This window comes from Streptomyces xanthochromogenes (genome assembly GCF_014650455.1).
GTDB lineage: Bacteria > Actinomycetota > Actinomycetes > Streptomycetales > Streptomycetaceae > Streptomyces > Streptomyces xanthochromogenes.
In genome coordinates, this window is the sequence record NZ_BMUZ01000001.1 from 400,297 (window position 1) to 510,332 (window position 110,036).

Genomic DNA, 110,036 nt, shown 5'->3' on the forward strand with positions numbered 1-110,036 from the left:
CGCGGCGGCCGCCTTCGAGGGCCGCCAGGTTCTCTTCGAGCGCGGTCCGCGTCGGGTTCGCGCTGCGGCTGTACTCGTAGCCGCCGCGGAGACCGCCGACGCCGTCCTGCTTGTACGTGGAGACCTGGTAGATCGGCGGTACGACCGCCCCGGTCAGCGGATCGGCGGTGTTTCCCGCGTGGATCGCGATGGTCTCGAAGCTCTTGTCGAGGTGCTCGTGGCTCATGACTCAGAGCCTAGTTCGTCGGCCCGGCGGGTTCGCCCCATCCCGGAACGGTCCAGCAGGGTCGGGTTCGCCACACGGGAGCGCCCCGGTCCGCCTTCCGCGGCACGGCCGGTCCGCCGTCGCGGGCACGGCCGGTTCGTCATATCCGGGCGCGGTCTGGTTCGCTGGTGGACATGGAGATTCTGTGGATTCTGCTCGTCCTTGCCGCACTGACCGCGCTCACCGTCCGGTTCGTGTCCCGCCGGGGCGGCGGCATCCAGCTGGCGCGGCCCGGATCGCCCGACGCCGCCGACCCGTCGGCGTACGGCTTCGCGCTCCAGGAGGAGCTCGACGTCCGCCTGCCCGGGCCGGACCAGGATCTCCTCGACGTGCTCGCGGTGGTGCAGCACACCCAGGACTGGAAGCCGGCCCAGCGCCTGCTCGCCGAGACCCCGAAGGAGGGCGAGCGGCGCTGGCAGCGCGTCCAGGCCTTCGCGGGCGCGGCCTCCCTCGAACTGGCCCAGCGCCCCGGCGTCGGCGGGGCCTGGCTGCGCAAGTGGCGCTCCGAGGCGCCGAAGGACGCGGGCGCGGCCCAGGTGCACGCGGAGTTCCTGGTCCAGCAGGCATGGCGGTCCTCGGCGGTCGGCCGCGACGACTTCCGCATCATCCTGGAGGAGGCCCGCACGGTCTGCGGCGAGGCCGCGCTGCTCGCCCCGGGCGACCCGGTCCCGTACGTCACCGAACTCGCCGTGGCCCGCGGACTCGCCTATCCACGGCCGGAGTTCGACCAGCTGTGGGCCAAGGTCATGGACCGCGCCCCGCACCACATGGGCGCGCACCTCGCGGCCCTGCACTACCACTGCGAGAAGTGGCACGGCTCGCGCGCCCAGGCCGACGAGTTCGCGACGGCGGCCGCGGCCCGCGCCCCGCACGGCTCCCTGCTCTCCGCGCTGCCCCTGTTCGCGGTGTACGAGCACACCACCGACATCGTCCTCGTGTCCGACTTCTACCGCACGGCGGTGGTGAGCCGCGCCATGGAGGGCGCCCTGCACGCCGTCCACCAGGCCCGTGCCGACGACCCGGTGCTGCCGCTGGTCCGTCACCTCCTCGTCTTCTTCCTGGTGCGCGGCGAACGCTGGGCGGAGTCGATGGACCAGTTCGTGGCCCTGGACGGCTATGTCGGCGCGGTCCCCTGGACGGTCTCCGATGACCCGGCGGCGACCTACACGCTGTGCCGGGCGCTCGCGGTCGCGGGGTACGAGGCGAACGGCGGCAGCCCTGCGACGCTGCGGCGGCCGTAGCGTCTGCCGGGGTGCGGGTGCTCCGGCGCTGTCCCGCCCGCTCGGGCTGGGCGGTGTGCGGAATCTCCGGGCCTCCCGGCGCGTTATGCCTGGGCACCCAATCTTCCGAGGAGCCCCCGATGATCTTCGGCCGCCGCACGCCCGAGCTGCCCACCCCCGAGCAGGCCCTCAAGGGACGCCCGGAGCCCGAATTCGCCCTGCCCTCCCGGCACACCGTCCTGGGCAACCCGCTGGCGGGCCCCTACCCGGCGGGCCTGGAGGTCGCGGACTTCGGGATGGGCTGCTTCTGGGGCGCCGAGCGCAAGTTCTGGCAGACCCCGGGCGTCTGGACGACCCTGGTCGGCTACCAGGGCGGCAGCACGGTGAACCCCGCGTACGAGGAGGTCTGCTCGGGCCTGACCGGCCACACCGAGGCGGTGCGGGTGGTCTACGACCCCGCCGTCGTCTCGTACGAGCAGCTCCTGAAGGTGTTCTGGGAGAACCACGACCCGACCCAGGGCTTCCGCCAGGGCAACGACGTGGGCACCCAGTACCGCTCCGCGATCTACCCCCACACCCCCGCCCAGGAAGCCACCGCCCGCGCCTCCCGCGAGTCCTACCAGAAGGTCCTGACGGGCTCGGGCTACGGCACGATCACCACGGAGCTGCTCCCCGCGGAGGGCCGCCCCTTCTACCCCGCCGAGCCGTACCACCAGCAGTACCTCGACAAGAACCCGGCCGGGTACTGCGGGATCGGCGGGACCGGGGTCTCCTGCCCGATCGGGGTGGCCAGGGCCGAGGGCTGACCGGCACCCGTCCGAGCTGATCGGCACCTTTCCGATCGCACCCGTCGACGGACCGCGGGGCACCTGCCGGAAGGCGGTGCCCCGTTCTTCGTGCCCGCCCCCCTGCCCTTCTGGAGTACGCACGGCCGTGTGGACGGGTGATGTTGTGCGGCGAAGGGAGGCGGGCGGTCGCGGGCGGGCCCGTCGTCGGAGTGAATGGCCCGGACGAGAGCTGTTCGGGCGGACGGGCGGTAGGCGTGAGTGATCCGAGGACGACCATGGGAGAAGCCGTACACCTGAGACTGCCGCACGCGCCGCCCAAACCCGCGCCCGGGTGCCCGGTGTGTGCGGATCTGGTCGCGCGCCGGCGGGCCGCCCGCGGGCGGGGGGACTTCTCGGCGGCCACGGACGCGGACGTGGAGATCCGCCACCACCCGCATCCGGGCCGGGCCCGGCGGCGCTAGCCCCGCCCGCCGACCGGGCACTGCTCCCCCGGGGCGATGGGGCCGCCGATATTCGCTGGCCGCAGCGGTCCTGAGTACGCGGGGGCCCATCCCAGCCCCGGCAGGGGCGTGGGGAACTGCACGAACGGCCCCCGACGGAGCCGCACCCGAACTCACGTCATGCGGAAGCACCCCCCTACGCCTGTGCGAGCCGAAAACCACCGCTCCCGCGTATACGAGTTCAACCGCGGACCGTGCGGGGCTGGTCGCGCAGTTCCCCGCGCCCCTAACGGGGCTCGTGCGGGACACGCCCCACAGCGCCCCGGGATCGTCGCGATCCGCGATGTGACCCCGCTGGCACACCGCGTCCACGCGCTCGTACGGGACGGCCAACTCGACGCCGCCCGGGCCCTGTTGCCCGCCGAGCGGGTCTATCCGGCGGCCGATGACCGCAGCGCCGCCGCCGTCCGTCCCGGGTCGTAGTCCGGGCCGACCCCGTCGACCAGGACCACATCGCCCGGGATGTGGTCGGCGCGCAGAGGGATCAGGGCCTGGTAGGCGGGTGAGTCGTACCAGGCCCTGGCCTTCTCGATGGTCGGGAAGCCGATGATGACCAGCGCCTCGGGCCATTCGCCCTCGCGTACCTCCAGCGGTGCGTTGTGCACCAGGAAGCGGCCGTCGAAGGGGGCCAGGGTGGACTGGATGCGCTCCACGTAGGTGAAGACCTCCTCGTGCGGGCGGGCCGGCGGGCGCAGGTTGCCGATGGCGTACGCGGTCATGGTGTCCTCCTGGTGACGCTCCTCCGTACGAACGGTCCGATCATGTCCAGGGCCGCCGGGCCGGGTCGATTACCCCGGAGGTAACGGGGGGGGGCGGGCGGACCGGGCACGCGAACGGCCCCGGAGGCAGGGGGGATGCCTCCGGGGCCGTGATCGGAGCCCGGGCCGGAGCTCGGGCCGTAGCTCGGAGCCCGGATCGTGGCTCGGGGCCCGGGCCGTAGCTCGGGGCCCGGGTCGTGGCTCGGGGCCCGGATCGTGGCTCGGGGCCATGACCCGGGAGCGGGGTCAGATCGTCGCGGTGTCGATCACGAACCGGTAGCGCACGTCGCTGGCCAGGACCCGTGCGTACGCCTCGTTGATCTGGTCCGCGCGGATCAGCTCGATCTCGGCGCCCAGGTTGTGCTCGGCGCAGAAGTCGAGCATCTCCTGGGTCTCGTCGATGCTGCCGATCATCGAGCCGGCCAGGATCTTGTTGCCGCCGATGAGGCCGAACATGTTGAGCGAGTTCGGCTCCTCGGGGGCGCCCACGTTCACGAACGCGCCGCCGGCCTTCAGGAGCGAGAGGTACGCGCCCAGGTCGAGCGGGGCGGACACGGTGGAGACGATCAGGTCGAGGGAGCCCGCGAGCTGCTTGAAGGTGTCCTCGTCGCCGGTCGCGTAGTAGTGGTCGGCGCCCAGCTTGAGGCCGTCGTCCTTCTTGCGCAGCGTCTGGCTGAGCACGGTCACCTCGGCGCCCATCGCGTGCGCGATCTTGACGCCCATGTGACCGAGGCCGCCGAGCCCGAGGATGGCGACCTTCTTGCCGGGGCCCGCCTGCCAGCGCTTGAGCGGCGAGTACAGGGTGATCCCGGCGCACAGCAGCGGGGCCGCGACGTCCAGCGGGATGCTGTCGGGGATGCGCAGCGTGTGGTCCGCGTCCACGACGATGTGCGTGGAGTAGCCGCCGTAGGCGGGCTTGCCGTCCCGGCCGATGGCGTTGTACGTCGAGACGCCGTCCTCGCAGAACTGGTTCTGCCCCGAGAGACAGGCCCCGCACGTGCCGCAGGAGTCGACGAAGCAGCCGACGCCCGCACGGTCGCCGACCTGGAACTTGCTGACGTCCGAGCCGACCTCGGTGATCACACCGGCGATCTCGTGGCCGGGCACCATCGGGAAGATGGCCTGCCCCCAGCCCTCGGTCGCCTGGTGGATGTCGGAGTGGCAGATACCGGCGTACTTGATCTCGATGAGCACGTCGTTGGGGCCCACCGGGCGGCGCTCGATGGTGGTGCGCTCCAGCGGAGCCTTGGCGGCGGGGGCGGCGTAGGCGGCGACGGTGGTCATGTGCCGTTCTCCTCAGATCTTTGGGGTACGCCCCCAGCGTGCCCGAGTTTCCGCACGTCACCCAGGCCTCTGTCCCGCCTACGACCAGCGTGCGTACCACTGGCAGGGACAGGCTCCTGGTCGTACGTCCAGGCTCCCGGGCGCGGATACTGGGTTGTCATGGACCAGCGCGCCGAACTCAGTGAATTCCTCCGCTCCCGCCGTGCCCGGCTGAAGCCGGAGGACGTGGGGCTGCCCGACCACGGGCGCCACCGCAGGGTGCCGGGGCTGCGCCGGGAGGAGCTGGCACAGCTGGCCGGGGTGTCGGTGGCGTACTACACGCGCCTGGAGCAGGGGAACGCGCAGAACGTCTCGGTGGAGGTCCTGGAGGCGATCGGGCGGGTGCTGCGCCTGAGCGACACGGAGCAGGACCACCTCACGCACGTGGCCAAGGGCAAGGCGAAGAAGAAGCGCGCCTCGGCCTGCAGGCCCCAGCAGGTGCGCCCGGCGCTCCAGCAGCTGATCGACGCGATGGAGGGCGTGCCCGCCTACATCGTCGGCCCGCGCCTGGACATCCTGGGCTGGAACCGGATGGCGGCGGCCCTGTTCGGCGACATGTCCCAACTGCCGCCGCAGGAAAGGAACCTGGCCCGCCAGGTGTTCCTCGATCCGGCGTCGCGCTCGCTGTACATGGACTGGCACAGCAAGGCCGTCGACATGGTGAGCGTGCTGCGGCTCGGCGCGGGCTGCTATCCGGACGACCCGCAACTCACTTCCCTGATCGGCGAGTTGTCGGTCAAGAGCGAGGAGTTCCGCACGATGTGGGCGGCCCACACGGTCGCCGACAAGGGGCATGGCGTCAAGCGGCTGCGCCATCCGGTGGTGGGCGAGCTGACGCTGGCGTACGAGACGCTGAAGCTGCCGGACGCGCACGACCTGTCGCTGGTGACCTTCCACGCCGAGCCGGGTTCGAAGTCGCAGGAGTCGCTGCGGCTGCTGGGCAGCTGGAGCGCCGACCAGCCGGTCCGTACGGCCTGAGAAACGGCTGCGGGGGCCCCGAAGGGCCCCCGGGCCGAGCAGGTGGCGGAACGGTCAGGCGGCGGAGCCGGCCTTCCACTGGTCCCAGCTCATGTTCCAGCCGTTGAGGCCGTTGTCCGGCTGGATCGTCTTGTCGTGCGAGTTCTTGATGACCACGACGTCACCGGTGATGGAGTGGTCGTAGAACCAGGCGGCCGTGGTGCCGTCGTCGTTGGCACCCTTGGTGTCGGACAGGCCGACGCAGCCGTGGCTGGTGTTGGCGCTGCCGAAGATGGACTTGGCGCCCCAGTAGTTGCCGTGGATGAAGGTGCCGGACGCGGACAGGCGCATGGCGTGCGGCACGTCCTTGATGTCGTACTCGCCCTTGCCGTCGTCGTCCGTGAAGCCGACCGTCGCGCCGTTCATCCGGGTCTCCTTGTACTTCTCGGAGATCACCATCTGGCCGTTGTACGTGGGGTGTTCGGGGGAGCCCGCGGAGATCGGGATGGTCTTCACGGTCTTGCCGTCCTGGGTGACGGTCATGGTGTGGGTGTTCGCGTCCACGGTGGAGACCTGGTTGCGGCCGATCTTGAAGGTGACCGTCTTCTCCTGGACGCCGGTGATCCCGTTGGAGGCCTCGACGCCGTCCAGGTCCATCTTCATGGTGACGGTCGAGTTCTCCTTCCAGTACTCCTGCGGGCGGAAGTCGAGGCGCTGCGAGCCGAACCAGTGCCCGACGACCTCCTGGCCGGAGCTGGAGGAGACGGCGATCTTGGCCTGCACGCCCTTCTTGTTGGTGATCGCCTTGTCGAAGTTGATCGACACCGGCATGCCGACACCGACGGTCGAACCGTCCTCGGGCGTGAAGTTGCCTATGAAGCTGTTCTTCGGGGACACGGTGCTGAAGGAGGCGTTCTCGTGCGCCTGCCGCGACTTGGCGTCCGTCGCGGTAGCGGTGATCTTGTACGTGGTGGAACGCTTCAGGGCCTTGTCGGGCGCCCAGCTCAGGCCGTCGGCGGATATCTTCCCGTCGACCTTGGCGCCGTCGGCCGAGGTCAGCGTCACATCGGTCAGCTTGCCCTCGGCGACGGTGACCTTGGTGTCGCTGTTGATGCCGACGTTGTCGGCACCGTTCTTGGGCGTGATGGTGATCTTGGCGTCCGAGGTGTCCTTCTCGGCGGCCTTGTCGGCCGCGGCCTGGGCCGATGACGAGCTGTCGGCCTTGGCGCCCTTGTCGCCGTCACCGTTGCAGGCAGAAAGGACCAGTACGCCGCCGAGCACCGCGCACGCCGCCGCGAGACCCTGCTTGCGGCGCTTACTCTCCGTCTTCACACGCTTCTCCATCGTTGCCGTCCCCCCGCAAGTCATCACGTCTAGAACATCAGACTGCTCGTTCCGGTTCCGCAGCGGGGGTGAATGTGGGGCACACCACGCGTCCGAGGACGGGTCGGGGCGGGACGGACAAGATCGCCGAAAGACTTCTCGTCCCACCCCGGCCTCCGCTCGGCCGCCCGGTATGCCCGTTCAGTCGCCGTCTCGTTCGGTCGTCGTCTCGTCCGGCGGCCGCCCCGGTCGGCAGCCGCCCCGGTCAGTCCTCGTCGTTGCCGTCCTCCTCGTCGAGGTCCCACTCCTCGTCGTCGGGGTCGTAGCCGACCCGCTCGCTGCTCCAGGAGGCCTGGACCAGGTCCGCGCCCGGCAGCGCCTCCACGAGGTCGATCGGGTCCACGAGGTAGGCGAGGGCCTCCGCTCCGTCTTCCCGTACCGCCGCCTCGGCATGCGTGCGTTCCTCGGGTCGCATCTCCGGGTCCTCCTCGATGCGGGCCAGCGCGGCCGCCGCCAGCTCGTCCGCGTCCTGGATCTCCAGGACCAAATCGACCCGGAGGCGCACATACCGTGATGTCTCTTCTTCGCTCATGCGGGGAGCGTAGGGCTCAAGCCGTCCTCGACTTTCCCGCGACCCGCTGCTTTCACTAGCATCAGCGCATCCCGCCAATTCGACGTACTCGCAAGGGGATCGCTCACTTGTCCGTCGCTCGTCGTCCCCTGCTCACCGCCACCGCGGCGGGCACCCTGCTCTGCGCCCTGTGGTTCGTCCCGTCCGCCAACGCGACGGACGAGCAACACCCTTCGAAGCCCCCCGCCCCCTCCGCGTACCGGGCCGACTCCGCTCCGGCCGAAGGCCCGTTGGCCCTCGCCGACACCGGCGGCGCGGACACCTCCCCCTACCTGGTCGGCGGCACGCTGTTCCTGGGGCTCGGGGCGGGGTTCGTGACGTACTCGGTGCGCAGGTCACGCCTTTGCTGACGCCACGCCTGCGCTGACCCGATCCGGGCGCCGTACCTCAACTCCCCTGCAACGCGACGGAAGTTCGCCCACGCGCAAGGGCCGCCCGGGACACGAGATCCCGGGCGGCCCTTGCGCTGTTCGCGAGGTGACTCAGGCGAGCCGGCCCGTCACCGTCTCCACGGCGGCGACCAGCCTGCCCTCGCGTACGAAGGCGTCCGCGGCGGCCAGGTCGGGGGCGAGGAAGCGGTCCGGGCCCGGGCCCTGGATGCCGGCCGCGCGGGCCGCGGCGATGGCCGCCTGCGAGGCGGGCGCGGGGGTCAGGCCCTTGCGCAGCTCGATGCCGCGGGTCGCCGCGTACATCTCGACGGCGATGATGCGGGCCAGGTTGTCCACGGAGGTGCGCAGCTTGCGCGCGGCCGACCAGCCCATGGAGACGTGGTCCTCCTGCATGGCGGAGGACGGGATGGAGTCGGCGGAGGCCGGCACCGCGAGCCGCTTCATCTCGCTGACCAGGGCCGCCTGGGTGTACTGGGCGATCATCAGGCCGGAGTCCACACCGGCGTCGTCGGCGAGGAACGGCGGCAGTCCGTGGCTGCGGTTCTTGTCGAGCAGCCGGTCGGTGCGGCGCTCGGCGATCGAGCCGAGGTCGGCGGCGGCGATGGCGAGGAAGTCCAGGACGTAGGCGACCGGGGCGCCGTGGAAGTTGCCGTTGGACTCGACGCGGCCGTCGGCCAGGACCACCGGGTTGTCGACGGCGGCGGCCAGTTCGCGCTCGGCGACGGTCAGGGCGTACGCGATGGTGTCGCGTCCGGCACCGTTGACCTGGGGGGCGCAGCGCACCGAGTACGCGTCCTGGACCCGGGGGGCCTCCTCCTCCTGGAAGTGGCCGGTCAGGCCCGAACCCTCCAGTACGGCAAGCATGTTGGCGGCGGAGGCTCCCTGACCCGGGTGCGGGCGGATGGCGTGCAGCTCGGGCGCGAGCACCTTGTCGGTGCCGAGCAGCGCTTCGAGGGAGAGGGCCGCCGTGATGTCGGCGGAGGTGTAGAGCTTCTTCAGGTCGGCGATGGCCATGCACAGCATGCCGAGCATGCCGTCGGTGCCGTTGAGGAGGGCCAGGCCCTCCTTCTCGCGCAGCTCGACGGGCTCGATGCCGGCCGCGGCGAGCAGCTCGCCCGCGGGCTTCACAACGCCGTCGGGCCCTTCGGCGTCGCCCTCGCCCATCAGCGTGAGGGCGCAGTGCGACAGCGGCGCGAGGTCGCCGGAGCAGCCGAGCGAGCCGTATTCGTGGACGACGGGGGTGATGCCCGCGTTCAGCACGTCGGCCATGGTCTGGGCGACGGAGGGGCGCACACCGGTGTGCCCCGAGGCGACGGTCTTCAGGCGCAGGAACATGAGGGCGCGCACGACCTCGCGCTCCACCCGCGGGCCCATGCCGGCCGCGTGCGAACGCACGATGTTGCGCTGCAGCTGGGCGCGCAGCTCGGGGCTGATGTGCCGGGAGGCCAGGGCGCCGAAGCCGGTGGAGACGCCGTACACCGGCTCGGGCTTCGCGGCCAGGGCGTCGACGATCTCGCGGGCCCGGGCGAGGGCGGCGAGCGCCTCGGCGGAGAGCTCGACCTTCGCGTTGCCGCGGGCCACGGCGATGACGTCCTCGGGGGTGGTCCCGGAGGTCCCCACCACGACAGTGTGCATATCCATATTCAGCACCCTACGGATTGAATCGTCGGGTGTCACTAGCTCCGAGTGCCTCCGGGGTGGGCCCCGGCCCCCTGGGGCTCCGCCCCAGACCCCCGTTCGCGCCTGAACGGCGCTCGTCCTCAAACGCCGGACGGGCTGAGGATGCCCATGCCACCGGCGCTGCCAGGGGCGCGAGGAACTGCGCGACCAGCCACGCACGACGGACGGACGACAACGGGTTAGGGGCGCGGGGAACTGCGCGAAAGGCGGGCACGGTCCGCAGCCGAAAAGGAGGTTGGGGGCGCGGGGAACTGCGCAGAACGGCCACGTGTGGCCCGCGGGCGAGGGCGGGGCCGGGGGTGGGCGGGGTGTCAGCCCCGGCCCCTGAAGCGGCGGCGGTCGTGCGGCGGCGACGGCGGCGCATCGGCGAGGCGCAGGACCGCCCCGTCCCGCCCCGCCACCACCGGCTTCGCCGAGCGCGCGGCCTTCGCGCGGTACTGGGCCGCATCCGCGAGGCGGAACAGGCGGCGGGCCGAGCGCACCTCGCCGATCGGGTCGCCCGTGGAGGCCACCCCGCACGCGACTCCCTCGCCGAGCTCCAACTCCCCCGCACGCAGACAGAGTTGCTCGCCCACGGCGACGACCTCATCGGCGGTGGGGCCGACCGCGAGGAGGCAGAACTCGTCGCCGCCGAGCCGCGCGGCCAGCGCGCCCGGCAGCATCGCCCCGCACAGGGAGAGCACCGAGCCGAAGCGTTCGAGAAGGCGGTCGCCGACCGCGTGCCCCAGGGTGTCGTTGACCCGCTTGAGCCCGTTCAGGTCGCACACGACGAGGCTGACGACGGAGTCGTCCGCCCGGTGCAGTTCGATCGCCTCGTCGAGGTGCATGTCGACGGCGCGGCGGTTGGCGAGCCCGGTGAGGGGGTCGGTGAAGGCCAGGCGCCGCACCTCTTCGAGGCGTTCGGTCTGGGAGATCCCGGCGGCGGCGACCGAGGCGAGGACCGTGGCGAAGTCCGCGTCGGCCGCGTCGAAGACGGGTGCCCCGATGGGCCGGGCCACGTACAGCTCGCCCCAGGCCCGCCCGTGCAGCACGATCGGGGCGACCACACAGCAGCCCCGGCCGCGCCTGCGCAGCGCGGTCACCCTCCCCCAGCTACCGCTGGGAGGTACCCCCACGTGGCAGTAGCCCGCCTCGCCCTCGGGCGGCGCGACGGCGGTCTCGACCCAGGCGTTGGGCTCGCCGCCGCCCGCCCAGCGCTCGTGCAGGAACTCGGTGATCTCGGGGAACTGGTGCACCGGGTACGTCTCGTCATCGGGGAACTCCTCCTCCCCGTCGGCCCGTTCACCCTCGTTCACCAGGACGCGCAGCCGCCCCAGCTCGCGCTCCCACACCGAGAGCGCGGCGAAGTTGCCACCGAGCGCGTCCCGCGCGCCGAGCGCGGCGGCACGCCAGGACTCGCGCGGCGTGTGGGCCGCGGCCATGGCCTGTGCCAGCGAAACCACGGCCCGCAGCCGGGCATCCTCTCCACCCATTTCTACAGCTTAGGTAGGTTTTGGGTGTTTTGACCCTTGGGACGCAGGACTCGTCTCGCGCACCGCGCGCTCCCGGTCCCTCCTGGCCACTCCCGGTCGCTCAGGGTCACTCCCCGGGCCACACCGGCTTCCGCTTCTCGTTGAACGCGGCCACACCCTCGGCGCGGTCCCCGGAGAACGCCACCGACCGCCACGCCGCGTCCTCGACCTCAAGACCGGCCCGCAGGTCAAGGCCGTGGCCGAGCCGCATCGCCCGCTTCGCGGCGCGCAGCCCGACGGGCGAGTTGGCCGCCATCCGCCCCGCGAGCGCGAGCGCTTCGGTGCGGGCGTCCTCGGCCAGCACGTCGACGAGCCCCAACTCCCTTGCCTCGACGGCCTCGACGCGGCGCGCGGTGAAGACCAGCTCGGCCGCCCGGGCGGCACCGACCCGGCGCGGCAGGAGCTGCGTACCGCCGCCGCCGGGGATGACGCCGACCGAGACCTCGGGCAGGCCGACCACGGCGGTCGCGTCCGCCACGATCACGTCGCAGGCGAGCGCGAGCTCGAAGCCGCCGCCGAGCGCGAAGCCGTGCACGGCGGCGACGGTCGGCATGGGCAGTTCGAGCACGCCGGTGTAGGCGGCGCGGGCGGTGGGGCGCTGGCGTACGAGCTCGGCGTCGGTGAAGGAGTTGCGCTCCTTCAGGTCCGCGCCGACGCAGAAGGCCCGCTCGTTCGTCGACGTCACCACGGTGACCCGGGCGTCGGGATCGGCGCCGAGCGCCTCGCAGGCGGCGGCGATGGAGCGGGCCATCTCCGTGGACACGGCGTTCATGGCCTTGGGCCGGTCGAGCACCAGCTCGGCGACGTACCCCTCGCGCCGCACGACGACGAACTCCCCGAACCGCTGCTCAGCCATGGCAACCCCTCCGTTAACGAACGTTACGTCGGGGTGATCCTAGGCCCGTGACCGGCGGGCCTCCAGGGTCTGTCGATGTCCCTCCCGCCGAACCGCGCGACGGGGCCCTAGGACAGGCCCTGCGTCTCCCGGCGGTGCAGGAGCCAGGGCTCCACCACGCCGAGGCCGCGGACCGGGCGCTGCCACATGGGCTGGAGCGCGAAGCGGTACTTCGCGGCCGGGACGGGCTCCTCGCCCTCCTTCTCGGCGGCGAGGGCGTCCTGGGCGGCCTGGGCCTCGGAGACGGGGGCGTCGCCCGTGCGGGCCAGCTCCTCGGCGAACGCCCCGTCGACCAGGACCGCGTCCTTGGGGGCTATCGAGGTGAGCCGGCTCGCGAGGTTCACGGTGGTGCCGAACACATCGCCCATGCGGGTCGTGACGGTGCCGAAGGCGATGCCCACGCGCAGGGCAGGCATCGTCTCGTCACCGGCCATCGTCTCGATGAGCCGCAGCGAGATCTCGGCGGCCGTGCCCGCGTCGTCGGCGGCGAACAGGACCTCGTCGCCCAGCGTCTTGATGAGCCGGCCGCCGTGGGCCGCGACCAGGTCGGCGGCGGTCGTCTCGAAGGCCTCGACGAGCTCGCCGAGCTCCTCCTCCTCCAGGCGCCGGGTGAGCCGCGTGAACCCGACGAGGTCGGCGAAGCCCACCGCGAGACGGCGGTCGACCATCTCCTCGTCGTCGGCCGCCTGCACCACGCGCCCGGTCGCGGCCGCCAGCTGGCGCCGCCACACGTAGACGAGGAACTCCTCCAGCTCCGGCAGCAGCAGCTCGACCAGGGGGTACGTGACCTCGGTACGGGTCATGCCGGGCTCGGGGGGCTCGGTGAGGCCCTCCAGGAAAGAATCGATCTGCCATTCGGCCAGCCGGGCGGTGGTCTGCCCGGTGGACCGCGCGACCTGCACCGCCATCGGCTCGCTGAGCAGCCCCGCCTCGACGAGACCGGCCAGCCGGCGCAGAGCGAGGACGTCGGCCTCGGTCAGCGCCTTGGCCTGCCCGATGTCGGCGAACCCCATGGCCCGCCAGAACCGGGACGCCAGCTCCATCGAGACGCCCGCGGTACGGGCCGCCTGGAACGGCGTGTAGCGCCGGTCGGCGCCGAGGATGAGCTGCTCCAGGCGGATGGCGAGCGGGTCGTCGGTCGGCTCGGCGGTGTGGTCGACGGCGTGGTGCGGCGTCGGGTACGCGGAGGACGCGGGTTGTGCGGGAGTGCCGGAGCCGCCGGGGCCGCTGCCGGTGCCGTCACCCGCACCGGACCGTGTCTCGTCGACGGTCACCGGCCGCCTCCTGCCCGTTGCCTGCGCACTGCCCTGCCGATCTGTCGCTGGATCGGGCTCAACGATACGGCAGGTGTGCCGTAGCTCACGTCCCGGGAGCGTGTCCTCGGCCAGGCTTACGGAGCGTCCGGGCGCAGGTGGACGATGTCGCCCGCCGCCACCGGGCGCTGCACGCCCTCCTCGGTGGCCAGGACCAGACGCCCGTCGCCGTCCACGGCCACCGCCTCGCCCCGTACCGACTGCCCACCCGGCAGCTCCGCACGCACCGTGCGGCCCAGCGTCGCGCAGGCCGCCGCGTAGGCCTCCTGGAGGCCGGAGGCCGCCGGGTCGCCGGCGGCCTCCCGCCAGGTGCCGTACCACTGCTCCAGGGAGCGCAGCACGGCGCGCAGCAGGGTGTCGCGGTCGGTGGAGACGGCGTCCGCGAGGGCGAGCGAGCCGGCGCCGGGCACGGGGAGCTCCCCGGCGCGCAGGGTCACGTTGAGGCCGATGCCGACGACGAGGCCGTCCGCCCCGGCACGCTCCGCGAGGATGCCGCCCGCCTTGCGCTCCTCGCCCGCCACGGTCAGCAGGAGGTCGTTGGGCCACTTCAGCGCGGTGTCGACACCCGCCGCCCGCTCCAGGCCCTTCGCCACCGCGACCCCGGTGAGCAGCGGCAGCCACCCCCATCGCTCGACCGGCACCGACGCCCCCGGCTTGAGCAGCACCGAGAAGAAGAGCCCGGAGCGGGCCGGCGCCGACCAGCGGCGGTCCAGGCGTCCGCGCCCCGCGGTCTGCTCCTCGGCGACCAGGACCGCGCCCTCGTCGAGCCCGTCCGCCTTGGCGGCGAGGTCGGAGTTGGTGGAGCCGGTCGCGGTGACCACGTCGAGCGAGGTCCACAGCGCGTCGGGGCGGAGCAGGGCGCGGCGCAGCGCGGTGGCGTTCAGGGGCGGCCGGTCGAGGTCGGACCAGCGGCTGTCGGAAGCGTCCGGGGGTGTCATGCAGCCAGGTTAGGCCGCAATTGCAAGGCGCCCCGGGTGTGGCAAACGCCGCACTGCCGAACCGTATCGGCGCCACTACCCTACGAGTCAGTAGCCAGCCTACGAGTCAGCAGCCAGCCACCCCGTGACCAGGCAGGGAGCCGCATCCCGATGTCCGAGCCGGAAAACGCCCAGAGCGACGCCACCGTCGACATCCACACCACCGCCGGAAAGCTCGCGGATCTTCAGCGCCGCATCGACGAGGCGACCCACGCCGGCTCCGCGCGTGCGATCGAAAAGCAGCACGCCAAGGGCAAGTTGACGGCCCGTGAGCGGGTCGAACTGCTCCTTGACGAGGGCTCGTTCGTCGAGCTGGACGAGTTCGCCCGGCACCGCTCGACCAACTTCGGGATCGAGAAGAACCGCCCCTACGGCGACGGCGTGGTCACCGGTTACGGGACCGTCGACGGCCGCCCGGTGTGCGTCTACTCGCAGGACTTCACCATTTTCGGCGGCTCGCTCGGCGAGGTGTACGGCGAGAAGATCGTGAAGGTCATGGACTTCGCGATGAAGACCGGCTGCCCGGTCATCGGCATCAACGACGGCGGCGGCGCCCGCATCCAGGAGGGCGTGGTCGCGCTCGGCCTGTTCGCCGAGATCTTCCGCCGCAACGTGCACGCCTCGGGCGTCGTCCCGCAGATCTCGCTGATCGTCGGCCCGTGCGCGGGCGGTGCGGTGTACTCCCCCGCGATCACCGACTTCACGGTGATGGTCGACCAGACCTCGCACATGTTCATCACCGGCCCCGACGTCATCAAGACCGTCACCGGCGAGGACGTCGGCTTCGAGGAGCTGGGCGGCGCCCGCACCCACAACACCACGTCGGGCGTGGCCCACCACATGGCGGGCGACGAGAAGGACGCCATCGAGTACGTCAAGTCCCTGCTGTCGTACCTGCCGTCGAACAACCTGAGCGAACCGCCGGCCTTCCCCGAGGAGGCCGATCTGGAGACTTCGGACGAGGACCGCGAGCTCGACACGCTCATCCCGGACTCCGCGAACCAGCCGTACGACATGCACACGGCCATCGAACACGTCCTGGACGACGGGGAGTTCCTGGAGACGCAGGCCCTGTTCGCGCCGAACATCATCACGGGCTTCGGCCGCGTGGAGGGCTTCCCGGTCGGCATCGTCGCCAACCAGCCGATGCAGTTCGCCGGCTGTCTCGACATCAACGCCTCCGAGAAGGCCGCGCGCTTCGTGCGCACCTGCGACGCCTTCAACGTGCCGGTGCTGACCTTCGTGGACGTGCCGGGCTTCCTGCCGGGCGTGGACCAGGAGTACGGCGGCATCATCCGCCGCGGCGCCAAGCTGATCTACGCCTACGCCGAGGCGACGGTTCCGCTGATCACCGTCATCACGCGCAAGGCGTTCGGCGGCGCGTACGACGTCATGGGCTCCAAGCACCTGGGCGCCGACCTCAACCTGGCCTGGCCGACCGCGCAGATCGCGGTCATGGGCGCGCAGGGCGCGGTCAACATCCTGCACCGCCGCACGATCGCGGCGGTCGCGGACCCCGAGGAGGCGGAGGCGACCCGCACCGAGCTGATCGCGGACTACGAGGACACCCTGCTCAACCCGTACATCGCGGCCGAGCGCGGCTACGTGGACGCGGTGATCATGCCGTCGGAGACCCGGGCCCACATCGTGAAGGGCCTGCGTCAGCTGCGCACGAAGCGGGAATCCCTTCCTCCGAAGAAGCACGGCAACATCCCGCTCTAGCCCGCACCACATCCCTGGCCCGCATTCCGCACCCCGCATTCCGCAAGGAGCCGCTGTGATCAAGGTCGTACGGGGCAATCCGACCCCGGAGGAGCTGGCCGCCGCACTCGCGGTGGTCCAGGCGCGCGCCGCGGCGACGGCTTCGGCCGCGCCCGGTGCGCCGCAGCCGCCCGAGGGCTGGTCCGACCCGGCGCGCATAGCGCGGCGCGCCCTGCCGAGGCCCGGGGCGCGCACCTGGGCCAGGACCTACTGGCCCGCGTAGGCACCACCCGGAGCGACGGCCGGACCCTCCAGCGAGGGGCCCGGCCGTCTTCGTGCGGACGCCTCACAGCACCTCGGCCAGGACCTGCGCCATGACCCGGTAGCCCGCGTCGTTGGGGTGCAGGGCGTCGCCCGAGTCGTAGGCAGGGGCGAGCCGGTCGGGGTCGGACTTCGAGGCGAGCGCCTTGTCGAAGTCGACGACCGCGTCGAACGCGCCGGAGGTGCGGAGCCAGTCGTTGACCTCGTCACTGACCCGCGCCGCGTGCGCGCCCCAGTGGTCGGAGCCCTTGAACGGGAGCAGCGTCGCCCCGACTGCCGTCAGGTCCCTGCTGTGCGCCTGCCGTATCAACTCGCGGTATCCGGCGATGAGTTCGGCGCTGGAGACGACGGGTGCGGGCACATAGGTGGGCTGCGGGACCGGGCCCCTCCTCGCCTCGCTGAACCCGATGTCGTTGAGGCCTTCGAGCACGACGACGGTTCCGACGCCGGGCTGGTCGAGCACGTCCCGCCCGAAGCGCGCGGTGGCCCGCTCGCCGTACCAGGCCGAGTCGTTGAGGACGAGGTTGCCGCCGATGCCCGCGTTGACGACGGGCCGGCCGGTACGTTCGGCCAGCGCGTCGGAGTAGCGCCGGTTCGTGCCCGGCGTCGAGCCGAAGCCGTCCGTGATCGAATCCCCGAGCAGCGCGATACCGGCGCCCGTGGAGCGGCCGCCCACCTCGACGCCGGAAAGGTAGTACCAGGACTGGCTGGACGCGCCAAAGGCACCGCCCGACACGTCCGCGCGGTGGTCACCCTCGGCCCGGTAGGTGTCCGTGAAGCCCTGCGCGTGGAAGGTGGCGGGGCCGGTCGTCCCGGCGAAGTAGAGCGTGACGGTCACCGGGTCGAGCCGGTCGAGAGCGAGCTCGGCGGCGTCGCTGCGCAGCTCCCCGTGGGCCGGGATGCTCACGGACCGCCGGCCGCCGAAGGTCAACTCCCTTACGGAGTGCGGCTGCACGGCCGCGCCCCCCGCCGCCCGGGCGACGGTCGCGCCGGTGACGACGAGCGGTGAGGTGCCGTACGCGTTGGAGAGCCGGATGCGTATCCGGTCGCCACCCTGAGTGACGCGTACGACCTGGCGGACGCTCTGCCGCGAGAAGCCCTCCTGCGACCAGTTGGGGGTGAAGCCGGTCGCGGGCAGCTGCGGCGAGGCGCCCCAGGCGGCACTCCAGGCACGCGACGAGCCGGCCCTCGCGGCCGACGGCTGCGCTGCCCCGGCGAGCAGGGCGAGGGTGGCGGCACCGACGGCCAGCGACTTGTTCATGACGTATCTCCCCAGTTCACGGCAGCCCCACGAACCCTAATGGTTCCCTGGTTCCGTTAGCAGGAACCGTAGCACTCGGCCGGACGTAATGGAACTCCGGGGCCGTTTACCAAGGGGATGGTGGGGCTCCGGATGAACCGGAGGTGCGGTGCCGGTCCGCGAAGGGTCATGTGGCACCAGACGGCGTGAGTACCCGTACTCAGGCGCGCCAACGTCCTTGGCCGCACTATCGGTTACATGCTGTGGTCAGATCCGGAGAACGAGCCCCCGAAGGAACTGCGCGACGCCCAGGCGATGATGCGCCGGGCGGGCCTGTTCCTCGCCCTCGCCATGGTGGTGGCGATGATCGTGGTCGGCATCCGCTGACCACCCGGGGAGATTCCGCCGAGGACCCCCGCGCGGTGCGCGGGACCTACGATGGCGCCCATGACTGCTCAGCGCCGCCTCGTCCTCGCCTCCCAATCCCCCGCCCGGCTCGGGCTGCTCCGCCAGGCGGGGCTCGCGCCCGAGGTCATCGTCAGCGGCGTCGACGAAGACGCGCTGAGCGCGCCGAGCCCGGCCGAGCTCGCCCTCGTCCTCGCCGAGGCGAAGGCGGCCGCGGTGGCGGACCGGCCCGAGGCCGCCGGGGCGCTGGTCATCGGCTGCGACTCGGTCCTCGACCTCGACGGGCAGGCCCTCGGCAAGCCCGCCGACGCCGAGGACGCCACCGCCCGCTGGAAGTCGATGCGCGGCCGCTCGGGCGTGCTCCGCACCGGGCACTGCGTGATCGACACGGCGACGGGTGAGCGCGCCTCGCGGACCGCGTCGACCGTCGTACGGTTCGGCGAGCCCACCGACGCGGAGATCGCGGCGTACGTGGCGAGCGGTGAACCCCTTTACGTGGCAGGGGCGTTCACGCTCGACGGCCGCTCGGCGCCCTTCGTCGACTCGATCGAGGGCAGCCACGGCAACGTGATCGGGCTCAGCCTGCCGCTGCTGCGCACGCTGCTCGGCGAGCTGGGCGTCTCGATCACCGACCTCTGGGCGTAGGCCCGGGGGCGCTCAGACGGCGGCCGGTGCGCCATTGGGCGCGCCGGGCGGCCCGTCCTCGGGCGCGGCCCCGACCTCCTGCGCGGGACGCTCCTTGGCGTACGTCACCAGCACGAAGACGAGCAGCGCGAGCACGACCATCAGGTAGACGAAGGCCTGCCAGCCGACCAGTCCGACGGTGAACGCGCCGAGCACCGCGTGCACCACCGCGCAGGCGATCAGCGTGATGCGGGCGAACCGGCCGAGGGCGCGGTCCCGGATGCCGATGATCAGCAGCAGGATTCCGCAGAGGACGAGGAAGAGTCCGAACAGGGCGCCCGCGACCCAGGACCCGACGGAGATCGCGTGCGGATCGATCCCGGCCATGGACATGTTCTGGTTGCGGGCGACCAGGCCGAGCACCCAGTTGACCAGCACGACACCGCACGCCTCGACGAGGAGAACGAGCGCGGCCACGATGGCGATCAGTCGGCGCAACACGCCCGACACCCCCTGTTACCCGTAGTACGGCTGTGGCGCGCACGCTACTAACCAGTAATGGTTCGTACAAGGGTCCGTACAAGAACGATGGCCCGTCGAGACCCGAGACGGCTCGGTACCCGGGGGCACGGCCGCAAAGAGGCCGCAAAGAATCATTCGGCCATTCGTAGGGACCCCACAAAGAAACCCGGGGGCGCGCTGACCGACGGGACAGAGACCTTGCCCACACCACACCGCTACTGTGCGGTACGGGAGCCCGGCGTACCGTGGTGCGACAAGGGATTTCGCGACTTGAGCGTGCCTCGAATCACACTCCGTGTGGGCAAGCTCACCATTGGGGATGGGTCGTAAGCCAGTGTGCGGCTTCCCTAAACTCAGCTTGTTTCAAGGAGGGAGCCATCGTGCGCAAGGTGCTCATCGCCAACCGAGGCGAAATCGCTGTCCGTGTTGCCCGGGCCTGCCGGGATGCCGGGATCGCGAGCGTAGCCGTCTACGCCGATCCGGACCGGGATGCGTTGCATGTCCGGGCAGCGGACGAGGCATTCGCCCTGGGCGGTGACACCCCGGCGGCCAGCTATCTGGACATCGCCAAGGTGCTCGCGGCCGCGGCCGACTCCGGAGCGGACGCGGTCCACCCGGGCTACGGATTCCTGTCCGAGAACGCCGAGTTCGCCCAGGCGGTGCTCGACGCGGGTCTGACCTGGATCGGCCCGCCCCCGCAGGCCATCCGTGACCTCGGCGACAAGGTGGCTGCCCGTCACATCGCGCAGCGCGCGGGCGCCCCGCTGGTCGCCGGTACGCCGGACCCGGTCTCGGGCGCGGACGAGGTCGTGGCGTTCGCCAAGGAACACGGCCTGCCCATCGCCATCAAGGCGGCCTTCGGCGGCGGCGGTCGCGGCCTCAAGGTCGCCCGCACCCTCGAAGAGGTCCCCGAGCTCTACGACTCGGCCGTCCGCGAGGCCGTCGCCGCGTTCGGCCGCGGCGAGTGCTTCGTCGAGCGCTACCTCGACAAGCCCCGTCACGTCGAGACCCAGTGCCTCGCCGACACCCACGGCAACGTGGTCGTCGTCTCCACCCGTGACTGCTCGCTCCAGCGCCGCCACCAGAAGCTGGTCGAGGAAGCCCCCGCCCCGTTCCTGAGCGAGGCGCAGAACGCCGAGCTGTACGCCGCCTCGAAGGCGATCCTGCGCGAGGCCGGCTATGTCGGCGCGGGCACCGTCGAGTTCCTCGTGGGCGCCGACGGCACGATCTCCTTCCTGGAGGTCAACACCCGCCTCCAGGTCGAGCACCCGGTCACCGAAGAGGTCACCGGCATCGACCTGGTCCGCGAGATGTTCCGCATCGCCGACGGCGAGGCCCTCGGCTACGACGACCCGGTCATGCGCGGCCACTCCTTCGAGTTCCGCATCAACGGCGAGGACCCGGGCCGCGGCTTCCTGCCCGCCCCCGGCACCGTCACCGTGTTCGCGCCGCCGTCCGGCCCGGGTGTCCGCCTGGACGCGGGCGTCGAGTCCGGCTCGGTCATCGGCCCCGCCTGGGACTCGCTGCTGGCCAAGCTCATCGTCACCGGCGCCACCCGCGAGCAGGCCCTCCAGCGTGCCGCGCGCGCCCTGGCGGAGTTCAACGTCGAGGGCATGGCGACCGCGATTCCCTTCCACCGCGCGGTAGTTGTCGATCCCGCGTTCACGGCCGACCCGTTCACCATCCACACCCGGTGGATCGAGACCGAGTTCGTCAACGAGATCCCGGCGTTCACGGCCCCGGCCGACGCCGAGTCGGACGAGGAGCCGGGCCGCGAGACGGTCGTCGTCGAGGTCGGCGGCAAGCGTCTTGAGGTCTCCCTGCCGTCCTCCCTCGGCATGACCCTGGCCCGCACCGCGGCCGCCGGTGGCGCCAAGCCCAAGCGCCGCGCCGCCAAGAAGGCCGGCTCCGCCGCCTCCGGCGACACCCTCGCCTCGCCCATGCAGGGCACGATCGTCAAGGTCGCGGTCGAGGAGGGCCAGGAGGTCAAGGAGGGCGACCTCGTCGTGGTCCTGGAGGCCATGAAGATGGAGCAGCCCCTCAACGCCCACCGCTCCGGCACGGTCAAGAGCCTCGCGGCGGAGGTCGGCGCGTCCGTGTCCTCCGGCGCGGCGATCTGCGAGATCAAGGACTGATCCCCTTGACGCGAGGAGCCCCGGTCGCCAACGCGGCCGGGGCTCCTGCGTGTTGAGCATCAGACGGTACGGAACGCTCCGGCCTTGACCCCGGCGACGAACGCGACGAACGCGCCCACGGGGAGGTCGAGCACGGGCCCGCCCCGGTCCTTGGAGTCCCGGACCGGGACGGTGCCGCGTGAGCCTCTGAGGTTTGCGGCGACCTCGACGCACTGGCCGCCGTTGTTGCTGTAGGAGGACGTGAACCAACGGGGGGTTTCGTCGGTCTTCACGGGTTGCCCTTCCAGAGCTGTCAGGGTGTCAGATACTGCGCAAATTACCCGACTTGACGCCCTCAATGAAGGCGGAGAACGCGCCAGCGGGGAGGTCGAGGACCGGACCGCCCTGATCCTTGGAGTCCCGGACCGGGACGATGCCGCGCGAGGCGACGAGGTTTGCGGCGACCTCGACGCACTGGCCGCCATTGCTGCTATAGGAGGAGGTGAACCAACGCGGGCTTTCGGTCGTCACGGGGTGCCCTTTCGTAACTGTTCGATCATGGCCACGGACTCCGCCTGCGAAGCGGATTCGGCCTGCAACTGATGGTAGGCCGTCAACAACGGCTGCACGAAGCGGATATCACGCTCCAGACGACCTTGCTGCGCAGATTCGGCGTAAGCGAGATGCGACCTATCCGAGAGCGCGAGAAGGGTCACGGGCAGGTCGAACGCTCGGCGCTCGCCGAGGTCGTACGGCGCCACCTGGAGCACTGTCGTGGGCAGTTCAGCAAACGCGACGAGCCGGTCCAACTGCGCTGCCATCACACTCCGGCCACCCACCGGCCGCCGCAGGCAACTCTCATCCAGCACCGTGTAGACCAGAGGTGGGACCGCTCGCTCCAGAGCTGCTTGCCGACGGGCGAAGAGTGCCAGTCGCTCCTCTGCCTGCTGTTCCGTGATCGCGCCTCGCCGTACCGCCCCCGTAGCAATCGCGGCGGTGTACTCCTGAGTCTGGAGCAGTCCAGGAATGATCCCCAGCTCGAAGAGCCTGATCTCGACCGCTTGCCCCTCATGCACGACGAACTCCGGGAAGCCCTCCAGCACGGCGGAATGCCGGGCAGCCTGCCCCTGCCGTTGAAGCCGGTCCCCCGTGCCAAAGGCACGATCCGCACTGTTCGCGAAGCGGGTAGTTGGAGGTCGGCGGCCAGTTTCGACGGCGGAAATGTGCGTCCCGGAGTACCCGATGCGCTCGGCCAGGTCGTCCTGTGTCCACCCGCGCTCGTCGCGCAACGTGCGCAACCGGTCCCCGAAGGCCGCACCCGGCGAACTTTCGGGGTCCAACTCCTTGCGGTTCATCAGCGCTCACCCAACTCCCCGTGCAGATAGCGCAAGTTGAAGGCATCCCCACTCTAAGTCACGCTGAACGCGCTTGGTAGTGAAACCACTACAGAGAGGAGCGCTGCCGTGTGTACGCAGAGCGGTTCGCCTCACGCACAGCAACCCACCCCCACCCCCACCCCCGGCACGCTGATGGTGGACACCGGCCGGGCGGACCGGGTCGGAGAGTTCCGCGGGGTCGCCGGGCCCTACTGGTCGCTGCGGCCGATGGCCGGCGGAACCGAATGGGAGGCGGAGCCCGCCAGAGTCCGCCCCCCGACCCCCGCGGAGCGCATCGGCGCCGAGAACGCGCGGTGCAACGCCCGGAGCCGGGGGGATGTGCTGTGAGGGAGGGCGAGGCGGAGTACCGGTGCAGTGTGCGGGCCGAGCTGCGCATCGAGGGGCAGGGCACCGCGATGCTGATCAACGCCTATGGCACCCCCTCGGCGGTGCTCGCGGCATCGTGGCTGCGGGGTCAAGCGGCTTGGTGCATGGGCAAGTTGGGGGAAGGGGACGCCTCCGGCAGGCGGCTCGCGGCCTGGCTGGGCGACGAGACCGCGCAGTGGCGGCTCTTCGCGGCGCTGATGGCGGGCGAGAGCGTGCCCGTACGGGTCCACGAGGGCGGGACCATCGTGCTGCTGCACGCCCGGCGCGTGGACGCACCCGCGGGCCGGACTCGGCGTGGACGGGGTGCCCGGTGAACCCCGCGGCACGCCAAATTCGGCGTGGGAGTGCCGAGTTGGGCCGCGCCCTGCTGGCCGCGGGGGTGGTGCGCGGCGACCGGGCGTCCGCGTTCGCCGCGACGGACTTCGAAGCGCCGCGGCCGGGGCCGGTCAGTCCGCGTTCCTGCCCGGCGTGCGCTCTGGTCGTGGCGGTCCTGGAGGGGGCGGTGGCTCGGCGCAGCCGGGCACTGGCGCTGGCGGGTCTTGAGCTCGCGGCCGGGCACAAGAGGCTTGGTCATCCCTCGGACCGCCGGGCGCCCTGAGCCCGCTGGTTGGGCGCGGCCCGGCGTTGTTGCGCAGTTCCCCGCGCCCCTGGCCGTACCGGTGCTGGCCGGTGCAGGCAGACCCAGCCCGTCCGGCGTTTGAGGACGAGCGCCCTCAAGGCGCGATACGGGGTCCGGGGCACAGCCCCAGGAGCCGAGTCATTCGGTCCGCCGCACGGGCGGGCGGGTGGGCAAACCCGCCGGGGTCCGGGGCGGAGCCCCGGGGCTACGGGCGGGCGGGTGGGCAAGGGTGGCATCCTGGACGCATGGATGGGCATGCGACCGCGGGGCGACCCCTGCGCGCCGACGCGCGACGCAACCACGACCGCCTCCTGGCCACGGCCAGAGCCGCCTTCGCGGAGCGGGGCGCGGACACCTCCCTGGAGGACGTGGCCCGCACCGCGGGCGTGGGCATCGGCACCCTGTACCGGCACTTCCCCACCCGTCAGGCCCTGCTGGGCGCGGTGTTCCAGAGCGAGGTGGACATACTGCTCACCCGCTCAAGGGAGTTGCTGGACGCCGAGCAGCCCTGCACCGCGCTGATCGAGTGGCTGCGCGCGATCATCACGCACGCGGGCCTGTACCGGGGCCTGGCCCGGTCCCTCATGTCGGCGTCGGGCGACGCGAGTTCGGCCCTGGCGCGGTGCAGCGAGCCGATGCGGGAGGCGGGTGACGCCCTGCTCGTACGGGCTCGGGAAGCCGGTTCCGTACGGGCCGGCGTCACCATCGCCGACCTCCTTCAGCTGACCAACGCCATCGCGCTGGCCGCCGAACAGTCGCCGGACGACCCGGAGTTGGCCGACCGGCTGCTCGCCCTCACCTACCGGGGCCTCAAGAACTAGCGCCGTCGCAGGTCCGCGACCCGCGCCCGTTCGCCCGGCCCCTGCGGCTCGCCCATCGCCGCCGCGCTGCGCAACTGCGGTCCCGCGCCGGGGGCGTGGGTGCGGCGCTGGCCGGGAAGGGGCATGTCGCGGCGGGGCGGGCGGCCGGGGGCGGGCTCGCCGGCCGGTGCGCCCGAGGCGCCCGCGACGGCGATCTGCACCCCCTGGTCGGCGAGGGCCTGCAACTCGGTGGCGGCGCGGTCGTCGTGGCCCGGCGGCTCGTCGGTGACCAGGCGGGTGATCACGTCGGTGGGCACCGTCTGGAACATGGTGTCGGTGCCGAGCTTGGTGTGGTCGGCGAGGACCACCACCTCGGCGGCGGCCTGCACCAGGGCGCGGTCCACGCTCGCGGAGAGCATGTTGGACGTGGACAGGCCGCGCTCGGCCGTCAGACCGCTGCCCGACAGGAAGGCACGGGAGACCCGCAGACCCTGGAGGGACTGCTCGGCTCCACTGCCCACCAGGGCGTAGTTGGAGCCACGCAGGGTGCCTCCGGTCATGACGACTTCGACCCGGTTGGCGTGGGCCAACGCCTGTGCCACCAAAAGGGAGTTGGTGACCACGGTCAGTCCGGGAATCCGCGCGAGCCGGCGGGCCAGCTCCTGCGTGGTCGTCCCGGCGCCGACGACGATGGCCTCGCCCTCTTCGACGAGACCGGCGGCGAGGTCGGCGATGGCCGTCTTCTCCGCCGTGGCTAGATGGGATTTCTGCGGGAAGCCGGATTCCCGGGTGAAGCCACCCGGCAGCACCGCACCGCCGTGGCGGCGGTCGAGGAGTCCTTCGGCCTCCAGGGCCCGCACGTCCCGCCGTACGGTCACTTCGGAGGTCTGGACGACACGGGCGAGCTCACGGAGCGAAACCGCCCCGTTGGCGCGCACCATTTCGAGGATCAATTGGCGACGTTCTGCAGCGAACACGAAACTGACAGTAACTTGGGCGGCCGAATGTTTTCAGCAGTTTGCGCCGAATAACAGAAGGTGCACTCAAAGGGGGTCGTCGAGTGGTATATGCCTCGCCGTAACCTCCACGACACCCTGGCCCACTCGCCAACCCCCTTCCCCACCAGGGGAGTTACGCCTCTCCGGCCTTCTTGCGGGTGTGCAGCTGCCGGGCCACTTCGGCGATCGAGCCGGACAGCGACGGGTACACGGTGAACGCATTCGCGATCTGCTCCACCGTCAGATTGTTGTCGACGGCGATCGAGATCGGATGGATCAGTTCACTGGCGCGCGGTGCGACGACACAGCCGCCCACGATGATGCCGGTGCCCGGGCGGCAGAAGATCTTGACGAAGCCGTCCCGGATGCCCTGCATCTTGGCGCGCGGGTTGCGCAGTAGCGGGAGCTTCACGACCCGGGCGTCGATCTTGCCCGCGTCCACGTCGGCCTGGGTGTAGCCGACGGTGGCGATCTCGGGGTCGGTGAAGACGTTGGAGGAGACCGTCTTCAGGTTCAGCGGCGCCACCGCGTCGCCCAGGAAGTGGTACATCGCGATGCGGCCCTGCATGGCGGCGACCGAGGCGAGCGCGAAGATGCCGGTCACGTCGCCCGCCGCGTACACGCCGGGGGCGGAGGTGCGCGAGACCTTGTCGGTCCAGATGTGGCCGGACTCCTTGAGGCGTACGCCCGACTCCTCGAGACCCATGTTCGCGGTGTTGGGGATCGCGCCGACGGCCATCAGGCAGTGGCTGCCGCTGATGACCCGGCCGTCCGAGAGGGTGACCTCGACGCGGTCACCGACGCGCTTGGCGGACTCGGCGCGCGAGCGGGCCATGACGTTCATGCCGCGGCGGCGGAACACGTCCTCCAGGACGGCGGCCGCGTCCGGGTCCTCGCCGGGCAGCACGCGGTCGCGGGACGAGACGAGGGTGACCTTGGAGCCGAGCGCCTGGTAGGCGCCCGCGAACTCGGCGCCGGTGACGCCGGAGCCGACCACGATGAGCTCCTCGGGCAGCTCGTCCAGGTCGTACACCTGCGTCCAGTTGAGGATGCGCTCGCCGTCGGGCTGCGCGTCGGGCAGCTCGCGCGGGCTGCCGCCGGTGGCGATCAGCACGGCCTCGGCGGTGAGCATCTCCTCGGTGCCGTCGGCGGCCGTCACGATCACGTCGCGGGTGCCGTCGATGCCCTGGGGTCCGGCGAGCCGGCCGCGGCCGCGCATGACGCGGGCGCCCGCCCGGGTCACGGAGGCGGTGATGTCGTGGGACTGGGCGAGCGCGAGGCGCTTGACGCGTCGGTTGACCTTGCCGAGGTCCACGCCGACGACGCGCGCCGCCTGCTCCTCGGGGGGCGTGTCGTCGGCGACGAGGATGCCCAACTCCTCGTACGAAGAGTCGAAGGTGGTCATCACCTCTGCCGTCGCGATCAGGGTCTTCGACGGCACGCAGTCGGTGAGCACCGACGCCCCGCCCAGACCGTCGCAGTCCACGACGGTCACCTCCGCGCCGAGCTGGGCGCCCACCAGGGCCGCCTCGTATCCGCCCGGTCCGCCACCGATGATCACGATCCGCGTCACGAAAAAGTCCGCCTCGTAGTGTCGATCCCGGCCTGCCTGCCCGCCCGGCCGGGGGTCCGGGGCGGGGCCCCGGGGGAACGCAGTACGTACTTCATTGTCCCGCACGCTTCAAGTGTCTTCGCCCCGGGGGCGCCATTCGGCCGCTTGGCGGGATTCGGAGGGGGCCCGGTGGTGACGGGCGGCGCGAACTGCCCCGGTGGGCCACTGTCGTACCCTCGACACCATGTCGCTCTACGCCGCGTACGCCGGCAACCTGGATCCGCGGCTGATGACCCGCCGCGCCCCGCACTCTCCGCTGCGCGGCACCGGCTGGCTCAACGGCTGGCGCCTGACGTTCGGCGGGGAGCAGATGGGCTGGGAGGGTGCCCTCGCGACGATCGTCGAGGCACCGCGCTCGCAGGTCTTCGTCGCCCTCTACGACATCGCGCCGCTCGACGAGGAGTCGATGGACCGGTGGGAGGGGGTCGGGCTCGACATCTACCGCCGGATGCGGGTGCGCGTGCACACGCTCGACGGCGAGGAGGCGGCCTGGCTCTACGTCCTGAACGGGTACGAGGGCGGCCTGCCCTCGGCCCGTTACCTGGGCGAGCTGGCCGACGCGGCGGAGTCCGCGGGCGCCCCGCACGACTACGTGATGGAGCTGCGTAAGCGCCCCTGCTGACCCCCTCGCAGGTCAGCGGCGGCCCGCGACCGGGCTTTCGTGCGAAGCCACAAACGGATTCGGCAGGTCCGTTATCCTGCACATCTACGCGCGTAGGACTTCAGCGGTTACGCTCATGCGCGTACATCTTCTTTACCGGGGGAAAACCCCCCGGACCCGGCCGGACAGTCACCGGGCGGGACGACGTTCCTTCGCGAGGCGAGAGACTCAGTGAACGCATCTGCCACCCCGGACCTGCTCCAGGACGACCCCTACGCCGCCGCCGACGCCGCCGCCACGCGCCTGCGCGAGCTCACCGGCGCCGAGACCCACGACGTCGCCCTGGTGATGGGCTCCGGCTGGGCACCGGCCGTCGACGCCCTCGGCGCCCCCGAGGCCGAGTTCCCCGTGACCGAGCTGCCGGGCTTCCCCGCGCCGGCCGTCCAGGGCCACGGCGGCAAGATCCGCTCGTACAAGATCGGTGACAAGCGCGTCCTGGTCTTCCTCGGCCGCACCCACTTCTACGAGGGCCGCGGTGTCGCCTCCGTCTCGCACGGCGTGCGCACCGCCGTCGCCGCGGGCTGCAAGACCGTCGTCCTGACCAACGGCTGCGGCGGCCTGCGCGAGGGCATGCGCCCCGGCCAGCCGGTCCTCATCAGCGACCACATCAACCTGACGGCCACCTCGCCGATCATCGGCGCCAACTTCGTGGACCTGACCGACCTGTACTCGCCGCGCCTGCGCGCGCTGTGCAAGGAGGTCGACGCGTCGCTGGAGGAGGGCGTGTACGTCCAGTTCCCCGGCCCGCACTACGAGACCCCGGCCGAGATCAACATGGTCCGCGTGCTCGGCGGCGACCTGGTCGGCATGTCGACCGTGCTGGAAGCCATCGCCGCCCGCGAGGCCGGCGCCGAGGTCCTCGGGATCTCGCTGGTCACCAACCTCGCCGCCGGCCTGACCGGCGAGCCGCTCAACCACGAAGAGGTGCTCCAGGCGGGCCGCGACTCGGCGGCGCGCATGGGCGAGCTGCTCACCCGGGTACTCGACCGCATCTGATCCCTTCTCGTCCCTTCTCGCGAAAGGCTGACAACGTGACGCAGGACCTGATCGCGCGGGCCGAGGCCTGGCTGGCCGAGGACCCCGACAGTGAGACCCGCGAAGAGCTCGCCAAGCTCATCGAGAGTTCGGCGGACGCCGAGCACGCGGCGGAGCTGGCCGCGCGGTTCAGCGGCACGCTGCAGTTCGGCACCGCCGGGCTGCGCGGCGAGCTGGGCGCCGGGCCGATGCGGATGAACCGTTCGGTCGTCATCCGGGCCGCCGCCGGCCTCGCCGCGTACCTGAAGGCGAAGGGCCAGGGCGACGGGCTCGTCGTCATCGGCTACGACGCCCGCTACAAGTCCGCGGACTTCGCGCGGGACACGGCGGCCGTCATGGTCGGCGCCGGGCTGAGGGCCACGGTCCTCCCCCGGCCGCTGCCGACGCCCGTACTCGCCTACGCCATAAGGCACTTGGGCGCCGTCGCCGGCGTCGAGGTGACGGCCAGTCACAACCCGCCGCGGGACAACGGCTACAAGGTCTACCTCGGCGACGGCTCGCAGATCGTGCCGCCGTCGGACGCGGAGATCGCCGCCGAGATCGACGCGGTCGCCTCGCTGCACGACGTGCCGCGGCCCGAGAGCGGCTGGGAGGTGCTCGGGGAAGAGGTCCTGGACGCCTATCTGGCGCGTACGGACGCGGTCCTGACCGAGGGCTCGCCCCGCACCGCGAACGTCGTCTACACGGCGATGCACGGCGTCGGCAAGGACGTGCTGCTCGCCGCGTTCGCGCGGGCCGGGTTCCCCGAGCCGGTGCTCGTGGCCGAACAGGCCGAGCCCGACCCGGCGTTCCCGACCGTCGCCTTCCCCAACCCGGAGGAGCCGGGCGCGATGGACCTGGCGTTCGCCACGGCCCGCCGCACCGACCCCGACATCGTGCTCGCCAACGACCCGGACGCCGACCGCTGCGCGGCCGCGGTCAAGGGCCGCGACGGCGAGTGGCGGATGCTGCGCGGCGACGAGGTCGGCGCGCTGCTCGCCGCCCACCTGGTCACCAAGGGCGTGACCGGCGTGTTCGCCGAGTCGATCGTGTCGTCCTCGCTGCTCGGCCGCATCGCCGAGGCGGCCGGGCTCGGCTACGAGGAGACGCTCACCGGGTTCAAGTGGATCGCCCGCGTCGACGGTCTGCGCTACGGCTACGAGGAGGCGCTCGGCTACTGCGTCGACCCCGAGGGCGTGCGCGACAAGGACGGCATCACGGCCGCCCTGGTCTTCGCCGAGCTCGCCTCCGTCCTGAAGGAGCAGGGCCGCACGGTCCTGGACCTGCTGGACGAGCTGGCGCTCGCACACGGCCTGCACGCCACCGACCAGCTGTCGGTCCGCGTGGAGGACCTGACGGTGATCTCGGACGCGATGGCGCGCCTGCGCGAGCAGCCGCCGACTGCGCTCGCGGGTCTCGCCGTCACCAGGGCGGAGGACCTCACGGAGGGCACCGAGCAGCTGCCGCCCACCGACGGCCTGCGCTACTACCTGGAGGGCGCCCGGGTGATCGTGCGCCCCAGCGGCACCGAGCCCAAGCTCAAGTGCTACCTGGAGGTCGTCGTGCCGGTCGGCTCCGCCGACGAGCTGGAAGCGGCCCGCACCAAGGGCGCCGAGCTGCTCGCCGGGATCAAGAAGGACCTCGCGGCGGCCGCCGGTATCTGACGGGCCGTCCATGCGAGCGGCCGACGCGGGCCGTCGGCGCGAGCGCTCAACGCGGGGACGAAGCCGGGGCGGTGGTCAAGGGACCACCGCCCCGGTCCTGCTTTCGGGTGATTTCGTACGGCAGTTGACGCAGCGGTGCCGCATCCGGCGGGGGCTTGCGAGAAAGGGTGACCCGTACCCTTCGCCGCGTCCGAGCCAAGGAGCTGTCGCAGTGCCCCCGACCGCGCCGCCCCCAACGACGACCACGGTCCACCCCAGACCCGTCCCCGCCGCCCGCCGCCACCCGGCCCCGCACGGCACCGGCGGGCGCCCACCGGCCCGTGAGCGGGTGCGCACCGCGCTCGCGTACGCCGGCCCCGCGCTGCTCGGCTATCTTGCCGTCCGCCTCTTCGGCACGCTCGTCCTCGCCAAGTGGGCGCATGTGCAGCACCGCGGTCTGTGGCCGGTGCTCGCCAAGTCCTGGGACTCCAACTGGTACCTCGACATCGCGGACCACGGCTATGAACACGCCCTGCACGCAGGGGAGTTGAACGACCTCGCCTTCTTCCCGCTGTATCCGGTCCTGGTGAAGGCGGTCGCCGCCGTCACACCGGGCTCGCGGGCCAGCGTCGCCCTGGTGCTCGCGGTCGGGTTCTCACTGGTCGCCGCGTGCGGGGTGTTCGCGGTCGGCGACCGGCTGCACGGCCGGCGCACCGGCAGCTGGCTCACGGTGCTGTGGGCCGCACTGCCGGTCGGGGTGGTCCAGTGGATGGGCTACACCGAGTCCCTGTTCACCGCCCTCACCGCCTGGGCGCTGTACTGCGCGCTGACCCGGCGCTGGCTCTGGGCGGGCTCCCTGGCGGCGCTCGCGGGCCTGACCCGCCCCACCGGCATCGCGATTGCCGCCGCGGTCTCGCTCGGCGCCCTCGCCGCCCTGGTGCGGGGCCGCCGGTGGGAGTGGCGCCCGGTCGTGGGCGGCCTGGTGGCGCCGCTCGGCTGGTTCGCCTACGTGGCCTGGGTGGGGCTGCGGGTGCACCGCTGGGACGGCTACTTCGCGGTGCAGAAGCTGTGGGACAACCAGTGGGACGGCGGCGTCGGCACCCTGCGCGACATGCGCGGCCTGCTGGTCTACGCGAACCGGCCGCCCCTGTTCCTGGTCCTGGTCACCGCGGTCCTGATCGTGGCCGGCGCGCTGTACCTGCTCTCGCTCGCCGACCGCCAGCCACTGGTGCTGCTCGTGTTCACGGGCGTCCTGCTGCTGGTCGTGCTCGGCAGCGGCGGCGTCTACTTCCCGCGGGCCCGCTTCCTGGTGCCCGGCTTCCCGCTGCTGCTTCCGCTCGCGCTCATGCTCGCGCGGGCCCGCCGCGCGGTGACCGCCCTGGTGCTCGGCGCGGCCACCCTGTCCTCGGCCTGGCTGGGCGCGTACATGCTCCTGGTGTGGAACGGCCCGCCGTGAGCGGCCCGTGTCCGCCCCGTACGGCCCGGGTGAGGGGCCTCAGCCGATGACGAGCAGGACGACGAACAGGACCGCACCGGCGACCGCGGGCGCGATGATCTCGTACGCCCAGCGGATGCTCACCGGGCCCTGCGCGCCCTCGCGCGAGGCGCCTTCCTCGGCCAGGTCGCGCAGGTCACGGATGGACTGGTCGGTGGGTGCCATCCGAGCCCGGTCGGTGACGTCTGCCGTGACCGACACCCCCGACTGCCCGTCGACGGCCGCGTCGCGCGACTGACGGCGGGCCGCCCGCTTGCGCTGGCGCAGCGAGACGGGGATCGCCCACAGCTGGTACTTGCCGCCCGACTGGTCGAAGACCTCGCTGGAGTACCCGGCCCGTACGTCCGCGACCGACGCCCAGGGCAGCGTGATCGTGCGGAACGGGTTGCGCACGAGCATCCGGTCGGCGCTCGCGAGCACCACCGGGCGGAAGCTGAACGCGACGATCAGCGGCACCAGCCACAGCAGCACGGCGAGCGAGAGCCAGGGCGCGTTGCCGGCGCCCTGGACCACGGCGTCGACGCCGAGCCACAGGGCGAGCGCAAGCAGCAGCGCACCGCCGGCGATACCGGGGGCTGAGCGGTAGGTCCGGTCGGCGTAGGCCGGCTCGGCGGGCGGCATGGGGCTCGTCATGGCCCGATTCTGCCTCACGCGCCCCGGGCCGGTTCCGCTCAGGCCACCAGATCCGCGTACAGGATGATGTTGTCGGGGCGGTGGCCGCCGGTGAGCTCGCCGCCGCAGGTGATGATCCGCAGCTCGGGGCGGTCGGTGTCGCCGTACACCTTCTGCGTCGGGAAGGTCTTCTTGTCGACCTGCTCCAGCGCGCGGACCCTGAACTTTGCGGTCCTCCCGTCGGCCCGGGTGACCGAGACGGTGTCGCCGACCTCGACCTCGGAGACGTTCCGCAGGACCGCGGGGCCCTTCACGGTGTCGAAGTGTCCGATGAGCACGGCCGGCCCCTTCTGGCCGGGCGTGACGCCCTTGTCGTACCAGCCGATGCGCTCCGCGTCGGCGACGGAGGGCACCTCGACGGTGCCGTCGGCGGCGAGCCCCAGGTCGAGGATCGGGCTCGCGTCGACGCCGGCCGCCGGGATCTCGACCCGTACCGGCCTGGAGGCGGGCAGGGCGGCCGCGGCCTTGGCGGGCGCGGGGGCGCTGGAGGCGGCGGAGACGCTGGGGGGCGGGGTGGGCTTCGGGGTCTCGGAGCCGCACCCGGCGGCGGTGATCCCGACGGCGAGGACGAGGAGGGTGGCGGCGGCCGAACGGGCCGCGCGGGTACGGGACATGGGGTGCTCCGGGTGCAGGGCGGAAGAGCGGCGGGCCTCCCCGGAGGGAGGCCCGCCGGGGTGATCAGATACGGGCGGCCGAGCGCCGCCGCACCACGACGAAGCCGAGGCCACCGGCGGCGGCGACCGCCGCGCCGCCCACGAACAGCGCGCCCTTGTCGCTGCCGCCCTGCTTGAACTCGGCACCGGCCGCGACGGCACCCTTGGGCACGACGGTGGTCTGGGCGGCGGTGTTGACCGCGGGCTTGGCCGGGGTGGTCGCGGCCTTGCTGGCCCCGCAGCCCGCCGGGAGGTTCGGGAAGGCGGTGTAGACGAAGGGAACACCGCCCTGGGTGCGCTGCCCGAGGCGCGGCGTGGCGGTGTCGGCGCCGTCGATGCGGATGCCCATGTCACCGTTGACCGGGTGGGCGCGGTCCACCGTGACGATCGGCTTGAAGGCACCGTCCCGCAGCACCGCCTTGGGCCCGGCAGGGCCGTTGGTGAGCTTCACCGACGAGACGTCGGGGTACACGCTGTCGATGACCCGGGTCACCGTGCAACCGCTGCGGCCTTCGATGAACTCCGAAGTCAGCCTGCCGGTACCGGCGTTCAGCACCACGTGCATGCCGCGGAAGAACCCGTCGGCGTCCTGCCCGAAGGTCTCAAGGACCTTCACCGGCTTGCCGTTCGAGACGGTCTCGGCACGGTAGAAGCCCTTCGACAGGCGGACCACATTCAGCTTCTCGCCGTCGACCAGCGTGTAGGTGCCGGCGACGAGGCAGGACGCGGGAAGCGCCGGGAAGGGCTGCGACTTCCACGCCTTGTTGCCGGTCTGGGTGCGCTGCGAGAAGGTCACCTTTCCGCCCGAGCCCTCTTCGAGGCGGATGCCGTGGGCGTAGTCCATGGGGTGGGCGCGGTCGATGGTGGCGACGACCTTCCCGCTCGCGTCCGTGAGCTCGGCCTTGGGCCCCTTCGACGCGTCGTCGCTGAGCACGACGGTCATGCCCGGAAGCTCCGACGGGACGGTCTTGGTGACGTGGCAGGGCTCGGCGGCGGAGGCGGTGGCCGGGGCTGCGGTGGAGGTGGCCGCGAAGGCCGCGGCCGGGGTGAGGAGGGCTCCGGCGAGGGCGGCGACGGTGATCGCGGCGCGGAGCGGGGTGCGGGTGTAGGTCGACATGAACGACTCCGTGAAGCAGTGCGGCCGGTGGGCCGGAGAGAGAAAGAGTGGAGGTCGCATGCCGCCTCCTCTGCCGGGTGGGGCCGTTGAGGCTGGGCGGGGCTGCAGGAAGAAATCTATGGATCACCTGTACGAGAAGGGTCCGTTCCATGTCACAGCGGTGTGACAGACCTCACCGCCCGCCACCTGCGCTCCGGGGGCTGTACAGGCAGCTACGCGCGTAGATATGCTCATCTGGTGACCATGCCCACCAATGCACCTGCAGCTGCCTTCGCCGACGCGACCGCGTCCGACGGCGCGCTGCGCCGCTTCCTCCACGGGCTCCCCGGCATCGACCCGGTGGGCCTGGAAGCGCGCGCCGCGTCCCTCGGTACCCGTTCGATCAAGACCTCGGCCAAGGCGTACGCCATCGACCTGGCCATTTCGATGATCGACCTGACGACCCTGGAAGGCGCGGACACTCCGGGCAAGGTCCGGGCGCTCGCCGCGAAGGCCGTCCACCCCGACCCGACCGACCGCACCACTCCGCACACCGCCGCCGTCTGTGTCTATCCGGACATGGTGGCGACCGCGAAGGAGGTGCTGAAGGGCTCGGACGTCAAGGTCGCGTCCGTCGCCACCGCCTTCCCGGCGGGCCGCGCGGCGCTGCCGGTGAAGCTCGCGGACGTGCGGGACGCGATCGCGGCCGGTGCCGACGAGATCGACATGGTGATCGACCGGGGCGCGTTCCTGGCCGGTCACTACCTGAAGGTGTACGAGGAGATCGCGGCCGTCCGCGCCGAGTGCGGTGAACAGGCCCGCCTCAAGGTCATCTTCGAGACCGGTGAGCTGTCGACGTACGACAACATCCGCCGCGCCAGCTGGCTCGGCATGATGGGCGGCGCCGACTTCATCAAGACCTCCACGGGCAAGGTCGCGGTCAACGCCACCCCCGCCAACACCCTCGTACTCCTCGAAGCCGTACGGGACTTCCGCGCGGCGACCGGGACCCAGGTCGGCGTGAAGCCGGCCGGCGGCATCCGCAACACCAAGGAAGCCATCAAGTTCCTGGTCCTGGTCAACGAGACCGTGGGCGAGGACTGGCTGGACAACCACTGGTTCCGCTTCGGCGCCTCCTCGCTGCTCAACGACCTGCTGATGCAGCGTCAGAAGCTGGCGACCGGCCGCTACTCCGGCCCCGACTACGTGACGGTGGACTGATCACCATGGCAATGGAAAAGAAGACGGCCGCGTTCGAGTACGCGCCCGCGCCCGAGTCCCGCTCGGTCGTCGACATCGCGCCGTCCTACGGCCTGTTCATCGACGGCGAGTTCACCGAAGCCGCCGACGGCAAGGTCTTCAAGACCGTCTCGCCGTCCACCGAGGAAGTCCTGTCCGAGGTCGCCCGCGCGGGCGCCGAGGACGTGGACCGCGCCGTGAAGGCCGCGCGCAAGGCGTTCGAGAAGTGGTCGGCGCTGCCCGGCTCCGAGCGCGCCAAGTACCTGTTCCGCATCGCCCGGATCATCCAGGAGCGCAGCCGCGAGCTGGCCGTCCTGGAGACCCTGGACAACGGCAAGCCGATCAAGGAGACCCGCGACGCGGACCTCCCCCTGGTCGCCGCGCACTTCTTCTACTACGCGGGCTGGGCCGACAAGCTCGACCACGCCGGGTTCGGTGCGAACCCGCGCCCGCTGGGCGTGGCCGGTCAGGTCATCCCGTGGAACTTCCCGCTCCTGATGCTGGCCTGGAAGATCGCCCCGGCGCTCGCCACCGGCAACACGGTCGTCCTGAAGCCCGCCGAGACCACGCCCCTCTCGGCGCTGTTCTTCGCGGACATCTGCCGCCAGGCGGGCCTGCCCAAGGGCGTCGTCAACATCCTTACGGGATACGGCGACGCGGGCCGGGCCCTGGTCGAGCACCCCGACGTCAACAAGGTCGCCTTCACCGGCTCGACCGCCGTCGGCAAGGCGATCGCCCGCTCGGTGGCCGGCACCGACAAGAAGGTCACCCTGGAGCTGGGCGGCAAGGGCGCCAACATCGTCTTCGACGACGCCCCCATCGACCAGGCCGTCGAGGGCATCGTCACCGGCATCTTCTTCAACCAGGGCCAGGTCTGCTGCGCGGGCTCGCGCCTGCTGGTCCAGGAGTCGATCCAGGACGAACTGCTCGACTCGCTCAAGCGCCGTCTTTCCACGCTCCGCCTCGGCGACCCGCTGGACAAGAACACCGACATCGGCGCCATCAACTCGGCCGAGCAGCTGGCCCGCATCACCGCGCTCACCGAGACGGGCGAGGCGGAGGGCGCCGAGCGCTGGTCCGCCCCGTGCGAACTGCCCTCGGCCGGTTACTGGTTCGCCCCGACGCTCTTCACGAACGTCACCCAGGCGCACACCATCGCCCGCGACGAGATCTTCGGCCCGGTCCTGTCCGTGCTGTCGTTCCGTACCCCGGACGAGGCCGTCGCCAAGGCCAACAACAGCCAGTACGGCCTGTCCGCCGGCATCTGGACGGAGAAGGGCTCGCGCATCCTCGCGGTCGCGAACAAGCTCCGCGCCGGAGTCGTCTGGGCCAACACGTTCAACAAGTTCGACCCGACCTCGCCGTTCGGCGGCTACAAGGAGTCGGGCTTCGGCCGCGAGGGCGGCCGGCACGGCCTGGAGGGCTACCTCGATGTCTGAGACTCCGACGCGTCTGAGTGTCTTCAAGACCTACAAGCTGTACGTGGGCGGGAAGTTCCCGCGTTCCGAGAGCGGCCGGGTGTACGAAGTGGTCGACAGCAAGGGCAAGTGGCTGGCCAACGCGCCCCTCTCCTCGCGCAAGGACGCGCGGGACGCGGTCGTCGCGGCCCGCAAGGCGTTCGGCGGCTGGGCGGGCGCGACCGCGTACAACCGCGGCCAGATCCTCTACCGCATCGCCGAGATGCTGGAGGGCCGCAGGGACCAGTTCGTCCGCGAAGTCGGCGAGGCCGAGGGCCTGTCGAAGTCCAAGGCCGGTGCGGTCGTGGACGCGGCGATCGACCGCTGGGTCTGGTACGCGGGCTGGACCGACAAGATCGCCCAGGTGGTGGGCGGCGCGAACCCGGTCGCGGGTCCGTTCTTCAACCTCTCCACCCCCGAGCCGACCGGTGTCGTCACGGTTCTGGCCCCCCAGGACTCGTCGTTCCTCGGCCTGGTCTCGGTCGTCGCGCCGGTCATCGCGACCGGCAACACGGCGATCGTCATCGCTTCCGAGAAGGCGCCGCTCCCGGCGCTCTCGCTCGGCGAGGTGCTGGCCACCTCCGACCTGCCGGGCGGCGTCGTCAACGTCCTGTCCGGCAGGACGGCGGAGATCGCGGCGCCGCTCGCCGCCCACCAGGACGTGAACGCCATCGATCTGACGGGCGCGGACGCCGAGTTGGCGCGCGAACTGGAGATCGCTGCGGCGGACAACCTCAAGCGCGTGCTGCGCGCCAAGGCCGTGGACTTCACCGCGGACCCGGGCACCGAGCGCCTCACCGCGTTCCTGGAGACCAAGACGGTCTGGCACCCCACGGGTTCGCTGGGCGCCTCCGGCTCGGCGTACTGAGCCGTGCGAAGGGCCCCGCCGTCATGGACGGCGGGGCCCTTCGCGTACCCGTCAGCGGGACAGCAGCCCGGCGACCTGGCCGGCCAGCGGCAGGTCCTTGAGGGCGGAGCCGCTCGTCAGGACGCCGGTCGCGGCCGTCGTCGACACCGGCTTGAAGTCGGCGATCTGGGTGCCCACTCCGTTGGTCAGCGGGTCGACACCGGTGTTGGCCAGCGGGTCGAGCCGCAGCCCCATCGCCGGGCCCACGGCGTGACCGACCGAGCCGGTCAGCGCGTGCGCGGCCGCCGTCAGGTCGGTGGTCGACGCGCTCTGGCCGGCCGCGGGGGCCGGGGCGGCCTGGGCGGCGGTGCCCGCGCCCGCCAGCGCGGCACCGGCCGCGGTGACGGTGAGCCCGGCGCTCAGCAACGCCCGGTGGCGCAGGCTTCTGGCGGGCCTGGGGGCCTCGTGTTGTCCCATGGGATTCCACTCACTCTCGTCCGAAGGCGTGTAATCGCGCGATCGCGAAGCGTAGTTGAGATGTGATGCTGGATACCAACGGCCTCCCCGAGGGGTCCCACGCACGGGTGCATGGCCCACACTGGTGTCCCGTGAGTTCATCTGCCATTCCGACGCGCGTCGTCCTGCTCTCGGGGCCCTCCGGCTCCGGCAAGTCGTCCCTCGCCGCCCGCACGGACCTGCCCGTGCTGCGCCTCGACGACTTCTACAAGGAAGGTGACGACCCGACCCTGCCGGTGGTGGCGGGCAGCACGGACATCGACTGGGACTCCCCGCGGTCCTGGGACGCGGACGCGGCGGTCGCCGCGATCGTCGAGCTGTGTCGTACGGGACGCACCGCGGTGCCGGTCTACTCGATCGCGACGAGTTCCATCACGGGCAGCGCCTCGTTCGGCATCGACCGCACCCCGCTGTTCATCGCGGAGGGCATCTTCGCCGCCGACATCGTGGGCCGCTGCCAGGAACTCGGCGTGCTCGCGGACGCGATCTGCCTGTGCGGCCGCCCCTCGACGACCTTCCGGCGCAGGCTGCTGCGCGATTTGAAGGAGGGCCGCAAGTCCGTGGCGTTCCTGCTGCGCCGCGGCTGGCGCCTGATGCTCGCCGAGCGCGCGATCGTCACGCGCCAGGCGGCGCTCGGCGCACACCCCTGCGGCAGGGACGAGGCCCTCGGCCGCATCGCGAACGCGGCGGCGGGGCGCTGCCGCACCGCGCCGGCCGCCGCCTGGAGCCCCTCGCGGTAACACCCGCGACCGCGCGGTAGGCCCGCCGTCGCGCGCGGTGCGCCCACAATGAAGCGGCGGGGCCGATGGCCCCGCCGCTTCCCCCGTTACCCCCGTGAGCGGTCCCCGTGTCCCCCCGCGGACCACCCGCGTCCCCTCCCTCAGACCTTCAGGCCACCAGCTCGCCGAAGGACTCCTCCTCGTCACGCCCGAAGCTGAGGACCTCGTCCTCGCGCAGCCGGCGCAGCGAGCGCCAGATGCTGGACTTCACCGTGCCGACACTGATGTGCAGTATGTCCGCGATCTCCGGGTCCGTACGACCCTCGTAGTAGCGCAGGACGAGCATCGTGCGCTGCAGTTCGGGCAGGCGGGCCAGCGCCTGCCAGAGCACCGCGCGCAGTTCGGTGCCGCGCATCGCGTCCGAGTCGCCGACCGTCTCCGGCAGCTCCTCGGTCGGGTACTCGTTCAGCTTGCGCCGCCGCCACGCGCTGATGTGCAGGTTGGTCATGGTCCGCCGCAGGTAGCCGCCGACCGCGGCCTTGTCGCTGATGCGGTCCCAGGCCCGGTAGGTGGAGAACAGCGCGCTCTGCAGCAGGTCCTCCGCCTCGAAACGGTCGCCGGTCAGGTGGTAGGCGGTCGCGTACAGGGAGGCGCGGCGCTCCTGGACGTAGGCGGTGAACTCCGCCTCCGACAGGCTGCTCCGCTCCCCCGAGCCCTCCCCGTACGCCGCCTGGCCGTTGCCCTGCGGAATGTTCCCCGCGGCCGGAACCGCGGGGGCGTCAACGACCGTCATGTACGACGTGTGCTGACGCCCGGCGCCGCGAGCGCACCCCCGTACCCCCGCGCCGGCGCCGGACTTCTCGGTGCTCCGTACGACGTCGTGGAGACGCGTCACAACTGCGCTGGAGTTGTTGCTGTGCAGTGCTTTCATCTCGCGCCCCCCGTCGGGTGGAGTCAGATCATCGGCTTGCCCGGTTACGAGGAAGAGCCTGCCCGGGCCACTTCATCGGGCTGTCCGCCGAGTGTCACAGGCCTGTCACAGCAGCCTGTGAACGCGCTGTCGCGGGTCAGAGGCCGGACGGGGGTCGTACTCCTCTGGCTCATGGGCCAGAATGACCTCTGTGCCTTTCCTGTTGCTGATCGAGGACGACGACGCCATCCGCACGGCCCTCGAACTCTCCCTGTCACGCCAGGGCCACCGTGTGGCCACCGCGGCGACGGGAGAGGACGGCCTGAAACTGCTGCGCGAGCAGCGGCCCGACCTGATCGTGCTGGATGTGATGCTGCCCGGGATCGACGGCTTCGAGGTGTGCCGCCGCATCCGGCGCACCGACCAGCTGCCGATCATCCTGCTGACCGCGCGCAACGACGACATCGATGTGGTGGTGGGCCTCGAATCCGGGGCCGACGACTACGTTGTCAAGCCGGTCCAGGGGCGGGTCCTCGACGCCCGCATCCGGGCGGTGCTGCGCCGCGGCGAACGCGAGGCCACCGACTCGGCGGCGTTCGGCAGCGTGGTGATCGACCGGGCCGCGATGACCGTCACCAAGAACGGCGAGGACCTTCAACTCACGCCCACCGAGCTGCGGTTGCTGCTCGAACTGAGCCGCAGGCCCGGCCAGGCGCTGTCCCGCCAGCAGCTTCTGCGGCTCGTCTGGGAGCACGACTACCTCGGCGACTCGCGCCTGGTGGACGCCTGCGTCCAGCGGCTGCGCGCCAAGGTCGAGGACGTGCCGTCCTCACCGACGCTGATCCGTACGGTCCGTGGCGTGGGCTACCGCCTGGACACGCCCTCGTGAACCTGACGCACCACCCCCGCACGCCAGTTGAGCAGGCACGGTGAAACGGACCATACTCGCCGGGCTGCGCTGGACCAGTCTGCGGCTGCGCCTCGTCGTGGTGTTCGCGCTCGTCGCGCTGACCGCGGCCGTCTCCGCCTCCGGCATCGCGTACTGGCTCAACCGCGAGGCCGTACTGGTCCGTACGCAGGATTCCGCGCTCAACGACTTCCGCCAGGGCATGCAGAACCGGGCCGCGTCCCTGCCGCTCCAGCTCACCGAGCACGACCTGCAGGTGGCCGCCAAGCAGATGGCGGACAGCAGCAACTCCCGTTACAACGTGGTGCTCGTGGCCGAGCGCGCGCCCGGCAAGCCGATCGCGGGCGCGTCCGACGTGGACGACTTCACCCTCGACGACGTCCCTGCCTCGCTGCAGGAGGCCGTCAACAAGAAGCAGAAGGTCAGCCAGAGCAACGCCTACCCGTACCACCTGTTCTGGCAGCGGATCACCCTGCACGGCCGCCCCTACCTGGTGGGCGGCTCGAAGATCATCGGCGCCGGGCCGACGGGGTACATGCTGGCCCCGCTCGACCAGGAGCGGCGCGACCTCAACTCCCTCGCCTGGTCGCTCGGCATCGCCACCTTCCTCGCGCTGCTCGCCTCCGCGCTGCTCGCGCAGGCGGCCGCCACCACCGTGCTGCGGCCGGTGCAGCGGCTCGGGGACGCGGCCCGCAGGCTCGGCGAGGGCAAGCTCGACACCCGGCTGCGGGTGTCCGGGACCGATGAACTCGCCGATCTTTCAAGGACGTTCAACCGCACGGCCGAGAACCTGGAGAAGAAGGTCAGCGACATGAGCGCGCGCGAGGAGGCGAGCCGCCGCTTCGTCGCCGACATGTCGCACGAGCTGCGCACCCCGCTGACCGCGCTGACCGCCGTCGCCGAGGTCCTCGACGAGGAGGAGGACAGCCTCGACCCGATGATCGCGCCCGCGGTGCGTCTGGTGGTCTCCGAGACCCGGCGCCTGAACATCCTGGTCGAGAACCTGATGGAGGTCACCCGCTTCGACGCGGGCACCGCCCGTCTGGTGCTCGACGACGTGGACATCGCCGACCAGATCACCGCGTGCATCGACACCCGGGCCTGGCTGGACGCGGTGGAACTGGACGCCGAGCGCGGCATCATGGCCCGCCTCGATCCGCGCCGCCTCGACGTGGTGCTCGCCAACCTGATCGGCAACGCCCTCAAGCACGGCGGCTCCCCGGTGCGGGTCGCGGTCCGCGTGGAGGGCGAGGAGCTGGTGATCGCGGTACGCGACCACGGGCCCGGCATCCCCGAGGACGTCCTGCCGCACGTCTTCGACCGGTTCTACAAGGCGAGCGCCTCGCGGCCGCGCTCGGAGGGCAGCGGGCTCGGCCTGTCCATCGCGATGGAGAACGCGCACATCCACGGCGGCGACATCACCGCTGCCAACTCCCCGGAGGGCGGCGCCGTGTTCGTGCTGCGGCTTCCGCTGGACGCCACCCCGGCCACCGCCGAGACGCCGGAAGGAGACGCGGCGCAGTGAGAGGACGACTTGGCCGGGCAGCCGTCGCGCTGGCCGGGCTGCTCGCGCTGGCCGCCGGCGCCGCAGGCTGCGGCATCAGGCCCACCTCGGTGCCCGTCGACGCGGGCCCGGCGCCGTCCCGGGTGCCGTGCGAGGTGCCGGACAACGCGGTCACCCCGCAGTTCGAGGGCATCACCGTCGAGGTCTACCTGGTGTGCGGGGCGCAGCTGGTCACCACCCAGCGGTCGGTGCGCATCCCCGAGGCCAAGGGCGCCCAGGACCGGGTCCGGTTCGCGCAGGCGCTGCTCGACGAGCTGATCGTGCAGCCGTCGGGCGACGAGAAGGACGCCGGGTTCGCCACCGAGGTCAAGGGCCCGCTGACCGTCACAGCGGCCCGGAAGAACGACCCGGCGGGCGCGCTGCGCCTGAGCCGCAACCCCGAGGACCTGTCCGCGCTCGCCCTGTCCCAGGTGATCTGCACCTACGCAGAGAACACACCGGCGGCGCCCGGCACCCAGCAGGTGGTGCTCGGCGGCCCCGGCGAGGACCCGGCACGCGGTTACACCTGCACCTCGGAGATGAAGTCCCGCCCGGACAGCGCGGCCACCCTCGGGGACATCCCCCGGCCCACCCGCAGCGCGTAGGGCGGGTCCGGCCGTGCGCCCGGGCAGGGCCCGGGGCGGGTGCACCGAATCACTCGGCCGCGGCGGAACCGTTCCCGCCGCGGCCGGCGTCTTGGGGGGCGTGCAGCAGCGTCAATGTCAAGACGGCAGCGCCGTCATCCGGGTCCGCGTTGTGGGCGGCGTCCTCCTCCTCGCGCATCTGCTGCTCGTGGCGTGGACCTCGCTGCGGCCGCGGGACGTGCTGTGGGTGACGGCCACCAATCTGACGCCGTTCGCAGGGATCAAGGCCGACCTCGCGCTCGGCCCGCTGCAGGCCGCCCACCGGATCGGCGAGGGCCTGCTGCTGCTCGCCCCGCTGGGGGTGCTGCTCCCGATGGTGGGCGGCCGGCTCCGGGTCTCCCCGCTGGCCTCCCTGGTACGCACGGTGCTGGCCGGCGCGTTGATCTCGCTCGGCATCGCGCTGTTGCAGACGGCCGTGCCCGGCCAGGTCCCCGATGTCGACTCGCTGTTCCTGAACACCGCGGGCGTGGCCCTCGCGCACCTGGCGGTGGTACCGGCGGGCCGGCGCAATCTCCGCCGCAGGAACCAGCGCGAGCAGGCCGCCCCCGTCCTTCGGGAGGACACCCCCCAGGGACGAACCCCGACAATTCCCAGGGTCGGGACGGTCCCCTAGTCCGACGCTGCGACGGCCCTCGGCCGGGAGGATGGAGACATCGCAAGGGAGCCCGACCAGAGCGGCTCCCGCCCTCCAGCTCCGAAGGAGCCGTCATGAGCGCCCCTCTCGTCCGCCCGACCGAAGGCCGCCGGATCGGCGGGGTGTGCGCAGCGCTGGCCCGGCGCTTCGGCACCTCCGCGACCACGATGCGGGTGATCTTCATCGTCTCGTGTCTGCTGCCGGGACCGCAGTTCCTGGTCTATCTGGCCATGTGGGCCCTGATCCCCGGCGAGAAGTCGCCGCGCGCCGCCTGGTGAACGCGGGGGCGGTCAGTCCTCGACGGTCCGGATCAGCTTGGCGAGCTGCCGGTCGGCGATGTCGTGCGGTACTGAGAAGTCCGACGGCGCCTTTCCGGACAGGTTGATCGCCATGAAGCGCACGATGGTGGCGCCCCGGCGCACCACGACGATGTGCACGGGCGCCGGCGCGCCCTGCGCGAGCACGGAGGCCGCCCAGCTGACCGACTCGTCGCCCTGCACCTCGTACGGCACCGGGCGTACGTCCCGGTAGGCCGCCCTGCGGCCGTCGAGCTCGGTGCCGAATCCGGTGCCACAGCGGGCCAGGGCCGCCCTGAGCCCGTCCATCAGATGCCCGGCGTCCGGCGGCGCGTACGCGGACAGCGAGGCCGACACGGCGAGACCGGGCGAACGCCGCGAGCCGAGGCCCCGGCTCACCGTCGCGCGGGCCCGGTCGTCGGGGGCCCCGCCCATCACTTCGGCCAGCGGCGCGCAGGCCGCGCGGTCGGCCCGCGGGACGCCCCGGGTGTCGTCGGGCGAGGCGGCGCCGGAGATCTCGTAACCGGGTACGTCGTGCGCGGTGAGGGCGGCCCGCTCCAGTGCGGTCGGCGTCCGGGTGCGCACGGATTCGACCGGCCCGTCCGGCGGTCCGGCGCAGGCGGCGGCGAGCAGCGCGATCGCGGTGAGGACCGCCGCTCGGGCGGCCGCCTTCGGACGCATGATCCGGACCCTACTCAGACACCGACGGGGCGCACACCCGGCTCACGGGTGTGCGCCCCGACGGGACGTGGTGCGGGGGTTCAGCCGGTGAGGCCGCCGCTCGTCAGGTTGCTCGCCACCGGGCCGGTCGGCAGCGAGTCGGTGGGCAGGCCGCCGAGCAGGCTGCCCACCGGGTCGCCGGACGTCTTCTTCTGTCCGCCCGCCAGCGCCTCGGGCGAGGCCGCGGGCAGCACCTTCTGTGCGGCGCCGATCGGGGTGCCCGCGGTCACGGTCGACAGCGCGCCCAGGGCCGCTGCCGAGGGGACGGCGGAGGCCGTCCCGGCGGCAGCGGCGGCGAAGGCGGCACCGAGGGCAACGACACCGAGCGTCTTGGCAGACTGCTTCATCAGAAATTCGTCCTTGGGGAGGGAAAGGTGAGCGGCTCGCCAAGGTAGTCAGCGGACCACCCGGGCCGCAAACATGTGAAAGCGGCCGCGAGTTCACACTCCCGGCCGCTTTCCTATACCTAAGATCAGTTGCCCGCCGCCGCAGAACCGCTGGTCGTAGCGGTCTGCTGGAACAGCCATTCGGATTTCAACTCGGCATAACCGGGCTTGATCACGTCATTGATCATGGCCAGTCGTTCATCGAAAGGAATGAATGCTGATTTCATCGCATTGACCGTGAACCACAGCATGTCTTCCAGCGTGTATCCGAAGGCTTTCGTCAGGTGCTCGAATTCCTGACTCATGCTGGTGCCCGACATCAGCCGGTTGTCCGTGTTCACGGTGGCCCGGAAATGGAGCTTGCGCAGCAGCCCGATGGGGTGGTCCTCGTAGGAGGTCGCGGCGCCGGTCTGGAGGTTGGAGGTCGGGCACATCTCCAGCGGGATGCGCTTGTCGCGCACATAGGAGGCGAGCCGGCCGAGCTTCACGCTGCCGTCCTCGGCGACCTCGATGTCGTCGATGATCCGCACCCCGTGGCCGAGCCGGTCGGCGCCGCACCACTGGAGCGCCTGCCAGATCGACGGCAGGCCGAAGGCCTCGCCCGCGTGGATGGTGAAGTGGTTGTTCTCGCGCTTGAGGTACTCGAAGGCGTCGAGGTGACGGGTGGGCGGGAAGCCCGCCTCCGCGCCCGCGATGTCGAAGCCGACCACGCCCGAGTCCCGGTAGGAGTTGGCCAGTTCGGCGATCTCCAGGGCGCGGGCCGCGTGCCGCATGGCGGTGAGCAGCGCGCCCACCCGGATGCGGTGGCCGTTGGCCCTGGCCTGCCGCTCCCCTTCGCGGAAGCCCTCGTTGACGGCCTCGACCACTTCTTCGAGGGTGAGGCCCCGCTCCAGGTGCTGCTCGGGCGCGTAGCGCACCTCGGCGTAGACGACGCCGTCCTCGGCGAGGTCCTCGGCGCATTCGGCGGCGACGCGGAACAGCGCGTCCCGGGTCTGCATGACGGCACAGGTGTGCGCGAACGTCTCCAAGTACCGTTCCAGGGAGCCCGAGTCGGCGGCCTCGCGGAACCAGACGCCGAGCTTGTCGGCCTCGGTCTCGGGCAGGCCCTCGTAGCCGGTGTCGCGGGCGATGTCGATGATGGTCCCGGGACGCAGACCCCCGTCGAGGTGGTCGTGGAGCAGCACCTTCGGGGCACGGCTGATCTGATCCGGGCTGGGTACGGATGCGGTCTGGCTCGTCATCTGCGCACTGTAGCCCCTACGCGCGTAGATCGCCCGGCTTCCGAAGGCCGTCGATACGTAACAGTGACCGTGCGGACGGGTGGCGTACACCCGGGCTTCTGAGACTGTTCTGCCATGGCACAGCAAGCGATTCCCCTGCCTGCTGCCCGGCTGGGACGGGCCGTCGGCGCGACCGGCGCCGGCGCGACGGTCAGCGGTGTGGTCCTCGTGCTGCCGGACGGCGATCCCGTCTCGGCACGCCGGCCCTCCCCTCTCGCGTACGCGGCCGCGCTGCCGCTGGCCCGCAGACTGGCGCGGGACGGCCGCGACGAGGGCCTGGTGGCTCACGCCGTGCACTACCGCGGCCAGGGCTGGAACGGCGGCGACGCACGGCTCGCCACGGACGCGGAATGGGCGGCGGACGAGGTCGTACGGCGTTACGGAGACGTCCCGGTGTGCCTGGTCGGGCTCGGCATGGGCGCCCGGGCCGCATTGCGCGCGGCGGGCCATCCGGCCGTCAACTCCGTTCTGGCGCTGGCTCCTTGGATTCCCGAGGACGACGTGGCGGCCGACCCGGAGCCGGTGAAGCAGCTGGTGGGCCGGCGCGTGATGATCGTGCACGGCACCAACGACTCGCGCAGCGACCCGGAGCTGTCCTACCGGCTCGCCGAGCGCGCCAAGAAGGCCAACCGGGACACCTGCCGCTTCGAGGTGCACTCCGACGGCCACGCGATGCGGCAGCACCGGCCCGAAGTCCACGCGCTGGCCGTCGACTTCGTCTTCGGCACCCTGTTCTCGCGCCCCTACGCCCGCCCGGTCACCGACGCGTTCGCCGCGCCCCCGCCGCTGGGGCTGCGGATGCCCCTGGCCGCCGGATTCGGCAAGTCCCTTCATCCATAAGGGTGTTGTCGATCCCGGCGGGCTACTCGGGGATCAGCTTGCCGCGCCGGGACAGCAGGAAGGCCTTGAAGGCCGCCACCGGCGGGGTGTCGGGGTGGCCGTCGAGCCAGGCGACGCCGATCTCGCGCACCGCGCGCGGGGCGGTGACGGTCAGCTCGACGACGCCCGGCCGGGCGACCGCGGGCGGCGGCAGCAGCGCCACCCCGAGCCCGGCCGCGACCAGGCCGCGCAGCGTCTCGGCCTCCTCGCCCTCGAAGGCGATGTGCGGCGCGAACCCGGCCTCCGTGCACAGGTCGTCGGTGATGCGGCGCAGCCCGTAGCCCGGCTCCAGGGTCACGAACGTCTCGTCGGCGGCCTCCGCGAGCCGCACCCGCTTGCGGCCCGCGAGCCGGTGGTCGTCGGGCACCACCAGGCGTAGCCGCTGCTCGTCCAGGCGCCGGGCCGCGAGGTCGGGCGCATCCGGCACGGGCGAGGTCAGACACAGGTCGAGCTCGCCCGCCCGCAGCCGCTCGATCATCGCCTCGCCGTAGTTCTGCACGAGGGTGAAGCGGATGCGGGGGTGGTCCACCCGGAAGGCGCGGATGAGACCCGGCACCGTCTCCGAGCCCATGGTGTGCAGAAAGCCGAAGGCGACCCTGCCGGCCGCCGGGTCCGCGTCGGCGCGCACCGACTCGGCCGCCCGGCCGACCTCCGCGAGCGCCCGCTCGGCAGAGCCGAGGAAGGTGCGGCCCGCGGCGGTCAGCGAGACGGTACGGCCCTTGCGCGCGAACAGGGTGACGCCGAGGTCCTCTTCGAGGCGGACCATCGCGCGCGACAGGGTCGACTGGGGCACCCCGAGCTCATGGGCGGCGCGCGTGACGTGCTCGTGCCGGGCCACCCCGGCGAAGTAGGCGAGGCGCGGCGCCAATGCCATCGCCATGTCTTCTTCGTAACTGTTCAATGACACGCGCGCCTCTGACCTTTGCTGATGCAGGAGTGGATCGATTGTCCCCCATCTGTGCATTGGACGCATAAACACGACGGGCCTACGGTCGTCGTATGCCTCCCGCCAGTACCGGGGCGTCCACCACCGTGGCCGCCTCCCCCTCGTCGTCCCCGCTCCAGCTCACCCCCGGCGCCGCCGGCTACCGCCGGATGAGCTTCGCGCTCTTCGCCGCCGGTGTCGCCACCTTCGCCCTCCTCTACTCCACCCAGGCCCTGCTGCCGCTGATCTCCTCGGACCTCGGGGCCACGGCGAGCGCGGCCAGCTGGACGGTGTCGGCGGCGACCGGCGCGCTCGCCCTGTTCGTGCTGCCGCTGAGCGCGCTGTCCGAGCGGTTCGGACGGACCCGGATGATGACGGTCTCGCTGGCCGTCGCGGTGGCGGTGGGCCTGCTCGTCCCGTTCGCGCCGAACGTGGGCTGGCTGGTGGCGCTGCGCGCGGTGCAGGGCGCGGCGATCGCGGGTCTGCCCGCCTCGGCGATGGCCTACCTGGCGGAAGAAGTGAAGCCGAAGGCGCTGGTCGCGGCGATCGGCCTGTTCGTCGCGGGCAATTCGATCGGCGGCATGAGCGGGCGCATCCTGACCGGCTGGGTCGCACAGGCCTGGGGCTGGCGCGCGGCCCTGTTCGCGGTGGGCGCGCTGGCCGCCGTGTGCGCGGTGGCGTTCCGTCTGCTCCTCCCCAAGGCCCGTCATTTCACGCCGGGTTCGCTGAACCCGCGCGCCCTGGCCCGCACGGTGCGCGGCCACCTCGGCGACCCGCTCCTGGTCCGGCTGTACGCGATCGGCGCCCTGTTCATGACGGTGTTCGGCGCGGTCTACACGGTGATCGGCTACCGCCTCACCGCGGCGCCCTTCAACCTGCCGCAGGGCCTGATCGGCTCGATCTTCCTGGTCTACCTGGTCGGCACGGTCTCCTCCGCCGCGGCCGGCAAGCTGGTGGCCCGGGTGGGCCGGCGCGGCGCCCTGTACCTGGCGGTCTCCACGACCGCGGCGGGCCTGCTCCTGTCCCTCGCGTCCTCGCTGCCCGCGATCCTGGCGGGCCTGGTCCTGATCACCGCGGGATTCTTCGCGGGCCACGCGGTCGCCTCTTCGTCGGTGAGCCACACCGCCAAGCACGGCCGCGCCCAGGCATCCGCGCTCTACCAGTCCGCCTACTACCTGGGCTCCAGCGCCGGCGGCACGCTCGGCGCGGTCGCCTTCCACTCCGGCGGCTGGCCGGCCACGGTGCTGCTCGGCATCCTCGCGGTCCTCGGCGTCGTCTCGGTCACCCTGTACGGCTCGCACGCGGCCCGCGCCGAGCGCCGCAGCCACGGCCTGCACCTGGCGCACGCCCGTCACTGACCTGCGCCTTTTCCCGTAGTCGCGCGATTGTCAGTGGGGTCCGGTAGCTTCCGAAGTGCTGGCACCACAAGGCGCGACATGGGGTGGACCGATGAGTGATCTGGCAGCGGCGGCGGATCTGGACGTACGCCTCGAAGAACACCGCAGAGAGCTGACGGGGTACTGCTACCGGATGCTCGGCTCGGCCTTCGAGGCGGAGGACGCGGTGCAGGACACGCTGGTGCGGGCGTGGCGCAGCATCGACAAGTTCGAGGGCCGCTCCTCGCTGCGCTCGTGGCTGTACCGCATCGCGACCAACGTCTGCCTGGACATGCTGACCGCGGGCAACAAGCGGGCCCGCCCGATGGACCTCACGGCGGCGACGCCGGTGGCCAACGCCCAGCTCAACTCCCGCCCGGAGGTGACCTGGCTGGAGCCGGTGCCGGACGGCCGGGTGCTGCCCACCGTCGAGGACCCGGCGGAGGCCGCGCTCGCCCGCGAGTCGGTGCGGCTCGCCTTCGTCGCGGCGCTCCAGCACCTGCCGCCCAAGCAGCGCGCGGTGCTGATCCTGCGCGAGGTGCTCGCCTGGAAGGCGGCGGAGGTCGCCGAGCTGCTCGACACGAGCGTGGCATCGGTCAACTCGGCCCTCCAGCGCGCCCGTTCTACGCTGGCCGAGTCGGAGCCCAAGGAGTCGGACGCGGCGGACCCGCTGGACGAGGAGCAGCAGAAGCTCCTGGCGCGGTACGTGGCGGCCTTCGAGGGCTACGACATGACCGCGCTGACCGCCCTCCTCCACGAGGACGCCACGCTGTCCATGCCGCCGTACGACCTGTGGCTGCGCGGCCACGACGACATCGTGGGCTGGATGCTCGGCGTGGGCGAGGTCTGCCGGGGCTCGCGCCTGCTCCCGACGGTGGCCAACGGCACGCCCGCGTTCGCCCACTACCACCCGGACCCGGCGGGCGGCTTCACGCCGTGGGCCCTGATGGTGATCGAGACGAACGGGGGCAAGGTGTCCGGCATCTGCTCGTTCCTCGACACGGAACGCTGGTTCCCCCTCTTCGACCTCCCGGCCCGCCTGGACGCGGAGGGCAACCCGGAGACGCCGTAGGCATAGGGATGGGGCCGGGGTGGCCGTCGGGGGCGCCGCCCCCTACTCGCCCCCCAGCCCCGTCAGCTCCAGGAGCGCCACCAGCCCGGCCCCGGCGTTGCGCATACGGACCCGTCTCCCGGCCCGCCGGGCCGTGAGCCGCAGCCGGGCCACGGCCTCGACGGCGGCGAGGTCGGCCCGGGTCACCGCGGCGAGGTCGCACACGACCTCCGCGGCCCCGCCTCCGTAGAGCCGGCGCAGCCGCTCGCACAGGAGCGGGACGTCGGCGAAGGTGACGGGGTGGGGGACGACGAGGACAGGGTGCTGCTCCGGGGGCTCGGTGGCTTCCACAAGGGTGAGACCGGGGCGGGGCGTGGAATTCATCGGTCGCGGAAGCCGACCGGGCTAGTGGACCGGGAAGCTTCCGGCGTCGATCTCCAGGTCGAAGGGCGCGGGCAGCGTCAGCTTCTCGCCGTATTCGACCGTGCCGAGGACGCGATAGGTGCCGTGTTCTGGTTCGCCGTAGAGCGTCGCGGTCGGCCGACCGGAGTGCCAGGGGTCGAGGAGCAAGTACAACGGCACGCCTGCCCTGGCATAGCCGTGGGTCTTCGTCACCCGGTCGTGGTTGGCGTTGCTCTTGGAGGTGACCTCGACGACGAGCTCGGCGTCTTCCGCGGCCGTACGGCCGTCCGGACCCTGGCTCAGGCGTGATCGCGGGATCATCACAAGGTCGGGCATGTACAGGCCCCCACTCTGTGGGAGGGCGAGACCCAGTGTCTGGTAGATCGCCCAGCCTTCCGGCAGCACCGTGAGAAGTTGCTCCTGCACGAGCCAAGCGGTGTCGTTGTGTTCGTCGGACGGCGGTGGTGACACGGTGACGATCCCCTCGATGATCTCCACCTTGCAGCCCTCGGGTGCGTCCGTCTCCTCCCAGATCCGGACGACGTCGTCCCACTCGTGGCCGGTGCCGGAGTGGTCGACGGTGAGTGCGCTCATGGCGGTCTCCCTGCGTCGGTTCGTCACGCAGTCCAGCATGCCGAACGGGACCGGCGGAGGTCCACCGGTCCCGTTCACCCATACCAGGGCCCCCCTGGAAAGCCCAGGTCAGGCGATACGTTCCCGCACGATCGGCGTCGCCGAGAACGCCGTGCCGGCCGGGGCCACGTCGTACGACGCGTCCAGCGACTTCAGTGCGTACTCGAACTTCTCCGGCGTGTCCGTGTGCAGGGTCAGCAGGGGCTGGCCCGCGGTGACCGTGTCGCCGGGCTTGGCGTGGAGTTCGACGCCGGCGCCGGCCTGGACCGGGTCCTCCTTGCGGGCGCGGCCGGCACCGAGGCGCCAGGCGGCCACGCCGATGTCGTACGCGTCGAGGCGGGTCAGGACGCCCGAGGAGGGGGCGGTGATGACGTGCTGCTCGCGGGCGACCGGCAGGGTCGCGTCCGGGTCGCCGCCCTGGGCCGCGATCATCCGGCGCCACACGTCCATCGCGGAGCCGTCCGCGAGGGCCTTCGCCGGGTCGGCGTCCTTGATGCCCGCCGCGTCCAGCATCTCGCGGGCGAGCGCGATGGTGAGCTCGACGACGTCGGCGGGGCCGCCGCCCGCCAACACCTCGACGGATTCCCGGACTTCGAGGGCGTTGCCCGCGGTCAGGCCGAGCGGGGTGGACATGTCGGTGAGGAGCGCCACCGTCTTCACACCGCTGTCGGTGCCCAACGCGACCATCGTGGAGGCCAGTTCACGCGCGTCCTCGATGTTCTTCATGAAGGCGCCGGTGCCGACCTTCACGTCCAGGACCAGCGAGCCGGTGCCCTCCGCGATCTTCTTCGACATGATGGACGACGCGATCAGGGGGATCGCCTCGACCGTGCCGGTCACGTCGCGCAGCGCGTAGAGCTTCTTGTCGGCGGGGGCCAGGCCGTCGCCCGCCGCGCAGATGACCGCGCCGGTGGTGTCGAGGACGTTCAGCATCTCCTCGTTGGAGAGCAGCGCGCGCCAGCCGGGGATGGACTCCAGCTTGTCCAGGGTGCCGCCGGTGTGGCCGAGGCCCCGGCCCGAGAGCTGCGGCACGGCCGCGCCGCAGGCGGCGACCAGCGGGGCGAGCGGCAGGGTGATCTTGTCGCCGACGCCGCCGGTGGAGTGCTTGTCGGCGGTCGGGCGCGAGAGCGAGTCGAAGTTCATGCGCTCGCCGGAGGCGATCATCGCGGCCGTCCAGCGGGCGATCTCCGTGCGGTTCATGCCGTTGAGGAGGATGGCCATGGCCAGCGCGGACATCTGCTCGTCGGCGACCTCGCCGCGCGTGTACGCGTCGATGACCCAGTCGATCTGCTCGGGAGACAGCTCGCCCCGGTCTCGCTTGGTGCGGATGACGGAGATGACGTCCATGGCATTCCTTCCGGCTTGGTGCACGTTACGTGCGCGACTCTACGCGCATAGAGGTGAGGTGAGAGTGCGGCCCCCGCACCGGGGTGCGGGGGCCGCGAGGTTACTTCAGGTGGTCCGGGCCGAAGGCCTGGGGGAGCATCTCGGACAGCGTCAGGATGCCGGCCGGGGTCTCCAACAGGAGCTCGGGACCGCCGAATTCGAAGAGCAGCTGACGGCAGCGGCCGCACGGCACCAGCACGTCGCCGTGACCGTCGACGCAGGTGAAGTGCGTCAGCCGGCCGCCGCCGGACAGCTGGAGCGCCGAGACGAGCCCGCACTCGGCGCACAGGCCGATGCCGTACGACGCGTTCTCGACGTTGCAGCCGGTGACGGTTCGCCCGTCGTCGACCAGGGCCGCGGCCCCGACCGAGTAACCCGAGTACGGCGCGTACGCGCGGGACATGGCCTCGCGCGCGGCCGTGCGCAGGGCGTCCCAGTCGGGCGCCGGCGTCACTTGCCCTGGCCCTTCCGGTAGCGCATGCCGTCCGCCTTGGGCATCCGCAGACGCTGGGCGGAGAGCGACAGGACGAGCAGCGTCACGACGTACGGGGTCGCGCCGACGAAGTCGCCGGGCACGTCGTCGGTCAGCAGGTACCAGACCAGGATCAGCACGGCCATCACCGCGCTGATCGCGGCCTGCAGCATGGCCTTCTTGTACAGCTTCCAGCCCGCGAGCGCCGCGAGCAGCACGACGAGCAGGAGCAGCAGGGCGTGCACGGTGGTGCCGCCGTTGCGCAGCTGGAGCGCGTCGGAGAAGCCGAACAGGCCCGCGCCCATGGCGAGTCCGCCCGGACGCCAGTTGCCGAAGATCATCGCGGCGAGGCCGATGTAGCCGCGGCCGCCGGTCTGGCCCTCCAGGTAGATGTGCGAGGTGACCAGGGCGAGGAACGCGCCGCCGAGACCGGCGAGGCCGCCGGAGACGGCGACCGCCGCGTACTTGTAGGAGTACACGTTGACGCCGAGCGACTCGGCCGCGATCGGGTTCTCGCCGCAGGAACGCAGGCGCAGGCCGAAGGCCGTGCGCCACAGCAGCCACCAGGTGCCGACGAACAGCGCGACGGCGATGACGGTGACCCAGGAGACCTCGGTGACCAGGCCGCCGACGATGCCGGCGAGGTCGGAGATCAGGAACCAGTGGTGGTTCTGGACCGACTCCAGGCCGGAGGACAGGCCCGGGATGGAGAAGCTGGGCAGCGAGTCGGCGGGCGGCGACTGCTTGGGGTTGCCTCCCTTGACCTGGGCCTCGCCGCCGTTGAAGAACAGCTTGGCCAGGTACTGCGTCACGCCGAGCGCGAGCAGGTTGACCGCGACACCGGAGACGATGTGGTCGACGCCGAAGGTGATGGTGGCGACCGCGTGGATCAGTCCGCCGAGCACACCGAAGCCGATGCCCGCGAGCAGCCCGAGCCAGGGGCTGGACTGCCAGCCGACCCAGCCGGCCCCGAAGGTGCCGAGGATCATCATGCCTTCGAGGCCGATGTTGACCACGCCGGCCCGCTCGGACCACAGGCCGGCCAGGCCCGCGAGCCCGATGGGCACCGCGAGGCCGAGCGCGGCGCTGATCTGGCCCTCGCTGGTGAGCTGGTCGGCGCCGGTGATGACGCGTACGGCGGAGACGAGGATCAGCGCACCCGCGATGATCATCAGGACCTGCGCGAGGGAGAACTTGCGCTTGGCGTTGCCCCGCTTGACCCCGGCCGGAGGCGGTGGGGTCGTGGTCGTTTCGGTCGTGACGCTCATGCCGTCACCTCCGTCTCGGTCTTGGCGGCCTGGGCCGCGAGCTCGGCGCCGACGCGCTGTTGCTGGCGCTTGAGGCCGTAACGGCGGACGAGTTCGTAGGCGATCACGACGCACAGGACGATGACGCCCTGGATCACGCCGAGGATCTCCTTGTCGTAACCGATCACTTCGAAGTGGCCGGTGGTGCGCTCCAGGTAGCCCCAGAGCAGCGCGGCGAGCGCGACGCCCACCGGGTGGTTGCGGCCGAGCAGGGCGATGGCGATGCCGGTGAAGCCGAGGCCGAGCGGGAAGCTGTTGTCGAACTGGTGGCTGTCGTTGAGCAGCGTCGGCATGCCGACGAGACCGGCCACCGCGCCCGAGATGATCATGCTGGTGACGATCATCTTCTTGACGTTGGCGCCGCTGGCCGCGGCCGCGGACTCGGACTGGCCGACCGCCCGCAGGTCGAAGCCGAAGCGGGTGCGGCCGAGCGTGAACCAGTACGCGACGCCGACGAGCACGGCGACGACGATGAAGCCCCACAGCTGGCCGGCCGGACCCATGTCCATGGTGAAGAACCAGGACGAGGTGGGCAGCGGCTTGGTCGAGACGAGCGTGCCCGCCTCGTCGAGCTGGCCGAGCCGGTCGGGCTGGAGCAGATAGGCGATGATCGCCGTCGCGATGGCGTTCAGCATGATGGTCGAGATGACCTCGCTGACGCCCCGGGTGACCTTGAGGATGCCCGCGACCGCCGACCACATCGCGCCGACCAGCATGGCGACGACGATGATGATCGGGATCTGCACGATGCCGGGCAGGCTCAGCGCGCCGCCGACTACCGCGGCGAGGAACGCGGCCAGGCGGTACTGGCCGTCGACGCCGATGTTGAACAGGTTCATCCGGAAGCCGATGGCCACCGCGATGCCCGCCAGGTAGTACGTCGTCGCCTTGTTGAGGATGTAGACCTGGCTGTCGCTCGCCGAGCCGTACGACAGCATGTCGTTGAAGGCCGGGAACGGGTTCTTGCCGGTGGCGAGGATGATCAGCGCGGTGACGACAAGGGCCGCGACGAGCGCGAGCACGGGGGCCGCGATCGCGAGGAGCAGCTTCTCCTTGTCGATGCGGGAGGTGAGCTTCTTCATCGGTCCTCTCCCCCAGTGTTCTCCTGGTGCTCCAGGTGGCCGGTGGCGGCACCGGTCATGGCGGAACCCAGTTCCTCGGGGGTGATCGTGGCGGGGTCGGCGTCGGCGACCAGACGGCCCCGGTACATCACCCGCAGGGTGTCGGACAGGCCGATCAGCTCGTCCAGGTCGGCGGAGATCAGGAGTACGGCGAGGCCCTCACGGCGGGCTTCGCGGATCTGGTCCCAGATCTGCGCCTGGGCGCCGACGTCCACGCCCCGGGTGGGGTGCGCGGCGATCAGCAGCTTGGGGTTGTGGCTCATCTCGCGGCCGACGATCAGCTTCTGCTGGTTGCCGCCGGACAGGGAGGCCGCGGTGACCTCGATGCCGGGGGTGCGCACGTCGTACTCGCGCACGATCCGCTCGGTGTCCCTGCGCGCGGCCTTGTTGTCGAGGAGGGCGCCCTTGGAGTTGGGCCTCTCGGTGACGTGGCCGAGGATGCGGTTCTCCCAGAGGGGGGCCTCAAGGAGCAGGCCGTGGCGGTGGCGGTCCTCGGGGATGTAGCCGATGCCGTCCTCGCGGCGCTTGCGCGTCGGGGCCGTGGAGATGTCGGTGGTGTCGAGCGTGATGGCACCGCCGTCGGGGATGCGCATGCCCATGATGGCCTCGACGAGCTCGGCCTGGCCGTTGCCCTCGACGCCGGCGATGCCCAGCACCTCACCCTTGTGGATGGTGAAGGACACCGAGGACAGCACCTCGCGCACCACGCCGTCGGGGTCGGTGGCGGCCAGCCTCAGACCGTCGACCTGGAGCATCGGGACCGTGGTGACGGTCGACTCGCGGGTCTCGGGCGAGGGCAGTTCGCTGCCCACCATCAGCTCGGCGAGCTGCTTGGTGGTGGTGCTGCGGGGGTCGGCGGTGCCGACGGTGGTGCCGCGCCGGATCACCGTGATCTCGTCGGCGACCGAGAGGACCTCGCCCAGCTTGTGCGAGATGAAGATGACGGTCAGGCCCTCGGCCTTGAGCTCGCGCAGGTTGTCGAAGAGCGCCTCGACCTCCTGCGGGACGAGGACCGCGGTCGGCTCGTCGAGGATGAGGGTGCGCGCGCCGCGGTAGAGGACCTTGAGGATCTCCACGCGCTGGCGGTCGGCGACCCCGAGGTCCTCGACGAGGGCGTCCGGGCGGACCCCGAGGCCGTACGCGTCCGAGATCTCCTTGATCTTGTTGCGGGCCTTGGAGCCGATGCCGTACAGCTTCTCGCCGCCGAGGACGACGTTCTCCAGGACGGTCAGGTTGTCGGCCAGCATGAAGTGCTGGTGGACCATGCCGATGCCGAGCGCGATGGCGTCGGCCGGGCTGGAGAACGAGGCCTGGGTGCCGTCGATGGTGATGGTGCCCTCGTCCGGCTTCTGCATGCCGTAGAGGATCTTCATCAGGGTCGACTTGCCGGCGCCGTTCTCACCGCACAGCGCGTGCACGGTGCCCTTGCGGACGGTGATGTCGATGTCCTTGTTGGCGACGACACCGGGGAATCGTTTGGTGATGCCGCGCAGTTCGACGGCGGGAGGGCTGGACGCGTTGATGGCGCACTCTCCTCGTGGGCAGGAGCGGGGGGCGGGGAGCTTCCGGGGAAGCCTGGAAGCGCGCTGACGCATCGGCCGGACGCCCGGCCTAGTAGTTCAGCACACTCCTGGCGCGCCAACTCCGGCCTACGCGCGTAGAGTTGACACTTCGTTATGGCCCGGTGAGGCAGGGCGGTCCCTGCTTCACCGGGCCGGATGCGACGGGAGACGGTCAGTGACCGTCCCGGGTCACGGGGTCGTCTTGACCTTGATGGAGCCGTCGACGATCTTCTTCTGGGCCGCGTCGAGCTGCGCCTTCAGGTCGTCGATGAAGCCACCGCTGGTGGCCAGCGAAACGCCGCCCTTGGCCAGCGGGTAGCTGTTGGTGCCGACCAGCGGCTTGCCGTCCTTGATCGACTTGATCAGGTCGTAGACGCCGATGTCGACGTTCTTGACGACCGAGGTCAGGATCGAGTTCTTGTACTTGGAGAGCGAGGCCTGCTGGTACTGGTCGGAGTCGACACCGATCGCCCAGGCGCCCTTCTTGCCCGAGACGGCCTCGATCGCACCGGTGCCGGAGGAGCCGGCCGCGGTGTAGATGACGTCGGCGCCGTTGTCGAGCATGCCCTGGGCGGCTTCCTTGCCCTTGTCGGGGCTGGCGAAGCCGGACGTGTCCGAGCCGTGCGACAGGTACTGGTTGTCGATCTTGACGTCGGGCTTGGTGTCCTTGACGCCCTGGTTGAAGCCCGCCTCGAACTTCTTGATGAGGGGGACGTCGACGCCGCCGATGAAGCCGACGTGGTTCGTCTTGGTCTTCAGCGCCGCGGCGACACCCGCGAGGTAGGAGCCCTGCTCCTCGGTGAAGACGATGTTGTCGATGTTCTTCGGGCCCTCGACGACGGAGTCGACGATGCCGAACGTGACGTTCGGGTACTTGACCGCGACCTTCTTCATCGAGTTCGCGTAGGCGTAACCGATGCCGATGACCGGGTTGTAGCCCGCGCCGGCGAGGTCGGTCAGACGCTGTTCGCGGTCGGCCTCGGTGTCGGTGGTCTTGGCGGTCAGCTCCTTGACGGAGCCGCCGAACTCGGCCTTGGCCTTGTCGATTCCGCGCGCGGCGGAGTCGTTGAACGAGTGGTCGCCACGGCCGCCGACGTCGTACGCGACACCGATCTTGACGCCGTTGCCGCCCGCGGCGGACGAGGAGGAGTTGCCCGAGTCCTTCTGGGAGGACGTGGAGCCACAGGCGGTGGCGGAAAGCGCGAGCGCGGCGGTGGCGATACCTGCCGCAGCGATCTTGGATACCCGGCGCACGAGGAGGTCCCTTCAAACCTGAACCGAGGCGCCCCTACCGGCGCTGGTTTCGCGTCGGATCGTAACGCGCGTAGATGTCGCGTAAAGCCCTGTTCGGAAGCCGTTATCGAATCGCCGCGAACAGGGGATGAAGTGTCCGGTTACGCGCGGTTGCCATCGAGGAGCGCGGCGGCGGTGAAGAGTTCGACTCCGACCTTGATGGCGGCCTCGTCCGCATCGAAATCACCCCGATGGAGGTCAAGCCGGGCATTCGAGCCCGGTGTACGGACCCCGAGGCGAGCCATCGCCCCAGGCACGTGCTCCAGGTACCACGAAAAGTCCTCGCCACCCAGTGACTGCTCCGTGTCCTCGACCGCGTGCGCCCCGCGGCGGGCCGTCATGGCCTCCGCGAGCAGCTCCGTGACGATCGGATCGTTGACGACCGGGGGCACTCCGCGGACGTAGTTGATCTCCGATTTGGCCCCGTGCAGGGTGGCCACCTCGTCGATCGCGGCGTGCACCAGGTCGGGCGCGTCGCGCCAGGCCGCCAGCTCCAGGCAGCGCACGGTTCCGGCCAGCTCGGCGTGCATCGGGATGACGTTGCAGGCGTGGCCCGCCTCGATGCGGCCCCAGGTGAGCGCGAGCCCCGCGCGGGCGTCGATGCGGCGGGCGAGCAGCGCGGGCACGTCGGCGGCGACCCGGGCGACGGCGGTCACCAGGTCGGTCGTCAGGTGCGGCCGGGCGGTGTGGCCGCCGGGCCCGTCGAGGGAGACCTCAAGGCGGTCGCAGGCGGAGGTGATGGCGCCGTGCCGCAGGCCGATGCGCCCGGCGTCCACGCGGGGGTCGCAGTGCACCGCGATGATCCGGCCCACGCCGTCCAGGCAGCCGGCCGCGATGGCGTCGGCCGCGCCGCCGGGCAGCACCTCCTCGGCGGGCTGGAAGAGCAGCCGCACGGGGGCGGGCAGCAGGCCCTCGCGGTGCAGCTTCGCGAGGACCAGGCCCGCGCCGAGGACGGTGGTGGTGTGCACGTCGTGCCCGCAGGCGTGGGCGCGGTCGGGCACGGTGGACCGGTAGGACACGCCCGCCTTGGCGTCGGGAATGGGCAGCGCGTCGATGTCCGCGCGCAGGGCCAGGGCGGGGCGCTCGTGGTCCCAGGTCCCGATGTCGCAGATGAGGCCGGTGCCGGAGGGGAGCACGCGTGGTTCGAGGCCGGCGGCTTCGAGGCGGCCCTTGATCGCGGCGGTGGTCCGGAACTCCTGGTTTCCGAGCTCGGGATGCATGTGCAAGTCCCGCCGGAAGGCGACGAGTTCGGCGAACAGCGCCTCGCTCAGCTCGCCGGGCAGCGGTGCTTCGCCGGGCAGATCGGCTTCGGACGACTCACGGGACATCAACTGGTTCACTCGTTGAGGGTAGGCCTCTTGAAGGGTCAACTCACGCGCGATCAACAAAAGTTCAGCCGCATAGGGGAAAGAAAGCTGGTCGCACGGCGCATGCCGTTCGTGACAACTGGGTAAACTATTTCATCCTTCCGCCCGATGACCGGGCCCGGGCGTTCCCCCCAGAGTAGGAGCGGCCGCACTCGCCGGGGTGGGACGACACCCCGCCGGGCAAGGCTAGGCAGCCACTCTGGCCAGGCCGTGGGCCCGGCGGGCCGCCCCCGTCACCCCGTCGAGGAATCCCTGGGCGCGCGGGGATGCCTTGTCGGTGAGCCACCGCGGGTCTATGTCGCAGACCACGACCCGCACCCCGGTGCCCGCGAGCGCGAGCGGCAGGGTGTGCACGACGGTGGAGGGGAAGCTGAGGATCGTGCGGCCCACCGGGCCCCGGCGGGCGATGAGTTCGAGCGGCAGGTCGGGGCGTACGACTTCGAGACCGGTACGGGCGTGCAGCGTGTGCAGCTTCTCGGCGGACTCCCGGCGGTGCGCGAAATAGCGGGTCACCCCGTGCGTACGGGCCAGCTGCCCGACCGCGGCGAGGTAGCTCTCCGGGTCGACGACCCCGGTCTCCACCAGTGAAGTCCCCACCAGATCGGCGCCCTTGGTCAGGCGCGGCGGCCCGAAGCCGGCGCGCGTCCAGCCGAAGGTGTTGGCGGTGACGGTGACGCCCTCGGGCGCCTCGACGGGCATCGCGCTGAACACCTCGACGCTGCGACGCCTCGACGGGGTGAGCCGGCGGCGGGCCGCCGCGGAGACCGGCGCGAACGCGAGGTCACGGACGCCGGCCCGGCTGCCCCGCCGGTGCCAGCGCACCAGGCGTTCGCCGCGGGCGAGTTGGGAGACGAACTCCATGGTGGCCGTCCCGTCGTCGACGACCACCAGGTCGCGGGCGCGGGAGACGGTGAGAAGCAGCTGGACGTAGCGCGAGAACGGGTCGCCCATGACGATCCGGTCGGCCCGCCGCAGCATCGGAGTGAGCCCGCCGATGGTGTGCAGCGGCGCCGTGAGGCCGCCCCGGGCCTCCTCCCAGCGCACCTTCGTGCCGGCGTCCCTGGCGAGCTCGGCCATCCGGCGCAGCTGGCCGCGCGACATGGGGTCGGTCGGCGAGAGCACCACGACGGTCAGGCCCGAAAGGTCCGGCGCCTCGGGACGCTGCTGCGCTGGTACGCCGTCGAGCAGCGGGCCCGGCGAATGGGCCCACTCCAGGACGTTGAGCAGCTGGACCGGGCTCTCCACGAAGGCGAGCGTGGCGGAGGTGTCCCGAGGCACGGCGGGCCCGCCCCCTCAGACCGCGGCCGGAGCGCGGTCCCCGGCGCTCTCGGCGTCGGCGGCTTCGGTCTGGGCCACTACGCCGGCGACGCGGCGCAGCTTCTTCATCGGGGCGAGCTCGGAGTCGTAGACCTTCTTGACGCCGTCGCCGAGCGCCGCCTCGATGGTGCGGATGTCACGGACCAGGCGGGTCAGGCCACCGGGCTCGACGGAGGCGGCCTGGTCGGAGCCCCACATCGCGCGGTCCAGGGTGATGTGGCGCTCGACGAACGCGGCACCGAGCGCGACCGCGGCGAGCGTGGTCTGCAGGCCGGTCTCGTGGCCGCTGTAGCCGATCGGCACGTTGGGGTACTCGGCCATCAGGCTGTTGATCACGCGCAGGTTGAGCTCCTCGGCCTTGGCCGGGTAGGTCGAAGTGGCGTGACACAGAAGGATGTTGTCGCTGCCGAGCACCTCGACCGCGTGCCGGATCTGCTTCGGCGTCGACATGCCGGTGGAGAGGATGACGGTGCGGCCGGTGGCGCGCAGCGCGCGGAGCAGCTCGTCGTCGGTGAGCGAGGCGGAGGCCACCTTGTGGGCCGGCACGTCGAACTTCTCCAGGAACGCGACGGCCTCGGTGTCCCACGGCGATGCGAACCAGTCGATGCCGCGCTCCTTGCAGTGCGCGTCGATGGTGCGGTACTCGTCCTCGCCGAACTCCACCCGGTGGCGGTAGTCGATGTACGTCATCCGGCCCCACGGGGTGTCCCGCTCGATGTCCCACTGGTCGCGCGGGGTGCAGATCTCCGGGGTGCGCTTCTGGAACTTGACCGCGTCGCAGCCGGCGTCGGCGGCCGCGTCGATCAGGGCGATCGCGTTGTCGAGGTCGCCGTTGTGGTTGATGCCGATCTCGCCGGTGACGTACACGGGGTGTCCCGGGCCTGCGGTGCGGCTGCCGAGGGTGCGCAGACGGTTGCTCATGAGGGTGTTTCCTTACATCGGACGGAGAGGCCTGGCGGGGAGGTCAGGCAGGGGTGTGCTGGGTCTGGGGGGCGTGCCGGGGAGGCGGGGTGTGGGTGAGTTCGGGTCCGAGGAGCCAGGCGGCGATCTCGCGGATCGCTCCTTCACCGCCAGGGGTGCGGGTGACGGCACGCGCCGCGGCGCGCACCGAGTCGTGGGCGCTGCCGACGGCCACCGGCCAGCCGGCGAGCGCGAAGCAGGGCAGGTCGTTGACGTCGTTGCCGGCGTAGAGCACCCGCTGGGGGTCGACGCCCTCGTCCTCGCACCACTGCTTGAGCGCGACGTCCTTGCGGTCGATGCCGTGCAGGACCGGGATCTTGAGCTTGCGGGCGCGGGCGGCGACGACGGGGTTCTGCTCGGTGGACAGGACGAGCAGCTTCAGACCGGCCCGGCGCAGGGCGGCGATGCCGAGCCCGTCGCCGCGGTGCACGGCGACGAGTTCGCGGCCCTCGGAGTCGATGAGGACCTTGTCGTCGGTCTGGGTGCCGTCGAAGTCGAGGACGACCGCGTCGACGTCGTCCCTGGTCGGGGTGGGCAGCCGGTCGAGTACGGGGGCGAGTGCGCGGGCCCGTTGCAGGTCGTGCGGCTCGTCGATCTCCAGGACCCGGGCCGGGTCGGTCCGCACGAGCGCGGTGCGGCCGAAGAAGCGGTGCCGGTGGGTACGGAAGCCCTCGGCGTCCATGGCGTACGCGGCGCCGGTCTCCAGGAAGTCCTGCGGACGGTCCTGGCGGCGCGGCCGGAACGACTTGTCGTGGCCCATGCCCTGGCCGCCGCCGAGTTCGTCCTCGCGCCACAGGAAGCCGTGGAAGGGGGCGACGGTGACGGCCGTCTCGGCGCCGTCCTCCAGGACCGCCGCGGCCACGCCCTCGACGTCCTCGCGGGTCAGGAACGGGCTGGTGCACTGCACGAGCAGCACCACCCGGGCATCCGGGTGCGCGTCCAGGGCGTGCAGGACGGCGGCCTCGCTGGTGGCGGTGTCGCCCGAGATGCCGGCCGGGCGGACGACGACGTCGGCGCCGGCCGAGCGGGCGGCGGCCGCGATCGCCGGGTCGTCGGTGGAGACGACGACGTCGGTGACGAGCCGGGCGCCGCGGCAGGCGAGCACCGCCCGCACCACGAGCGGCACCCCGGCGACGGAGGCGAGGTTCTTGGCGGGCACGCCCTTGGAGCCGCCCCGGGCGGGGATGACGGCGAGGACCTTGGGGGGTGTGCTCGGTGCGGCGGTCGGGGGCATCACAGTTCTCCCATCCGGCGGATGACGGGCGCGACCCGCTGAACGCCGTGGCGGTAGGCGCCGCGCGCCGCGTCGCGCACGGCGTCCCTGATCACCCGGCGCAGCCCGGTCCGCTCGGCGGCGGGGGCCGCGCCCGGCAGCGGGGTGCCGTCGGGGGCGAGGTGGTGGCGGGCGAGGATGCCCGGGAGGTAGCCGGGCGCGGTGGCCGCGGTGTAGTAGGGGGCGATCGGCGGCAGGCTCCGCTCCGCCAGCAACTCCCCCAACCGGGAACGCACTTGATCGAAGGCACGGTGGTACGCGTCGCCCGGCGCGACCCCCTGGGCGGCGAGCCACTCGGGGGCGGGCACGGGCCGGTACCCCGCGTCCAGCCGGTCCCAGGAGGCCAGGCAGCCGGAGCCGAGGAAGTGGTGGTTGCCGAGGGTCTCGCGCACGCCGAGGTCGGTGAGGACGGCCGTCGGCACCGAGCGGTGCAGGGACTCCAGGGCGGCGGTCGAGGAGACCGTCACCAGGAGGTCGGCGCGGTCCAGGACCTCGCCCATGTTCCCGTACGCCAGCGAGAAGTTGGGCGGCAGGTCGATGCCCTTGGCGAGCTTCTGGAAGGGGTGTTCCTCGATGTGCGTGGTGTGCTCGCCCGGCTTGGAGCGGAGCTTGAGGACCACCTCGCGCTCCGGGTGCAGCCGGGCGTGCCCGACCAGGCGGTCGAGCAGGTACCGCCGGTCGGCGCGGCTCTCCGGTACGGAGGGCTGGGCGGCGAAGACGACCGTGTCGCGGCCGGGCTCCGCCGTGTAGGCGGAGCCGCCGAGGAAGGGCAGCGCGGCCTCGGTGACGGCGGAGGCGTCCGCGCCCACGCCCTCGTACACCGCGCGGAACCGCCCGGCGTCGTGGCGGGAGTTGGCGAGGACGATGTCGGCGCCGTGCCGGAGCAGCAGGCCGTCGGCGAGCTTCTCGTAGACGACGCCCACATAGCCGGTGACGATCACCGGGCGGCAGGGACGGCCCCGCAGCCGGGCGGCGAGCCCGTGCAGCGCGGCCTGGGCGGCGCCGCCGACGAGGGCGAGCACGATGACGTCGTACGCGGGGCCGGACGGGCCCGGGGCGGCGCCGTGCGGCCCCGACTCGGCTACCGCGTCCAGGAACTGAGCCATCGTCACTTCTCGCAGGGCGTCCGCCGCCACCCCCACCTCGGCCAGCTGGCGAGGGGTGGGGGTGGCGCGGCCCCGGAGCAGGAAGCCGTCGAGTTCGGGGGCGCTGGGCGCGGTTGCGGCGGAGTCGGTCCCGGGCGCCTGTTCGGCGAGGCGGCGCGCGGTGAGCGCACCCCATTTCCACCGGGTGTCCGAATCCGCGAGAACCGCGATCCGCAGCCTTGAATCGGTACGTGATGGCACGCCGTAGAAACTAGGAAGCCCCGCGTATTCGCGGCCCAACTCGACTGCAACAAAGGGTTAACAGCGCGACTACGCAAGAAGTGCCGGGGGGCCGGGCGGGCCGGTTAACAGTCCCGCCATTCTTCGTTCACCCATCATCTCCGTGCCGGACAGGACGAATGACGGGACGGCGCCCTAGCGTCACGGCCGTGGTCAAGCTCTCCGTCATCGTGCCGTTCTACAACGTGCGCGCCTACGCACCCGACACCCTGCGAAGTCTGCGCGCGAACGCCCGCGACGACTTCGAGTTCCTGCTCGTCGACGACTGCTCGTCGGACGGCACGATCGAGCTGCTCGAACGCGCCGAGCGCGAGCTGCCGGGGGCGGTGCTGCTCAGACACGAACGCAACGGCGGCCTGGCCACGGCCCGCAACACCGGGCTCGACGCGGCCCGCGGCGAATATCTGACGTACCTGGACGGCGACGACTGGCTCGCCCCCGGCTACTTCGCCCAACTCCTCTCCTGCATAGAGGAGTTGGGATGCGACTTCGTGCGCACCGACCATGTCCAGGTGACCGGCCAGGAGCGTACGGTGCACCGGGTGCCGCACGGCCGGCGCGGTGAGGTGATGTCGCCGCGCGACGCGATCCTGCCCGCCACCCGCTCCACCTCGGTGGACTACGCGTTCGCCTGGGCCGGGATGTACCACCGCAGGCTGGCCGACCGCGGGCTCCTGCACTTCACCGACGGGCTGCGCACGGCCGAGGACCGGCCGTGGATCTGGCGGCTGCACCGCGAGGCGGAGTCGTTCGCGGTGACGGGGCAGCTCGGCGTGTTCTACCGGCGCGGGGTCGCCTCCTCGCTGACGCAGATCGGCGATGTGCGACAACTCGATTTCATTCGCGCATTCGATCAAGTAATAGCGGAGACGGCCAAGGACCCGAATGCGGACGAATTGCTCCCTAAAGCCGTACGGACGTACTGCGCGATCATTTCCCACCATATGAGCAGCATCGAAAGGTTCGAACCGGCCGTGGCCAGAAAACTCAGGGCCCTGAGCGCGGGCGCGCTGAAACGGCTGCCGCAGGACCACCTCAAGGACGCGCTGAACTCAATGGATTCACGTCGCGCCGCCCGGCTGCGCCGGCTGCGCCACCGCCCGGCCGGGTCCTCGACGGGGGCTGCCGCCTGATGCCTACTACGCAGATCTTCGCGGCGTCCACCCTGTACGGGGTGGCCACGCTCGCCGCCGCGCTCGACAGCGACTGCTTCCCGGCGGCCGACCGGCGACTGCTGCTCATCAGCAACAACGCGCCCGCGCCCGAGGTCTCGCCGGCCCTCGACACCATGCCCGGCTTCGACCGGCTGCGCGGCCGCTTCGACGGGGTGCTCTCCTGGAACGACACGATCGCCCCCTTCCACCCGGGTGGCTGGTCCCCGCGCCCGGACGACGTCCCGCTCTGGGAGCGGCACTTGAGGCTGCTGTGGGGCCTCGGCGACGACCGGATCGAACTGGCCCTGGAGTCCATCCAGGTGAACCCGGCGCAGGCGGTCGCCCAGATCTTCCCGGACGCCCCGCTCACGGTGTACGCGGACGGCCTGATGACGTACGGCCCGACCCGCAACAAGCTGGACCCGCTGATCGGCTCGCGGGTGCGCCGGGTCCTCCATCTGGACCTGGTACCGGAGCTGCGCCCGCTGCTGCTCGGCGAGTTCGGCGTGCCGAGCGAGACGGTGCCGACGGCGGCCTTCGTGAAGACGGTGGGTGAACTCGCCTCGCTGGAGACCGAGTTGGGCCTGGGCGCGGACGACGGTGAGCCGTTGGTCCTCCTCCTCGGCCAGTACCTCTCCGCGCTCTCCATCCTCACCCCCGACCAGGAGGAGGAGCTGCACCTGCGGATGCTGCGGGGCGCGGCGGCCCGGGGCCATCGCCGGATCGTGTTCAAGCCGCATCCTTCGGCGCCGCCCGCCTGGTCACAGGCGCTGGAGGCGGAAGCGGTCACGCTCGACGTCCAACTGACCGTGTTGGAGCGCCCGTTGATGGCGGAGGTGCTCTACGAGCGCCTGTCCCCCGCGCTCGTGGTGGGCTGCTTCTCGACGGCACTCCTGACGGCGTCGTCGTTCTACGGCATTCCGGTGGCCCGGGTCGGCACGGAACTCCTCCTGGACCGGCTCGCCCCGTATCAGAACAGCAACCGGGTCCCGGTGACGATCGCGGACGCGCTGCTCCCGCCCCTGGAGGGCGAGGCGCACCCGGACGTGGACCTGCCCGAACTGCTGCGCACGGTGGGCTATGCGATGCAGCCGGAGCTGCGTCCGGATCTGCGGGGCGCGGCCGAACGCTATCTCGCGGCCTCCCTGGACGCCCACACCTGGCGGTACTTCAAGCGCCGCCGCCTGACCGCGCTCGCCCTGCCCGGCGCGGTCCCGTCCCAGCTGGGCTTCATCCCGCGCAACGCGACGGTGCGCCGGGTGGCGCGGCGGGTCCGACGGCTGACACCGCGGCGGGCCTAGCGGCCGGGGGCCCCGGCCCGGGCCCCTACCCCGACACCAGGCCCCGGCCCCGGGAAGCCGCGGCTCACCCCCGCGAGCGGTACGTCGCCTCGATGCCGGCCACAAGCACGGACAGCCCCTCCTCGAACCGCTCGTCGAACGACTCGAAGATGTCCGCACCCGCGGCGGCGGCCAGCGGGTAGGCGGCCAGGCGTTCCGCGCGGGCGGCCACGTCGACCGGCTCGCCCTGCCCGCCCGGCGCGGGCACGCTGCCCTGCTCCTCCGCGACGAAGCCCATCGTGTAGGCGTACGCCAGCGTCCCCGCCCGTACCGCGTCGCGCAGCGGCCAGCCGTCCGCACGCATCCGGCCGAGGTAGGCCTCCAGGGCCTCCGCGTGCTCGGTGCCGGTGAAGCGGGCGCCTCCGTACACCTTGGCGCCGTCGCGGTAACTGAGCAGCATCGCGCGCAAGGCGCGGTTGACGGCGCACAGTTGGCCCTGCCAGGTGGGCTCGGCGAGACCCGGCGGACCGTCCGCGGCCATGCGCCGGTACATGACCGTCGCCATCTCGTCCAGCAGCGCCTGCTTGTTCTTGAAGTGCCAGTACAGCGCGGGCGCCTGGACGCCGAGCTCCTTCGCGATGGCGCGCAGCGTGAGCCCGTCGAGGCCCGTCTCGTTCAGGAGCCGCAGCGCGGTGTCGGCGACCTGCGCCCGGTCGGTCTTCGTCGTAGCCACCTTGACAATTTAACACCGTTAAGCGCACGCTTCCGCACATGGAACTTAACAACGTTAAGGCGCCTGCGCTCCTGCCCGCGCCCGGGTCCATGTCCGCTCCGACGACCACCGGCGTACTGATCGTCGGAGCGGGACCCACCGGGCTCGTGCTCGCCATCGACCTCGCCCGCCACGGCGTCCCCGCCCTGCTCGTGGAGAAGTCCGGCCGGCTCTTCCCCGGCTCGCGCGGCAAGGGCCTCCAGCCGCGCACCCTGGAGCTGCTCGACGACCTCGGTCTCGTCGAGACCGTGCTGCGGGCCGGCCGCGCCTATCCGCGCATGCTCGACTGGGTGGGCCCCGACGGCACCGAGCGCGGCCGCGAGTGGGACATGATCGAGCGCTGCGAGCCCACCGAGAGCGAGCCCCACCCCAACGGCCTGCTCATCGGCCAGGCCCGCTTCCAGGACCTGCTGTACGCGCACCTGCGGAGCATCGGCGGTGATGTCGTCTTCGACGCCGAGGTGACCGCGGTCGCCCAGGACACCGACGGCGTCACCGCCACGCTGGCCGACGGCCGCACCGTCCGCTCGCGCTACCTCGTCGCCGCCGACGGCGGCCGCTCGGGCATCCGCCGCGAGCTCGGCATCGCCCTGCGGGGCGAGAGCGTCGACCCCAAACCCATGCTCGTCGCGGATGTGACCGTGACCCCGGACGCCATCCTCGACGACCTCAACTGGCATCTGTGGAACGGCAGTCCGGACGGGGCCGTGGTCATCTGCCCGCTGCCGGGCGAGCCCCGGCTGTTCCAGGTGATCGCCCAGTACGCCGACGAGAACGCCGTTCCCGACACCAGTGCGGCCGGGGTGCGCAAGCTGGTCGCCGCCCGTACGCCCATCGCCGAGGAGCAGATCGCCGAAGTCCGCTGGTCCTCCGACTTCCGGCCCCGGGCGGCGCTCGCCGACCGCTACCGCGAAGGCCGCGTCCTCCTGGCGGGCGACGCCGCACACATCCACTCCCCGGCCGGCGGCCAGGGCCTCAACACCGGTGTCCAGGACGCGTACAACCTGGGCTGGAAGCTCGCCCAGGTGCTTCGCCACGGCGCCCCGGACACCCTGCTCGACACCTACGAGGCCGAGCGCAGGACCATCGCCGCAGGGGTGCTCGGCCTGAGCACCCGGCTGCATCGCACGGCCCTCGTCGGCGAGAACAGCCGGCGCCGCTCGGAGACCGGCCAGCTCGGCCTCGGCCACCGCGGCGGCCCGCTCTCCTCGGGCCGTGCGGGCGCCCTGGAGGCGGGCGACCGCGCCCCCGACGGCCCGGTGCCCGGCGGCAGGATCTTCGACCTGCTGCGCGGCCCGCACTTCACCCTCCTCGCCTTCGGCACACCGGCCCCCGCCCTCGCCTCCGACCTCGTCCGGGTGCACGAGCTGGACCCGTACGACGCCTATGGACGCGGGCTCTTCCTGATCCGCCCCGACGGCCACGTGGGCTGGGCAGGCGAGGACGGCACCGGCCTGGACGACTACCTCGCCGCGCTGGGCGCGGCCCGGCGTCCCTGACCTCAAGTCGACGCCCGGGCAAACCCGTTACGGCCCGAGATGAACGGGCCGCGTCGGGGAGCGGAACTCCGTCGCACCCACCCGATTTCCGGCCCGTCGCGGTCCTACTCTGTCGACGCCAAGGCCCGACGGGCCGAGCGGAACGCCGGGAAGAGGACAGCCGTGACCAACACCCTGCCGCGGGTACGAAGCACCGGCGGCGGTCAGCCGCAGGAGGGGGCGCCGGGGCGCGCCCCGGTGGCGGCCCCGGTCTCCCGACTGCGCGCGCTCGACGGGCTGCGCCTGATCGCCGCCCTGATGGTGGCGCTCTACCACTACGGCGGCCGCTCAGGGGACATCAGCCGGGGCTGGGGCGCCTCCCCCAAGAAGCTGTTCCCGTCCGCCCACGAGTGGTTCTCCTACGGCTGCCTCGGGGTGCAGATCTTCTTCGTCATCAGCGGCTTCGTCATCTGCATGAGCGGCTGGGGGCGCCCCCTGCGCTCGTTCTTCGCCTCGCGCGTGTCCCGGCTCTACCCCGCGTACTGGGCCGCGCTGATCATCATCACCGCGGTGTTCGCGCTGCCCTGGGTGGTCTACAAGACCGTCACGCCCAGCGAGTTCGTGGTGAACCTGACCATGCTCCAGATGCCGGTCGGGGTGCCCCGGGTGCTCGGGGTGTGCTGGACCCTCTGGGCCGAGCTGCGCTTCTACGCCCTGTTCGCCGTCTGCGTGGTGCTGCCCGGCGCGACCCGGCGCCGCGTCGTGCTGTTCTGCGCGGGCTGGACCCTGGCCGCGGCGCTCACCGCGACGGCCAAACAGCCCTTCCTGAACGCCGTGTTCATGCCCGAGTACGCGTCCTTCTTCATCGGCGGCATGGGCCTGTACCTGCTGCACCGCAACCGGCGCGACGTCACCGCCTGGGGCATCGTCGCCGTCAGCTGGGCCATCGGCCAGCACTGGGCGGTCGCGGGCCTGTGGCACAAGCCGAACCCGGCGGCCTTCTCCAACCGGCACGCCTCGGTGATCATCGTCATCGTCACCCTGGGCTTCGTGCTGGTCGGCCTGATCGCGCTGGGCCACCTGCGCTGGGCGAACTGGCGCTGGCTCACCGTGGCGGGCGCGCTCACCTACCCGTTCTACCTGGTCCACGAGCACCTGGGCTGGGTGGTCGTGGGCGTACTGCACCGAGGCCTGCACATCCCGGCCCCGGCCACCTTCGCCCTCACGGTCGCGGCGATGCTGCTCCTGGCCTGGCTGCTCAACCGCTACGTGGAACGCTGGGCGACGCCGCTCCTGCGCGGCGCACTGGCCCGCAAGCCGGCCCCGGCGGGTGGACCCCGCTGACCCCGGCCGAACGAGGGTCGCGGGGTCAGTCGCCGTCGAGCAGGGTGTCCACGGACAGCTCCAGGGCGACGCCCACGACTTCCGGCACCGGCACGCTCTGCCCGCGCTTGTAGTGCTGGGGCTTGGCGTACTTCCCGTCGACGGGGTCCTGGTACAGGAGCACCTCGTCGTGCTTACGGTCGGCGACAAGGTAGACGGGGATCCCGGCCTGGGCGTAACACTCGACCTTCGGTCCGAGGTCGTCGGACCAGTTCGACGACGTCACCTCGACCACCAGGCGGAAGACGTTCGGTGCGTAGCAGTTCTTCCGGACGTGGGCATCACGAAAGTCCTCGTCCACGACCGCGAAGTCCGGGATCGCGAAGTCCTGCGGAAGCGTGGGCAGCCAGAGGCCGACGCCCTGGACGTACTCATACCCCGCCTCCACGATCCCCGCCCGGTCGAATGCCCGGCCGAGCCTGGTCAGCGTCAGTTGATGCGAGCCGTCCGGCGGCGGTGTCACAGTGAGCCTCCCCTGGAGAATCTCCACACGGTGACCACGCAGCGCACTGGAGAGCAGGTCGGCGGCTTCGCTCATCGTCAGCTCGTGTTGCACTACGGCCACGGCATCCTCCTTGTCGGAAGCTCACTCTTCACGAGAGTAACCGGGGGCGTGCGGTTTCCGCCCCCGGTCACCCGTACGGATGAAAAGCGCAGATCAGAAGGCGTCCGTGGGAACGTACGTCCCCCACACCTCGCGCAGCGCGTCGCAGACCTCGCCCACCGTGGCGCGGGCCTTGAGGGCGTCCTTCATCGGGTACAGGACGTTGGTCTCGCCCTCGGCCGCCTTCTTCAGTTCGGCCAGCGCCGCGTCCACCGCAGGCTGGTCGCGCTCGGCCCGCAGGGTGGCGAGCCGGGCCGCCTGCTGGGCCTCGATCGCGGGGTCGACGCGCAGCGGCTCGTACGGGTCCTCGGTCTCGACCTGGAAGCGGTTCACGCCGACCACGACGCGCTCGCCGGAGTCGGTCTCCTGGGCGATGCGGTAGGCGGAACGCTCGATCTCGCCCTTCTGGAAGCCGTGCTCGATCGCGTTGACCGCGCCGCCCAACTCCTCGACTCGTTCCATGAGTTCGACCGCTGCCGCCTCCACCTCGTCGGTCATCCTCTCGACGACGTACGACCCGGCGAACGGGTCGACGGTGGCGGTCACATCGGTCTCGTACGCGAGGACCTGCTGGGTGCGCAGGGCGAGCCGGGCGCTCTTGTCCGTCGGCAGCGCGATCGCCTCGTCGAAGGAGTTGGTGTGCAGCGACTGGGTGCCGCCGAGCACGGCCGCGAGGCCCTGGACGGCGACGCGGACCAGGTTGACCTCTGGCTGCTGGGCGGTGAGCTGCACGCCGGCGGTCTGCGTGTGGAAGCGCAGCATCAGCGACTTGGGGTTCTTCGCGCCGAACTCGTCCCGCATCACCCGGGCCCAAATGCGGCGTGCGGCACGGAACTTGGCGACCTCTTCGAGGATCGTGGTGCGGGAGACGAAGAAGAAGGAGAGGCGCGGTGCGAAGTCGTCCACGTCCATTCCGGCCGCGACCGCCGTGCGGACGTACTCGATGCCGTCGGCCAGGGTGAACGCGATCTCCTGCGCGGGCGAGGCCCCGGCCTCGGCCATGTGGTAGCCGGAGATCGAGATGGTGTTCCACTTGGGGATCTCGGCCCTGCAGTACTTGAAGATGTCCGCGATCAACCGCAGGGAGGGCTTCGGCGGGAAGATGTAGGTGCCGCGCGCGATGTACTCCTTCAGCACGTCGTTCTGGATCGTGCCCGTCAACTTGTCGGCGGCCACGCCCTGTTCCTCGCCGACCAGCTGGTACATCAGGAGCAGCAGCGCCGCGGGCGCGTTGATGGTCATCGACGTCGACACCTTGTCGAGCGGGATGCCGCCGAACAGGATGCGCATGTCGTCGACGGAGTCGATGGCGACGCCCACCTTGCCGACCTCGCCCGAGGCGATCGGCGCGTCCGAGTCGTGGCCCATCTGGGTGGGCAGGTCGAAGGCGACCGAGAGGCCCATCGTGCCGTTGGCGATGAGCTGCTGGTAGCGGGCGTTGGACTCGACGGCGGTGCCGAAGCCCGCGTACTGGCGCATGGTCCAGGGCCGGCCGGTGTACATCGACGGATACACACCGCGCGTGAACGGGTACGAGCCGGGCTCGCCCAGCTTCTCGGCGGGGTCCCAGCCGGCGAGGGTGTCCGGTCCGTAGACCGGCTCGATGGGCAGCCCGGATTCAGACTCGCGTGCCATGTGCTGTGCCTCCCGCTTGAGCTCTGTTACTCACTGGTACCCGACCCTCGCGACGGACTGTAGCGGCGGGCGCGCGACGGGTGGACAGGCGCGCGCTGGGAGCTTGCTCACAACTGCCGCGATGCGTCGGCCGGCTTTTGCAACCGTTCGGGGCGGGAAGCTGTCTCAGGGGACACCAGAGGAACAGGGGGGCGAACCGATGCGCCGGAACCAACGCACCACTCTCATAGCCAGAACCCTCGCCGCGGCCGCCGTCATCGCGGTGGCCGTCGGATGCGGACCGCAGGGCGGCAAGGCGGACGCGGGCGCGCCCGCCACCCCCGCTCCGCCCTCCTCCTCGACCCCGGCGAAGGGCACGCCCTCCCCGGCCGGCTCCGCCTCCACCGACGACAAGCCGTCCGGCTCGCCCGCCGCCCCGAGCGCCTCGGCGAGCCCGGCCGCCAAGCCGGCGCCCAAGCCCGCGGCGAAGGTGCTGATGTCGACCGGTTCCAAGGGCGCCCAGGTCAAGGAGCTGCAGGCCCGTCTCGCCCAGATCGGCTGGTTCGACGACACCCCGACCGGCACGTACGGGGCCGCGACCACCGCCGCCGTCAAGGGCTTCCAGGGCAAGCGCGGGCTTCCGACGACCGGCTCGACGGACACCGTGACCTGGGAGAAGCTGCTCGGCATGACCACAAGGCCGACGGCCGACGAGCTGGCCGGCCGCGCGGTCAACAAGCCGACCGCCAAGCTCGACCAGCGCTGCATGACGGGCCGCGCGATCTGCATCAGCAAGACCAGCCGCACGCTGTCCTGGGTGGTCGACGGCAAGGTGCAGTCGACGATGGACGTCCGCTTCGGCTCGCAGTACACGCCGACCCGCGAGGGCGTCTTCAAGGTCTTCGAGAAGAGCCGCGACCACGTCTCGACGATCTACCACACGGCCATGCCGTTCGCGATGTTCTTCAGCGGCGGTCAGGCGGTGCACTACTCGTCGGACTTCGCGGCACGCGGCTACAACGGCGCCTCGCACGGCTGCGTGAACGTCCGGGACAAGGCCAAGGTCTCGGCCCTGTTCGACCAGGTGCACATCGGCGACAAGGTCGTCGTCTACTGGTAGCCGACGGTCGGCACCGGTGGCCGACGACCGGGCGCGGCCGAGGGGCCGGCACCGGAAGAGGGAGGGCGCGGGCGGGACCGGGGGAACGTGTCCCGCCCGCGCCATTCGCGCGGAGCCATGGGTACGGGGGGAACCCCGGCTCATCTGCGCCGCCGATGACCAGTCGGCTCACTCTGTACTGCGCCGTCGTTCCGAAAAACGTTACTGCGGGTTCTGGACCGCGTCTTCGGGCTCACCGGCCGGCCTGGGTGCGAGGGCGCAGGACGGGCGTTCCGGGTGGCCTCAGGGCCGGACGGCCGGACCGAGCGCTCCGGGCTTGAACCAGTCCAGGACCTTGCCCGGGTGCGGCACCACGGAGCTCTGCCTGCCGCCGCCCCCACCGCCGTACTTGTTGCCGGGGCTTTCGCCGTCCTCGTCGCCCCTGCCGCCGCCCTTGCCGCCGCCGTGACCGTCGCCGCCGGAACCCCCGGAGCCGGCCCCGCCGCCGTCGGACTTGCCGGGCTTGCCGTCCAGGACCAGATCGCAGAAGCCCTTCAGGGCCGCCGATCCATGGGCCTCGGACTCCAGATCCCGGCGCTTGTTCGTGTCCAGCCTGCCCGAGCGGTACTCGCGGCAGGCCTCGGTCGTCCTGGCCAGCCACTGCTTGCCGTTCGAGCCGCCCGCACCGCCCTCGTCCCCGCCCGGGCCGCCCGTCGGGTCGCCGCCCTTGCGGCCCGGGTCGGACGTGCCGCCCGCGGCTGGTCCGGGTCCTTCGGGGCTCGCCGGGTGCGTGGGATCGCCGGGCGTGGGCGCGCCGGAGGAGGGCACGGCCCGGTCGTGGCTCGGGGAGCCAGGGGGCAGGGAGTACGTGGGCGAGGTGGCGACGGGATCCGGGCTCATCGCCGCCGAGACGGTGGAGGCGGGTGCGGGGTCCTGCTCGTCGAAGGCGAAGGGACCCGGCAGCACACCGGTGCCCGCGGCGACCGCGACCCCGCCGATCGCACAGCAGGCCAGCGCCGCGGCGAGGCCGAGGCGCACCGGAGCGAATCGTCTGCGCCGGGGTGCCCCGGGCAGCTCGGCCACGCGTCCGACCCGTACGACACCGAGGGCCTCGCCGTCCTGTGCGGCGCCTTCGGGGCGGGCCTTGCGGAAGGCCGCCAAGGCGGCTTCCTCGCCGGGGAGTTCGGTGGTGGCCGACGCGCTGGGGCCGAGGGAGCGCAGCAGGGCCGTGAGGCGGTCCGCCTCGGCGCGGGCCCGCTCGTCACCGGGCTCGACCCCTTCGCCGCGCAGCAGTCGCTCGGCGGCATCCCGGTCAAGCCACTCGTGCCGCTCGTCAGCCATCACATGTCCTTCTGCGTCCGGGCGCGCGATTGCGTCACACCGCGTTCCGGCGCTCGCTGCGACGGCACGGCGCCCAGCTCCTCCACATCCTGGGCCACGTCCCCCGGGGAGCCGTCCGCGCCGAGCAGTTCAGCAAGCCGCTTCAGGCCCCGGTGCGCGGCGGTCCGCACCGCGCCGGGCCGTTTGCCCAGGGTCCGCGCCGCGCTCTTCGCGTCGAGGCCGACCACCACGCGCAGGACCACGGCCTCGGCCTGGTCCTGCGGGAGCTGGGCAATGAGCGCCATCGTACGTCCGGTACCGAGCGCCTCCATCGCCTCGTCGGCGGTGTCACAGGCGGCGGCCCGTGCGGTCAGCTCGCTCTCGTCGCCGCCGACGGCGGGCCTGCGGCCGCGCATCCGGATGTGGTCGAGGGCGCGGTTGCGGGCGATGCGGGCGGCCCAGCCGCGGAACCGGTCGGCGTCGCCCTCGAAGCGTTCGAGGTCACGGGCGATCTGGAGCCACGCCTCGGAGGCCACGTCCTCGGTGTCGGGTTCGCCGACCAGGGTGCGGATGTAGCCGAGCAGGCGCGGGTGGACAGCGCGATAGACAGCACGGAAGGCTTCCTCGTCCCCGTCCTGCGCCCTGAGCACCGCGGCGGTCAGCTCCGCGTCGTCCCCCAGCAATCCCTGCACCCTGTCTTGACTGACTGTTCCGATGTCACCGCTGGTCACCACTGCCGCGTCCCCGAACGCGAGTCTGCACGCTACGGCCTCGGCGCCCCCTAAGTCCACGACTTGTACAACCTGCAACAACCCACTGACACAGCGGGGTGTGACAGAAAACGCACGCTCGGCGCTGAAGCAAGTACGGGGTCGCCACAACGGCCCCGCCGGAAGACGGCCGGGGCCTCTCCTGTGGGGGGTGGCGGCCCCGGTCGTCCTCCGCACCCCGCGCCCGCGCGGGCCGCGCCCCGCGTTCGCCGGCGGCCCCGCTCAGCCCAAGCGGTCCGCCAGGGCCTTGAAGTCCTCCCAGTCCATCGCCGGCGTGCGCGCGTCCCACAGCTTCTGGGCCGTCGCCCGCAGCGGCAGCCGGATGCCGCGCGCCACCTGCTCCTCGGTCTGCGCGCCCGGCACGTCCGACCAGACCGCGAACCGGCCGCCCAGGATCTGCCCGGCGTACTTGCCGTCCACGGGCTTGGTCCCGCGCAGTACGAGCGGCGTCCACTCCTCGTAGATCCGCTTGCCCGTCGGGTACTTGAAGGTGTTCGGCTCGCCCAGGACGTAGTACAGGTACTCGTCGTTGAGGTTGACCAGGGACCGGCTCTGGGCGAGCAGCTCCTCGGGCGCCCGCTCGTCGGGCTCCTTGCCGGTCCAGTACTCGACCTCGCGGCCCTGGTCGGCGGCCACCTCGCCGCCGGCGAAGAAGCCGTCGTTCCACGCCTTCAGGGTTCGCCCGGCGTTGGCCGAACGCAGCACCACCGCACGGTCGTTGAGCCAGCCCGTCGCCAGGTCCCGGATGTCCGCCTTGGAGCCGTACTTGTCCCGGGCGGCGGCGGCAAGACCCGGGAAGGACGTCTCCGGGGACTTCACCGCCAGCGCCTGGTACTCGTCTCCGCCCAGGTGCCAGTACGTCCCGGGGAACAGGTCGGCGTACTCGCGCAGCAGGTCGTCGACGATCCGGCCGGAGGCGGGGTTGGCGATGTCGATGGCGCCCTTGACCGCCTTGCCGTCCTTGTCGCGCAGCTGGAGGTCGGGGTGGGCGGCGAGCACCGCTCCGAGGTGGCCCGGAGAGTCGATCTCGGGGATCACCGTGATGTGCAGCTTGGTGGCGAGCGCGACGATCCGCTGCACGTCGCGCTTGCTGAGGTGGTCGCGCGAGACGATCTCGGGGTGGCCGGCGGACTCGATGCGGAAGCCCTGGTCGTCCGAGAAGTGCAGCCCGAGCTGGTTCAGCTTGAGGTCGGCCATCTGGCGCAGCTGGTCCTCGATCCACGCCTCGGTGTACGGCTTGCGCGCGATGTCGAGGTTGAGGCCGCGCTGCGGCTCGTCCGGCCGGTCGTCGACGACGCCCTCGGGCATCACGCCGCCGCCCTTGAGCGCCTGCTTGAGGGTGCGGGTGCCGTAGAAGACCCCGGCGTCGTCCGCCCCGGTGATCCGCACCCGGCGGTCACGGGTGGTCAGCGTGTACGACTCGGGCACGGCCTTCTGGCCGGCCGGCGGCGGGCTGAGGGCCAGCTCGATGTCGCCCGCGCGGGGCTGCCCGCCGAGGACGTAGTCGGCGCCGAGCTCCTGCGCGAAGAGCTTGCCCTCGTCGGCGAGGCTCCCGCTGTTGACGTCCACGATCACCCGCGTCGCGTCCACCGGCCGGAAGCCGGGCCCGCGCGCGGGCCGGTGTTCGCGTACGGAGGGGATGGTCCGGGGCGGCGAGGAGATCGGGTAGATCGGCGAGGGGGAGGGCAGCGCGGAGGACGCGCGCTTGTTGTCGGCCGGACCGCCGTGCCCGCCGTGGGTGTCGTCGTCCGGCCAGACCGCGATGATCAGCGCGAGCACCGCGGCGCCGGCGACGGCCACCTTGAGCACCAGGGCGCGTCGGCCGCGCGGCCGGTGCAGCCAGGCGGGGCGGGACCGCGGCGCACGCGGCTGGGAGGCACGCGCCTCGGACGACGGCGAGGACGACCGCTCCGGGTCTTCGGATCCCGTCTTCCGGGCCCGTGACATCCTGAAACGCGACATCACTCAGAAACCTCCCGTCCAACAACAGTAAGGCCGGATCCGACGGCCCCCGATACCGGCCGGACAACTGGGGCGAACGTACGCCGAAGGGCCCGGGAGTTCGTCCACCGCGCACGACCCGGTGTGCACGTCCGGGTGAAAATCGCGCAACAGTCGGGCAGCTCGCTTTCCACGTGGATAGCGTGGCGGCACTCCCACCTCACTTTCCACTCCAGTCTCCGTGCTTCGCAGCACGTCCCGTCCCGTACTGCCGCGTCCCGCGCAGTGTTCGAGGAGCCCACGCTGTCCAGCGATTCCCACGCCGGCCCCCGGAAGCGACCGCCGACACTTCATCACACTCCTCGTGCCCAGGGGCGGGCAGCCATACCGAATCAGCTCCGGGGCACATCCGTTCCGGCAGCGCCGCCGCGGCCCGACGGGCTCGACCGTTTCAACCGCGCCGCCGCCGGCGCGGCCGAAACGGCCCTGCTCGCGTGCTGTGCCAGCCGCCGCTGGGCCCTGCGGCTCGCCGCCCACCGCCCCTACCCGGACGTGGAGTCGCTGCTCGCCGCGGCCGACGAGGCCAGCTACGACCTGAGCGCCGCCGACCTCGCCGAGGCGCTGGCCGACGAGCTCTCGCCGGGCCTGCACGAGAGCGCGCCGCAGTCCGCGCACACGGCGCTGCGGGCCGCGCACGCCGCGTACGAGAGCAGTTTCGGGCATGCCTTCGTGATCTGTCTCGACGGGTTCCACCCCGCCGAGCACCTCGACCAGGTGCTGAGCGGCATCCGGCTGCGGATGAACAACGACCCGGACGAGGAGCGCTCGATCGCCGCCGACGAACTGCGCCGCCTCGCCCGCGCCCGGCTCGCCCATCTCGTGGCAAGCCATCCCGAACCGGACGCCCCGAGCGCCGCACACCGCGTTCTCTAGGCCGTACGAGCCTGTTTGATTGCCTGTTTGATCACACCTATGGACCCGGCGCGAGGGAACCGACATCTCGTCGCTACGATGACCGGGGCCGGTGGACCGTACCCGGCCGGGTCAGACCGACACTGAAGCCGGCCGGCCCTCAACACCGCTCCCGGAGGGTTCTTCCGTGCCGGCTGGAACGCTGTACCGCGGCCGGGAAGGAATGTGGTCCTGGGTGGCTCATCGAGTCACCGGCGTCCTCATTTTCTTCTTCCTGTTCGTCCACGTCCTCGACACCGCTCTCGTGCGTGTCTCCCCCGAGGCGTACGACAAAGTCGTGGCGACCTACAAGACGCCCATCGTCGCGTGTCTGGAATACGGCCTGGTGGCCGCCATCCTGTTCCACGCGCTCAACGGCCTGCGCATCATCGCGGTCGACTTCTGGGCCAAGGGCCCGCGCTACCAGAAGCAGATGCTCTGGACCGTCGTGGGCGTCTGGGTCGTGCTGATGGTGGGCGCGCTCTACCCGGTGCTCGGTCACGCCGTCCGTGAACTGTTCGGGAGCTGAGGACTGAGATGTCTGCCGAAACCTCTTCCGCTGCCGCGATCGGCGAAGTCGAGGGCGCGAGCCTGTACGACACCGATCACCCGGCCCCGCTCATCGAGGCCCCGCGCCAGCGCACCAAGAAGACCCCGAAGTCCACCCGTACGAACTTCGAGCTGTACGGCTGGATGTTCATGCGGCTGTCCGGCATCGTGCTGGTCGTCCTGGTCCTCGGTCACCTGCTGATCCAGCTCGTCCTCGACGGCGGCGTCTCCAAGATCGGCTTCGCGTTCGTCGCGGGCCGCTGGGCGTCCCCGTTCTGGCAGATCTGGGACCTGGCCATGCTGTGGCTGGCCATGCTGCACGGCGCCAACGGCCTGCGCACCGTCATCAACGACTACGCGCAGCGGGACAACACCCGCTTCTGGCTGAAGATGCTGCTCTACACCGCCACGGTGTTCACCGTCCTGCTGGGCACGCTGGTGATCTTCACCTTCGACCCGAACATCCGCTAGGCCACGGGCTGAGGGACTGAGGAATTCTCTGATGAAGATCCACAAGTACGACACCGTCATCGTCGGCGCCGGCGGCGCCGGCATGCGCGCGGCCATCGAGTCGACCAAGCGCAGCCGCACCGCCGTCCTGACGAAGCTCTACCCCACCCGCTCCCACACGGGCGCGGCGCAGGGCGGCATGGCCGCCGCGCTCGCCAACGTGGAGGAGGACAACTGGGAGTGGCACACCTTCGACACGATCAAGGGCGGCGACTACCTGGTCGACCAGGACGCCGCCGAGATCCTGGCGAAGGAGGCCATCGACGCGGTCCTCGACCTGGAGAAGATGGGCCTGCCGTTCGGCCGCACGCCCGCCGGTGAGATCGACCAGCGCCGTTTCGGCGGTCACTCCCGCAACCACGGCGAGGCCCCGGTCCGCCGTGCCTGCTACTCGGGCGACCGCACCGGCCACATGATCCTCCAGACGCTCTACCAGAACTGCATCAAGGAGGGCGTGGAGTTCTTCAACGAGTTCTACGTCCTCGACCAGCTCCTGGTCGAGGAGGACGGCGTCAAGAAGTCCGCCGGCGTCGTCGCCTACGAGCTGGCGACCGGCGAGATCCACGTCTTCCAGTCGAAGTCGGTCATCTACGCCTCGGGCGGCACCGGCAAGTTCTTCAAGGTGACCTCCAACGCGCACACCCTGACCGGTGACGGCCAGGCCGCGTGCTACCGCCGCGGACTGCCCCTGGAGGACATGGAGTTCTTCCAGTTCCACCCGACGGGCATCTGGCGCATGGGCATCCTGCTGACGGAGGGCGCCCGCGGTGAGGGCGGCATCCTCCGCAACAAGGACGGCGAGCGCTTCATGGAGAAGTACGCGCCGGTCATGAAGGACCTCGCGTCCCGTGACGTCGTCTCGCGCTCCATCTACACGGAGATCCGCGAGGGCCGCGGCTGCGGTCCCGAGGGCGACCACGTCTACCTCGACCTGACGCACCTCCCGCCGGAGCAGCTCGACGCCAAGCTCCCGGACATCACGGAGTTCGCGCGCACCTACCTCGGCATCGAGCCCTACACGGACCCGATCCCGATCCAGCCCACCGCGCACTACGCCATGGGCGGCATCCCGACCAACGTCCAGGGTGAGGTCCTCAGCGACAACACCACGGTCGTGCCGGGCCTGTACGCGGCCGGCGAGGTCGCCTGTGTCTCCGTGCACGGCGCCAACCGCCTGGGCACCAACTCGCTCCTGGACATCAACGTGTTCGGCAAGCGCGCGGGCATCGCGGCGGCGGAGTACGCGCACACCGCGGACTACATCGAGCTCCCCGAGAACCCGGCTGCGCAGGTCCAGGCGCAGGTCGAGAACCTGCTGTCGGCGACCGGCACCGAGCGCGTCGCGGTCATCCGCAAGGAGCTGCAGGAGACCATGGACGCCAACGTCATGGTCTTCCGCACCGAGCAGACGATCAAGACCGCGGTCGAGAAGATCGGCGAGCTGCGCGAGCGCTACCGCAATGTGTCCGTCCAGGACAAGGGCAAGCGGTTCAACACCGACCTCCTGGAGGCCATCGAGCTGGGCAACCTGCTCGACCTGGCCGAGGTCATGGCCGTCTCGGCCCTGGCGCGCAAGGAGTCCCGCGGCGGTCACTACCGCGAGGACTACCCGAACCGCGACGACGTCAACTTCATGCGCCACACCATGGCGTACCGCGAGGTCGCGGACGGCGGCAAGGACTCGATCCGCCTCGACTACAAGCCCGTCGTCCAGACCCGCTACCAGCCGATGGAGCGTAAGTACTGATGGCAACCCCGACCCTGGACAAGGCCGACACGGCAGGCGCGCCGGAGCCCGGCTTCGCGGACTCGCCCTACATCACGGTCACCTTCCGCATCCGCCGCTTCAACCCGGAGATCTCCGAGGAAGCGACGTGGGAGGACTTCCAGCTGGAGATCGACCCGAAGGAGCGCGTGCTCGACGGTCTCCACAAGATCAAGTGGGAGGTGGACGGGTCCCTGACCTTCCGCCGCTCCTGCGCGCACGGCATCTGCGGTTCCGACGCCATGCGCATCAACGGCAAGAACCGTCTCGCCTGCAAGACGCTGATCAAGGACATCAACCCCTCCAAGCCCATCACCATCGAGGCCATCAAGGGCCTCACGGTCCAGAAGGACCTGGTCGTGGACATGGAGCCGTTCTTCCAGGCGTACCGCGACGTGATGCCCTTCCTCATCACGAAGGGCAACGAGCCGACGCGTGAGCGTCTCCAGTCGCCCGAGGACCGCGAGCGCTTCGACGACACCACGAAGTGCATCCTGTGCGCGGCGTGCACGTCCTCGTGCCCGGTCTTCTGGAACGACGGCCAGTACTTCGGCCCGGCCGCGATCGTGAACGCGCACCGCTTCATCTTCGACAGCCGTGACGAGGCGGGCGAGCAGCGCCTGGAGATCCTCAACGACAAGGACGGCGTGTGGCGTTGCCGCACCACGTTCAACTGCACCGACGCGTGCCCCCGTGGCATCGAGGTCACCAAGGCCATCCAGGAAGTCAAGCGCGCCCTGATCACGCGCCGCTTCTGATCCCGGCATGTGCGAGAGGGCCCCGCACCTGGAAGTTCGCTTCCGGGTGCGGGGCCCTCCCGCATGTGCGGGTGAACGTGGTGACCGTCGCCTTCCGCGCCCGCGCCCCCGACCCTGCCGCCCTCCCCGGGGCCCGTCCGATTAGGCTCGTGACGTGCCAGAACAGAACGCGCCCGCAGAGACGGATTCCGAGGCGGTGGGGTCCCGGCCCGCCAAGGGGGAGCAGACCCGCACTCTCATTCTGGAGACCGCCATGCGGCTCTTCCAGGAGCGGGGGTACGACAAGACCACGATGCGGGTGATCGCGCAGGAGGCCGGGGTCTCGGTCGGGAACGCGTACTACTACTTCGCCGGCAAGGAGCACCTGATCCAGGGCTTCTACGACCGGATCGCGGCCGAGCACCAGGCGGCGGTGCGCGAGGTGCTCGACACCGAGACCGACCTGGAGGCCCGGCTCGCCGGGGTGCTGCGGGTGTGGCTGGACATCGCGTCGCCGTACCACGAGTTCGCGGCGCAGTTCTTCAAGAACGCGGCCGACCCGGACAGCCCGCTCAGCCCGTTCTCCGCGGAGTCGGAGCACGCGCGGCAGGAGGCGATCTCCGTGCACCGGGAGGTGCTGGCCGGCACGAAGACCAAGGTGCCGGCCGAACTCGTCGACGTACTCCCCGAGTTGATGTGGCTGTCCCAGATGGGGCTGGTCCTGTACTGGGTCTTCGACCGCTCCCCCGACCGCGAGCGGAGCTACCGGCTCGCGGCCCGGGGGGCCAAGCTCACCACCCGGGGCATCGCTCTCGCCCGGTTCCGGGTGCTGCGGCCGCTCGTGCACGAGGTGCACGAGCTGTTCACGGACTTCCTGCCGGGGATGTCCCAGGCCGCCGCCTCCCGGAAGTCCGCCAAGTAGGGCTCCGGGGAAGGCTAGTTCACAGGTCGAGGGCCTCCCTCACCTCCCGCGCCACCTTCACGATGTCGCCCTTCGGCTCGGTCCCGTACGCGGGGTGGGTGCGCACCCAGGTGTCCTCCAGGGCGTACCAGTCGACCGGCTCCGGGGGGCGGCCCGTGGTCAGGGACGCCGTCAGGGTCTCGAAGTAGGTGCGCCAGCGCAGCGTGTAGAGGCCGCCGACCAGGCCCGACCACTCCCGGTTCGCATAGTCGCGCAGGGTGCCGCCGTTGGCCGCCGCGCGCGGGCCCCACACCGTCAGCAGCGACACCGCGTCGTAGGCGAGGCGGTCCTTCTCCTGCGCGCCGGCGCCCCACGACCGCGCGTCCGCGATCCAGCGGCCGAGCAGATGGCCCCGGTCGGTGGCCACCACCCGCTCAAGCAGGGCCAGATCGCGCAGCCACTCCCCGGTCAGTGCCGCGAACGCGTCCTTGTCGGCGTTCTCGAAGGCGTCCCGGATGCGCGGGAGCAGCCGGCGGGACTCGTTGGAGAGGGTCTGACGGGTCACGTCGAGGAGGTCGTAGCGATAGGCCGACGAGGCGCGCAGCTTCGGGGAGACCGCCAGGAGGGCGGGCAGCGCCTCCGCGAACTCGGCCGCGTCGTAGCGGAGCACGGGCGGGGACCAGAAGCCGCCCGAGGTCGCCTTCAGGTCGGGCCGGGCGCCGAACAGGCCGTCCGCGGCCTCGCTCCAGGAGTCGGCCCGGGTGGTGCCGTAGGCGGTGCGGCGCAGCACGTCCCACGCCTCGGTCGCGTGCCGGTCGGTGGCGCCGTACCGGTAGCGCGGCCACTGCTCGAACCACTCCTCCAGGTCGACGGGGCCGTCCGTCCAGGGCAGGTCGGAGAAGAGCGCGAAGGCGGCGGGGTTGTTGTCGGCACCCTCCGGCATGAGCGCGATGCCGTCCAGCGCGCTGTTCGGCTTGGTGCGCCAACTCTCGTACAGGGAAGCCCAGTCGGGGGTGTTGGCGCCCATCGCGGTGTGGCCGCCGAAGTTCCAGATGGAGCCGAACGCGTACGGGGTGCCCTCCCAGGACGCCTCGCGGTCGGTCACCGAGGGGTAGTGGTCGGAGATGCCGTCGACGACGAACAGCTTGGTCTTGTCGACCGCCTCGATGATCTCCTTGTGCGGGTTCTGCTGCCAGCCGAGGATGCTCCAGACCGCCCCGGGGTGCGCGGTGCGCAGCGCCTTCTCGACGGCCCGCGCGGCATCGCCGATCGGCACGTCACCGGGGGTGCCGCCCTCGTGCAGCAGGTCCATCTTGTACATGGAGGTGGCGCCGAGCAGCTCGTCCTGGACGCGGTAGAACGTGGCCGCGATCCGGGCGAAGTGCTCGGAGCGCGGGTCCAGCCAGTCGGGCCGGGCGAAGCCTCCCCAGATCCCCTGCGGCACCACGTGCGCGCCCGGGTTGCGGTCGGCGAAGCCGGGCGGAAGCGTACCGAAGTAGCCGGGCAGCACCGGGGTCATCCCGAGCTCGCGCAGGCGATCGACGATCCGGGTAGCCAACTCGGCGCGCTGAGCGAGGAGTTGCCGGGAGACCGGGCCGCCGAAGCCGGACATGTTCTGGAGCAGCCACCACGGCTGGTGCCCGGGCCCCGGGAGCCAGGCGCGCAACTCGGCGTCGTGATAGCCGTGTTGGAGGAAGGTGCGGTGGTAGACGGTGTCGGCGCCGAGGTAGACGAGCACCTCGTTGTAGCCGTGCAGGGCCAGGACGTCGAGCTCGCGCTCCCAGTAGGACCAGTCGTGGTAGGGCCCGGTGTAGCCGTCGTTGGTGTCGTTGAAGACGAACCGGTGGGTGACGTTGGCGGTGCTCCCGATGGGCGAGGGGACCTCGGGAAGCAGCCGGGGCAGCCGGGTCTGCTCACCCGCCCAGGAGATGTGGGCGTGCGCGACCTGTCTCAAGTACCGGTGGAATCCGGTGAGTTGCACGGCCGGGGTGCTGCCCTCGACCAGGATCTCGCCCGCCCCGCCCGAGACGCGGAAGCGGTCACGGCCGGCCGCGGGCGCGAGTGCGCGGAAGGTGACCTGATCGCGATGGTCCGGCAACAGCCGGGCCAGGGCCCGCGCGGCGGGCCCCGGGGCGGCCGCTCCACCGGCCTCGGCGGCGTACCCGGCCTCGGTGCCCGCCCCGAGGGCGAGGGCCGATCCGGCGAGTGAGCTCAGCAGCGTACGACGGGAAAGGCGCATCCCCCGACGGAAGCAGCGTGTCCCTGCCCGGTCAATGGAACAGAACCGTTGGCCGCCCGGACAGAAGCCCTTTGGGCCAACGTGCGCACGCCCGGCCGGCGGCCGGAACTCAGATCCAGCCCAGCTCCCACAGGCGCCACACGCCCGTGCCGTCCGACAGGTACTGAGAACCGCTGACGTCCTTGTTGCCGAGGACGTAGTTCTTGCCCTGCCACAGCGGGATCAGCGGAACGTCCTGGGCGACCTTCTCCTGGATCGCCTTGAAGTCGTCGGCCGCCCTGCCGCGGTCGGTGAACTCCTGGGTGCTCTTGATGAGGTCGTCGACGGTCTTGTCGGAGTAGTTGTTGTGGAGGCTGTTGCCGGTGCCGACCAGCGGCTGGCCGAAGTTGTCCGGGTCCGGGAAGTCGGCGAGCCAGCCGGCGGTGTACGCGTCGTACTTGCCCTCGGCGTAGTTCTGCTGCATCTTCGGCCAGTCCGGCTCGGCGATGAGATTGACCTTGAACAGGCCGTCCTTCTCCAGCTGTGCCTTGATCTGCTCGGCCTCCGCGCCGTTCGCGCCGAGCTTGCGGTAGGCCATGTTGAACGTGACCGGGAGGGACTCGCCCGCCGACCGCAGGAGGTTCTTCGCCTTGACCGGGTCGGGCTTCGGGTAGGCGTCGAAGAAGGCGGTGCTGTGACCGGTGAAGCCCTGCGGGATCACGGAGAACAGCGGGTCGACGGTGCCGAGGTAGACGTTGGAGGCGAGCGCCGCACGGTCGACGAGGGCGGCCGCGGCCTCGCGCACCTTGGTCTTGGAGACCGGGCTCGACGACTTCAGGTTGAAGGTGAGCTGACGGATGTCGTAGCCGGGCGAGGTGCTGATCCGCACGTCCGGCCCCGGCGAGAGCTTGGCCAGCACCTGGGGCGGCATCTCACGGTGCGCCACGTCGACCTGCTTGGCCTGCCAGGCCGCGTTCAGCTGGTCGGCCTCCGCGAAGTACCGGACCGTGATGGGCATGCCCTGCTTCGTCACCGCGCCCTTGTAACCGGTGTTGGGCTCCAGGCTCGCGCTGACCGGCGCCCCGGAGGCGTCCTTCTTGTACTCCTTGAGCAGGTAGGGACCCGAGCCGACGACCGAGTTGTCCTTGCGCAGGGCGTTCGCCGGGTACTGGCTGCTGTCGACGATCGAGCCCGCGCCGGTGGCCAGCTTGGACGGGAACGTGGCGTCCTTGCTCTTCAGGTTGAAGGTGACCGTGTCGCCCTGGGCCTGCACCGAGCCGAGCATCGAGAACAGCGGGGCCGGGCCGAGCTTGTCGGCGATCTTCATCATCCGGTCGAAGGAGTACTTCACGTCCTCCGCGGTCATCTTGCGCCCGCTGGAGAAGCTGATGTCGTCCCGCATCACGCACTGGTACGTCGTCAGCTTCTGTCCGACGAAGGTGCAGCTCTTGGCGGCGTCCGGGACCGGCGCGGTGCTGCCCTGCCGGAAGGTGAGCAGCGACTGGTAGACGTTGTTGTAGATCGCCCAGGAGCCCGCGTCGTAGGCACCCGCCGGGTCGAGCGAGGTGATGACGTCGGTGGTGCCGACGGCTATCGGGTCCTTCTTCGCCTGATCGGACGGCAACAGCTGCCAGCCGCCCACTCCGGCGACCACCACGGCCGCACCAATCGCCAGAATTCGCATACGGATCGACCGCATCGCCGTGCTCTCCTCGGAACGCCCCACCCTGCCAGGCGCGCGGAATCAGCACGCTGCGCCTGTGATGACGCTCACCCAATCACACGACCTTCACATTGTGGAAGGGTCAACCTTCCACTCACAGCTACTTGTTAGCCGAGCGTGACGGAGCTCTCCGTAGCCGCTCGTTCACGCCTCAGCCGGCGCAACGAAAGGAACCCGATGACGCCCACCCCCGTCCCCAGGAGAAACGAGGTGATGGCGAGCAGCAGGTGGACCCAGAAGTAGGCGGTCGGATTCCCGGCCGCGTCGAACGCGAGCCCGCTGCCGTCCTTCCACAGGTTCTTTACGAAAGTGGTCCAGATGACCCAGCTCCAAGCGCCGAAGGCGAGCAGGAACCAGGAGAGGGGGCGGCTGAGTTTCATGCGTCCAGTATCGGACGCACCCGCCGCGCACCTCCGGCCGGGTGGGAGCTCCCGGCGGGTCATCCGTACGATGATCCGATCCGCGGTCTCAGCCTGTACGTTCTCGAACGTGTCTGCCCTGAACGTGAAGAAGAGCGCCTCGCGCCGACGCGTACCGAAGCGGCCCGCCGGGCTCGCCCTGTCCGTTGCCGTGGCCGCCGCGTCCGTGCTGCCCGCGCTCGCCCCGGTGCCCGCCGCGGCGGTGCCCCGGGACGACAAGCCGGCCGCCTCCGCCACGCCCGGCGCGCCGGGCAAGCGCAACGACGCGCCACCAACCGGGATGTCCAAGGTCGGCGGTGACCTGCTCGGCGACGCCGGCACCCAGGCGCGGCTCGGCGCGGGCGCGCCCGTGCTGCCCAAGGACGTGACCGGCCGGTCCTGGATCGTCGCGGACGCCGAGAGCGGTCAGGTGCTCGCCTCGCACAACGCACACTGGCGGCTGCCGCCCGCCTCCACCCTGAAGATGCTGTTCGCGGACACCGTGCTGCCCAAGTTCGACCGGAACGAACAGCACACGGTCACCTCGGCGGACCTGGCCGGGATGGGCATGGGCAGCAGCCTGGTGGGGGTCAAGGAGAACCTGTCGTACTCGGTGCACGACCTGTGGCTCGGAGTGTTCCTGCGCTCGGGCAACGACGCCGTGCACGTCCTCTCGTCGATGAACGGCGGTGTCGCCCAGACCGTCGCGGACATGCAGCACAAGGCCGACGACCTCCAGGCGCTGGACACCCGGGTGGTCTCGCCGGACGGCTACGACGCGCCGGGTCAGGTCTCCAGCGCGTACGACCTGACGCTGTTCGCCCGCGCGGGGCTGCAGAACAAGGACTTCCGCGAGTACTGCGCGACGGCGACCGCGAAGTTCCCCGGCGCCGAGGGCAAGGACAAGAAGCGCGAGATGTTCGAGATCCAGAACACCAACCGGTTGCTGACCGGGGACTTCGGGCTGAACCCGTACAAGGGCATCGCGGGCGTCAAGAACGGCAACACCACCAACGCGGGCGCCACCTTCACCGGGGTCGCCGAGCGGAACGGCAAGGTGCTGCTCGTCACCGTCATGAACCCCGAGTCGACCGAGAGCCAGGCCGTCTACAAGGAGGCGGCGCGGCTGCTCGACTGGGGGTTCGCGGCGAGCGGGAAGGTCACCCCGGTCGGCGAGCTGGTGCCGCCGAAGTCCGCGACGGCGAACCGGGACACCGCGCCGGGCAGTGCGCAGAGCGGCTCGAAGAACCGGCCCGGGCAGACGGCCGACGCCGCCGGGGGCGAGAGCGGCGGGGCCGGCATCGCGCTCGGGATCGCGGGTGGTGCGCTGGTGCTGATCTCGGGTGCGGTGTTCCTGATCAACCGTCGCTGGCCGCTCAGGAAGCGGTGAGCCCGGGGCCGTCGTCCTCCATGAGCTCGGGGCCGTCCTCCTCGGCGAGCGCCGGGTCGTCCTCCTTGGACGGGGTGGCCGTCCACGCCGCGCAGAACAGGAGCAGCTTCGCCGTGAAGTTGATCCAGAGCAGCAGCGCGATGGGCACTCCGAAGGCCCCGTACATGCTCTTGGCGGCGACGCCCTTCATGTAGCCGCCGAGCAGCAGCTTGAGGAGTTCGAAGCCGACCGCGCCGAGCAGGGCCGCCACCATCAGGCGGCGGCGCGGGGGGCTCACGCCGGGGAGCAGCGTCAGGACGTAGAGCAGGAGCAGGAAGTCGGCGAGGACCGCGACGGCGATCGCCGCGATGCGCAGCAGTACCCCGCCCGCGCCGCCCTGGTCGATGCCGAGCTTGTCGGCGGTCCAGCCGACCGCGGTGGAGCCGAGGGAGGAGGCGGCCGCGGAGGCGAGTCCGGCGCCGCCGAGGCCGAGCAGGATGCCGCCGTCCTTGAGCTTGCGCATCACCGGGTTCTCGTCGGCGTCCGCCTCCTCCATCTCCCACACGACCTGGAGGCAGCCGCGCATCTGGGAGATCCAGCCGATGCCGGTGAAGAGCAGCAGGGCGCCCGCGACGATGCCGACGGTGCCGGCGTTGTCGATGAGCGCCTGGAGGTCGAGCTGGTCGGAGATGCCGGGGACCTGTTCGGCGATGGTGTTCTGGAGTTTGTGCACCTGGTCACCGGAGAGCAGCGCGGCCGCGACGGCCGCGCCGACGGTCAGCAGCGGGAACAGCGCGAGGAAGCTGATGAAGGTGATGGCCGCGGCGAGCCGGGACCAGTAGACCCGGTCGAGCCGCTCGTACGAACGCCAGGCGTGCGTCCGCATGAGCCGGGTGATCCAGGGCCCGACGACGGGGAGTTTCTTCAGCCAGTCCATGACGTACGACTACCCTCTTCAGCTCGGCTGTGTCGTTCCGGAGGCAATCCTTCCGGGTTCTCGGCGAAAACCAGGGTTCGCGTCCCCCAGAAGCGCAGACAGGTCGCGAGCGCCATGCCGAAGACCGCGCCGGAGAGCGTGTCGGCGCGCGGGGACGTGAGCCCGAGGCCGTAGTGCGAGACGCCGATGCAGAGCAGCTGGACGAGGGCGCCCGCGATGTTCACGGCGAAGAACACCGCGTACTCGCGCAGGCCGACCCGGCGTCCGCGGTAGGTGCCGAACGCGTTGCCGAGGTAGGCGACCGTGCAGCCGGCCACGAAGGAGAGGGACTTGGCGGCGATCGGGTCCCAGCCGAGCCCCGAGCGCAGCCATACGAAGAGCCCGAGGTCGGCGGCGTACGCGCAGATCCCGGCCAGCGCGAAGCCGGTCACCTCGGACCTGGTGATGCTCACAGGTCGGCCACCGCGAGCGCGTACAGGGCGACCCAGACCAGGCCGATGACGGCCAGCGCCCGGTCGTGCAGGACGACGTCCTCGGGCGCCCCCGCGCTGCCCCGGTCGGCGAAGACGGCGTAGCGCAGGATGGCGCCGATGAAGGGGACCATCGACAACTGCCGCCAGGGCAGCAGCGATCCGCCCTCCATCCCGCCCGCCTCCAGGGCCCACATGCAGTACGCCAGCACGGCGACGCCCGCGGCGAGCTGCCACACGAAGCGCAGATAGCCGGTGGTGTACGCGTCCAGGAGCGCGCGGGTGGCGCCCCCGCGCCCCTCCATCTGGAGGGCCTCGGAGTACCGCTTGGCGGAGACCATGAACAGCGCGCCGAACCCGGCGGTGATCAGGAACCAGCGGGACAGCGGGATGCCGAGCGCGACCCCGCCGATCATCGCCCGCATCAGGAATCCGGTGGTGACGACGACCAGGTCGACGACCAGGACGTGCTTCAGCTTGACGCAGTAGGCGAGTTGCATGACGACGTATCCGCTGAGCAGGGTCGCCGTCATCGCGTTGCAGGTCAGCGCCGCCGCCATGGGGGCGAGCACGGCGAGGACCGCGCCGGTGGCGTACGCGACGACCACCGGCACCTGCCCGGCGGCCACCGGGCGTCGGCACTTGTCGGGGTGGGCACGGTCGGCCTCGGCGTCGCGGGCGTCGTTGATGAGGTAGACGGCCGAGGCCGCCATGGTGAACAGGCAGAAGACCAGCGCGAGTTGAGCGATGTCGTAGGGGCTGGCCAGGCGCCCGGCGGCGGCCGGCGCCGCCACCACGAGCACGTTCTTGATCCACTGGCGGGGCCGCGCGGTGCGCACCAGGGCGCCGGGCAGGGCGAGCAGCCGCCGGGTCGCCGAGGCGGCCGGGCCGGCAGCCTCGTCGAGGAGTACCGCGCCGGGCTCGGTCATCGGCGCTCCCCTTCGAGCGGTTTGCGCATCCAGGCCGCACCGGCCCGCGCGGTGGCACCGCCGAGCAGCGCGCCCGCCGCGATGTCGCTCGGGTAGTGGACCCCGGCGACCAGGCGGGAGACGCACATCGCGGCGGCAAGCGGCGGGACCAAGTGCGCCCCGGCCGGCCGCAGCGAGCCGAACGCGACGGCCGCGGCGGCCGCCGAGCTGGCGTGCGAGCTGGGGAAGGAGTGCCGGCCCGCGGTACGCACCAGGGGCTCGGCCGCCGGGAGGTGCGGCCGGGGCCTGCGGACCACGCGTTTGACGCCCATGCTGGCCAGATGGGCGGCGGCGACCAGGGCAGTGCCGCGCAGCCAGGCCCCGCGCCGGTCCCGGTCGGCGGCGGCCGCGGCGAGGCCGGCCGCGAGCCAGAGTGCGCCGTGCTCGCCCGCGAAGGACAGGGCGCGGGCGGCGGCGGCCACGCGCGGGTCCCCGGCGCAGTCGCGCAGCGCGGCCAGGAGTCGTTGGTCGGCGTCGGTGCACGACGGCTTCTGCATCTGCCACCCCATCTTCCGTGACGTCGGCCCGCCAACTGGCCGTAGGCCACCGGCGACTCTCCTGCGCACGAGAGGGCGAATACGGGACAAATGGGACTGACACTCGGGCAATCACCCGTTTCGCTGAGTGATTTACCGAAGAGTTATCGGCAGAGCGGGCGCCACGAACTGCCGACCGTTCCGGGGCGGGTGGCTAAGCAGAAGGGGACGAGTTAGGCGATAACGTCACATTCATGGCTGCCACGACATCCGACACCGCGCCCGCTCCCTCCGGCCCGCCGACGTCCGTGAGCGGCTGGGGGCGCACGGCCCCCTCCACCGCCCGTCTGCTGCGCCCGCGCAGCTACGAGGAGGCGGCGGCCGCGGTGCTCGCGTGCGGGGCGCGCGGCACGATCGCCCGCGGGCTCGGCCGGGCGTACGGGGACGCCGCGCAGAACGCGGGCGGCGCGGTCCTCGACATGACGGGCCTCGACCGCATCCGCACGGTGGACGCCGAGGCGGGCGTCGTCGTCTGCGACGCGGGCGTCAGCCTGCACCGCCTGATGGAAGTCCTGCTGCCGCTCGGCTGGTTCGTGCCGGTGACCCCCGGCACCCGGTACGTCACCGTCGGCGGCGCGATCGGCGCCGACATCCACGGCAAGAACCACCACCTGTCGGGCTCCTTCGCCCGCCATGTGCGCGAGCTCGAACTCCTCACCGCCGACGGCACGGTCCGCACGGTCACCCCGGACACCGCGCTGTTCGACGCGACCGCGGGCGGCATGGGGCTCACCGGAGTGATCCTGCGCGCCACGATCCAACTCCTGCCCGTCCGCACCTCGTTGATGACGGTGGACACCGAACGGGCCGTGGATCTGGATGACTTGATGAACCGGCTCGAATCGGGGGACCACCGCTACCGGTACTCGGTCGCCTGGATCGACCTCCTCGCGCGGGGCGCGCGTACCGGCAGGTCGGTGCTGACCCGCGGGGACCACGCGCCGCTCGACATGCTGCCGCCCCGCGCCGCCCGCAGCCCGCTCGCCTTCCGGCCCCGCCGGCTCCCCGCCGCCCCCTCCTTCCTGCCCGAGGGGCTGCTCGGGCGTGCCTCGGTGTCGGCCTTCAACGAGCTCTGGTACCGCAGGGCGCCCCGGCACCGCACGGGCGAGCTCCAGCGCATCTCGACGTTCTTCCACCCGCTCGACGGGGTGCCGCACTGGAACCGCGTCTACGGCAGGGGCGGCTTCGTGCAGTACCAGTTCGTCGTCGGGTACGGACAGGAGGAAGCCCTGCGCGCCATCGTGCGGCGCATCTCCCGGCACGGCTGCCCCTCCTTCCTCGCCGTCCTCAAGCGCTTCGGCGACGCCGACCCGGGCTGGCTCTCCTTCCCCGTCCCCGGCTGGACCCTGGCCCTCGACATCCCGGCGAACCTGGCAGGGCTCGGCGCCCTGCTCGACGACCTCGACGAGCAGGTGGCGGGCGCGGGCGGCCGGGTCTATCTGGCGAAGGACGCGCGGCTGCGGCCGGAACTGGTGGCGCGCATGTATCCGCGGCTGCCCCAATTCCGGTCATTGCGGGCCGAGTTGGACTCCGATGGCATCTTCAGGTCGGACATGAGCAGACGCCTGGGCCTGTGACCGGCCGGCCTCCGGCCTCCCCCCGGGCACCCCGGGCACCCGCAGACCCCCGTAGGCACCCGCAGCTCCCCTCCCCCCTCTCCCCCCCAAGGAGCCCCGATGAAGGACGCATTCGGTACCCCGCAGTCGCTGCTCGTGCTCGGCGGCACCTCCGAGATCGGCCTCGCCACCGCCCGCCGCCTGATCGCCCGCCGCACCCGCACGGTGTGGCTCGCGGGCCGGGCCTCCCCCGCCCTCGAAGCGGCCGCGGCCGAGCTGCGGGCGCTCGGCCCGGACGTCCACACCCTCGCCTTCGACGCCCTCGATCCCGCCGCGCACGAGGTCGCGCTCGGCAAGGTGTTCGCGGAGGGCGACATCGACATGGTGCTGCTCGCGTTCGGGGTGCTCGGCGACCAGGCCCACGACGAGGGCGAGCCGCTCGCCGCGGTGCGGGTGGCCCAGACCAACTACACCGGTGCGGTCTCGGCGGGCCTGGTGTGCGCCAAGGCCCTCCAGGCTCAGGGCCACGGTTCGCTCGTCGTGCTGTCCTCGGTGGCCGGCGAACGCGCCCGCCGCAGCAACTTCATCTACGGGTCGAGCAAGGCGGGCCTCGACGTGTTCGCCCAAGGCCTCGGTGACGCGCTGCACGGTACGGGGGTGCACGTCATGGTCGTACGCCCCGGATTCGTCCGCACGAAGATGACGGCCGGGCTCACCGAGGCCCCGCTCGCCACCACCCCCGAGGCGGTGGCCCTGGCCATCGAGGCCGGGCTGCGGCGCCGGGCGGAGCTGGTGTGGGTGCCCGGCACGATGCGGGCGGTGATGTCGGCGCTACGGCACGTGCCGCGCGGGGTCTTCCGGCGGCTTCCGGTCTGAGCTGCCCCCGGTCCGAGCGGTCCGGGCTAGCGCAGGGAGGGGTGGTCGAGGCAGGCGCCCTGGGCGGGGACGCCGAGCGCGCCGATGCCGAAGGGGTAGTCGCGCAGCTTGCGCCACACCCCGTCGGCGCCCTGCTCGTACAGGGCGAACCCGCCACACGTCCAGGACGCCGCGAAGTCGGCGAGGGTCTCGTACGCCACGTCCATCTCCTCCTCGGAGATGCCGTGCGCAACGGTCACGTGCGGGTGGTACGGGAACTGGAGCTCGCGCACCAGCGGGCCGGCCTCGTCCCGCACCCGCTGCTGGAGCCACGCGCACTCGCCCGCGCCCTCCGCCACCTGCACGAAGACCACCGGGGACAGCGGACGGAAGGTGCCCGTGCCCTCCAGCCGCATCGGGAACGCGCGCCCGGCCGCCGCGACCGAGGCCAGGTGCGCCTCGATCTCCGGCAGGCACTCGGCCTCGACCTCGTGCGGCGGCAGCAGGGTGACGTGCGTGGGGATGCCGTGCGCGGCGGGGTCACCGAAGCCCGCGCGCCGCTCCTGGAGCAGGCTGCCATAGGGCTCCGGGACCGCGATCGAAACGCCGAGCGTTACGGTCCCCACGTCGTTCTCCTCCGTGCTGTCGTGTTGATGGTGTGCAGTGTGACGGCCCGACCGGCCGCTGACCAGAGCCCGGGGTCGAGCTCCGGCCACGGTCACCGGTGTCAGTGCTTGGCGGGCAGCAGGCCGACCTTGTCGTACGCCGTCGCCAGCGTCTCGGCGGCGACCGCGCGGGCCTTCTCGGCACCCTTGGCGAGCAGCGAGTCCAGCGTCTCGGGGTCGTCCAGGTACTGCTGCGTCCGCGTGCGGAACGGCGTGACGAACTCGACCATCACGTCGGCGAGGTCCGTCTTGAGCGCGCCGTACATCTTGCCCTCGTACTCGGCCTCCAGCTCCGCGATCGTCCTGCCCGTGAGGGTCGAGTAGATGGAGAGCAGGTTGGAGACACCGGGCTTGTTCTCGGTGTCGTACTTGATCACCGTGTCGGTGTCGGTGACGGCGCTCTTGACCTTCTTGGCCGTCGTCTTCGGGTCGTCGAGGAGGTTGATGAGGCCCTTCGGCGTCGACGCCGACTTGCTCATCTTGATCGACGGGTCCTGGAGGTCGTAGATCTTCGCCGTCTCCTTGAGGATGTACGGCTCCGGGACGGTGAACGTCTCGCCGAACCGGCCGTTGAAGCGGTCGGCGAGGTCACGGGTGAGCTCGATGTGCTGGCGCTGGTCCTCCCCGACGGGGACCTGGTTGGCCTGGTACAGCAGGATGTCGGCGACCTGCAGGATCGGGTAGGTGAAGAGGCCGACGGTCGCGTTGCCCGCGCCGTGCTTGGCGGACTTGTCCTTGAACTGCGTCATCCGGCTGGCCTCGCCGAAACCGGCCAGGCAGTTCATGATCCAGGCGAGCTGGGCGTGCTCGGGCACGTGGCTCTGGACGAACAGCGTGCAGCGCTCGGGGTCGAGACCGGCGGCGAGCAGCTGGGCCGCGGCGAGCCGGGTGTTGGCGCGCAGCTCGGCGGGGTCCTGCGGGACGGTGATCGCGTGCAGGTCCACGACCATGTAGAACGCGTCGTGGGACTCCTGGAGCGCGACCCACTGGCGGACCGCGCCGAGGTAGTTGCCGAGGTGGAACGAGCCTGCGGTGGGCTGGATTCCGGAGAGCACGCGGGGACTAGTCGAGGCCATGCTCAGCATTCTCTCAGGTGGGCGCGTCCACCTGGAAACCCCGCGCTTGTGACCGGCCCCACAAGGTGCCCCGGCACCTCGGGGGCGCTGCCCCCGAACCCCCGGAGCCCGCCGCCTCCGCCTGCGGACCGCAGGGGCCGCTCGCGCAGTTCCCCGCGCCCCTGACCCCGATTTCGGCCTCGCACCGTGCTCGCTCCTCGCGCAGTTCCCCGCGCCCCTGTAGGTGACCCCGAATGCCTCGGTGCCGGCCCGCACAGGCATCCTCAGCCTGTCCGGCGTTTGAGGAGGAGCGCCGTTCAGGCGCGAACGGGGGTCTGGGGGCGGAGCCCCAGGGGGTCAGTCCAGGGGGAGGCCCGGGGCCGGGTAGGCGGACAGGAGGTCCGTCACCTCGGCGCGGATCACGGACAGTGCGCCCTCGTCACCGGCCCGGGCCGCGGACACGCCCCGGTCGAGCCATTCGGCCACCTTCGGCATGTGGTCGGCGCCAAGACCCCTCGACGTCAGGGACGGCGTACCGATGCGAATGCCGGAGGGGTCGAACGGCTTGCGCGGGTCGTACGGCACGGTGTTGTAGTTGACGACGAGCCCCGCCCGGTCCAGCGCCTTCGCCGCCACCTTGCCGGGCACGTCCTTGGGGGTGAGGTCCATCAGGATCAGGTGGTTGTCCGTGCCGCCCGACACGAGGTCGAAGCCCCGCTCCAGAAGGGCATCGGCGAGGGCCCGCGCATTGGCCACCACCTGGTGCGCGTACGCGCAGAACGCCGGCTGCGCCGCCTCGTGGAGGGCGACCGCGATCGCCGCCGTGGTCTGGTTGTGCGGGCCGCCCTGGAGCCCGGGGAAGACCGCCTTGTCGAGGGCCTTCGCGTGCTCCGCGCGGGACATCAGCATGGCACCGCGCGGGCCCCGCAGGGTCTTGTGCGTGGTCGTCGAGATGACGTCCGCGTACGGGGCGGGCGAGGGGTGGGCGCCGCCCGCGATGAGGCCCGCGATGTGCGCGACGTCCGCGACGAGCACCGCGCCCGCCTCCTTCGCGATCTCCGCGAACGCGGCGAAGTCGATCGTGCGGGGCAGCGCCGTGCCCCCGCAGAAGATCAGCTTGGGCCGCTCCTTGAGGGCGATCTCGCGCACCTCGTCGAGGTCGACGAGCCCGGTGTCGGCGCGCACCCCGTACTGCACGCCCCGGAACCACTTGCCGGTCGCCGAGACGCCCCAGCCGTGCGTGAGGTGTCCGCCCATCGGCAGCGCCATGCCCATCACCGTGTCGCCGGGCTCGGCGAAGGCGAGGTAGACGGCGAGGTTGGCGGGCGAGCCGGAGTACGGCTGGACGTTGGCGTGCTCGACGCCGAACAGGGCCTTGGCGCGGTCGACCGCCAGCGTCTCGACCTTGTCGATGTTCTGCTGGCCCTCGTAGTAGCGCCGGCCCGCGTAGCCCTCGCTGTACTTGTTCTGCAGCACCGTCCCGGACGCCTCCAGGACGGCTGTCGAGACGTAGTTCTCGCTGGGGATCAGGCGCAGCGTGTCCGACTGGAGCCGCTCCTCGGCGGCGACGAGCGCGGCCAGCTCGGGGTCGGCTGCCAGCAGGGCGGGGTGGGAAAGGGGAAGGCTCATGGCGTCCTCCGGGGTCCGTTGTCAGGTTCCCGGGGTGCCCAGGCGGGCGGCACCTCGTGCGGCAGGCCGCGCGCGGCTTCCCCGGGGTCGCTTCCCCGCTCGCCAGTCGCCGCGCGTACCGAACACCCTACCGGCCGCCCCCGACGGCAAGGTTTCTTCGTCCAGCATCCGAGCGACGATAGAAAAGGGCACCACCAACGCCCCATGCCCCATGACGATCGGAGAACCCGTGTCGACACACGCCGCGACCGAAGACGCCATCCGTTCCGCCGAGGCACACAGTGCGCACAACTACCATCCGCTGCCCGTCGTCGTCGCCTCCGCCGAGGGCGCCTGGATGACCGACGTCGAGGGCCGGCGCTACCTCGACATGCTGGCCGGCTACTCGGCGCTCAACTTCGGCCACGGCAACCGCCGGCTCATCGAGGCGGCGAAGGCCCAGCTGGAGCGGGTGACCCTGACGTCGAGGGCGTTCCACCACGACCGCTTCGCCCAATTCTGTACGGAGCTCGCCGAGTTGTGCGGCACGGACATGGTGCTCCCGATGAACACCGGGGCCGAGGCGGTGGAGACCGCCGTGAAGACCGCCCGCAAGTGGGGCTACCGGGTCAAGGGCGTGCCGGACAACACGGCGAAGATCGTGGTGGCCCGGGACAACTTCCACGGCCGTACGACCACGATCGTCAGCTTCTCCACCGACCCGGAGGCCCGCGCGGACTACGGCCCCTACACGCCGGGGTTCGAGATCGTGCCGTACGGCGACCTCACCGCGATGCGGGCCGCGGTCACCGACAACACCGTGGCGGTGCTGCTCGAACCCATCCAGGGCGAGGCCGGCGTGCTGGTCCCGCCCGCCGGATACCTCGCGGGCGTAAGGGAGTTGACCCGCGAGCGGAACGTCCTGTTCATGGCGGACGAGATCCAGTCCGGGCTCGGCCGCACCGGGAAGACCTTCGCGTGCGAGCACGAGGGCGTGGTGCCGGACGTCTACATCCTGGGCAAGGCGCTGGGCGGCGGCGTGGTCCCGGTGTCGGCGGTGGCCGCCTCCTCGGAGGTGCTCGGCGTGTTCAAGCCCGGGGAGCACGGCTCGACGTTCGGCGGCAACCCGCTGGCCTGCGCGGTCGCCCTGGAGGTCATCGCGATGCTGCGCACCGGCGAGTACCAGCAGCGCGCCGCCGAGCTCGGCGACCACCTGCACCGCGAGCTCGGCCTGCTCACCGGCACGGGCGCGGTCGAGGCGGTCCGCGGGCGCGGCCTGTGGGCGGGGGTGGACATCAACCCGGTGCACGGCACGGGACGGCAGATCTCGGAGCGCCTGATGGAGCGGGGCGTCCTGGTCAAGGACACCCACGGCTCGACGATCCGCATCGCCCCGCCCCTGGTGATCAGCAAGGAGGACCTGGACTGGGGCCTCGACCAGCTGCGCGCGGTCCTGGCGGAACAGCAGGTGCCGTCAACCCGCCGGGGCTGAGGGGCAGTTGGTGCCCGAGCAGAAGACACTGAGCGCGGTCTTCAGGGTCCCCTCCTGCTCGGGCCACGCGTTCGCGGGGGCCGCGGACAGGACGGCGTAGTGCTCGCCGCCGGGCGTCAGGAAGGCGTAGTCCACGACCTGGCGCCGGTGGCCGAGCTGTTGGTTGTCGTAGGCGTAGACGAGCCGCGCGGCCTGCGTGCCACCGGGCACGGCGGCGTCGTTCGCCAGGCTGATCTCCTGGTACCCGGGGTTCTTCGCCAGCTCGCCCGAGGTCTGCTTGAGCGCGTCGTACGGGCTCAGGCCGGCCTCGGAGACCGGGTACACCTGGATCAGCCGGGCGCCGTCCGAGGAGTTGTAGAAGACGCCCTTGGCGCCCTGGTCCTGACGCGTCCAGCCCTTCGGCACGTACAGCCTGAACCCCCTGGGGTCCTGGACGAGCTGGAACCCGGCGGGCACGGTGGCGCTCGGCGACGCGGAGGCGGATGCCGAGGGCGACGCCGCCGGGCCGCCGTCGCCGGTGCGCTGCGGGGTGCCGGCGGGCGGGGCGGAGGGCGAGGCGGCGGCCTTCGGGTGGCTGGAGCCGCCACGGGTCAGGAACCAGCCTCCGGCCGCGCCGGCCACGGCGACGACGACCAGCACGACCACGACGGCGACCGGCACCCGCCGAGTCCGGGGCGGCTGAGGGAACGGCGGGGGTTCCGGGTGCTCGCCCGTCGAGGGGTACGGGCCCGGCGGCGGGTACGGGCCCGGCGGCAGGGGCGGCATCGCCGGGGGTGGCGGAGGCACGGCCGGCACCGGGGGTGGAGGCGCCTGCGAGGCCTCCGCCACCGTCTCCCACTTCTGGGTCGCCGCGTTCCAGCGGACCTCGCCCGTGCCCCCGCTCACCGCGGCCTCACATCCCGATCAGTTCGCGGACCCGCTGCACCAGCGTCTCGCCGGAGGCGAGCAGGCCGGTCAGGGCGGTGGCGCCGGTGAGCAGCTCGCCGAGGCGGGCGAGCCGCCCGGGACTCGCCTGCCCCTCGGTGCGGATCTCGTCCTCGGTGTCGGCGAGTTCGGCGTCCAGGGCGCGGGTCTGGTCGTTGCGTACGAGCTGCGCGAGCCCGGCCCTGAACTCCGTGATGGCGTCCAGGAGTTGGAGGTGGGCCTCGTCGGTGGCGCCCGCGCGGTAGACGCTGGACACCTTGTTGTGGTCGCCGACCGAGACGGATCCGGTCACTCCGCTGATGTGCACGGAGCGCTGCGCGCCGCCCCGCTGTGTGCTGTCGTCACCCGGCATGGTCATCTCACCCCTCGTTCTTGACGGTGTTGTGATCGCCGACGCTGATCGCCCCGCGGGCGTTCTCGATCATGACGCCGCCCTGGGCGACATTGACGATCTTCTGCTCGAACTGCCCGGTGTCGTAGCCCGCTTCGTACAGCGCGTTGCGCACCCCGCTGGTCACCCGGTCCTCGATGGACTTCACATAGCGCCGGTAGTCCATCGCCTGGAACAGGGAGGTGCCGGGCGCCGCCGCCAGTTCGCGCACCGAGCGCGCCGGGCCGTCGGGAAGCGCCCGGGCGTGCCCGCCGGTCAGCCGGCGCCACAGGGAGGCGACCGCGCGGACCACCACGGCCAGGGCCTCGATCAGGGACCTCGGCGTCCGCTTCAGCGCCCACGCCGCCTTGCCCACCGGGGTGAGGCAGGCGAAGCTGCGGGCCGTGTGGTCCGCACGCAGGAAGTCCTCCCGCAGCGGCGGCAGGACGTGCGGGGCGATCTCCAGGACCAGCATGCCGCCCTGGGTGTGGACGCGCACGAACACCGTGGTGACGAGGTGTTCCTCCCAGCCGCCCACCCTGATCCGCAGGAAGTGCCGGCGCGCCTCGCCGCCCTCCTCAAGGGCGGCGGCCCGGTGCTGCTCGAACTCGCCGTCGCGGTAAGGCGCGTAGGTGCGCGAGGGCAGCCCGTCGACCGGCAGGAAGACGTACTCGGACACTTCGAGCTGGCGCAGCCGGTCGCGCACGGCCTGCGCCTCGGCGGGCACGGTCGGGGCGGGCACGCGAAGCCGGGTGACCAGGGGTTCGACGATGGCCAGGACCTCGGCGTTGCTGACCCGGGCCGGGCTCCGGTCGCCCAGGGACTTGCGCGGGCGCAGCTGGATGGAGACCGACCAGGGCTCGAAGGGGTCGCCCGCGCCGCGGAAGGGCGCGTCGGAGCGGTAGACGGCGAGCGGGGCGTGCTGCTCGGCGCGGATCATGGCGGCGAGACGCTGCAGCCTGCCGTTGTCGGCGCGCTGCGCGGGGTCGGCGGCGAAGTCCTGGAAGCCCTGCGGGGACAGCTCGCCCGCCATGGTCCGGGCGAACTGGAGGCGCTGGAGGCCGACGCAGAGGGCGATCACGGCGAAGCAGCCGACGATCCCCCAGCCGAGGCCGGGGCTGAGGCCCCGGTCCGCCAGGCCGAAGGTGCCGCCGCCGAACACCAGGGCGGGGCCCGCGACGACGGGCGGCACGGAGTTCCCGCTCGCCGCGGCGTCACCGAAGACGTCGTACCCCCCGCTGCCCGACTCCTCGTAACTCCCGTATCCGGACGAGTAGTTGTGCGACGAGGTGTCGTAGCCGCCGAACAGGGACACCAGCAGCACGGCCGCGAACACGACGAGCACCAGCCGCGCCCACCAGCGCAGGAAGAAGGCGGGCACCGTGCGGTACCAGGGCGCGGCCTTGGCGCCGCCGCGCACGAGGCGGGCCAGGCCGAGCTGGAGGCAGGGGCCCACGAGGATCAGGAGGGCGTAGTCCGTGACGACCACGGCGAGCGCCCAGAGCACGATGATGCCGACCGACCAGGCGATCTGCAGATTCCGGGCGCGCAGCGCGTGGGCGAGGACCCGGGCCGCGTCGAAGCCGAGCGAGGGCGCGACGACCCGCTCCTCGTGGACGTAGAGCTCGTCGATGACGGCGTCGCGGTACTCGTCGTCGAGATAGGTGCCCGCGGCCATCAGACGGGTCGCCTCGCTGAGCGACGGATGCACCGGCGGCAGTCCGCCGGCCGGCGTCTGCGCCGGCTGCGCCTGCTGCGGCACCTGGGCCTGAGTCATGTCCTGCTCCCCCGGGACGGTGGGCGGACGCCTGACCTCAACTGGGCCCAACGGAAGGGGTGTTCGAGGGCGTCGCCAGGCTGCACATGGTAGCGGCGCGGCGCAGGTGGCGCCGCCCCGTTTCACCGTGCGCGCACATCGTGTCGCCGACGTGCGGGCCGCCGACCCGGGTCAGCGGATCACATGCGGGACGAACCTGGCGTACTCGTCCGTCACCAGGCCCGCCGACTCCCGTATCCCGAGCCCGGCCGCCTCGTCCTCCACGACCCACGCCCCCAGCACCACCCGGTTGCCGTCGAAGTCGGGCAGCGGGGCCAACTCCTGGTAGCAGCACGGCTCTTCGGGCCGCGGGGCCGGGGCGGAACCCGGCGGGTGCAGGGTGACGCCCGCGCCCTCCCGGCCGAGCAGGGGCTTCGCCACGTAACCCCGCCCGGACGCGAGGTCGCGCGGCCCGTCCAGGTAGGCGGGGAGCAGATTGGGGTGGCCGGGGTAGAGCTCCCACAGCACCGCGAGCAGCGCCTTGTTGGAGAGCAGCATCTTCCAGGCCGGCTCGATCCAGCAGGTCGTGCCCGTGCCGCCGCCGTTGTCGAGGGTGTCGAGGACCTGCGGCCCGAACGCGTCGGAGGCCAGCCACTCCCACGGGTACAGCTTGAAGCAGGCCCGGATGAACCGGAGGCGATCGTCCACGAACCGGCCGGTGATGCTGTCCCAGCCGATGGTCTCGACCGAGAGCGCCTCCGTGTCCAGCCCTGCCTGTTCGGCCGTCTCGCGCAGATAGGCGACGGTCATGAGGTCCTCGCCGAGCTCGTCCCCGTCGGAGTGCGCGAAGTGCACGGGGCCGGGCGGCAGCAGCCGCGCCTGGCGCCGCCAGGCCTCGACGAGGCGTTCGTGCAGCGAGTTCCACTGGTCGGCGCCCGGGAAGCGGTCCTCCATCCAGAACCACTGCGCGCTCGCCGCCTCGACGAGCGAGGTCGGGGTGTCGGCGTTGCACTCCAGCATCTTCGCGGGCCCGTCGCCGTCGTACCGCAGGTCGAACCTGCCGTACAGGGACGGGAGTTCGGCCCGTCGTCGCCAGGACTCGGCGATCAGGTCGGCGAGCCGGCCGTCCAGGATGCCGAGGTCCGCGAAGCGGCCCTTCTCGACGATGTGGGCCGCCGCCGCCAGGCACATTCCGTGCAGTTCCTCGACGGTCCCCTCAAGCGCCTCGACCTCGGACGGCGTGAAGGAGTAGTAGGCGCTCTCGTCCCAGTAGGGGCGCAGCGAGTCGTCGGGATACCGCGTCAGGGGGTAGATCACACCCTGTTCCTCGACGGTCCGCTGCCAGTCGGGGCGCGGCTGTATGTGATGGCGTTCCATGTGTTCGCCCTGCGTCCTCGGTCCGGTCCCTCAGCCGCCGCTCGACCCGCCGTGGCCGAAGCCGCCGCGCGAGACGCCGGACTTGTCGAAGGAGCCGCCGGACACCTTGCCGCCCCGGCTGGTGCCGCCGTAGTAGTACGTGCCGCTGCCGCCGCTCTTGCACTCGTACTTCGGCAGTTCCTTGTACGTCACCGGGTTGACGCACCGCTTGTCCGGCGCGTCGCTGCATGCGGTGAGCGTGGCGGCGAGCACTCCCATCCCGCCGAGCACCACGGTCGTGGACCTGAACCTGCGCATCGTGCGACCTCCCCCGTTCACTTACTGGCTTCGCTCTGGGACGCGTTTTCGCCACACCCTAGTTCCCGTCCGGCGGCGACCCACTCCCGGGCTTTCGGCCGACCGCCCGGCCTGGGACTACAGTCCCTGTGTGTTCCTCGGGATGATCTGCGCGCTCGCCTCGGCCGTCTGCTTCGGCACGGCCACCGTCCTCCAGGCCGCCGCGACGCGTGCCGCCGAGCCCGGCTCGGGGGCCGGTGCCGGGTCCGGTGTCGACGCGGCGCTGCTCCTGCGGGCCGTGCGCCAGTGGCGCTACGTCGTGGGTCTCGCGCTCGACGGCCTCGGCTTCGTCTTCCAGATCGTGGCCTTGCGCTCGGTGCCGATCTACGCGGTCGGCGCGGCGCTCGCCGCCTCGCTCGCGGTGACGGCGGTGGTCGCGTCCCGCCTCCTGAAGGTCCGGCTCTCCGGTACAGAGTGGGCGGCGGTCGGCGTCGTGTGCGCGGGCCTCGCCCTGCTCGGCCTGTCGTCGGGCGCCGAGGGCAGCGACCCCGGTCCGTCCTCCCTGCCCTGGTGGCTGCTCGGGGTGGCCGCCGCGGTGCTCGCCGCGGGCGTGGTCGGCGGGCGGCTGCCGGACCGGTCGCGGGCCCTGGTCCTCGGGCTGGGCGCGGGCTGCGGCTTCGGCGTGGTGGAGGTCGCGGTCCGGCTCATCGACGACCCCTTCGACCTGACGAACCCCGCGCTGTACGCGCTACTGCTCGGCGGCGGCGCCGCGTTCCTGCTGCTCACCTCCGCCCTGTCGCGCGGCTCGGTCACCACGGCGACGGCCGGCATGGTCATCGGCGAGACCATCGGCCCCGCGCTGGTCGGCGTGGCCTGGCTGGGCGACCGCACGCGGGACGGCCTCGGCTGGCTGACGGTGACCGGCTTCGCGGTAGCGGTGGCCGGCGCGCTGGCCCTGGCCCGCTTCGGCGAGGCCCCGGAGCCGGACCCGGCTCCACTGCGGGGTGCGGGTCGGCGCGGCTGAGGCCAGGTGCCGGGTTGCTGTTCGGGGTCGCTTCAGCCGTGGCGCCCGGCGCCTGGAATGGATGCCAGGGCCGCACCCGGTTCGGCGCGCCTGGCAGCGCCGGCCCGCACCTACGCCTTCAGCGCCGCAACCGCGTGCACTCGCGTTGCCAGTCGCCGCACCGCCCGGGCGTTCCTGTGCGGTTTCAGGCGAAGCCGCATGGTGTCGAAATGCTCGTCCCCCCGGGCGGAGGAGACGAATTCGTAGTCGTCCAGGAAGCGCCCCCACGATTCACAAGCCGCATCCAGATGCCCATGCTCCAGCTGACGCTGCGCGAGGACGGCATTGAAGTGGACCCGCCCCTGACGCTCGTTCGCGGGCTGCACTCGCAGCGCGTGCTGGAGTGCCTTGATCGAACCCGGCAGGTCTTTCCCCTCGTACAACACGTGCGAGGTATGGAAGGCGTACGCGGACTGGTCGTACCCGCCGATGGACTCGCGCCGGTTGTCGGCCCTCATCAGAGCGGATTCCGTTGCGGACAGCAGACTCCGCGCCCGTCGATGGTCGCCCACCATGGAGGCCGCATGTGCCTGTTGGCCGGAAAGGAACGCCTGCAACCGGGGGCCTGCCCCGGGGGCGGCTTCAGCCGCCGAGTCCGCCAGTTCGAGGGCAAGGGGCCCGTACCCGAGGTTGGAGGCTTGCAGACTCATGCCGCGTAGCGTCCGGCAGTACGTCACATGGTCTCCGGCCCTGTCGGCCAGTTTCAGCGCTTTGAGGTAGTACGTCTGCGCGGTGCCGTGGTCGCGCTCGTACATCGCCATCCACCCGGTCAGGTAGACGAGGTCCGACGCGGCCGACCACATGTCCTTCCGCACGGCGTCCGTGGCCTCGGCCCGGAGCCACGGAACCACCGTGTTGACCAGGAACGCGGCTGCCATCGGTCGCGCGTGCGCGCCGCCGAGATCGTCGAGGATGTCCGCGATCCTGTCAGTCATGACGCGGACGGACTCGACCTGACCGGCACCGATCCGGGCCGTCTTGCCGGGAGCTGCGGAGGGAACGTCGGCGGCTCGCGCGGTCCCGGAGAACAGAGGCACGGCCAAGGCGGCGGAGAACAGGCCCGCAGCCATCAGTCCACGGCGCGAGGGGTCCATGTCGGCCCTTCCCAGATCGACGATCTCTTCCACCGTGTCGATCCCGGACGGGGCCTGGTCCGACACAGCGGGAGGCAGCCCCGCCTCCGAGTGGGTCACGGTCCGGTGCAGCTTCCGGGAGAAGGCTTCGAGGATCAGACGCCTGACGGGTGGGTTGGGCACCGTGCCACGGACCCAGTGGGACACGGCCGACTGGTCGTAGTGCAGATCCATCCCGGCTTCGGCGCCCATGCGGTTGACGATGAGCGCGAACTGGGAGCGAGACCATTTCGCCTGCTCCAGGAGGCGACTCAAGCCCTCGTTGGGGGTTCGCGTCCGGTTGGTCATGCCCTCAACTCCCCGCATGCTGGCTGGCGTTCATGGCTTTCATGCTCCGACCGTCATTACACGGTACCGCCGTGCGTGATCGTGCGGTTGCGTAGTGACAGGAGAGATCGCCGATCGCGGGAGCGACGCAGTGGACGTGAACCGGGCTGTCCAGCAGCCGAATTCGCCGATGGCCCACCGGGCGGGGACGGCCGCGCCCGCAACCGCGGGCGGGTTCCGGGGGCTCGACCCCGACCGGGTGCCGCGCGGGCCGTACGCCCCGTCGCCCCCGGACTCCCTGGGCGCAGCGCTGGCCGGACTCCAGGCACGGCTGGACGCCATGACGCGTGAGGTCCTCCCCGAACCCGGGTGCCCCGTCTGCCGGGAGGCGAGCTCCGCCCGGGGGCGGGCTCACGGAACGGGCGACGCCGACGGCGTGCGCCGGGCCGGCGGGGTCATCCGGGCGCACCGGCTCGGGCACGGGTCGCGCAGCGCCCAGGTCATGGCGCTGGACCTCGCCGAGCTGCAGTTCACGGACTTCGGCGAGCGCCGCCCCGGCGACATCGACCCCACGACGTGCCCCGCCTGCGCGATGGTCGTCAGAATCCTGTACGAGGCGGCCGCCACGCGAAGCACGGAACTGCTGAGCAGCGGCGTGGAACTCGGCACGCTGCACGCCCTGGTGGGGCATCCCCTGGACCGGAGCTCGGCGCGCAGGACCTTCCTCGCCCGGACGCTGGGCGACAAATAGCGCGAATCAGCGCATCGTTGATGCTGCCGGTAACCACGCAGCCGCAACGCCGCGCGGGGCCCTCACCCCGCCACCGCCGACAGCACGTCGAGCAGGACCTCCAGCGTGCCCGCCCACGCCGAGTCGGACGGCGTGCCGTACCCCACCACCAGGCCGCCCCACTTCGCGGACGTCGCGTCGGGGTGGCGGAACGCCCCGAGTCCCTGGATGGCGAGGCCGCGCCAGTTGGCCGCCTGGACCACCGTGCGCTCGTCGAGGCCGGGAGGCAGGCTGAGGACGACATGGAGGCCCGCGGCGAGCCCGGTCACCCCGATGTGCGGAACCCGTTCGGCCAGGGCCGTCACCAGTTCGTCCCTGCGCCGCCGGTAGCGCAGCCGCATGCGGCGTACGTGGCGGTCGTACGCGCCGGAGCGGATGAACTCCGCCAGCGTCAGCTGGTCGAGGGCGCCGCACGCGTCGCCGTGCCCCTTCGCTTGCGCCACCTCCGCCACGAGGGATTCCGGCAGCACCATCCAGCCGAGCCGCAGCCCCGGCGCGAGGGACTTGCTCGCGGTGCCGAAGTAGACCACGTGCTCGGGGTCGAGTCCTTGCAGAGCGCCGACGGGTTGGCGGTCGTAGCGGAACTCGCCGTCGTAGTCGTCCTCCAGGATCAGGCCGCCGGCCGCCCGCGCCCAGTCGACCGCTGCCGCGCGCCGGTCGGGCAGCAGCGGAAGCCCGATCGGGAACTGGTGCGCGGGCGTCATGAGCACCGCGCCCACCCCCCGATGCGTCCCCAACTCCTGTGCACGGGTGCCTAGTTCGTCCAGGGCCAGCGCAGGGGTGCGCAGCCCCGCGTCGGTGAGCAGCTGCCAGTGGAAGTCGAGCCCGTACGTCTCGACCGCCACCTCCCGCACCCGGCGCGCCCGCAGCACCCTGCCCATCAGCGCCAGGCCGTGCACGAACCCGGAGCAGACGACGATGCGCTCCGGCGAGGCGTACACCCCGCGGGAGCGGGCCAGGTAGTCCGCGAGGACCGTGCGCAGCTCGATGCGGCCGCGCGGATCGCCGAAGCCGAAGGCCTCGTGCGGGGCGTCGGTGAGCGCCCGGCGGGACGCCTTGAGCCACTCGGCGCGCGGGAAGGACGCGAGGTCGGGCGAGCCCGCCATCAGGCTGTAGGTGGGCTTGCGGCGGGCCGGCAGCCGGTGGGTGTGACCGCGGTCCTGGCGGGCCACGGCGCGCTGGGCCACCCTGGTGCCGGAGCCCTGGCGCGCGGTGAGCCAGCCCTCGGCGACCAGTTCGGCGTAGGCGTCTGCGACCGTGTTGCGGGCGATCCCCAGGTCGGCGGCGAGCGAGCGCGAGGAGGGCAGCCGGGTGCCGGGCGTGAGGCGCCCGCTGCGCACGGCCTCGCGCAGGGCGTCCATCAGGCCCGACCGCAGGCCCGCGCCGCCCAGGTCGACATGCAGATCGACACCGAGTGTTTCCGGAGAAGTGGCCCAGGATTTCACCATGGAAATGGACCATACCCGTGTGCCACACGAGACGTACCTTCGTTCCATGACCACGAACGAGAACAAGAACTACGCGCCCGAGCACACCCCCCGCCTGCAGTGGGCCAAGGCCGCGCCCGAGGTCTACAAGGCCATGATCAAGCTGAACGCGGCCGCCGAGCAGGGCCTGGACCCGACGATCGCCGAGCTGGTCAAGATCCGCGCCTCGCAGCTCAACCACTGCGCGCTGTGCCTGGACATGCACACCAAGGACGCGCTCGCGGCGGGCGAGACGGTCGAGCGGATCATCCAGCTCAACGCCTGGGAGGAGTCCCAGCACTTCTACACCGAGAAGGAGCTCGCGGCCCTTGAACTGACCGAGGCGATCACGGTCCTGACCGAGGGTTTCGTGCCGGACGAGGTGTACGAGAAGGCCGCCGAGCACTTCGAGGAGGCCGAGCTGGCCCACCTCATCGCGGCCATCACCGTCATCAACGCCTGGAACCGCTTCGGCGTGACCACCCGCGGCGTGCCCGGCCACTACACCCCCGGGATGTACAAGTGAGCACCGGGGCAAGGGAGTTCCAGGTCCCCGAGCAGGTCTACCTGAGCCTTGCCGGGCTCGGCGCGGCCGCCAAGCGGGGCCTGGGCGACCCGGCCCTCGCCGAACTGGTGATGGTCCGGG

At 71.6% G+C, this 110,036-nt stretch carries 110 protein-coding genes and 1 riboswitch (2 of these 111 only partly in view); of the genes, 48 read left to right on the plus strand and 62 right to left on the minus strand.

Annotated elements, in window-relative coordinates; all coding sequences use genetic code 11:
- On the minus strand, positions 1–226 hold the 5' portion of the coding sequence (locus tag IE267_RS01760; protein ID WP_189761952.1) for a cystathionine gamma-synthase. 935 nt of this gene lie to the left of the window's left edge; only the first 226 of its 1,161 coding nucleotides appear in the window; the start codon lies at positions 224–226; its stop codon lies off the left edge, out of view.
- 173 nt (positions 227–399) lie between these two features.
- Here IE267_RS01760 and IE267_RS01765 point away from each other — a divergent pair, with 173 nt between their 5' ends.
- On the plus strand, positions 400–1,506 hold the full coding sequence (locus IE267_RS01765; RefSeq protein WP_189761953.1) for a hypothetical protein: 1,107 nt from the start codon (positions 400–402) through the stop codon (positions 1,504–1,506).
- Between the two features lie 119 nt (positions 1,507–1,625).
- Positions 1,626–2,291 carry a peptide-methionine (S)-S-oxide reductase MsrA gene (msrA, locus tag IE267_RS01770; RefSeq protein ID WP_167157386.1) on the plus strand — a complete coding sequence of 222 codons (666 nt, stop codon included), beginning with the start codon at positions 1,626–1,628 and terminating at the stop codon, positions 2,289–2,291.
- Positions 2,292–3,144: 853 nt separating this feature from the next.
- Here msrA and IE267_RS01775 read toward each other — a convergent pair.
- Both IE267_RS01775 and IE267_RS01780 read right to left on the minus strand, forming a co-directional pair.
- Positions 3,145–3,492 carry a DUF1330 domain-containing protein gene (locus IE267_RS01775; RefSeq protein ID WP_189761954.1) on the minus strand — a complete coding sequence of 116 codons (348 nt, stop codon included), beginning with the start codon at positions 3,490–3,492 and terminating at the stop codon, positions 3,145–3,147.
- A 285-nt stretch (positions 3,493–3,777) separates the two neighbouring features.
- A complete protein-coding gene (locus tag IE267_RS01780; RefSeq protein WP_167157390.1) occupies positions 3,778–4,815 on the minus strand; it encodes an NAD(P)-dependent alcohol dehydrogenase in 1,038 nt (345 codons plus the stop codon).
- Between the two features lie 159 nt (positions 4,816–4,974).
- Here IE267_RS01780 and IE267_RS01785 point away from each other — a divergent pair, with 159 nt between their 5' ends.
- Positions 4,975–5,832, plus strand: coding sequence for a helix-turn-helix transcriptional regulator (locus tag IE267_RS01785; protein ID WP_161251449.1), 858 nt, complete (start codon positions 4,975–4,977; stop codon positions 5,830–5,832).
- A 54-nt stretch (positions 5,833–5,886) separates the two neighbouring features.
- Here IE267_RS01785 and IE267_RS01790 read toward each other — a convergent pair whose 3' ends face one another.
- Both IE267_RS01790 and IE267_RS01795 read right to left on the minus strand, forming a co-directional pair.
- Complete coding sequence (locus tag IE267_RS01790) at positions 5,887–7,155, minus strand: L,D-transpeptidase (RefSeq protein WP_167157392.1); 1,269 nt, start codon at positions 7,153–7,155, stop codon at positions 5,887–5,889.
- Between the two features lie 244 nt (positions 7,156–7,399).
- On the minus strand, positions 7,400–7,726 hold the full coding sequence (locus tag IE267_RS01795; RefSeq protein WP_229860567.1) for a hypothetical protein: 327 nt from the start codon (positions 7,724–7,726) through the stop codon (positions 7,400–7,402).
- Between the two features lie 107 nt (positions 7,727–7,833).
- Between IE267_RS01795 and IE267_RS01800 the strand changes: the two genes are divergently transcribed.
- Positions 7,834–8,115 carry an LPXTG cell wall anchor domain-containing protein gene (locus IE267_RS01800; protein WP_161251455.1) on the plus strand — a complete coding sequence of 94 codons (282 nt, stop codon included), beginning with the start codon at positions 7,834–7,836 and terminating at the stop codon, positions 8,113–8,115.
- A gap of 132 nt (positions 8,116–8,247) precedes the next feature.
- Here the strand turns inward: IE267_RS01800 and hutH are convergent, their stop codons facing one another.
- From hutH to IE267_RS01825, 5 genes are all read right to left on the minus strand, one after another.
- Entirely contained in the window at positions 8,248–9,789 is a 1,542-nt protein-coding gene (gene hutH, locus IE267_RS01805) for a histidine ammonia-lyase (RefSeq protein ID WP_167159560.1), read from the minus strand.
- Positions 9,790–10,145: 356 nt separating this feature from the next.
- Positions 10,146–11,306, minus strand: a complete 1,161-nt coding sequence (locus IE267_RS01810; RefSeq protein WP_167157395.1) for a GGDEF domain-containing protein — start codon at positions 11,304–11,306, stop codon at positions 10,146–10,148.
- A 106-nt stretch (positions 11,307–11,412) separates the two neighbouring features.
- A complete protein-coding gene (locus IE267_RS01815; RefSeq protein WP_161245046.1) occupies positions 11,413–12,201 on the minus strand; it encodes an enoyl-CoA hydratase/isomerase family protein in 789 nt (262 codons plus the stop codon).
- Positions 12,202–12,308: 107 nt separating this feature from the next.
- A complete protein-coding gene (locus IE267_RS01820) occupies positions 12,309–13,514 on the minus strand; it encodes an adenylate/guanylate cyclase domain-containing protein (RefSeq protein ID WP_161245047.1) in 1,206 nt (401 codons plus the stop codon).
- Between the two features lie 116 nt (positions 13,515–13,630).
- The gene (locus IE267_RS01825) at positions 13,631–14,491 is read right to left on the minus strand and encodes a biotin--[acetyl-CoA-carboxylase] ligase (RefSeq protein ID WP_189761956.1); all 861 of its coding nucleotides are present in this window, start codon (positions 14,489–14,491) and stop codon (positions 13,631–13,633) included.
- Between the two features lie 150 nt (positions 14,492–14,641).
- Here IE267_RS01825 and IE267_RS01830 point away from each other — a divergent pair, with 150 nt between their 5' ends.
- Positions 14,642–16,252 carry an acyl-CoA carboxylase subunit beta gene (locus tag IE267_RS01830; protein WP_189761957.1) on the plus strand — a complete coding sequence of 537 codons (1,611 nt, stop codon included), beginning with the start codon at positions 14,642–14,644 and terminating at the stop codon, positions 16,250–16,252.
- Positions 16,253–16,307: 55 nt separating this feature from the next.
- Positions 16,308–16,514, plus strand: a complete 207-nt coding sequence (locus IE267_RS01835; protein ID WP_100574798.1) for an acyl-CoA carboxylase epsilon subunit — start codon at positions 16,308–16,310, stop codon at positions 16,512–16,514.
- A gap of 63 nt (positions 16,515–16,577) precedes the next feature.
- Here IE267_RS01835 and IE267_RS01840 read toward each other — a convergent pair whose 3' ends face one another.
- Positions 16,578–17,813, minus strand: coding sequence for an SGNH/GDSL hydrolase family protein (locus IE267_RS01840; RefSeq protein WP_189761958.1), 1,236 nt, complete (start codon positions 17,811–17,813; stop codon positions 16,578–16,580).
- Positions 17,814–18,050: 237 nt separating this feature from the next.
- On the opposite strand from IE267_RS01840, the gene mmpB reads away from it, so the two are divergent.
- The gene (gene mmpB / locus IE267_RS40065; protein WP_268251518.1) at positions 18,051–18,179 is read left to right on the plus strand and encodes a morphogenic membrane protein MmpB; all 129 of its coding nucleotides are present in this window, start codon (positions 18,051–18,053) and stop codon (positions 18,177–18,179) included.
- Positions 18,180–18,230: 51 nt separating this feature from the next.
- Positions 18,231–18,842: a Maf family protein gene (locus tag IE267_RS01845; protein WP_167157402.1), complete on the plus strand. Its 612-nt coding sequence runs from the start codon at positions 18,231–18,233 to the stop codon at positions 18,840–18,842.
- A 12-nt stretch (positions 18,843–18,854) separates the two neighbouring features.
- On the opposite strand, the gene IE267_RS01850 is transcribed toward IE267_RS01845, so the two are convergent.
- Positions 18,855–19,322 carry a hypothetical protein gene (locus tag IE267_RS01850; protein WP_167157404.1) on the minus strand — a complete coding sequence of 156 codons (468 nt, stop codon included), beginning with the start codon at positions 19,320–19,322 and terminating at the stop codon, positions 18,855–18,857.
- 401 nt (positions 19,323–19,723) lie between these two features.
- Here IE267_RS01850 and IE267_RS01855 point away from each other — a divergent pair, with 401 nt between their 5' ends.
- Entirely contained in the window at positions 19,724–21,478 is a 1,755-nt protein-coding gene (locus IE267_RS01855) for an acetyl/propionyl/methylcrotonyl-CoA carboxylase subunit alpha (protein WP_167157406.1), read from the plus strand.
- A gap of 59 nt (positions 21,479–21,537) precedes the next feature.
- On the opposite strand, the gene IE267_RS01860 is transcribed toward IE267_RS01855, so the two are convergent.
- From IE267_RS01860 to IE267_RS01870, 3 genes are read right to left on the minus strand one after another with little or no spacing between them, the layout of a single operon-like run.
- Positions 21,538–21,750, minus strand: coding sequence for a DUF397 domain-containing protein (locus IE267_RS01860; protein WP_189761960.1), 213 nt, complete (start codon positions 21,748–21,750; stop codon positions 21,538–21,540).
- Positions 21,751–21,778: 28 nt separating this feature from the next.
- Positions 21,779–21,988 (minus strand): DUF397 domain-containing protein, encoded by a 210-nt coding sequence (locus tag IE267_RS01865; protein ID WP_189761961.1) that lies wholly within the window; start codon positions 21,986–21,988, stop codon positions 21,779–21,781.
- The gene (locus tag IE267_RS01870) at positions 21,985–22,812 is read right to left on the minus strand and encodes a helix-turn-helix domain-containing protein (RefSeq protein ID WP_189761962.1); all 828 of its coding nucleotides are present in this window, start codon (positions 22,810–22,812) and stop codon (positions 21,985–21,987) included. The genes IE267_RS01865 and IE267_RS01870 overlap by 4 nt, the downstream gene beginning before the upstream one ends.
- A 174-nt stretch (positions 22,813–22,986) precedes the next feature.
- On the opposite strand from IE267_RS01870, the gene IE267_RS01875 reads away from it, so the two are divergent.
- From IE267_RS01875 to IE267_RS01890, 4 genes are all read left to right on the plus strand, one after another.
- Positions 22,987–23,181 carry a hypothetical protein gene (locus IE267_RS01875; RefSeq protein WP_237550379.1) on the plus strand — a complete coding sequence of 65 codons (195 nt, stop codon included), beginning with the start codon at positions 22,987–22,989 and terminating at the stop codon, positions 23,179–23,181.
- A complete protein-coding gene (locus tag IE267_RS01880; RefSeq protein WP_189761964.1) occupies positions 23,178–23,534 on the plus strand; it encodes a hypothetical protein in 357 nt (118 codons plus the stop codon). Before IE267_RS01875 ends, IE267_RS01880 begins: the two co-directional genes overlap by 4 nt.
- 38 nt (positions 23,535–23,572) lie before the next feature.
- Positions 23,573–23,818 carry a hypothetical protein gene (locus IE267_RS01885; protein WP_189761965.1) on the plus strand — a complete coding sequence of 82 codons (246 nt, stop codon included), beginning with the start codon at positions 23,573–23,575 and terminating at the stop codon, positions 23,816–23,818.
- Between the two features lie 266 nt (positions 23,819–24,084).
- Entirely contained in the window at positions 24,085–24,660 is a 576-nt protein-coding gene (locus IE267_RS01890; RefSeq protein ID WP_167157417.1) for a TetR/AcrR family transcriptional regulator, read from the plus strand.
- Here the strand turns inward: IE267_RS01890 and IE267_RS01895 are convergent.
- Entirely contained in the window at positions 24,657–25,616 is a 960-nt protein-coding gene (locus IE267_RS01895) for a DeoR/GlpR family DNA-binding transcription regulator (protein WP_161257739.1), read from the minus strand. The genes IE267_RS01890 and IE267_RS01895 overlap by 4 nt on opposite strands.
- A gap of 154 nt (positions 25,617–25,770) precedes the next feature.
- Complete coding sequence (locus IE267_RS01900; RefSeq protein ID WP_161257736.1) at positions 25,771–27,210, minus strand: NAD(P)H-quinone dehydrogenase; 1,440 nt, start codon at positions 27,208–27,210, stop codon at positions 25,771–25,773.
- A 223-nt stretch (positions 27,211–27,433) separates the two neighbouring features.
- On the opposite strand from IE267_RS01900, the gene IE267_RS01905 reads away from it, so the two are divergent.
- The 4 genes from IE267_RS01905 (at position 27,434) to IE267_RS01920 (ending at position 32,023) form a co-directional block, all read left to right on the plus strand.
- Complete coding sequence (locus IE267_RS01905) at positions 27,434–27,871, plus strand: gamma-glutamylcyclotransferase family protein (RefSeq protein WP_100575073.1); 438 nt, start codon at positions 27,434–27,436, stop codon at positions 27,869–27,871.
- Between the two features lie 210 nt (positions 27,872–28,081).
- A complete protein-coding gene (locus tag IE267_RS01910) occupies positions 28,082–28,906 on the plus strand; it encodes a purine-nucleoside phosphorylase (protein WP_161257734.1) in 825 nt (274 codons plus the stop codon).
- A gap of 35 nt (positions 28,907–28,941) precedes the next feature.
- On the plus strand, positions 28,942–30,588 hold the full coding sequence (locus tag IE267_RS01915; RefSeq protein ID WP_167157421.1) for a phospho-sugar mutase: 1,647 nt from the start codon (positions 28,942–28,944) through the stop codon (positions 30,586–30,588).
- 211 nt (positions 30,589–30,799) lie between these two features.
- Positions 30,800–32,023, plus strand: a complete 1,224-nt coding sequence (locus IE267_RS01920; protein WP_189761966.1) for a putative hexosyltransferase — start codon at positions 30,800–30,802, stop codon at positions 32,021–32,023.
- 39 nt (positions 32,024–32,062) lie between these two features.
- On the opposite strand, the gene IE267_RS01925 is transcribed toward IE267_RS01920, so the two are convergent.
- The 3 genes from IE267_RS01925 to IE267_RS01935 form a co-directional block, all read right to left on the minus strand.
- The gene (locus tag IE267_RS01925) at positions 32,063–32,695 is read right to left on the minus strand and encodes a PH domain-containing protein (protein ID WP_167157425.1); all 633 of its coding nucleotides are present in this window, start codon (positions 32,693–32,695) and stop codon (positions 32,063–32,065) included.
- 38 nt (positions 32,696–32,733) lie between these two features.
- Positions 32,734–33,348, minus strand: a complete 615-nt coding sequence (locus IE267_RS01930) for a class F sortase (RefSeq protein ID WP_189761967.1) — start codon at positions 33,346–33,348, stop codon at positions 32,734–32,736.
- A 64-nt stretch (positions 33,349–33,412) separates the two neighbouring features.
- Entirely contained in the window at positions 33,413–34,504 is a 1,092-nt protein-coding gene (locus IE267_RS01935; RefSeq protein WP_189761968.1) for a hypothetical protein, read from the minus strand.
- 243 nt (positions 34,505–34,747) lie between these two features.
- On the opposite strand from IE267_RS01935, the gene deoC reads away from it, so the two are divergent.
- The 3 genes from deoC to IE267_RS01950 are packed head-to-tail and all read left to right on the plus strand — an operon-like array spanning position 34,748 to position 38,047.
- Positions 34,748–35,704 (plus strand): deoxyribose-phosphate aldolase, encoded by a 957-nt coding sequence (gene deoC, locus IE267_RS01940; RefSeq protein WP_189762145.1) that lies wholly within the window; start codon positions 34,748–34,750, stop codon positions 35,702–35,704.
- A gap of 11 nt (positions 35,705–35,715) precedes the next feature.
- Positions 35,716–37,161 (plus strand): aldehyde dehydrogenase family protein, encoded by a 1,446-nt coding sequence (locus tag IE267_RS01945; protein WP_167159564.1) that lies wholly within the window; start codon positions 35,716–35,718, stop codon positions 37,159–37,161.
- Positions 37,154–38,047 (plus strand): aldehyde dehydrogenase family protein, encoded by an 894-nt coding sequence (locus tag IE267_RS01950; RefSeq protein ID WP_161257717.1) that lies wholly within the window; start codon positions 37,154–37,156, stop codon positions 38,045–38,047. The genes IE267_RS01945 and IE267_RS01950 overlap by 8 nt, the downstream gene beginning before the upstream one ends.
- Positions 38,048–38,098: 51 nt before the next feature.
- Here the strand turns inward: IE267_RS01950 and IE267_RS01955 are convergent, their stop codons facing one another.
- A complete protein-coding gene (locus IE267_RS01955; RefSeq protein WP_167157431.1) occupies positions 38,099–38,503 on the minus strand; it encodes a hypothetical protein in 405 nt (134 codons plus the stop codon).
- A gap of 65 nt (positions 38,504–38,568) precedes the next feature.
- Here IE267_RS01955 and IE267_RS01960 point away from each other — a divergent pair, with 65 nt between their 5' ends.
- On the plus strand, positions 38,569–39,282 hold the full coding sequence (locus tag IE267_RS01960; RefSeq protein ID WP_167157434.1) for a uridine kinase: 714 nt from the start codon (positions 38,569–38,571) through the stop codon (positions 39,280–39,282).
- 148 nt (positions 39,283–39,430) lie between these two features.
- Here IE267_RS01960 and IE267_RS01965 read toward each other — a convergent pair whose 3' ends face one another.
- Positions 39,431–40,192: a SigE family RNA polymerase sigma factor gene (locus tag IE267_RS01965; protein WP_167157436.1), complete on the minus strand. Its 762-nt coding sequence runs from the start codon at positions 40,190–40,192 to the stop codon at positions 39,431–39,433.
- Positions 40,193–40,382: 190 nt separating this feature from the next.
- Between IE267_RS01965 and afsQ1 the strand changes: the two genes are divergently transcribed.
- From afsQ1 to IE267_RS01990, 5 genes are all read left to right on the plus strand, one after another.
- Positions 40,383–41,060 carry a two-component system response regulator AfsQ1 gene (gene afsQ1, locus IE267_RS01970; protein ID WP_189762146.1) on the plus strand — a complete coding sequence of 226 codons (678 nt, stop codon included), beginning with the start codon at positions 40,383–40,385 and terminating at the stop codon, positions 41,058–41,060.
- Positions 41,061–41,100: 40 nt separating this feature from the next.
- Positions 41,101–42,603, plus strand: a complete 1,503-nt coding sequence (locus tag IE267_RS01975) for an ATP-binding protein (protein WP_189761969.1) — start codon at positions 41,101–41,103, stop codon at positions 42,601–42,603.
- Positions 42,600–43,226, plus strand: a complete 627-nt coding sequence (locus tag IE267_RS01980) for a hypothetical protein (protein WP_189761970.1) — start codon at positions 42,600–42,602, stop codon at positions 43,224–43,226. Before IE267_RS01975 ends, IE267_RS01980 begins: the two co-directional genes overlap by 4 nt.
- A 100-nt stretch (positions 43,227–43,326) precedes the next feature.
- Positions 43,327–43,878 carry a VanZ family protein gene (locus IE267_RS01985; protein WP_161244967.1) on the plus strand — a complete coding sequence of 184 codons (552 nt, stop codon included), beginning with the start codon at positions 43,327–43,329 and terminating at the stop codon, positions 43,876–43,878.
- Positions 43,879–43,973: 95 nt separating this feature from the next.
- Positions 43,974–44,177 (plus strand): PspC domain-containing protein, encoded by a 204-nt coding sequence (locus IE267_RS01990; protein WP_161244966.1) that lies wholly within the window; start codon positions 43,974–43,976, stop codon positions 44,175–44,177.
- 12 nt (positions 44,178–44,189) lie between these two features.
- On the opposite strand, the gene IE267_RS01995 is transcribed toward IE267_RS01990, so the two are convergent.
- The 3 genes from IE267_RS01995 to IE267_RS02005 form a co-directional block, all read right to left on the minus strand.
- Entirely contained in the window at positions 44,190–44,876 is a 687-nt protein-coding gene (locus tag IE267_RS01995; protein ID WP_189761971.1) for a hypothetical protein, read from the minus strand.
- An 80-nt stretch (positions 44,877–44,956) separates the two neighbouring features.
- Positions 44,957–45,262, minus strand: coding sequence for a hypothetical protein (locus IE267_RS02000; RefSeq protein ID WP_189761972.1), 306 nt, complete (start codon positions 45,260–45,262; stop codon positions 44,957–44,959).
- 125 nt (positions 45,263–45,387) lie between these two features.
- Positions 45,388–46,542, minus strand: a complete 1,155-nt coding sequence (locus IE267_RS02005) for an adenosine deaminase (protein ID WP_189761973.1) — start codon at positions 46,540–46,542, stop codon at positions 45,388–45,390.
- A gap of 114 nt (positions 46,543–46,656) precedes the next feature.
- Here IE267_RS02005 and IE267_RS02010 point away from each other — a divergent pair, with 114 nt between their 5' ends.
- Positions 46,657–47,421 carry an alpha/beta hydrolase gene (locus tag IE267_RS02010; RefSeq protein ID WP_161244962.1) on the plus strand — a complete coding sequence of 255 codons (765 nt, stop codon included), beginning with the start codon at positions 46,657–46,659 and terminating at the stop codon, positions 47,419–47,421.
- A 22-nt stretch (positions 47,422–47,443) separates the two neighbouring features.
- Here the strand turns inward: IE267_RS02010 and IE267_RS02015 are convergent, their stop codons facing one another.
- Positions 47,444–48,340, minus strand: coding sequence for a LysR family transcriptional regulator (locus IE267_RS02015; RefSeq protein ID WP_194598417.1), 897 nt, complete (start codon positions 48,338–48,340; stop codon positions 47,444–47,446).
- 119 nt (positions 48,341–48,459) lie between these two features.
- On the opposite strand from IE267_RS02015, the gene IE267_RS02020 reads away from it, so the two are divergent.
- Entirely contained in the window at positions 48,460–49,743 is a 1,284-nt protein-coding gene (locus IE267_RS02020; RefSeq protein WP_161244960.1) for an MFS transporter, read from the plus strand.
- 91 nt (positions 49,744–49,834) lie between these two features.
- A complete protein-coding gene (locus tag IE267_RS02025; RefSeq protein ID WP_189761975.1) occupies positions 49,835–50,833 on the plus strand; it encodes a sigma-70 family RNA polymerase sigma factor in 999 nt (332 codons plus the stop codon).
- Between the two features lie 42 nt (positions 50,834–50,875).
- On the opposite strand, the gene IE267_RS02030 is transcribed toward IE267_RS02025, so the two are convergent.
- The 13 genes from IE267_RS02030 to IE267_RS02090 all read right to left on the minus strand — a co-directional run bounded on the left by IE267_RS02030 (position 50,876) and on the right by IE267_RS02090 (position 65,251).
- The gene (locus IE267_RS02030; protein WP_189761976.1) at positions 50,876–51,196 is read right to left on the minus strand and encodes an STAS domain-containing protein; all 321 of its coding nucleotides are present in this window, start codon (positions 51,194–51,196) and stop codon (positions 50,876–50,878) included.
- A gap of 21 nt (positions 51,197–51,217) precedes the next feature.
- Positions 51,218–51,808, minus strand: a complete 591-nt coding sequence (locus IE267_RS02035) for a Uma2 family endonuclease (RefSeq protein WP_189761977.1) — start codon at positions 51,806–51,808, stop codon at positions 51,218–51,220.
- Between the two features lie 108 nt (positions 51,809–51,916).
- Positions 51,917–53,194, minus strand: a complete 1,278-nt coding sequence (locus tag IE267_RS02040; RefSeq protein WP_100574759.1) for a thymidine phosphorylase — start codon at positions 53,192–53,194, stop codon at positions 51,917–51,919.
- 100 nt (positions 53,195–53,294) lie between these two features.
- A complete protein-coding gene (locus IE267_RS02045; protein ID WP_161244955.1) occupies positions 53,295–53,687 on the minus strand; it encodes a cytidine deaminase in 393 nt (130 codons plus the stop codon).
- Complete coding sequence (locus IE267_RS02050) at positions 53,684–54,973, minus strand: ABC transporter permease (protein ID WP_167157455.1); 1,290 nt, start codon at positions 54,971–54,973, stop codon at positions 53,684–53,686. The genes IE267_RS02045 and IE267_RS02050 overlap by 4 nt, the downstream gene beginning before the upstream one ends.
- Entirely contained in the window at positions 54,970–56,094 is a 1,125-nt protein-coding gene (locus IE267_RS02055) for an ABC transporter permease (protein WP_167157457.1), read from the minus strand. The genes IE267_RS02050 and IE267_RS02055 overlap by 4 nt, the downstream gene beginning before the upstream one ends.
- A complete protein-coding gene (locus tag IE267_RS02060) occupies positions 56,091–57,728 on the minus strand; it encodes an ABC transporter ATP-binding protein (RefSeq protein WP_167157459.1) in 1,638 nt (545 codons plus the stop codon). The genes IE267_RS02055 and IE267_RS02060 overlap by 4 nt, the downstream gene beginning before the upstream one ends.
- A gap of 156 nt (positions 57,729–57,884) precedes the next feature.
- Positions 57,885–58,949: a BMP family lipoprotein gene (locus tag IE267_RS02065; protein WP_161244950.1), complete on the minus strand. Its 1,065-nt coding sequence runs from the start codon at positions 58,947–58,949 to the stop codon at positions 57,885–57,887.
- 140 nt (positions 58,950–59,089) lie between these two features.
- Positions 59,090–60,316 (minus strand): amidohydrolase, encoded by a 1,227-nt coding sequence (locus IE267_RS02070; RefSeq protein ID WP_189762147.1) that lies wholly within the window; start codon positions 60,314–60,316, stop codon positions 59,090–59,092.
- 225 nt (positions 60,317–60,541) lie between these two features.
- On the minus strand, positions 60,542–61,633 hold the full coding sequence (locus tag IE267_RS02075) for a hypothetical protein (protein WP_161244949.1): 1,092 nt from the start codon (positions 61,631–61,633) through the stop codon (positions 60,542–60,544).
- Between the two features lie 15 nt (positions 61,634–61,648).
- Positions 61,649–62,593 (minus strand): N-acetylneuraminate synthase family protein, encoded by a 945-nt coding sequence (locus tag IE267_RS02080; protein WP_167157463.1) that lies wholly within the window; start codon positions 62,591–62,593, stop codon positions 61,649–61,651.
- A gap of 43 nt (positions 62,594–62,636) precedes the next feature.
- Positions 62,637–63,866 (minus strand): acylneuraminate cytidylyltransferase, encoded by a 1,230-nt coding sequence (locus IE267_RS02085; RefSeq protein WP_189761978.1) that lies wholly within the window; start codon positions 63,864–63,866, stop codon positions 62,637–62,639.
- A complete protein-coding gene (locus tag IE267_RS02090) occupies positions 63,866–65,251 on the minus strand; it encodes a DUF6716 putative glycosyltransferase (protein WP_189761979.1) in 1,386 nt (461 codons plus the stop codon). Before IE267_RS02090 ends, IE267_RS02085 begins: the two co-directional genes overlap by 1 nt.
- Positions 65,252–65,439: 188 nt before the next feature.
- Between IE267_RS02090 and IE267_RS02095 the strand changes: the two genes are divergently transcribed.
- Together IE267_RS02095 and IE267_RS02100 are read left to right on the plus strand one after the other, a co-directional pair.
- The gene (locus tag IE267_RS02095) at positions 65,440–66,423 is read left to right on the plus strand and encodes a glycosyltransferase family 2 protein (RefSeq protein ID WP_189761980.1); all 984 of its coding nucleotides are present in this window, start codon (positions 65,440–65,442) and stop codon (positions 66,421–66,423) included.
- Complete coding sequence (locus IE267_RS02100; RefSeq protein WP_189761981.1) at positions 66,423–67,745, plus strand: alpha-2,8-polysialyltransferase family protein; 1,323 nt, start codon at positions 66,423–66,425, stop codon at positions 67,743–67,745. Before IE267_RS02095 ends, IE267_RS02100 begins: the two co-directional genes overlap by 1 nt.
- Positions 67,746–67,809: 64 nt before the next feature.
- Here the strand turns inward: IE267_RS02100 and IE267_RS02105 are convergent, their stop codons facing one another.
- Entirely contained in the window at positions 67,810–68,457 is a 648-nt protein-coding gene (locus IE267_RS02105; protein ID WP_189761982.1) for a TetR/AcrR family transcriptional regulator C-terminal domain-containing protein, read from the minus strand.
- A 38-nt stretch (positions 68,458–68,495) separates the two neighbouring features.
- Here IE267_RS02105 and IE267_RS02110 point away from each other — a divergent pair, with 38 nt between their 5' ends.
- Together IE267_RS02110 and IE267_RS02115 are read left to right on the plus strand one after the other, a co-directional pair.
- Positions 68,496–69,995 (plus strand): FAD-dependent monooxygenase, encoded by a 1,500-nt coding sequence (locus tag IE267_RS02110; protein ID WP_373304443.1) that lies wholly within the window; start codon positions 68,496–68,498, stop codon positions 69,993–69,995.
- Positions 69,996–70,157: 162 nt separating this feature from the next.
- Positions 70,158–71,318: an acyltransferase family protein gene (locus IE267_RS02115; protein ID WP_229860569.1), complete on the plus strand. Its 1,161-nt coding sequence runs from the start codon at positions 70,158–70,160 to the stop codon at positions 71,316–71,318.
- 25 nt (positions 71,319–71,343) lie between these two features.
- Here IE267_RS02115 and IE267_RS02120 read toward each other — a convergent pair whose 3' ends face one another.
- Together IE267_RS02120 and IE267_RS02125 are read right to left on the minus strand one after the other, a co-directional pair.
- The gene (locus IE267_RS02120) at positions 71,344–71,922 is read right to left on the minus strand and encodes a Uma2 family endonuclease (RefSeq protein WP_229860571.1); all 579 of its coding nucleotides are present in this window, start codon (positions 71,920–71,922) and stop codon (positions 71,344–71,346) included.
- A 93-nt stretch (positions 71,923–72,015) separates the two neighbouring features.
- Entirely contained in the window at positions 72,016–73,596 is a 1,581-nt protein-coding gene (locus IE267_RS02125; protein WP_167157478.1) for an acyl-CoA mutase large subunit family protein, read from the minus strand.
- A gap of 199 nt (positions 73,597–73,795) precedes the next feature.
- Here IE267_RS02125 and IE267_RS02130 point away from each other — a divergent pair, with 199 nt between their 5' ends.
- On the plus strand, positions 73,796–74,695 hold the full coding sequence (locus tag IE267_RS02130; RefSeq protein ID WP_189761984.1) for a L,D-transpeptidase family protein: 900 nt from the start codon (positions 73,796–73,798) through the stop codon (positions 74,693–74,695).
- A gap of 282 nt (positions 74,696–74,977) precedes the next feature.
- Here the strand turns inward: IE267_RS02130 and IE267_RS02135 are convergent, their stop codons facing one another.
- The 3 genes from IE267_RS02135 to IE267_RS02145 form a co-directional block, all read right to left on the minus strand.
- A complete protein-coding gene (locus IE267_RS02135) occupies positions 74,978–76,015 on the minus strand; it encodes a hypothetical protein (protein ID WP_189761985.1) in 1,038 nt (345 codons plus the stop codon).
- Positions 76,015–76,677 (minus strand): RNA polymerase sigma factor, encoded by a 663-nt coding sequence (locus tag IE267_RS02140; protein WP_161252484.1) that lies wholly within the window; start codon positions 76,675–76,677, stop codon positions 76,015–76,017. The genes IE267_RS02135 and IE267_RS02140 overlap by 1 nt, the downstream gene beginning before the upstream one ends.
- 309 nt (positions 76,678–76,986) lie before the next feature.
- Positions 76,987–78,711 carry a beta-N-acetylhexosaminidase gene (locus IE267_RS02145; RefSeq protein WP_189762150.1) on the minus strand — a complete coding sequence of 575 codons (1,725 nt, stop codon included), beginning with the start codon at positions 78,709–78,711 and terminating at the stop codon, positions 76,987–76,989.
- A 378-nt stretch (positions 78,712–79,089) separates the two neighbouring features.
- Here IE267_RS02145 and IE267_RS02150 point away from each other — a divergent pair, with 378 nt between their 5' ends.
- The 6 genes from IE267_RS02150 to IE267_RS02175 all read left to right on the plus strand — a co-directional run bounded on the left by IE267_RS02150 (position 79,090) and on the right by IE267_RS02175 (position 84,139).
- On the plus strand, positions 79,090–79,638 hold the full coding sequence (locus IE267_RS02150) for a 2-oxo-4-hydroxy-4-carboxy-5-ureidoimidazoline decarboxylase (protein ID WP_373300177.1): 549 nt from the start codon (positions 79,090–79,092) through the stop codon (positions 79,636–79,638).
- A 166-nt stretch (positions 79,639–79,804) separates the two neighbouring features.
- Complete coding sequence (gene sdhC / locus IE267_RS02155; protein WP_100574740.1) at positions 79,805–80,185, plus strand: succinate dehydrogenase, cytochrome b556 subunit; 381 nt, start codon at positions 79,805–79,807, stop codon at positions 80,183–80,185.
- Positions 80,186–80,193: 8 nt separating this feature from the next.
- Positions 80,194–80,676, plus strand: a complete 483-nt coding sequence (locus IE267_RS02160; RefSeq protein WP_161257441.1) for a succinate dehydrogenase hydrophobic membrane anchor subunit — start codon at positions 80,194–80,196, stop codon at positions 80,674–80,676.
- A gap of 31 nt (positions 80,677–80,707) precedes the next feature.
- Positions 80,708–82,462, plus strand: coding sequence for a succinate dehydrogenase flavoprotein subunit (gene sdhA, locus IE267_RS02165; RefSeq protein WP_100574738.1), 1,755 nt, complete (start codon positions 80,708–80,710; stop codon positions 82,460–82,462).
- On the plus strand, positions 82,462–83,238 hold the full coding sequence (locus IE267_RS02170) for a succinate dehydrogenase iron-sulfur subunit (protein ID WP_167157485.1): 777 nt from the start codon (positions 82,462–82,464) through the stop codon (positions 83,236–83,238). Before sdhA ends, IE267_RS02170 begins: the two co-directional genes overlap by 1 nt.
- 154 nt (positions 83,239–83,392) lie before the next feature.
- Entirely contained in the window at positions 83,393–84,139 is a 747-nt protein-coding gene (locus IE267_RS02175) for a TetR/AcrR family transcriptional regulator (protein WP_373304444.1), read from the plus strand.
- Between the two features lie 19 nt (positions 84,140–84,158).
- Here the strand turns inward: IE267_RS02175 and IE267_RS02180 are convergent, their stop codons facing one another.
- From IE267_RS02180 to IE267_RS02190, 3 genes are all read right to left on the minus strand, one after another.
- Positions 84,159–86,357: an alpha-N-acetylglucosaminidase gene (locus IE267_RS02180; protein WP_189761986.1), complete on the minus strand. Its 2,199-nt coding sequence runs from the start codon at positions 86,355–86,357 to the stop codon at positions 84,159–84,161.
- A gap of 109 nt (positions 86,358–86,466) precedes the next feature.
- Positions 86,467–88,035, minus strand: a complete 1,569-nt coding sequence (locus IE267_RS02185; RefSeq protein WP_167157491.1) for an ABC transporter substrate-binding protein — start codon at positions 88,033–88,035, stop codon at positions 86,467–86,469.
- A 131-nt stretch (positions 88,036–88,166) separates the two neighbouring features.
- Positions 88,167–88,439: an SCO4848 family membrane protein gene (locus IE267_RS02190; protein WP_167157493.1), complete on the minus strand. Its 273-nt coding sequence runs from the start codon at positions 88,437–88,439 to the stop codon at positions 88,167–88,169.
- Positions 88,440–88,509: 70 nt separating this feature from the next.
- Between IE267_RS02190 and IE267_RS02195 the strand changes: the two genes are divergently transcribed.
- On the plus strand, positions 88,510–89,847 hold the full coding sequence (locus IE267_RS02195) for a D-alanyl-D-alanine carboxypeptidase family protein (RefSeq protein ID WP_470078266.1): 1,338 nt from the start codon (positions 88,510–88,512) through the stop codon (positions 89,845–89,847).
- Here IE267_RS02195 and IE267_RS02200 read toward each other — a convergent pair.
- Genes IE267_RS02200 through IE267_RS02215 form a run of 4 tightly spaced genes read right to left on the minus strand, consistent with a single transcriptional unit; the run spans position 89,834 to position 92,698 of the window.
- Entirely contained in the window at positions 89,834–90,763 is a 930-nt protein-coding gene (locus IE267_RS02200) for a YihY/virulence factor BrkB family protein (protein ID WP_167157496.1), read from the minus strand. The genes IE267_RS02195 and IE267_RS02200 overlap by 14 nt on opposite strands.
- Entirely contained in the window at positions 90,751–91,215 is a 465-nt protein-coding gene (locus tag IE267_RS02205; protein WP_167157498.1) for a GtrA family protein, read from the minus strand. The genes IE267_RS02200 and IE267_RS02205 overlap by 13 nt, the downstream gene beginning before the upstream one ends.
- On the minus strand, positions 91,212–92,162 hold the full coding sequence (locus IE267_RS02210; RefSeq protein WP_189761987.1) for a decaprenyl-phosphate phosphoribosyltransferase: 951 nt from the start codon (positions 92,160–92,162) through the stop codon (positions 91,212–91,214). The genes IE267_RS02205 and IE267_RS02210 overlap by 4 nt, the downstream gene beginning before the upstream one ends.
- Complete coding sequence (locus IE267_RS02215) at positions 92,159–92,698, minus strand: phosphatase PAP2 family protein (protein WP_189761988.1); 540 nt, start codon at positions 92,696–92,698, stop codon at positions 92,159–92,161. Before IE267_RS02215 ends, IE267_RS02210 begins: the two co-directional genes overlap by 4 nt.
- 233 nt (positions 92,699–92,931) lie before the next feature.
- Between IE267_RS02215 and dprE1 the strand changes: the two genes are divergently transcribed.
- Both dprE1 and dprE2 read left to right on the plus strand, forming a co-directional pair.
- Entirely contained in the window at positions 92,932–94,314 is a 1,383-nt protein-coding gene (gene dprE1, locus IE267_RS02220; protein WP_189761989.1) for a decaprenylphosphoryl-beta-D-ribose oxidase, read from the plus strand.
- A 99-nt stretch (positions 94,315–94,413) separates the two neighbouring features.
- A complete protein-coding gene (dprE2, locus tag IE267_RS02225) occupies positions 94,414–95,169 on the plus strand; it encodes a decaprenylphospho-beta-D-erythro-pentofuranosid-2-ulose 2-reductase (RefSeq protein ID WP_189761990.1) in 756 nt (251 codons plus the stop codon).
- 26 nt (positions 95,170–95,195) lie between these two features.
- Here dprE2 and IE267_RS02230 read toward each other — a convergent pair whose 3' ends face one another.
- The 3 genes from IE267_RS02230 to glyA all read right to left on the minus strand — a co-directional run bounded on the left by IE267_RS02230 (position 95,196) and on the right by glyA (position 98,497).
- Positions 95,196–95,774 carry a 2'-5' RNA ligase family protein gene (locus tag IE267_RS02230; protein ID WP_189761991.1) on the minus strand — a complete coding sequence of 193 codons (579 nt, stop codon included), beginning with the start codon at positions 95,772–95,774 and terminating at the stop codon, positions 95,196–95,198.
- 101 nt (positions 95,775–95,875) lie between these two features.
- On the minus strand, positions 95,876–96,889 hold the full coding sequence (gene trpS, locus IE267_RS02235) for a tryptophan--tRNA ligase (protein WP_189761992.1): 1,014 nt from the start codon (positions 96,887–96,889) through the stop codon (positions 95,876–95,878).
- Between the two features lie 336 nt (positions 96,890–97,225).
- Positions 97,226–98,497, minus strand: coding sequence for a serine hydroxymethyltransferase (glyA, locus tag IE267_RS02240; RefSeq protein ID WP_167157506.1), 1,272 nt, complete (start codon positions 98,495–98,497; stop codon positions 97,226–97,228).
- Positions 98,498–98,526: 29 nt separating this feature from the next.
- Positions 98,527–98,617: riboswitch (ZMP/ZTP riboswitch) on the minus strand.
- Between the two features lie 91 nt (positions 98,618–98,708).
- Between glyA and rocD the strand changes: the two genes are divergently transcribed.
- Entirely contained in the window at positions 98,709–99,968 is a 1,260-nt protein-coding gene (rocD, locus tag IE267_RS02245) for an ornithine--oxo-acid transaminase (RefSeq protein WP_189761993.1), read from the plus strand.
- On the opposite strand, the gene IE267_RS02250 is transcribed toward rocD, so the two are convergent.
- The 5 genes from IE267_RS02250 to IE267_RS02270 all read right to left on the minus strand — a co-directional run bounded on the left by IE267_RS02250 (position 99,951) and on the right by IE267_RS02270 (position 104,692).
- Positions 99,951–100,853, minus strand: a complete 903-nt coding sequence (locus IE267_RS02250; protein WP_189761994.1) for a serine/threonine kinase C-terminal domain-containing protein — start codon at positions 100,851–100,853, stop codon at positions 99,951–99,953. The two genes, rocD and IE267_RS02250, sit on opposite strands and share 18 nt — an antisense overlap.
- A 7-nt stretch (positions 100,854–100,860) precedes the next feature.
- A complete protein-coding gene (locus tag IE267_RS02255; protein WP_229860575.1) occupies positions 100,861–101,250 on the minus strand; it encodes a hypothetical protein in 390 nt (129 codons plus the stop codon).
- A 1-nt stretch (position 101,251) separates the two neighbouring features.
- The gene (locus tag IE267_RS02260) at positions 101,252–103,039 is read right to left on the minus strand and encodes an AbeC-like domain-containing protein (protein WP_189761995.1); all 1,788 of its coding nucleotides are present in this window, start codon (positions 103,037–103,039) and stop codon (positions 101,252–101,254) included.
- Positions 103,040–103,210: 171 nt separating this feature from the next.
- Entirely contained in the window at positions 103,211–104,395 is a 1,185-nt protein-coding gene (locus tag IE267_RS02265) for a glutathionylspermidine synthase family protein (RefSeq protein WP_189761996.1), read from the minus strand.
- Between the two features lie 30 nt (positions 104,396–104,425).
- Positions 104,426–104,692, minus strand: coding sequence for a hypothetical protein (locus IE267_RS02270; protein ID WP_161246477.1), 267 nt, complete (start codon positions 104,690–104,692; stop codon positions 104,426–104,428).
- A gap of 142 nt (positions 104,693–104,834) precedes the next feature.
- On the opposite strand from IE267_RS02270, the gene IE267_RS02275 reads away from it, so the two are divergent.
- Positions 104,835–105,695, plus strand: a complete 861-nt coding sequence (locus IE267_RS02275; protein ID WP_167159575.1) for a DMT family transporter — start codon at positions 104,835–104,837, stop codon at positions 105,693–105,695.
- A gap of 110 nt (positions 105,696–105,805) precedes the next feature.
- Here the strand turns inward: IE267_RS02275 and IE267_RS02280 are convergent, their stop codons facing one another.
- Positions 105,806–107,155, minus strand: a complete 1,350-nt coding sequence (locus IE267_RS02280) for an NsdA family TPR-like regulatory protein (protein ID WP_189761997.1) — start codon at positions 107,153–107,155, stop codon at positions 105,806–105,808.
- Positions 107,156–107,285: 130 nt separating this feature from the next.
- Here IE267_RS02280 and IE267_RS02285 point away from each other — a divergent pair, with 130 nt between their 5' ends.
- A complete protein-coding gene (locus IE267_RS02285) occupies positions 107,286–107,885 on the plus strand; it encodes a hypothetical protein (RefSeq protein ID WP_189761998.1) in 600 nt (199 codons plus the stop codon).
- A gap of 62 nt (positions 107,886–107,947) precedes the next feature.
- Here the strand turns inward: IE267_RS02285 and pdxR are convergent, their stop codons facing one another.
- Positions 107,948–109,372 (minus strand): MocR-like pyridoxine biosynthesis transcription factor PdxR, encoded by a 1,425-nt coding sequence (gene pdxR / locus IE267_RS02290; protein ID WP_189761999.1) that lies wholly within the window; start codon positions 109,370–109,372, stop codon positions 107,948–107,950.
- Between the two features lie 46 nt (positions 109,373–109,418).
- Here pdxR and IE267_RS02295 point away from each other — a divergent pair, with 46 nt between their 5' ends.
- Entirely contained in the window at positions 109,419–109,916 is a 498-nt protein-coding gene (locus tag IE267_RS02295; RefSeq protein WP_167157521.1) for a carboxymuconolactone decarboxylase family protein, read from the plus strand.
- On the plus strand, positions 109,913–110,036 hold the start of the coding sequence (locus IE267_RS02300; RefSeq protein ID WP_229860577.1) for a carboxymuconolactone decarboxylase family protein. The gene runs 335 nt beyond the window's last position; the window shows 124 of its 459 coding nt (coding positions 1–124); the start codon lies at positions 109,913–109,915; its stop codon lies off the right edge, out of view. The genes IE267_RS02295 and IE267_RS02300 overlap by 4 nt, the downstream gene beginning before the upstream one ends.

What these genes read in the sequence shown, in the direction of transcription:
- IE267_RS01765 (WP_189761953.1), top strand. Translation starts at nt 400, where the DNA reads ATGGAGATTCTGTGGATTCTGCTCGTCCTTGCCGCACTGACCGCGCTC.
- msrA (WP_167157386.1), top strand. Translation starts at nt 1,626, where the DNA reads ATGATCTTCGGCCGCCGCACGCCCGAGCTGCCCACCCCCGAGCAGGCC.
- IE267_RS01775 (WP_189761954.1), bottom strand. Translation starts at nt 3,492, where the DNA reads ATGACCGCGTACGCCATCGGCAACCTGCGCCCGCCGGCCCGCCCGCAC.
- IE267_RS01780 (WP_167157390.1), bottom strand. Translation starts at nt 4,815, where the DNA reads ATGACCACCGTCGCCGCCTACGCCGCCCCCGCCGCCAAGGCTCCGCTG.
- IE267_RS01785 (WP_161251449.1), top strand. Translation starts at nt 4,975, where the DNA reads ATGGACCAGCGCGCCGAACTCAGTGAATTCCTCCGCTCCCGCCGTGCC.
- IE267_RS01790 (WP_167157392.1), bottom strand. Translation starts at nt 7,155, where the DNA reads ATGGAGAAGCGTGTGAAGACGGAGAGTAAGCGCCGCAAGCAGGGTCTC.
- IE267_RS01795 (WP_229860567.1), bottom strand. Translation starts at nt 7,726, where the DNA reads ATGAGCGAAGAAGAGACATCACGGTATGTGCGCCTCCGGGTCGATTTG.
- hutH (WP_167159560.1), bottom strand. Translation starts at nt 9,789, where the DNA reads ATGCACACTGTCGTGGTGGGGACCTCCGGGACCACCCCCGAGGACGTC.
- IE267_RS01810 (WP_167157395.1), bottom strand. Translation starts at nt 11,306, where the DNA reads ATGGGTGGAGAGGATGCCCGGCTGCGGGCCGTGGTTTCGCTGGCACAG.
- IE267_RS01815 (WP_161245046.1), bottom strand. Translation starts at nt 12,201, where the DNA reads ATGGCTGAGCAGCGGTTCGGGGAGTTCGTCGTCGTGCGGCGCGAGGGG.
- IE267_RS01825 (WP_189761956.1), bottom strand. Translation starts at nt 14,491, where the DNA reads ATGACACCCCCGGACGCTTCCGACAGCCGCTGGTCCGACCTCGACCGG.
- IE267_RS01830 (WP_189761957.1), top strand. Translation starts at nt 14,642, where the DNA reads ATGTCCGAGCCGGAAAACGCCCAGAGCGACGCCACCGTCGACATCCAC.
- IE267_RS01840 (WP_189761958.1), bottom strand. Translation starts at nt 17,813, where the DNA reads ATGAACAAGTCGCTGGCCGTCGGTGCCGCCACCCTCGCCCTGCTCGCC.
- mmpB (WP_268251518.1), top strand. Translation starts at nt 18,051, where the DNA reads ATGCTGTGGTCAGATCCGGAGAACGAGCCCCCGAAGGAACTGCGCGAC.
- IE267_RS01845 (WP_167157402.1), top strand. Translation starts at nt 18,231, where the DNA reads ATGGCGCCCATGACTGCTCAGCGCCGCCTCGTCCTCGCCTCCCAATCC.
- IE267_RS01870 (WP_189761962.1), bottom strand. Translation starts at nt 22,812, where the DNA reads ATGAACCGCAAGGAGTTGGACCCCGAAAGTTCGCCGGGTGCGGCCTTC.
- IE267_RS01875 (WP_237550379.1), top strand. Translation starts at nt 22,987, where the DNA reads ATGGTGGACACCGGCCGGGCGGACCGGGTCGGAGAGTTCCGCGGGGTC.
- IE267_RS01890 (WP_167157417.1), top strand. Translation starts at nt 24,085, where the DNA reads ATGGATGGGCATGCGACCGCGGGGCGACCCCTGCGCGCCGACGCGCGA.
- IE267_RS01905 (WP_100575073.1), top strand. Translation starts at nt 27,434, where the DNA reads ATGTCGCTCTACGCCGCGTACGCCGGCAACCTGGATCCGCGGCTGATG.
- IE267_RS01925 (WP_167157425.1), bottom strand. Translation starts at nt 32,695, where the DNA reads ATGACGAGCCCCATGCCGCCCGCCGAGCCGGCCTACGCCGACCGGACC.
- IE267_RS01930 (WP_189761967.1), bottom strand. Translation starts at nt 33,348, where the DNA reads ATGTCCCGTACCCGCGCGGCCCGTTCGGCCGCCGCCACCCTCCTCGTC.
- IE267_RS01935 (WP_189761968.1), bottom strand. Translation starts at nt 34,504, where the DNA reads ATGTCGACCTACACCCGCACCCCGCTCCGCGCCGCGATCACCGTCGCC.
- deoC (WP_189762145.1), top strand. Translation starts at nt 34,748, where the DNA reads ATGCCCACCAATGCACCTGCAGCTGCCTTCGCCGACGCGACCGCGTCC.
- IE267_RS01945 (WP_167159564.1), top strand. Translation starts at nt 35,716, where the DNA reads ATGGAAAAGAAGACGGCCGCGTTCGAGTACGCGCCCGCGCCCGAGTCC.
- IE267_RS01950 (WP_161257717.1), top strand. Translation starts at nt 37,154, where the DNA reads ATGTCTGAGACTCCGACGCGTCTGAGTGTCTTCAAGACCTACAAGCTG.
- IE267_RS01955 (WP_167157431.1), bottom strand. Translation starts at nt 38,503, where the DNA reads ATGGGACAACACGAGGCCCCCAGGCCCGCCAGAAGCCTGCGCCACCGG.
- IE267_RS01960 (WP_167157434.1), top strand. Translation starts at nt 38,569, where the DNA reads ATGCTGGATACCAACGGCCTCCCCGAGGGGTCCCACGCACGGGTGCAT.
- IE267_RS01965 (WP_167157436.1), bottom strand. Translation starts at nt 40,192, where the DNA reads ATGAAAGCACTGCACAGCAACAACTCCAGCGCAGTTGTGACGCGTCTC.
- IE267_RS01990 (WP_161244966.1), top strand. Translation starts at nt 43,974, where the DNA reads ATGAGCGCCCCTCTCGTCCGCCCGACCGAAGGCCGCCGGATCGGCGGG.
- IE267_RS01995 (WP_189761971.1), bottom strand. Translation starts at nt 44,876, where the DNA reads ATGCGTCCGAAGGCGGCCGCCCGAGCGGCGGTCCTCACCGCGATCGCG.
- IE267_RS02000 (WP_189761972.1), bottom strand. Translation starts at nt 45,262, where the DNA reads ATGAAGCAGTCTGCCAAGACGCTCGGTGTCGTTGCCCTCGGTGCCGCC.
- IE267_RS02005 (WP_189761973.1), bottom strand. Translation starts at nt 46,542, where the DNA reads ATGACGAGCCAGACCGCATCCGTACCCAGCCCGGATCAGATCAGCCGT.
- IE267_RS02010 (WP_161244962.1), top strand. Translation starts at nt 46,657, where the DNA reads ATGGCACAGCAAGCGATTCCCCTGCCTGCTGCCCGGCTGGGACGGGCC.
- IE267_RS02015 (WP_194598417.1), bottom strand. Translation starts at nt 48,340, where the DNA reads ATGGCGATGGCATTGGCGCCGCGCCTCGCCTACTTCGCCGGGGTGGCC.
- IE267_RS02020 (WP_161244960.1), top strand. Translation starts at nt 48,460, where the DNA reads ATGCCTCCCGCCAGTACCGGGGCGTCCACCACCGTGGCCGCCTCCCCC.
- IE267_RS02025 (WP_189761975.1), top strand. Translation starts at nt 49,835, where the DNA reads ATGAGTGATCTGGCAGCGGCGGCGGATCTGGACGTACGCCTCGAAGAA.
- IE267_RS02030 (WP_189761976.1), bottom strand. Translation starts at nt 51,196, where the DNA reads ATGAATTCCACGCCCCGCCCCGGTCTCACCCTTGTGGAAGCCACCGAG.
- IE267_RS02035 (WP_189761977.1), bottom strand. Translation starts at nt 51,808, where the DNA reads ATGAGCGCACTCACCGTCGACCACTCCGGCACCGGCCACGAGTGGGAC.
- IE267_RS02040 (WP_100574759.1), bottom strand. Translation starts at nt 53,194, where the DNA reads ATGGACGTCATCTCCGTCATCCGCACCAAGCGAGACCGGGGCGAGCTG.
- IE267_RS02050 (WP_167157455.1), bottom strand. Translation starts at nt 54,973, where the DNA reads ATGAGCGTCACGACCGAAACGACCACGACCCCACCGCCTCCGGCCGGG.
- IE267_RS02055 (WP_167157457.1), bottom strand. Translation starts at nt 56,094, where the DNA reads ATGAAGAAGCTCACCTCCCGCATCGACAAGGAGAAGCTGCTCCTCGCG.
- IE267_RS02060 (WP_167157459.1), bottom strand. Translation starts at nt 57,728, where the DNA reads ATGCGTCAGCGCGCTTCCAGGCTTCCCCGGAAGCTCCCCGCCCCCCGC.
- IE267_RS02070 (WP_189762147.1), bottom strand. Translation starts at nt 60,316, where the DNA reads ATGTCCCGTGAGTCGTCCGAAGCCGATCTGCCCGGCGAAGCACCGCTG.
- IE267_RS02080 (WP_167157463.1), bottom strand. Translation starts at nt 62,593, where the DNA reads ATGAGCAACCGTCTGCGCACCCTCGGCAGCCGCACCGCAGGCCCGGGA.
- IE267_RS02085 (WP_189761978.1), bottom strand. Translation starts at nt 63,866, where the DNA reads ATGCCCCCGACCGCCGCACCGAGCACACCCCCCAAGGTCCTCGCCGTC.
- IE267_RS02100 (WP_189761981.1), top strand. Translation starts at nt 66,423, where the DNA reads ATGCCTACTACGCAGATCTTCGCGGCGTCCACCCTGTACGGGGTGGCC.
- IE267_RS02110 (WP_373304443.1), top strand. Translation starts at nt 68,496, where the DNA reads ATGGAACTTAACAACGTTAAGGCGCCTGCGCTCCTGCCCGCGCCCGGG.
- IE267_RS02125 (WP_167157478.1), bottom strand. Translation starts at nt 73,596, where the DNA reads ATGGCACGCGAGTCTGAATCCGGGCTGCCCATCGAGCCGGTCTACGGA.
- IE267_RS02130 (WP_189761984.1), top strand. Translation starts at nt 73,796, where the DNA reads ATGCGCCGGAACCAACGCACCACTCTCATAGCCAGAACCCTCGCCGCG.
- IE267_RS02135 (WP_189761985.1), bottom strand. Translation starts at nt 76,015, where the DNA reads ATGGCTGACGAGCGGCACGAGTGGCTTGACCGGGATGCCGCCGAGCGA.
- IE267_RS02145 (WP_189762150.1), bottom strand. Translation starts at nt 78,711, where the DNA reads ATGTCACGGGCCCGGAAGACGGGATCCGAAGACCCGGAGCGGTCGTCC.
- IE267_RS02160 (WP_161257441.1), top strand. Translation starts at nt 80,194, where the DNA reads ATGTCTGCCGAAACCTCTTCCGCTGCCGCGATCGGCGAAGTCGAGGGC.
- sdhA (WP_100574738.1), top strand. Translation starts at nt 80,708, where the DNA reads ATGAAGATCCACAAGTACGACACCGTCATCGTCGGCGCCGGCGGCGCC.
- IE267_RS02170 (WP_167157485.1), top strand. Translation starts at nt 82,462, where the DNA reads ATGGCAACCCCGACCCTGGACAAGGCCGACACGGCAGGCGCGCCGGAG.
- IE267_RS02180 (WP_189761986.1), bottom strand. Translation starts at nt 86,357, where the DNA reads ATGCGCCTTTCCCGTCGTACGCTGCTGAGCTCACTCGCCGGATCGGCC.
- IE267_RS02185 (WP_167157491.1), bottom strand. Translation starts at nt 88,035, where the DNA reads ATGCGGTCGATCCGTATGCGAATTCTGGCGATTGGTGCGGCCGTGGTG.
- IE267_RS02190 (WP_167157493.1), bottom strand. Translation starts at nt 88,439, where the DNA reads ATGAAACTCAGCCGCCCCCTCTCCTGGTTCCTGCTCGCCTTCGGCGCT.
- IE267_RS02195 (WP_470078266.1), top strand. Translation starts at nt 88,510, where the DNA reads ATGATCCGATCCGCGGTCTCAGCCTGTACGTTCTCGAACGTGTCTGCC.
- IE267_RS02200 (WP_167157496.1), bottom strand. Translation starts at nt 90,763, where the DNA reads ATGGACTGGCTGAAGAAACTCCCCGTCGTCGGGCCCTGGATCACCCGG.
- IE267_RS02210 (WP_189761987.1), bottom strand. Translation starts at nt 92,162, where the DNA reads ATGACCGAGCCCGGCGCGGTACTCCTCGACGAGGCTGCCGGCCCGGCC.
- IE267_RS02215 (WP_189761988.1), bottom strand. Translation starts at nt 92,698, where the DNA reads ATGCAGAAGCCGTCGTGCACCGACGCCGACCAACGACTCCTGGCCGCG.
- dprE1 (WP_189761989.1), top strand. Translation starts at nt 92,932, where the DNA reads ATGGCTGCCACGACATCCGACACCGCGCCCGCTCCCTCCGGCCCGCCG.
- dprE2 (WP_189761990.1), top strand. Translation starts at nt 94,414, where the DNA reads ATGAAGGACGCATTCGGTACCCCGCAGTCGCTGCTCGTGCTCGGCGGC.
- trpS (WP_189761992.1), bottom strand. Translation starts at nt 96,889, where the DNA reads ATGGCCTCGACTAGTCCCCGCGTGCTCTCCGGAATCCAGCCCACCGCA.
- glyA (WP_167157506.1), bottom strand. Translation starts at nt 98,497, where the DNA reads ATGAGCCTTCCCCTTTCCCACCCCGCCCTGCTGGCAGCCGACCCCGAG.
- rocD (WP_189761993.1), top strand. Translation starts at nt 98,709, where the DNA reads ATGACGATCGGAGAACCCGTGTCGACACACGCCGCGACCGAAGACGCC.
- IE267_RS02255 (WP_229860575.1), bottom strand. Translation starts at nt 101,250, where the DNA reads ATGACCATGCCGGGTGACGACAGCACACAGCGGGGCGGCGCGCAGCGC.
- IE267_RS02260 (WP_189761995.1), bottom strand. Translation starts at nt 103,039, where the DNA reads ATGACTCAGGCCCAGGTGCCGCAGCAGGCGCAGCCGGCGCAGACGCCG.
- IE267_RS02265 (WP_189761996.1), bottom strand. Translation starts at nt 104,395, where the DNA reads ATGGAACGCCATCACATACAGCCGCGCCCCGACTGGCAGCGGACCGTC.
- IE267_RS02270 (WP_161246477.1), bottom strand. Translation starts at nt 104,692, where the DNA reads ATGCGCAGGTTCAGGTCCACGACCGTGGTGCTCGGCGGGATGGGAGTG.
- IE267_RS02275 (WP_167159575.1), top strand. Translation starts at nt 104,835, where the DNA reads ATGATCTGCGCGCTCGCCTCGGCCGTCTGCTTCGGCACGGCCACCGTC.
- IE267_RS02280 (WP_189761997.1), bottom strand. Translation starts at nt 107,155, where the DNA reads ATGACCAACCGGACGCGAACCCCCAACGAGGGCTTGAGTCGCCTCCTG.
- pdxR (WP_189761999.1), bottom strand. Translation starts at nt 109,372, where the DNA reads ATGGTGAAATCCTGGGCCACTTCTCCGGAAACACTCGGTGTCGATCTG.
- IE267_RS02295 (WP_167157521.1), top strand. Translation starts at nt 109,419, where the DNA reads ATGACCACGAACGAGAACAAGAACTACGCGCCCGAGCACACCCCCCGC.